Genomic DNA, 97,537 nt, shown 5'->3' on the forward strand with positions numbered 1-97,537 from the left:
CACCGACGCGTGACGCCGCCGTGGCCGGTCGCGCTCAGCCGCGCCGGCCGCCGCGATGGTGGAACCAGCCGGCGAGCGCCGTAAACAGCAGGCCGGCCGCGCACATGCCGGTCCAGCCGAACGCGCGCCATGCGGCGACGCCGGCCGACGAGCCGAGCGCGCCGCCGATGAAATAGCACACCATGTACACCGTGTTGACGCGGCTGCGCGCCTCGGGCTTCAGCGCATAGATGCGCGACTGGTTCGAGATCTGCGCGGCCTGTACGCCCACGTCCAGCACGATCACGCCGATCACGAGCCCGACGAGGCTCGATCCCGACAGCGCGAAGATCACGAACGACAGCGCGAGCAGCGCGATCGCGAGCGAGATGATCGCGCGCGGGCCGCGCTGGTCCGCGAAGCGGCCCGCATACGGCGCGGCGAGCGCGCCCGCGGCGCCGACGATCCCGAACAGGCCGGCCGCCTGCGGGCCAAGATGGAACGGCGCGCCGGCGAGCAGCAGCGTGAGCACCGGCCAGAACGCGCTGAACGCCGCGAACAGCGCGGCGCCCGTCAGCGACGCCTCGCGCAGCCCGCGCAGTTCGACGGCCAGATGCCACATCGAACCGAGCAGCTTGCCGTACGACAGCGTCGACGTCGGCGAGCTGCGCGGCAGCCTCAGCACGATCACGACGGCGAGCGCGACGAGCGCCGCGACCGACGCGGCGAACACCGCGCGCCAGCCGAAATACTCGGCGACGAAGCCGGCGGCGGTACGCGCGAGCAGGATGCCGAGCAGCAGGCCGCTCATCACGGTGCCGACCGCGTGGCCGCGTTCGGCCGGCGGCGCGATTTCGGCGGCGAACGGCACGGCCTGCTGCGCGATGGTCGCGAGGATGCCGATAGCGAGGCTGGCGACCGCGAGCACGGCCAGCGACGGCGCGGCGGCCGCCACGATCAGCGCGATCGAGAGCCCGGCGATCTGCAGCAGGATCAGCCCGCGGCGATCAAAACGGTCGCCGAGCGGCGCGAGCAGGAACATGCCGGCCGCGTAACCCAGCTGCGTCGCGGTCGGTACCGCGCCGATCCACGATGCGCCATCCGGAAAGGCCGAACGGAAGCTGTCGAGCAGCGGCTGGTTGTAGTAGATGTTCGCGACCGACACGCCCGCGATCGTCGCGAGCAGCAACAGCAGGCTGCGCGAGTAGTGGGGCGAGGCGGCGTCGGTCGGACGGTCGGTGGAGGAAGTGGACATGGCGGCAGGCACGGAGTTGGGCGGCCCGGCAGGCGGCGCACGCATCAGGTGCGCCGGCGAGCCGGGCGCCGGTCGAGGCTGCCGATCATACCGGAGCGACGTGAATCCTGCCGGCGGCAGCCGGCGCGACGGGCCGGCTACCGCCCGTCACGGCACGCGCCGCGCGTCCCGTGGTCAGTCGACCAGCTCGCCCGTCGGCTCGTAGAACGGATACGGCCCCGCGCCTTCGTCCACATAGACGTGATGCGACGTCATTCCCGTATCGGGTGCATGGTGGTGGACCGCGAACGCCGGCGGTTCGAGCCGGAACGCGGATGGCCCATCGGCCCGCAGGTCGAAGGCGACCTGGTGCGCGGGCGACGGCACCGCGGACGCGAGCGTGCCGCCGAAGCGCGTGAACATCGTGCGGTGCACGTGACCGCACAGTACGCGCTCGACGTTCGGATGACGGCGCAGCAGTGCGTCGAGTTTCGCGGCGGCGGCGGGCGCGAGACGCAGCTTGTCCATGTGGCCGATGCCCGACACGAACGGCGGGTGATGCAGCGCGACGATCACCGGCCGCTCGCGTGCGGCGTCGAGCTGTGCGGCGAGCCACGCGAGCCGTGCGTCGCACAGGTCGCCATGGCTCGCGCCCGGCACCTGCGAATCGAGCGCGAGCACGCGCACCGCGCCGACGTCGAGCGCGTATTGCACGAATTCGCCGTCCTGCAACTCGGCGCGATCGGCGAACGCGCGGCGCAATCCGGCGCGGTCGTCGTGATTGCCGATCATCAGGTAGTACGGGATCTCGAGCGCCGCGAGCAGCCCGCGCAGGTTGCCGTATTCGTCGTCATGGCCGAAGTCGGTCAGGTCGCCGGTGACGAGCACGGCGTCGGGCCGCGGCACGAGCGCATTCAGCTTCGCGATGCAGCGCGCGAGCGCGGCCGCCGTGTCGACGCGCCGGTACGCGAGCTGGCCCGGACGCTTGATGTGGAGATCGCTGATTTGAGCAAGCAGCATCGTCGTTCCTCGGAATCGTCTGGTTGTTGTCGCGGCGGTGTGCGCCGCCGTGGGGTGCTGCATGAATGATGCCCGATCGACGCCTTACGCGCCGAGCGCGATCAGACCTTCCGGCGCGATCGCGAGGCCGACCGCCGTGCCGCGTGCGAGCGCGATGCGGCCCGGCACGTCGATCACGAGCGCGTCGGGTGCCGCATGCTCGATCGTGAGGCGCGTGCGCTCGCCGAGGAACGCGCACGCGCCGACCGCGCCGCGCAGCGGCGCATGCGCGGGATCGGCGAGCTGCGCGTCCTCGGGGCGGAAGAACCATTCGTCGGCCGCATGCGGCGTGACGATCGCGCCGCCGGTCGTTTCGAGCGCGCCGTCGCGCCACTGGCCCGCCAGCCGGTTCAGCGTGCCGATGAACTGCGCGACCGTGCGGTTCGCGGGGTGGTAGTAGATCTCGCGCGGCGTGCCGATCTGCTCGATGCGGCCCGCGCCCATCACGACGATCCGGTCGCCGAGTTCCATCGCTTCGGCCTGGTCGTGCGTGACGTAGACGGTCGTCACGCCGAGCGTGCGCAGCAGCGTGTTCATGTCGCGGCGCAGCACGTCGCGCAGCTTCGCGTCGAGCGCGGTCAGCGGTTCGTCGAGCAGCAGCACGCGCGGCCGCACCGCGAGCGCGCGCGCCAGCGCGACGCGCTGACGCTGGCCGCCCGACAGTTGATCGACCGGTTTGTCCGCGTGCGCGTCGAGCCGCATCATCGAGAGCAGCTCGTCGACGCGTTCGCGCAACGCACGCGGCTCGGTCTTGCGGATCTTCAGCCCGTAGCCGACGTTGCCGCGCACCGTCAGGTTCGGAAACAGCGCGTAGTTCTGGAACACCATGCCGACCTGCCGGCGCTCGATCGGAAGCAGGGTGACGTCGTCGTCGCCGAACGCGATGGTGCCGCCGGCATCGGGTGTGTCGAGGCCCGCGATCAGGCGCAGCGTGGTCGTCTTGCCGCAGCCCGACGGCCCGAGCAGCACGAGCGTTTCGCCGGCGCCGATCGACAGGTCGAGCGGTTCGAGCACGCGTGTGCCGCGGAAGGTCTTCGCGCAGCCGGTGAGGGTGATGGGAGTGGAATCGAGTTTCATGTCTGCGAAAAAATCAGCGCGGGCGCTGCTTCGGCGCGCGCGTACCGGACGGATCGACGCCGAGCCACTGCATCGCGACGAGCAGCGGCAGCGTCATCAGCAGGAACAGGATCGTGTACGCGCTGCCGACTTCGAGCCGCAGCGACGCATACGTATCGGCGAGCCCGACCGGCAGCGTCTTGGTGTCGGGCGTGTGCAGCATCCACGTGAGGTTGAATTCGCCGATCGACAGCGTGAGCACCGCGAGCGCGCCCGCGACGATGCCGGGCCGCAGGTTCGGCAGCACGATCGTGACGAAGCGCGTGACGAACGACGCGCCGAGGCTCGCCGCGCCTTCCTCGAGCGTGCGCAGGTCGGCGCCGGCCGCGACGGCTGCGACCGCGCGCACCATGAACGGCAGCGTGAACACGACGTGGCCGACGACGATGAACCACAGGCTCATCCGGAACGCGGTGAAGCCGCCGTACACGACCAGCAGCGCGAGCGCCGAAGCCAGCCCCGGCAGCGCGACCGGCAGCACCAGCGCTTCCTCGATCGCACGCGCGATGCGGTGCTTGCTGCGCGCGAGCGCATAGCCGGCCGGCACGCCGACCGCGAGCACGATCGCGAGCGTCGCGAACGCGACGTAGAGCGACAGCGCGACCGAGCCGTGATACTGCTGCCACACCTGCTCGAGCCAGCGCAGCGTGAGGCCGCTCGACAGGCCGCGGAAATAGTTGACGGTCAGCCCCGCGAGCACCGACATCACGACGGGCACGATCAGGAACGCGCACAGCAGCAGCGTGACGCCCCATTGCAGCGCGGCGATCGCGCGTGCTCCCGCGACGCGCGGTGCGTGCCGGGCGGCAGGCTTCGCGGGCAAGGAAGCCGGAACAGGGGCCGGGGCGGGCGCGGACGAGCCGGAAAGCGATGGCATGCGGAAATCCTCAGGCCGCGGCGGCGGCGGTATGGCCGGTGAAGCGCCGCGCGAGCGCGAGCACGGCCCAGGTGACGATGCCGAGCACGATCGACAGCCCGGCCGCCGTCGCGATGTTCGCGTTCAGCGTGAATTCGGTATAGATCGTCATCGGCAACACGTTCAGGTCGGTGGCGAGCGTAAACGCCGTGCCGAACGCGCCCATCGCGGTCGCGAAGCAGATCGCGCCGGCCGCGATCAGGCCCGGCGCGAGCGCCGGCAGCACGATGTCGACGAAGATGCGCCACGGCGACGCGCCGAGCGAACGCGCGGCTTCCTCGAGCGACGCGTCGAGCTTCGACGCGGCCGCGATCACGGTGACGATCACGCGCGGGATCGAGAAGTACAGGTAGCCGATGAACAGGCCCGCCACCGAATACGCGAAGACCCACTTGTCGCCGGTGAGCTTCGCCGACAGCATGCCGATCAGCCCCTGGCGCCCGGCGAGCATGATCACCATGAAGCCGACGACGACACCCGGGAACGCGAGCGGAAACGTGAGCAGCGCGAGCAGCACGCGCTTGCCGGCGAATTCGCGGCGCGCGAGCAGCAGGCCCGAGATCGTCGACAGCGCGAGCGTCGCGAGCGTGACGCCCGCGGACAGCGCGACCGTCTCGCCGAGGCTCTTCATGTAGCGGGCATTGCCGAGCAGCGCCGCATAGTGCGAGAAGAACGCGCCGTCGGCGGACACTTGCACGAGCGACGCCATCGGCAACAGCCAGAACGCGACGAATACCGCCAGCGCCGGCGCGACGAGCGCGACGCGCCAGCGCAGCGGAAAAGTCAGGTCGAGCATGACGTGGGGCCGGCCGCTTACTGCATCACCTGCAGGTATTGCTGGCCGAACGCCTGCTGCCCGGCCGCCATCTTGCCGAAGTCGACCGACTTCGCCCGCGCGTATTCGCTCGCCGGCAGGAACTTCGCGGCGACGTCGGCGCCGAGCGTCTGTGCGCGCACCGGACGCAGGTACGCGTTGGCCCACAGCTTCTGGCCTTCGTCGGACAGCACGAAATCGAGCACCTTCTTGCCGTTCGCATCGTGCGGCGCACCCTTCACGAGGCTCATCACGTACGGCACCGCGATCGTGCCTTCCTTCGGAATCACGAACTCGACGTTCGCGTTGTCCTTGTATTTCGCGCGATACGCGTCGAAGTCGTAGTCGAGCAGGATCGGAATCTCGCCGGACAGCACGCGCGCATAGGCCGTCTGCTTCGGCACGATCGGCGCGTTCGCCTTCAGCTTGCGGAACCAGTCGAGCGCCGGCTTGAAGTTGTCGAGACTGCCGCCGAGCGCCTGGTTGACGGCGACCGCGCCCGCGTAGCCGACGAACGCGCTCGACGGATCGAGATAGCCGACCATGCCCTTGTATTCGGGCTTCAGCAGATCGGCCCACGAGCGCGGCACCGGCTTGCCGTCCAGTGCGTCCTTGTTCACGAAGAAGCCGAGCGTGCCCGAGTGGATCGCGAACCAGTAGCCTTGCGGGTCCTTCAGGTTCGCGGGAATGTCGTTCCAGTGCGCGGGCTTGTACGGCGCGATCACGCCCTTGTCCTTCGCCTGGAACGCCGACGACACGCCGAGGTAGACGACGTCGGCCACCGGGCTTTTCTGCTCGGCGATCAGCTGCGCGATCGACTGGCCGGAGTTCTTGTTGTCGAACGGCACGCGGATGCCGGTCTTCTGCTTGATCGCCGCGATCTGCGCGGCCCAGTCGGCCCATTCGGGCGGGCAGTTGTAGCAGATCGCCGTTTCGTCGGCGTGGGCCGCGGGGGCGCCGGCGACGAGCGCGGCAACGGCGAGCGGCGCGGCGAGCGCGCGCAGCAGCGAGGTCAGGCGAAAGGACACGGTGGGTCTCCGGACGAGTGGGGTAGCGCTGGGGTAGCGGGGTGATCGGCGGGCGTGACGCGTGCGTTCTGCGATCACGCCTTGCGCAGTTGCAGCTCGGTGGCCGGCGGTGCGATCGTCGCACCGTCGCGCACCGCGTGCGGCAGGATCATCGACGTGCGCTCGATCGCCGCGCCGCCGATGGATTCGACGAGACGCTGCCATGCGTGGCGGCCGATGTCGCGGTTCGGCGTCGCGACGCTCGCGAGCGGCGGCGCGAGCAACTCGCCGATCGCGATGCCGTCGAAGCCGAGCACCGACAGGTCGTCGGGGATCGAGAAGCCCGCGCGGCGCAGGCCGCGCATCACGACCATCGCGAGCAGGTCGTTGCTGCAGAACAGGGCGGTCGGCCGCGTGGCGTGCGCGGTGAGATGCGCGAGCACCGCATCGGGCAACTCGGGCGCGTTGAAGTCGACTTCGACGGGCGGCAGCGTGGCCACGCCGCTTTCCTCGAGTGCCTGCGCATAACCGAGATGGCGCTGGCGGGCGCGATCCGACGCGGCGAGCGAACCGGCCAGCATCAGCACGCGGCGATGGCCGCGCGCGGTCAGCAACTGCACGCCGTCGTACGCGGCGCGGCGGTTGTCGACCGACACCGACGGACGGCGCTGCGTGTCGTTGTGCATCAGCACGTAGTGCGAGCCGTCGCGGTCGAGCATGTCGAGCAGCGGGTGTGTGTCTGCATCGGCGACGGTGAGGATCAGCCCTTCGACGCGCTGCTCGCGCAGCGTCTCGATCGCATGACGCTCGCGCGCCGCGTCGTATTCGGTCGTCATCAGGATCAGCTTGAAACCGGCCGCGGTCGCGAGCGCGTCGATGCCTTGCAGGCAGTCGGCGAACACCGGGTTCGACAGCGTCGGCACGACGACGCCGACGAGCCGCGTGCGCTCGCCGCGCAGTTGCCGGCCGAGCGGGCTCGGGCGGAACTGCAGCGTATCGATCGCGGTGCGGATCGTCTGCAGCGTGGCGGGGCTGACGGTATGCGGCGCGTTGATCGCACGCGAGACGGTGGCGATCGAGAAGCCCGCGAGGGCAGCGACGTCCTTGATGGTCGAGGTCATGAAATAACGCGATGTAAACGTTTTCGGCCGGGGAATTATCGAAAACGTTTGTGACTTCGCGATGACGCATGCGACGCTTGTTTCGCGACAAGCACGACACAAACGTCAGACGGTTGGGGCCGTCGGACGACGCGCGGTCGATTGTATCGGGGGATGTTGCGGCGCGGGACGAAATCGTCGGCCGTGTCGTATCGGTGTCGAATGCGCGGGTAGGCGCAATGCGACGATGAGCGGTGTCGCGATGCGGCGCGGCGGAATGAGGGAACGCATGCGCAAGCAATGGTAGAATCGCGTCCGCCCTCTTGCCGGGGTGATGAAATTGGTAAACATAGCGGACTTAAACGATTGAGTGCCCGGTCGGAAACGGTCGGTGCAGAACCCTTCAAATTCGGCGAAACCCCTGATGTGCGCATCGAGGCAACGCCGAGCCAAGCCTCGCGGCATCCGCGAGGAAGGTGTAGAGACTAGACGGGGGGCGCCTAAGGCGCACGGGCAGCGGTCACGCCCGCGCGCGACGGTGAAGGCATAGTCCAGCGCACGAACGGTTCGCGCACGCGACGCCGGCTTTGAAAGAAGCAGTGTGACGAAAATCCGCCGCCTTAACTGGCTTGCCGGTTCGAGTCCGGTCCCCGGCACCATCGATTGCGTTGATGCGATTCGATTCGATGAAGGTGTGAAAAACCCGCGAGAAATACAGCGCTCGCGGGTTTTTTATTGGTCCGGCGTCGCCATCGACGCAGGGGTGCGCCGCTCGCCGGGACGTGCAGAATGTCGCCGCTTGTCGCGTGTCAGAAAATCCCCAGCCCGCCGTCCGCGCCCCAGACCTGCCCGTTCGCATAGCTCGTTTCCGACGCCGCGAGCGCGACATACAGCGGGGCGATTTCCGCCGGTTGCCCGGGCCTGCCGTACGGCGAGCCCGCCGCATAGTTGACGACCGTCTCCGGTGGCTGACCGCCGCTCGATTGCAGCGGCGTCCAGTAAGGGCCGGGCGCGACCGCATTGACGCGAATGCCGCGCGGCCCGAGCTGTTTCGCGAGCGATCGCGTGAACGCGATGATGCCGGCTTTCGTCGTCGCATAGTCGAGCAGGTTGGCGCTCGCCCTGACCGCCTGGACCGACGTGGTGTTGATGATCGACGCGCCGGGCGGAAGATGCGGGATCGCCGCCTTCGTGATCCAGAACATCCCGTAAAGATTGGTCTTGACCGTCGCATCGAAGTGCTCGGTCGTCATCTCGCCGATCGAATCGAGCGCCTGTTGTCGGGCGGCGTTGTTGACGAGAATGTCGAGGCCGCCGAGTGCTTCCGCCGCGCGTGCGACCAGTCGCTGGCAGAACGTTTCGTCGCGGATGTCGCCCGGCAGCGCGACGGCTTGGCGTCCCGCTGCCCGGATCAGCGCAACGACTTCCCGCGCGTCGGATTCCTCCACAGGCAGGTAGCCGATCGCGACATCCGCCCCTTCGCGTGCGAACGCGATGGCCGCTGCCCGGCCGATGCCGGAGTCGCCGCCGGTGACGAGCGCCTTGCGGCCGACGAGCCGGCCACGGCCGCGATAGCTTTGCTCGCCGTGGTCAGGGCGCGGCTGCATCCGGCTCGCGAGTCCCGGCGGCGCCTGGACCTGATGCGGGAACGGCGGCTTCGGGTACAGATCGACCGGATTCGTCAGGCCCTGCGCGGCGGGCGGCGCGTCGACGGCATGCGCGGTGGACGGGCCGAGTGCGGACATCGCGGCCAGTGCGCCAAGATTGCCGATGACATGTCGGCGCGACACGCGCATGCCTGCTTCGTTATCGTCGTCTTTCAACAGATGCTCCGTGAGCGAAATCGCGCGTCGCGTTCCGTGCCGTCCGCGCGAAAGTGGATGATCGCCGTACGGCCGGCGAAATCGTCGGCGCGCGACGACGGTGCCGTCACGCGCCGGTACATCGCGCTCATTCGACGCGCAGGATCAGCTTGCCGGTCGTCTGGCCGGTTTCGAGCGCGTGATGCGCGTCGGCAATCGCGTCGAATCCGTAGCTGCCGCCGATCAGCGGCTTCAGCTTGCCGGTCGCGAGCAGTCCGAACAGTTCGCCGAGTGTCCGGCGCACGACGTCGTCGTTGAGGAACGCGTGCAGCGCGAAGCCGGACACCGATCGGCAGCCGAAGATCAACGCATTCATCAGCGCGTCGTCGACCGTCAGGAGTTGACCGCTCGCGGCACCGTAGCTGACGAACCGGCCGTATATCGCAAGGCCCGATACCAATGTGCGCGCGACCGTCCCGCCGATCGAATCGAACACGACGTCCGGGCCCTCCCGGCCGGTGGCATCGCTCAATTGATCGGCCCAGTGCGCGTCGCGATAGCTGATGGCCCGATCGGCGCCCAGCGTTCGCACCGCATGCAGTTTGGCCGGCGCGCCGGCGAGGCCCGTGATCGAGCGTGCTCCGTCGAGTCTCGCCAGCTGGATCAGCATCGACCCGACACCGCCGGCCGCGGCGGTGATCGCGACCGTGCGTGCGGCCACCGGCGTCTCGCGCAGCAGCACGCGGGCCACCAGCCCCTGCAGCATCACGGCGACCGCATCGTCGTCGGAGACTTCGTCGGGAATCGCGGTAATCAGCGCGGCGCCGAGCGTCACGTATTCGGCGTAGCCGCCGGTCGCGCGCATCGCGCCGAACAGCGGCGCCGCGACGCGTGCGCCGATCCGGATGTCGCGGACGTTCGCGCCCACCGCGGCGACGGTGCCGACGACTTCCGAGCCGGGCACCGCGGGCAGCGTCAGCGCCGGGCCCGGATAGGTGCCGGCGCGTTGCAGCGTTTCCGCGAAATTCAGCCCGACGCGCGTGACGCGGACGAGGACCTCGTCCGCGGCAGGCGTCGGACGCTCGATCACGACGGGACGCAGGACGGAAGGATCGCCGACCCGCTCGATCTGGATGGCATGCATGCTGCTCATGGAAACATCTCGCTTGAAAAGGGGGCGTTCGCCCCGGGGGGATGAATGAAGCGCGGACGCGATGCGGCCGCGCAAGTGGGGGTGTTGCCGCAGACGTGACGGATCAGTCCGGTTGCGCGCGGTCGAGCGCGAGACGGCCGGCGCCATGCAGGAACAGCGCGAGCAGGCCGCCTGCCATCGACAGGTTCATCATGAAGAACGTCTGCTGCGTCTGGTCGCCGCCGCCGTGGAAGATCACCGCGGCGATGATCGAGAAGATCGCGAGCCCGAGCGCCGCGAGCCGCGTCATGAAACCGGTGATCAACGCCAGGCCGCCGGCGATCTCGACGACGATCACGAGCGGAAGCAGCGCGCCCGATACGCCCATGTGTTCCATGTACTGCTGGGTACCCGCATAGTTGAAGATCTTGCTGATCCCGGCGCCGAGATACACGCCGGCGATGAGGAGGCGCACGAGGACGGACAGCACGAGGTTGACGACGGGCGTCTGCACGGTCGTTTTGTAAAGTGCGCGGTTGATCGAATTGATCATTGGGAATCCATAATGAATGAGTGGGCGGGCGGTCGAGCCGGCCGGGTGACGGTCTGCTTACGCGTCGAGCGTCGGGTAGTCGGTGTAGCCGGCTTCACCGCCGCCGTAAGCGGTGGACATGTCCGCGTGCGCGAGCGGGCGATCGTGTCGAATGCGCGTGACGAAATCGGGGTTCGCGATGAACGGGTAGCCAAACGACACGAGGTCGGCATGGCCGTCGGCGAGTGCCTGTTGCGCGCGTGCTTTCGTGTAGCCGCCGTTCGCGATGTAGAACCCGCCGAAGGCACGGCGCAATGCGCGGTAGTCGAACGGCGGCGCCTGATCGGCCGCGACCTGCGGAATGCCTTCGACGACGTGAAGATAGGTGGCGAGCCCGGTCAGCCGGTCGGCGAACCGCTCGAACAGCGCCTGCGGCTGGCTGTCCGCGATGCCGCCGAAATGCGGCGTGACCGGCGAAATGCGGACGCCCACGCGCGCGGGACTCACGACGCGTCCGACCGCCCGCACGACGTCGAGCGGCAGCCGGATCCGGTTGTCGATCTCCCCGCCGTACGGGTCGGTGCGCCGGTTGGTACCGTCGCGCAGGAACTGATCGAGCAGATAGCCGTTCCCCGCGTGAATCTCGACACCGTCGAAACCGGCCTGCAACGCGGCCTGCGCCGCATGTGCGTATTGCTCGACGATGCCGGGGATTTCATCGGTGTCGAGTGCGCGCGGCACGGGGTGCGGCTTCGGCCCGTCCGGCGTGAATGCCTGCCCGTCAGGCTGAATGGCCGACGGCGCGACGGGCAGCGCGCCGTCAGGCTGCAGATCGGGATGGCCGATGCGGCCGACGTGCGCGAGTTGGACGAAAATCCGGCCGCCTGCGCGATGCACGGCATCGGTCACGCGTTTCCAGCCGTCGATTTGCGCATCGCTGTAGATCCCCGGCGTGAACGGATAGCCCTTGCCGAGCGGCGAGATCTGCGTGCCCTCCGTGACGATCAAGCCAGCCGACGCGCGTTGGGCGTAGTAGGCGGCGTTGATCGCGCCCGGTGCATCGCCGGCGCCGGCCCGGCTGCGCGTCATCGGCGCCATCACGATGCGGTTGCCGAGCGTGATCCCGCCGAATTCGAGCGGGTCGAACAACGTGGCGCGGGTCGATGCCGCCCGGTCGGGTGAAGCGTGGTCGATCGTCATGATTCCATTTTCCTGTCGTGTTCATGGGTCGTCGACGCGCGTGCCGGGATGCCCGGCGTGCACGCGTCGAACGCTGCTGAGCACGAATTTAGGAGAATGCCGTGATCGAAACAATCGTCTAAAATGGATCGTTAAAATCGATTTTCTTGATGGATCATGGAGCGAAGCCCCAATCTGGAGCAACTGCGCGCGTTCATCGCGGTGGTCGAATCCGGCAGCTTTTCCGGCGCGGCACGGCGGCTCGAGCGCGCGCAATCCGTCGTCAGCTACGCGATCGCCAATCTGGAGTCGTTGCTGGGCGTGCCGCTTTTCGAACGGGGCAAACGGCGGCCGACGCTGACGGCGGCCGGCGAAATCGTCCTGGCCGACGCACGGCGGCTCGACATGCTGACGGGCCAGTTGCTGGCGAAAACCGCCGGGCTGCGCGGCGGGGTGGAAGCCGAGCTGTCGCTGGCGGTGGACGTGATGTTTCCGCTGGCCAGACTCGTCGAGGGGCTGCGTGCGTTCGCCGACGAATTTCCCACGGTCGCGCTCAACCTGACCATCGAAGCGCTCGGCGGGGTGATGAAGCTGGTGGTCGACGGCGGCTGCGCGCTCGGTATCAGCGGGCCCGTGCAAAACTGGCCGGACGTGATCGATGCGACGTCCATGGGCGCGATCGAACTGGTCACCGTCGCCGCGCCCACGCATCCGCTCGCGCAGCGCCGCGGGCGTGTGCCGCTGTCCGACGCGCGCGAATATACGCAGCTCGTGCTGACCGACCGAAGCAAACTGACCGAAGGGCAGTCGTTCGGCGTGTATGCGACGCGCACATGGAGGACCGCGGACCTCGGCGCGAAGCATCGACTGTTGCTCGAAGGGCTCGGCTGGGGATCGATGCCGATGCATTTGATCGAGGACGATCTGCGGCAAGGCCGACTGGCCGTCGTGCGCTTGTCGGATCGCGATGTGTTTCGATACGGCATGTCGTTGATCCGGCGGGCCGATCGCGCGAGCGGGCCCGCGACGCAGTGGCTGATCGACCATCTGACGCGTCCGGGCGAACTGGAGGCCTGAAGCGCTGCACCGTCTCTGCGCTTCACTGCGCCGAAAACGGCGCCATGTGATACTGGCACGCACGTCGCAGCGGACACCTTCGTCGCCCCCGGCAAACGCGTGCTGCCGACCGCTTCCGTCATCGTTCGCCTCTCGCAAGACCATCCGTCATGACCGACTCGACCCACCACTATTACGAACCGTCGCAAGGCCACGGCCTGCCGCACGATCCGTTGAACGCGATCATCGGCCCGCGCCCGATCGGCTGGATTTCATCCCGCGGCAGCGACGGCACGCTGAACCTCGCGCCGTACAGCTTCTTCAACGCGTTCAACTATCGCCCGCCGATCATCGGCTTTTCGAGCACCGCCGCGAAGGACAGCCTGCGCAACGTGCAGGAAACCGGCGAGTTCGTGTGGAACCTCGCGACGCGCGATCTCGCCGAGCGGATGAACCAGACCTGCGCCGCCGTGCCGTACGACGTGAACGAATTCGAACTCGGCGGCCTGACCGCCGTGCCGTCGCGCCTCGTCGACGTGCCGCGCGTCGCGGAAAGCGGCGTGAACTTCGAATGCAAGGTGACCGACGTGATCCGGCTGCGCGATCATCGCGGCGTCGAGACGCCGGCCACGCTGGTGCTGGGCGAGGTCGTCGCGGTCCATATCCGCCATGACCTGCTGAAGGACGGCGTGTTCGACACGTTCGGCGCGGGCATCATTCTTCGTGCGGGTGGCCCGTCGGCCTATGCGCACGTGACGCCCGACAGCCGCTTCGACATCTTCCGGCCCGACGCATGATCGATCGCGCGCCGCAGTAAGCCGGCAATCGGCGCGGAAGCGCCCGAATCCGAAAAGACCCCGCGGAGATCGAGGATTTCGCGGGGTCTTTTGCTTCGTACCCTCAGAGGAAGCGGGCGCGCCGTTCGTCCGTCCCCCGATGCCCGATCGCCGCTGGCTCGGCGACCCCGCACCGCAGCAGACCTCTCCCGCGCCGCCACCGTGCGCCGCACTCACACGCCGCCTCCCTCCGCCATGGCAAATCTGCTCACCACGAACGAGCGGCTTGGGCATCGACGCCCGTCGCTGCCAGGCATAAATTTCCAAGGTTGACGTGCTTATCCGCGCGTCAGCTCGCGCGCAGGCCGGCAACCGGCCCGCGCGTTCCCAAACAGCGTGAGACACAATCGAGCGTGGAGACGACACGATGAGCCTGTCAGAGCCATTGCGTCTGCATGTGCCGGAGCCCACCGGGCGCCCGGGCTGCAAGACGGACTTTTCCTATCTGCATCTATCGCCGGCCGGCGCCGTTCGCCGCCCGCCGATCGACGTTGCCGCGGCGGACACCGCCGATCTCGCCCGCAGCCTCGTGCGCGTGCTCGACGACAACGGCAAGGCCGTTGGCCCGTGGGCGCCCGATCTCGACGATGCGCGACTCATCGCCGGGCTGCGCGCGATGCTCAAGACCCGCATTTTCGACGCGCGCATGATGATCGCGCAGCGCCAGAAGAAAATCTCCTTCTACATGTTGAGCCTCGGCGAAGAGGCGATCGGCACCGCGCACGCGATGGCGCTGCGCGACGGCGACATGTGCTTTCCGACCTACCGACAGCAGAGCATCCTGATCGCGCGCGACGTGCCGCTCGAGCGGATGATCTGCCAGCTGATGTCGAACGAAGGCGATCCGCTGAAGGGCCGCCAGCTCCCGGTGATGTACTCGGACCGCGAAGCCGGCTTCTTCTCGATTTCCGGCAACCTCGCGACGCAGTTCATCCAGGCGGTCGGCTGGGCGATGGCGTCGGCGATCAAGGGCGACACGAAGATCGCGTCCGCGTGGATCGGCGACGGCGCGACGGCCGAAGCCGATTTCCACACCGCGCTCACGTTCGCGCACGTGTACCGCGCGCCGGTCGTGCTGAACGTCGTCAACAACCAGTGGGCGATCTCGACGTTCCAGGCGATCGCGGGCGGCGAGGGCACGACCTTCGCCGGGCGCGGCGTCGGCTGCGGGATCGCATCGCTGCGCGTCGACGGCAACGACTTCCTCGCGATCTACGCGGCGTCGAGCTGGGCGGCCGAACGCGCACGCCGCAATCTCGGCCCGACGCTGATCGAGTGGGTGACCTACCGCGCGGGCGCGCATTCGACGTCGGACGATCCGACCAAGTACCGGCCGAGCGACGACTGGTCGCATTTCCCGCTCGGCGATCCGATCGAGCGCTTCAAGCGCCACCTGATCGTGAAGGGCATCTGGTCGGACAGCGCGCACGACGTGTTGACGGCCGAGCTCGAGGCCGAGGTGATCGCCGCGCAGAAGGAAGCGGAGAAGTATGGGACGCTCGCCGACGACCGGATTCCGTCGCCGGCCTCGATGTTCGACGACGTGTACAAGGAACTGCCCGCGCACCTGCGCCGTCAGCGCCAGGAACTGGGAGCGTGATCATGGCGCAACACGAGACAGGGACGGCGACGCAGCCGATGACGATGATCCAGGCGTTGCGCTCCGCGATGGACGTGATGCTCGGGCGCGACAGCGACGTGGTCGTGTTCGGGCAGGACGTCGGCTATTTCGGCGGCGTGTTCCGCTGTACCGAAGGACTGCAGAACAAGTACGGCAAGTCGCGCGTGTTCGATGCGCCGATCTCGGAAGGCGGGATCGTCGGCGCGGCGGTCGGGATGGGCGCGTACGGCTTGCGCCCCGTCTGCGAAATCCAGTTCGCCGACTATTTCTATCCGGCATCCGACCAGATCGTGTCGGAAGGCGCGCGGCTGCGCTACCGCTCGGCCGGCCAGTTCACCGCGCCGATGACGATCCGGATGCCGTGCGGCGGCGGGATCTACGGCGGGCAGACGCACAGCCAGAGCCCGGAGGCGATGTTCACGCAGGTGTGCGGGCTGCGCACCGTGATGCCGTCGAATCCGTACGACGCGAAAGGGCTGCTGATCGCGTCGATCGAGAACGACGATCCGGTGATCTTCCTCGAACCGAAACGGCTGTACAACGGCCCGTTCGACGGCCATCACGAACGGCCCGTCACGTCGTGGCTCAAGCATCCGGCGAGCGCGGTGCCCGAAGGCTACTACACGGTGCCGCTCGATACGGCCGCCGTCGTGCGGCCCGGCAACGACGTGACGGTGCTCACGTACGGCACGACGGTGCACGTATCGCTCGCCGCCGCCGAGGAGACCGGCATCGACGCGGAAGTGATCGACCTGCGCACGCTGTGGCCGCTCGACCTCGACACGATCGTCGCGTCGGTGCGCAAGACCGGGCGCTGCGTCGTGGTGCACGAGGCGACGCGCACCTGCGGCTATGGCGCGGAGCTCGTGTCGCTGGTCCAGGAACACTGCTTCTACCACCTCGAGGCGCCGGTCGAGCGCACGACGGGCTGGGACACGCCGTATCCGCATGCACAGGAATGGGCGTATTTTCCGGGGCCGACCCGGGTCGGTGAAGCGTTGCGACGCGTGATGGAGGCGTGAGATGGGGATTCATGTCATCAAGATGCCGGATATCGGCGAAGGGATCGCCGAGGTCGAGCTGGTGGCCTGGCATGTGGAAGTCGGGCAGACGATCAAGGAAGACCAGCCGCTCGCCGACGTGATGACCGACAAGGCGGCGGTCGAGATTCCGTCGCCGGTGACGGGCAAGGTGATCGAGCTGGGCGGCCGGATCGGCGAGATGATGGCGGTCGGCAGCGAGCTGATTCGGCTGGAAGTCGAAGGCGACGGCAACCTGAAGGCCGGGGCACCGGTGCGGGAAACAAAGGTAGAAACCGCACCGGTCGCGGTGGCGGCACCGTCGAAACCGGTAGCCGACGCATCGGCCGAGTCGTCTGCGCAGCCGGCGGCGCCTCGTGCACCGGCGAAACCGCGCCGCGAGGAACCGGTCGCGCAGCCGCGCGTGGCGCTGGCACCGGGCGAACGGCCGCTCGCGTCGCCGGCCGTGCGTCAGCGTGCGTGGGACATGGGTATCGAGCTGCGCTACGTGCGCGGCACCGGTGAAGCCGGGCGGATCCTGCATGCGGATCTCGATGCATATGCGCGCACCGGCGGCGGCTCGGCGCACGGGGCACAACCGCGCGGCTACGACGAACGCCACGACGAAACCGAAGTGCCGGTGATCGGCTTGCGGCGCGCGATCGCGCGCAAGATGCAGGAAGCGAAGCGCCGCATCCCGCACTTCAGCTACGTCGAGGAAATCGACGTCACCGAGCTCGAATCGTTGCGCACGGAGCTGAACCGCCGCCACGGCGACACGCGCGGCAAGCTCACGCCGCTGCCGCTGCTGATCCGCGCGATGGTGATCGCGCTGCGCGACTTCCCGCAGATCAACGCGCGGTTCGACGACGAAGCGGGCGTCGTCACGCGCTACGGCGCGGTGCACATGGGCGTCGCGACGCAGACGGACGGCGGCCTCACGGTGCCCGTGCTGCGTCATGCGGAAGCGCGTGACGTGTGGTCGATCTCGGCGGAAATCGCGCGGCTTGCCGACGCGGTGCGCGCGAACCGGGCGCAGCGCGACGAGCTGAGCGGGTCGACGATCACGATCTCGAGCCTCGGCGCGCTCGGCGGCATCGTGTCGACGCCGGTGATCAATCATCCGGAGGTGGGCATCGTCGGCGTCAACCGGATCGTCGAGCGGCCGATGATTCGCGACGGCGCGATCGTCGCGCGCAAGATGATGAACCTGTCGTCGTCGTTCGATCATCGCGTCGTCGACGGCGCGGATGCGGCCGAATTCATCCAGGCCGTGCGCGCGGTGCTCGAACGCCCGGCACTGCTGTTCGTGGAGTGAGCCGATGAAGAACGAACACACCACACTGCTCGTCATCGGCGGCGGCCCGGGCGGCTACGTCGCCGCGATCCGCGCCGGCCAGCTCGGCATTCCGACCGTGCTCGTCGAACGCGACCGGCTCGGCGGCACCTGCCTGAACATCGGCTGCATTCCTTCGAAGGCGTTGATCCATGTGGCCGACGCATTCGAACAGGCGTGCGGCCATGCCGGCGAAGGCGCGCTCGGGATCCGCGTGCGCGCGCCCGAGATCGACATCGCGAAAAGCGTCGCGTGGAAGGACGGCATCGTCGACCGGCTGACGCGCGGCGTCGGCGCACTGCTCAAGAAGAGCGGCGTGCGCGTGCTGCACGGCGAAGCGCGCGTGATCGACGGCAAGACCGTCGAAGTCGTCAGCGCCGGCCACGCGGTGCGGATCGGTTGCGAACACCTGTTGCTCGCGACCGGTTCCGAACCGGTCGAATTGCCGTCGATGCCGTTCGGCGGGCACGTCGTGTCGTCCACCGACGCGCTGTCGCCCGCGACGCTGCCGAAGCGGCTGGTCGTCGTCGGGGCCGGGTATATCGGGCTCGAACTCGGGATCGTCTATCGCAAGCTCGGCGTCGACGTCAGCGTCGTCGAAGCGGCCGAGCGCGTGTTGCCTGCGTACGATGCCGAACTCGTGCGGCCGGTTGCCGATTCGCTGGCGCGGCTCGGCGTGCGGCTGTGGCTCGGCCACAAAGTGCTCGGGCTCGACAAGCATGGCGCGGTGCGCGTGCAGGCGGCCGACGGCGCCGAGCAGACGCTGCCGGCCGATCGCGTGCTGGTTGCCGTCGGCCGCCGGCCGCGCGTCGACGGCTTCGGGCTCGAGACGCTGATGCTCGATCGCAACGGCCGCGCGCTGCGGATCGACGACACATGCCGGACCTCGATGCGCAACGTCTGGGCGATCGGCGACGTCGCGGGCGAGCCGATGCTCGCGCATCGCGCGATGGCGCAGGGCGAGATGGTGGCCGAGCTGATCGCCGGCCGGCGCCGCCAGTTCATGCCCGCGGCGATTCCGGCCGTGTGCTTCACCGATCCCGAGATCGTGACGGCCGGCTGGTCGCCGGACGATGCACATGCGGCCGGCGTCGATTGTCTGAGCGCATCGTTCCCGTTCGCGGCGAACGGTCGCGCGATGACGTTGCAGGCGACCGACGGATTCGTGCGCGTCGTCGCGCGGCGCGACAATCACCTGATCGTCGGCTGGCAGGCGGTCGGGCGCGGCGTGTCGGAGCTGGCCGCGGCGTTCTCGCAGTCGCTGGAGATGGGCGCGCGGCTGGAAGACATCGGCGGCACGATCCACGCGCATCCGACGCTCGGCGAAGCGCTTCAGGAAGCGGCGTTGCGCGCGCTCGGACACGCGCTGCATGTCTGACGTGCGAGCCCGACAGGGCGCCGCCGGTGCGGGATGCGCGCATCGGCGGCGCTTGCGGCGGCGGAGGTACGTCATGTCGTTTCATTCGATCCGGAATGATGCAATGCCGACGTTCCGCATGCTCGTGCGGAACGGGCGCGACGGCATGGCGCGGCCGGGCCGTGCATCGAATCGCCCGGAACCCACCTGACAAGGCCGTAATTTTTCGAGACGAGCGGAGGGTTGTCGGCGCCGCGTTGGCCGGCGATCATGTCGATAGCCGGAAACCGGGCCGCCTCGGGCCCGCCAACGCAGGCTCCATACGGAAGAACCGGACATGAAACTGCTGCTCGTCGGCGCGACCGGGCTCGTCGGGCGCCACGTCCTCGACGTCGCGCTGGCCGATGCGCGGGTCGATCAGGTGATCGTCCTCGCGCGCCGGCCGTTGTCGCCGCATCCGAAGATGCGTGCGCTGGAAGTCGATTTCGACCAGTTGCCCGATGCGGCCGACTGGTGGCGCGCGGACGCCGTGATCTGCACGCTCGGCACCACGATGCGGGCGGCCGGCTCGCGGGCGGCCTTTCGGCGCGTCGATCACGACTATCCGCTCGCGGTCGCGCGGCGCGCGCACCGGCACGGCACGCCGACCTACGTGCTGAATTCCGCCCTCGGCGCGGACGCTGCGTCGCGCATCTTCTACAACCGTGTGAAGGGCGAGGTCGAACAGGCGCTCGCCGGTGTCGGCTTCGATTCGCTCACGTACGTGCGACCGGGCCTGATCGGCGGCAGCCGCGACGAGTTCCGGTTCGGCGAGCGGCTGTTCGTGTTCGCGCTGAGCGCCGTCGGGCCGGTGCTGCCGGCGAAATGGCGCGTGAATCCCGCGTCGCGGATTGCGCGTGCGATGCTCGACGCGGCGATCGACGCACGGCCGGGTGTGCAGGTCGTCGCGTCCGACCAGCTCGTCTGACGCCGCGCGGGCGGCGCGCCCGCCAGGCTATTCGTCCGCGTTCGCGTCGAGCGCGCCGAACTGCTCGGCGAGCGCTGCCGTGAACGCCTCCAGCGCTTCGCTGCCGTCGGAATTCCGCGGCGTCGCGAGCTGGAACTCGACCGTGTGGCTCAGCTTGCTCGCCAGCAGCCGGCGCATCTTCCCGGCGGCGACCCACGGCGCCGCGACGTGGTCGGGCAGGAAGCCGACGTGCGCGCCCGACAGGATGAAGATCACGTCGGCATCGACGTTTTCCGAAAACGCGGTCGGCTGCGCATTGCGCAGCGCCGCCCCCGACGTATTCGTCTTGTAGAGCCGCGCGACGTTGCTCGCGCGTGCGATGTCGTTGACCGACACGGTTTTCTTCGCGAACAACGGATGGCGGGCGCCGCAATGCAGCGACTGGTGCTCGACGAACAGCGGCGCGTAGTGCAGGCCGGCCTGATGGCCGGAGAAATAGCCGATCGCGAGTTGCAGTTCGCCTTTCAGCAGCCGGCGCTCCAGCTCGTCGGGCGGCACCGCGATCATTTCGATCAGCACGTCCGGCGCGCGCTCGCGAAAGCGGCCGACGGCCGCCGCGATCGACTCGACGACGTCCGGCGAGAGCCGCTCGGACAGGCCGATGCGCAATTCGCCAAGCAACGTGCCCGATACGTGCTGCGTGTCGCGCGTGAACACGTCCATCGCGTGCAGGAGGCGGCGCGTCGACTGCAGCACGCGTTCCCCCTTCGGCGTCAACCGGAAGCCGCTTTTGCCGCGATCGCACAGCCGGAATCCGAGCCGCGTCTCAAGCTTGGCCATGTGCGTGCTGATCGTCGACGGCGCCATGCCGAGCGTGCCCTGCGCGGCGCTGAAGCCGCCGCTTTCGACGATCGTCAGAAAGAGCCGCAGCAACTGCACATCCATGTCTCTGAGTCGGGTCAGCATGGCGATATATCGCAGTTTGTGAAGTTGGCTTATGTTAGTTCATATTTTTCGTTGCGTGCGGCGACGGCAGAATCGGGCACGAGGTCGCCGGCCGTGCGACCGTGTCCCCTTCAGACAGGAATCCGACGATGAGCCAGAACGATTTCGCGTTCACGCGCGACAGCCTCTACGGCACCCAGGCCGAACCCAGTTTCGCGGGCGCGACGAGCTTCATGCGCCGGCGTTTCAGCCGTGATCTCGACGGCGTCGATCTCGCGATCACCGGCGTGCCGTTCGATTCCGCCGCCTCGCACCGGCCCGGCACGCGGTTCGGCCCGCGCGGGTTGCGGATCGCGTCGACGGGCATCGCGTGGGAGCGCCCGTGGCCGTGGTCGTTCGATCCGTTCGACGTGCTGGCCGCGGTCGACTACGGCGATTGCGCGTTCGATCTCGGGCAGCCCGAAGCGGTGCCGGGCGCGATCGAGCGGCATGCCGATGCGATCCTCGCGCGCGGCTGCGCGATGCTGACGCTCGGCGGCGATCACTTCATCACGTATCCGCTGCTCAAGGCGCATGCGAAGGTGCACGGGCCGCTGTCGCTCGTGCATTTCGACGCGCATACCGACACGTGGCCCGACCGCGACGTGAAGCGCATCGATCACGGGACGATGTTCTATCACGCGGCGCGGGAAGGGTGGGTCGTGCCCGAACGATCCGCCCAGATCGGCATTCGCACGACCAACGACGATCCGATGGGCTTCGACATCCAGAATGCGCGCCACGTGCATGGGTCGACGCCCGCCGCGGTCGCCGCGCGCATTCGCGAGCGCGTCGGCGATCACCCGGTGTACCTGACGTTCGATATCGACTGTCTCGATCCGGCGTTCGCGCCGGGCACCGGGACGCCGGTCTCGGGCGGCCTGTCGAGCCATCAGGCGTTCGAGATCCTGCGCCACCTCGACGGCATCAACCTGGTCGGCATGGACGTGGTCGAAGTGTCGCCGCCGTACGATCATGCGGAAATCACGTCGCTGGCCGGTGCGACGATCGCGCTGGAACTGATCTGCCTGTATGCGTCGCGCCGGCGGCAGAAAAAGGAAGCGTCGATCGATGGATGACCTCACCTGGCGCAAGGCCGTTCCCGGCGACGCGGCCGAATGCATCGCGCTGCGGGCGCGCACACGCGAGAACGCGTTCACCGAAGCGCAGTTGCGCGCGCTCGGCATCACCGTCGAAAGCTGGGACGACGGTATCCGCGACGGCCTGCTCTCGGGCCATGTCTGCTGCGTGCATGGACGCATGGTCGGCTACTGCTTCGGCGACACCGGTTCCGGCGAGATCGTCGTGCTCGCGATGCTGCCCGAGTATGAAGGAGCGGGGATCGGCAAGCGGCTGCTGCGGCGCGTGATCGACGATTTCGCGGCGAACGGCTTCACGTCGCTGTTTCTCGGCTGCTCGACCGATCCCGCATCGCGTTCGTACGGGTTTTATCGCCATCTCGGCTGGATACCGACCGGGGAACTGGACGACGCGGGGGACGAGATTCTCACGTTTCAGGTCGGGCAGCGCGGTTGATCGCATGTGTGGTTCGGATCTCGGCGTCTGCCCGGTCCGGACGACTGCCTGGCCAGACCAGGCACGCGGGCACTGCAGCATACGCGCCGACGACGCGACGACGCGACGTCGTGACGCTGCGTGTCGACATCGAGGCCGCGCATACCGGCCGGGCTCCCTCCGCCGACGCATGACGTCTACGCCCGATCGGCGACTTTCGCCGATCGGGCTTTCATTTTTCCGACATCCGTCTTGCGGCAATACTGCGCGGGTGTACCGCGATTGCTCGGACAATTTCGAAAGTCGATCGATACCGGGTAATCACCGATATCCCGCAAGTTGTATATACAAGATCATCCGCTGGCAATGTCGGCACGCGTCGTGCCGGTTGCGCGCCAGCGTGCAGACCGTGCGTGCGTGGCGCATGCCGGCGATCCACGGCGCCCCGCACCCGCAGAGCCGAAAGGGCGGCTCGCAGCTTCCTGTCCCGTTCAAACCATGTGTGGTCCTGAGTATTTTGGAGATTGACCCGTGTCAACGAATTCCAGTGGAAAAGCCGGCGGACTGATCGAGGTACGCTCGATCGACTTCATTCCCGACGCCGAGCGCCACGGCGGCCTGCTGAGCCAGTTCACGCTGTGGCTGTCGGCCAACATGCAGATCACCGCCATCGTCACGGGCGCGCTCGCGGTCGTGCTCGGCGGCGACGTGTTCTGGTCGCTGGTCGCGCTGCTGCTCGGCCAGTTCGTCGGCGGCGCGGTGATGGCGCTGCACGGCGCGCAGGGGCCGCAGCTCGGGTTGCCGCAGATGATCTCGAGCCGCGTGCAGTTCGGCGTGTACGGCGCGATGATCCCGATCGTGCTGGTGTGCCTGATGTACATCGGCTTTTCCGCCAGCGGCTCGGTGCTGGCCGGGCAGGCCGTCGCGCAACTGCTGCACGTCGACGACGCGGCCGGCATCCTGCTGTTCGCTGCCGTGATCGTCGTGCTGACCGTGTTCGGCTATCGCGCGATCCATTTCGTCGGCCGGATCGCGAGCGTGATCGGCATCGTCGCGTTCGTCTACATGTTCGCGCAGTTGTTCGCGAACCACGACATCGGCGCGCTGCTCGCGAACCGGCATTTCTCGCTGGCGAGCTTCCTGCTCGCGATGTCGCTGTCCGCGTCGTGGCAGATCGCGTTCGGCCCGTACGTGGCCGACTATTCGCGCTACCTGCCGCGCTCGACGTCGTCGGTCGCGACGTTTGTCGCGGTCGGCCTCGGCTCGGTGATCGGCGCACAGGCGGCGATGGTGTTCGGCGTGTTCGCGGCCGCGTTGGCCGGCAGCCAGTTCGCGCACCATGAGGTGTCGTACATCGTCGGCCTGGGTTCGACGGGCGCCGTGGCCGCGCTCCTGTATTTCAGCATCGCGTTCGGCAAGGTGACGGTGACGGCGCTCAACGCGTACGGCAGCTTCATGTCGATGGCGACGATCGTCAGCGGCTTTCGCGGCAAGGGCGCGGTATCGTCGAAGAGCCGCCTCGTGTACATCTTCGGGATGATCTGCGTGTCGACGCTGATCGCGCTCGCGGGCCGTCATTCGTTCCTGAAGGAATTCACCGCGTTCATCCTGTTCCTGCTCGCGTTCTTCACGCCGTGGAGCGCGATCAACCTGGTCGATTACTACTGCTTCACGCGTTCGCGCTACGACGTGCCGGCGCTGTCCGATCCGGACGGCCGCTATGGCCGCTGGAACGTGATGGCCATCACGATCTACGTGGTCGGCATCCTGGTGCAACTGCCGTTCATGTCGACGCACATCTACACCGGGCCGCTCGTCGATGCGCTCGGCGGCACCGACATCTCGTGGATTCTCGGCCTCGTCGTGCCGGCCGTGCTGTATTACGTCGGTGCCCGCGCGTCGCGACGCAGCATTCCGGAACGCCTGATCCTGCCGCTCGAACGCGGCGAAGTTCACCACTGACCACACGTCTCGCGCATCGGGCCGGCAAGCCGCCGGCCTGAGCGCCGAGCCGGGCGCGGCCTGCGCCGGCTCCGTCAACACGATTCCGTATCCCGCGATACCGGAGCGGCATCACGCCGCGTCCGGCATCGCTTCAATCTCGACCTATTGAATAGTATGACTAAGAAAAATGAAGCGCACGGCAGCGGTTGCCGTGCGCGGCCGGCGCACGCCGGTCTTCGTTTCACGGTGGCGGTCGCCTGCCTCGCGGCTTCGGGTGCTTCGCTCGCGCAGGATGGCGTCACGCTGTATGGCGTGATCGACGAGTTCGCGCAGGTCGTGAATACGGGCAACGGCTATACGGCGGCGATCGACTCGGGCGGGCAGTGGGGCAGCCGGTTCGGCTTGAAGGGCGGCGAGGATATCGGCGGCGGGCAGAAGATCGAGTTCGCGCTGGAAAACGGCTTCAACCCGAACGACGGCTCGCTCGCGAGTGCCGGCACGATGTTCAACCGGCAGGCGTGGGTCGGCATCGCGGGGCAGTGGGGCAAGGTGCGCGCGGGCCGGCAGAACTCGCCGCTGTTCAACGACCAGGGCGGGCAGGATGCGTTCGGCGGCGTCACGCAGGCGTCCGGCATGGACAACCTGACCGTGTTCGCCTTCCGCACGAGCAATACGCTGTCGTACCAGAGCCCGGAGATCGCCGGTTTCCAGGGCGGGCTGTACGTCGGGTTCGGCGAGGCGGGCGGCGTGCGCTCGGCCGGCTCCAGCCGGCAGTTCGACCTGACCTACGAACACGGCCCGTTCGGCGCATTCGTCGCGGGGCAGTGGTTGAAGAACGCCGCGGCCACCACGACCGATCGCACGATCATGGCCGGCGCGTCGTACGCGATCGGCAAGGCCACCGTGTATGGCGGTTTTTCCGCGGTGAAGTGGGCCGACCTCGGGATCGATTCGCGCGTATACGGAGTGTCGGTCAAGTATCAGTTCAATCCTGCCAACATCATCGCGCTCGGTTATGCGTACCTGCACGACCAGTCGTCGCAAGGCAATCATGCGGACCAGCTCGGGCTGATGTACGAATACGACCTGTCGAAGCGCACGAGCTTCTACGGCGCGCTGTCGTACCTGCGCAACCGCAACCAGGCCGGCTACACGCTCGCCGGTGCGGCGAACCCCGGCCTGCCGCTCGCGTACCCGGGCGCGAATGCGCGCGGCGTGCAACTCGGCATCGTGCATCGCTTCTGACGCACGCAACGCGCCGGGCCGCGTGTGCCCGGCGCGTGCACCGGGCGCACCCGCGCCGTCATTTGCCGAGCCGCTCCGCGAGCGAGTAGCGCTGCATGCAGCGCTCCATCGCGTCGAGAAACGCGTGCTCGGCCGCATTCATCTTGCGGTCGCGATGCCACAGCAGGAACACGTCGACGTCGACGAGCCCGTCGTCGGGCGGCAGCAGCCACAGCCGTTGCTGCGCGATGTCGTCGCGCACGATGTGCTCGGGCAGGCAGCCGATCCCGTAGCCCGCGAAGATCAGCCGCCGCACTTCCTCCAGGCTCGGCGACGACGCGACGATGCGCCCCGTGAAACCCTTCTGGTCGCGGAACACGGTGAGTGGCGACAGGCTGTCGCCGATCTGGTCGCTCGTGAACGACACGAAATTCTCCGCGAGCAGGTCGTCCATCCGTAACTGCGTCTGCCCGAACAACCGGTGATGGCGGCCGCAGTAGATCGCATAGCGCTGGCGCAGGAAGCAGCGCATTTCCAGCTTGTCGTGCGGCGTGCGGCACAGGCCGAGCCCGGCCGTGGCCGTCTTCTGCAGCAGCGACGACAGGATGTCCGACGAACGCATCACCTCGATCTGCAGGTCGATACGCGGATACGCGCGATGGAAATCCGCGAGGAACTCGTCGTAGACGGGCGATTCGATGCGGCTCACCGTCAGCAGCCGGATCGAACCGGTCAGATCGGCCGTGCTGTCGTCGATTTCGGTTTCGAGGCGCGAGATGCCGCCGTAGATGTCGCTCGCGATCCGGTACACGGCCTCGCCCGCCGGCGTCGGCGCGAAGTGCGCGCCGCGCCGCTCGATCAGCCGGCGCTCGAGCGTCTCCTCGAGCCGCCGCAACGCCTGGCTCACGGCCGGCTGCGTGACGTGCAGGCGGGCGGCCGCGCGGCTCACGCTGCGCTCCTGCATGATCACCAGGTAAGTGCGCAGCAGGTTCCAGTCGAGACGGTCGTTCAGGAACGGGGCGAGGTCGGGGCGCATCGGGTCTCCGGACGGGCGGCGGGTAAGGCATTAGTTGAATTTATACGGCGAATAATAACTTGAAATTTGACTAATGATTTGCGGTCACCGATAAAGGAGGGGCGCCGCAGCGTGCGGCGCGAGGCCGCGACAGACGGCCGTCATCACGATATTGCGCGCCGCCCCGCCGCGGCGCGCGTCAGGAGCCCGCATGACCCAGTCCCTTCCTTCCGCCCGCCAGCCGGGACGCGCCGCGACGGCCGCGTTCATCGGCACGATGATCGAGTGGTACGACTTCTACATCTACGCGACCGCCGCCGCGCTCGTGTTCGGCGAACTGTATTTCCCGTCGCATGACCGCTTCGTCAGCACGATGGCGTCGTTCGCGACGTTCGCGGTCGGTTTCTTCGCGCGTCCGCTCGGCGGCGTGATCTTCGGCCATCTCGGCGACCGCATCGGCCGCAAGAAGGCGCTGATGACGACGCTGATGATGATGGGCGTCGCGACCGTGTGCGTCGGGCTGCTGCCCGATTATTCGAAGGTCGGCATCCTCGCGCCGGTGTTGCTCGTCGCGCTGCGCGTCGTGCAGGGGATCGCGGTCGGCGGCGAATGGGGCGGCGCGGTGCTGATGGCGGGCGAGCATGCGCCTCAGGGGCGCCGCACGTTTTTCGCGTCGTTCGCGCAGCTCGGCAGCCCGGCCGGGTTGATCCTGTCGTTGATCGCGTTCCGCGCGGTCACGTCGATGGACAAGGCCGATTTCCTCGCATGGGGCTGGCGCCTGCCGTTTCTCGCGAGTTCGGTGCTGCTCGTGGTCGGCATCCTGATCCGGCTCGGCGTGAACGAGTCGCCGGAATTCGCGCGGGTGAAGGAAGCCAACCGCACGGTGAAGCTGCCGGTCGCGGAAGTGTTCCGTTCCGCGTCGGGGCTCGTGCTGCTCTGCATCGGCGCGAACACGATCGGCATCGCGGGCGTCTATTTCACGAACACGTTCATGATCGCGTACACGACGCAGTACGTCGGCGTCTCGCGTTCGCTGATCCTCGACAGCCTGTTCGCGGTCGCGATCATCCAGTTCTTCGCGCAGCCGCTCGCGGCCTGGATCGCCGAGCGTATCGGCGGCGCGCGCTTCCTCAAGCTCGCGGCGCTGCTCGCGATGCTGTCGCCGTATCCGATGTTCATGCTCGTGCAGGGCGGCACGTCCGCGTCGCTGATCGCCGGCATCGCGCTCGCCGTGGTGTGCATGGCGGGCTTCTATTCGGTGATCGCGGGCTTCGTCAGCGACGTGTTTCCCGCGCACGTGCGTTATTCGGCGATCTCGCTCGCCTATCAGATCTGCGGCGCGATCGCGGGTGGCCTGACGCCGCTCGTCGGCACGTGGCTCGCGCATCGCTTCGCGGGCCAGTGGTGGCCGCTCGCGGTGTTCTACACGTGTCTCGCCGGCATTTCGCTGCTCTGCATCGTCGCGCTCGATGCGCGCCGCGCCGCGCAGCCGGCTGCCGCCGAAGCGCTCGGCTCGCATTGACCCTCAACGAACGAATTGATCCGGAATGCATATGAACGATCTGCTGGAAATCGACGGCGCCCGCCTGTGGCAGAGCCTGGCCGACATGGCGCGCGTCGGCGCGACGCCGCGCGGCGGCGTGCGGCGTCTTGCCCTCACCGATGACGACCGGCGCGGGCGCGACCTGTTCGCGCAATGGTGCCGCGACGCGGGGATGACGGTGAGCGTCGACACGGTCGGCAACCTGTTCGCCCGGCGTGACGGCGCCGATGCGCACGCCGCGCCGGTGCTGATCGGCAGCCATCTCGACACGCAGCCCGAAGGCGGCCGCTTCGACGGCGTCTATGGCGTGCTCGCCGCGCTCGAACTCGTGCGCACGCTGAACGACGCCGGCATCGCGACCGACAAGCCGCTCGAGATCGTGTCGTGGACCAACGAGGAAGGCGCGCGCTTCGCGCCCGCGATGCTCGGCTCGGCGGTGTTCACGGGCGCGTTGCCGCTCGACGACGCGCTCGCGAAGCAGGACGCCGACGGCGTCACGCTCGGCGCGGCGCTCGACGCGTGCGGCTATCGCGGCACGCGTGCGACGGGCGGTGCGGTCGACGCGTATTTCGAGGCGCATATCGAACAGGGGCCCGTGCTCGAGGCGAACGGCACGACGATCGGCATCGTCACGGGCGGCCAGGCGATCCGCTGGCTCGACGTGACGGTGACGGGCGTGGCCGCGCACGCGGGCACGACGCCGATGCCGTATCGCAAGGACGCGTATTTCGCGAGCGCGCAGATCGCGCTCGAACTCGAACGGATCGTCGCCGCTTATGCGCCGCGCGGGCTCGCGACGATCGGGCAGGTCGGCATCCGCAACGCGTCGCGCAACACGATTGCCGGCGACCTGACGTTCACGGTCGACCTGCGTCATCACGACGATGCGGAAGTCGATGCGATGGAGCGCGACCTGCGCGACGCCTGCGCACGCGTCGCCGCCGCGCGCGGCGTGCAGGTGGCGGTCGAGACCTGCTGGCGCAGCCCGGCGACGCCGTTCGACCGCGCTTGCGTCGGGCTGGTCGCGCAGGCGGCGGCCGCATTCGGCTACACGCACGAACGGATCGTGAGCGGCGCCGGCCACGACGCGATCCTGCTCGCACGCCGCTTCCCGACCGCGATGGTGTTCATTCCGTGCGTCGACGGCCTGTCGCACAACGAAGCCGAGGATGCGTTGCCCGACGACGTGACGCGCGGCACGAACGTGCTGCTCCATGCGGTGCTGGCGCGGGCCGGCATCGCGGCGCGCGTCGACGCGGCGGCTGCCGCGCACGGCGCCTGATCCGGCGAATCGACGAGGACCCCATGAAAACCTATTTCCATCCCGAACAACTGCTGCACCATCCGCGCAGCTACCTGTCGCGCGGCCAGATGCGCGAACCGCAGGAAGTGCCCGAGCGCGCGGCGCGGCTCGTCGCGGCCGTCCGGTCGCTCGACTTCGACGTGCGCGAGCCGGCCGACCGCGGCACCGCGCCGATCGCGGCCGTGCACGACATGAACTACCTGCGCTTTCTCGAGGACGCGCACCGCGACTGGAAGCAGATGCCCGACGACTGGGGCGACGAAGTGATGTCGAACGTGTTCGTGCGCGATCCGAACCCGCTGCGCGGCGTGCTCGCGAAAGCCGCGCGTTATCTCGCCGACGGCAGTTGCCCGGTGGGCGCGAACACGTGGCGCGCGGCGTACTGGTCCGCGCAGGGCGCGCTGGCGGCCGCGGCCGACGTCAACGACGGCACCCGCGAAGCCTATGCGCTGTGCCGGCCGCCCGGCCATCATGCGCGCCGCGACGCGGCGGGCGGCTTCTGCTACCTGAACAACGCGGCGATTGCCGCGCAGGCGCTGCTCGGCCGCCATCGCCGCGTCGCGATCCTCGATACCGACATGCATCACGGGCAGGGCGTGCAGGAGATTTTCTACGGCCGCGACGATGTGCTGTACGTGTCGATCCACGGCGACCCGACCAACTTCTACCCGGTCGTCGCTGGTTACGAGGAAGAGACGGGGACGGGCGCCGGCGACGGCTTCAACCTCAACCTGCCGATGCCGCACGGCGCGCCCGAGTCGACGTTCTTCGAGCGGCTCGACGACGCGCTGCGCGCGCTCGACCGGTTCCAGCCCGATGCGCTCGTGCTCGCGCTCGGCTTCGACATCTACAAGGACGACCCGCAGTCGCAGGTGGCGGTCACGACCGACGGGTTCGGGCGGCTCGGCGGTGCGATCGGCGCGCTCGGGTTGCCGACGGTGATCGTGCAGGAGGGCGGTTATCACCTCGCGAGTCTCGACGCGAACGCGCGCGCGTTTTTCGGCGGGTTTGCCGCGGGGCGCTGACTGAACCGTCGGAACCGGATTGCACGCTGAAAATGACAACGGCCGCATTGCGCGGCCGTAAAAATGCATGCGGAACGAGCCCGGGCAGTCCGGGCGTTGCGTGCCCTTATGAATTCGCGGCGGCCGGCGAGCGGCGGCGCTGCGTGACCTGCAGCATCACGAGTGCGAGCCCGGCGGCGGCGATCAGCGCGCCGACGAGCGGCACCGCCGCGTAGCCGAACCCGGCCGAGATCGCCGCCCCGCCGGCGGCGGCGCCGACCGCGTTGCCGAGGTTGAACGCGCCGATGTTGACGGCCGACGCGAGGCCCGGCGCTTCGTGGGCCGCACGCATCACGCGCATCTGCAGCGGCGGCACGACCGCGAACGTCGCGATCCCCCAGACCAGCAGCGTGACGCCGGCGCCCGCATGGGTGGTGGCGAGCAGCGGGAACGCGGCCATCGTCGCGATCAGCAGCAACAGGAAGCCGATCAGCGTGCCGTCGAGCGAGCGGTCGGCCAGACGGCCGCCCGCGATGTTGCCGATCGAGAAGCCGACGCCGATCAGCACCAGCATCGCGGTCACGAAGCCGGGCGTCGCGCCCGTCAAGTGTTCGAGCGTCGGTGCGACGTACGTATAGAGCGTGAACATCGCGCCGGCGCCGAGCACCGTCGTCCCGAGCGCGCCGAGCACGACCGGGCGCGTCAGCACGGACAACTCGGCACGCAGGTCGGGCATCTTGCCGGCTTCACCCTTCGGCAGCGCGGCGAACAGGCCGGCGATCGCGATCAGGCCAAGGCCGGCAGTCGCCGCGAACGACATGCGCCAGCCGATGATCTGGCCGAGCCAGGTCGCGGCCGGCACGCCGCCGACGTTCGCGATCGTCAGGCCCATGAACATCGTTGCGACCGCGCTGGCCTGCTTTTCGCGCGGCACGAGGCTTGCCGCGACCACCGAGCCGAGCCCGAAGAACGCGCCGTGGTTGAGGCTCGTCACGAGGCGGGCGAGCAGCAGCGTCGTGTAGTCCGGTGCGACGGCCGACAGCAGGTTGCCGATCGTGAAGATCGACATCAGCGCGATCAGCGCGGAGCGGCGCGACCAGCGCGCGAGCAGCAGCGTCATCAGCGGCGCGCCGACCATCACGCCGATCGCATACGCGCTGATCAGCATGCCGGCTTGCGGAATCGATACGTGCACGCCGTCGGCGATCACGGGCAGCAGGCCCATCGGCGAGAACTCGGTCGTGCCGATGCCGAACGCGCCGGCGGCGAGCGCCAGCAGCGGCAGCGTGGCGCTGCCGCCGGGGCGGGACGGAGAGGAAGTCGTGGTGTTCACGCAGTGGGCTCCTTGTAAGCGGGGAACAACGGCACGAAGCCATTGAGGACAGCGCGAAGTGTGCCTGCATTACTTTTGCGGAAAAAGCCGCATCCGGACGAAATTATCTTGATTTCATGTCAACAATGCAGCGGCGGCGCGATGCGCGTGGCGTGACGCGTGAGCGGGGCTTCGGCGGGACAGGCGAACGGCGGGGATTTTTCGAAAGATCTTCGTTAAGCATGAGACCGCGATTTCCGGACAGGCAGCGGTGGCTCGGGCGCTTCGTCGTCGCCGGGCGAGTTGGCCTGCGCGACGCTCGGGAAGGCGTCCGGCGGCTGGGGCGGCGACATGCGGCTGCGTGGTCGGCACGCATGGCTTCGAGATAGAGGATGGCGTGCAGCCCGCGTCGCGAAATGGCCGGAAACGCTTCGCTACAACGCGCATCGACAAAAAAGCCCCGACCACAGGGGGACCATGGCCGGGGCGGAAACGCATCCTCTCTTTGGCACGAGGGTTGGATGCGCGCGCAGTATATTTCGGGCCATGACGATTCGAACCGGTGTTAAACGGCCGTTTTTGGTGTCAATTTGAAGATTGCGATGTCGTCGCGTCGGCTGTCGGTGTTCTGAAAGATTCTTCGATGACACGGCGGTGTCATTCCGTGTGCAAAAGCATCGAAACCGACGAGATCGCGGAGCGGATTTTCCGTACGTCGCGTTTGGCGGCGCCAGTCGCATCGACCGATTCTGCGCCGCTGCGTCCGGCCCGCGTTCAGCCCGGTTCGCCGGCCGCATCGCGGACCGCCGCGAGAAACCGCGCGACGACGGGCGACGGCGCCGCCGCCGCGCCGTCGAACACGAACTCGATGTCGAAGCGGCTCGCAAGCTCGTCGAGCGCGACGAGCCGGACCGTGCGCGGGCAGGTCGGCGACGCGCTTTCCGGCACGAACGCGCAGCCCATGCCGGCCGCGACGAGGCCGATCAGCGTCGGGATGTCGCTGCCGACCTGCGCGATGCGCGGCGTGAAACCGGCCTGCTGGCACTGCGTCATCAGGAACCGGTGGTGCGCGGCGGAGCGCTGCGCATCGAACCACACTAACGGGGCGTCGGCGACATCGGCCAGCGTGCGCGGCGCGACGAAGCGGCCGCCCGGCGGCGCGGGCATCGCGAGCACGAAGCGGTCGCTCAGCAGCCGCACACCCGTCAGGTGCGGCGCTTCCTCGCGACGCCACGCCATGATCCCGGCGTCGAGCTGACCGCGCATCAGCGCGCTCGCCTGTTCGGCCGACAGCATCGGCGCGATCGACAGTTTCACGTCCGGGCACGCATCGCGAAACGTCTTGAGGACGTTCGCGACGATCGGCAACGGCAGGCAGTTCGGCAGCGCGCCGAGCCGCAGTTCGCCGAGCTGGCCGGCCGCGCTGCGCAACGCGCGTTCGCGGCTGTCCTGCAGCATGGCGAGCAGGCCGGTCGCATCCTGCAGGAAGCTCGTGCCGGCCGCCGTGAGCGTGACGCCGGTCGCGCGACGGATCAGCAGCGGCGTGCCGATCGCATCCTCGAGCTCGCGGATCTGCCGCGACAGCGCGGGCTGCACGATGCCGGCCGCGCGGGCGCCGGCCATCACGCTGCCGGCCTGGGCGACGGCGACGAAGTAGCGCAGGTGACGCAGTTCGATCTGGCGCATGTGGTGTCGGTGCGGTCGGGTAGATATGCCTGTGAAGCATAGCAGACACCATTCGATGGTATTGGAAAGCATGACCGGCCTGCCGTACGATGACCTTCGTTGCTCCCGCGCTTCGTCGTGCGCCGCATGCGTTTCCTTCTTTCCCACTGCGTTCCGTCCCATGCCGCTTCATATCCCGACCCCCTATATCCGTTCGCACATCGCGTCCCGCCGGCTCGGCAAAACCATCCGGCTGAAGCTCGATGCGTTGCAGCCGTCGGGCTCGTTCAAGCTGCGCGGCATCGGCGCCGTCTGCGAGGCGCGTCATGCAGACGGCGCCCGGCGGTTCGTGTCGTCGTCGGGCGGGAACGCGGGCATCGCGGTCGCGTATTGCGGCCGCGAGCTCGGCGTGCCGGTGCGCGTCGTCGTACCGGAAAGCGCGTCGGCCCGGGCGCGCGAGCTGATCCGCGTCGAAGGCGCGGAACTCGTCGTGCACGGGGCAAGCTGGGCCGAGGCGAATGCGTTCGCGCAGTCGACGCTCGACGAGCACGACGCGTTCGTGCATCCGTTCGACGACCGCGTGCTGTGGCAGGGGCACGCGACGATGATCGACGAGATGGCGGCCGTCGGCCCGAAGCCCGACGCGATCGTGCTCGCGGTCGGCGGCGGCGGTCTGCTGTGCGGCGTGCTGGAAGGGCTGGCGCGCAACGGCTGGCACGACGTGCCCGTCGTTGCGGCTGAAACGGCAGGCGCCGACTGCTATGCGCGCTCGGTCGCGCAGGGGCGTCCAGTCGAATTGCCGGCCATCGCGAGCATCGCGACGTCGTTGGGCGCGAAGCGGCCGTGCGACGCGGCGGTCGAATGGGCGACGCGCCACGCGATCCATCCGGTCGTCGTGTCCGATGCCGACGCGGTGGCCGCGTCGCTGCGGTTTGTCGATGAACACCGGATCGTCGTCGAGCCCGCGTGCGGCGCGGCGTTGGCCGCGCTGGAGCGGCCGGTGCCGGTGCTTGCGTCGGCGTCCGACCTCGCCGTGATCGTCTGCGGCGGCGTGACCGCGACCGTCGAGCATCTGCAGACGCTGCGCGCGACGTTGCGGTAGGTGAGGGCGCCGGCAAGCAATGCAGTCGCGAGACGGCGGGTCGCCCGAGATTTCGCGTTTGGTGGCGGCGGGTTTGGGCGCTTGCGTGGTCAACCGCGACGCGTCGACGTTGCGTGCCCGCCGATCTCGCGCGGCCACGTGTCGGCCTGCGCACGGCTGGATAGGCGGGAACGACTCCCGGGAAGGATGCGGCGGGGGACGTACCGGCGCGCTCCGCCCGCCTATGGGCAGGCGCGACGGTTGGGGCGCGTAGTCAGTTCGCGGCGGGTGCGCTCGCGCCGGACGGTGTGGACGATGCGACCGGGTTGGCGGCAGCCGGCGCAGGCGATGCGCTCGATGGTGCCGGTGCCGGTGCGGACGCGGAGGCGGGTGCCGATGCCGCCGACGAAGGCGCGGACGCAGTGGATGACGGAGTGGCGGTGGCCGGCCGTGCGGCCGGACCCGCGGCAGACGCGGGCGCGGAAACCGGCGCGGCCGTCGAGCCGGAGGTCGACGAGGGTGCCGGCGCGGTTGCCGGACCCGAAGGCGGCACGGGCGCCGAAGCCGGTGCCGCAGCCGACGCGGGAGCCGGAGCCGGAGCCGATACAGGTGCCGAGCCCGTAGCCGAAGCCGGCGCAGGTGAGGAAGCCGCCGCAGGCGCCACACCCGAGGCCGGCACCGGCCCGGACGCCGCCGGCGCGGCAGCGCGCATCGCCGCCGGCACCGCGACGGCCGATGCCGCGGCCGGCACGGCATTCGCGCCCGACCCGGGCGTGACACCCGGCACCGAAAGCGGCACCGGCGCCGCGGGCGGCGTCGGCACGACCGGCGTCGTCATTTTCATCGGTTCGCCTTGCGGCGTCGGCGCGGGTTCGGGCAGCGGCGCGACGGGCTCCTTCTCGGCGGCCTTCACGGTCGCGCGGTCGCGCCGCGCCGGGTCGATCTTCAGGAAATGCTCGACGAGATTGAAGAACCGCTCGTAGAACACGCCGGCGGGAATCGTCTCGCTGGCGGTCTTGACGAGCGCATCGTCGCTCGAGCCGATCGGCAGCGACAGCGAGCCGAACACGCTGAGGCCGACGCTGGCCGACGTATTCGACTTCTTCAGCGTGTAGCGGTCCTGCACCGCGTTCACGTACGCGATGCTCGACGAGCCGTCCGCGTTCGCGTCCGCGCACACGACGTGAAACTCGATCACGACGTGCATGTCGTTGCTCGGCTGGAAATTCTTGCTGCCGTCGACCGCGTCGTTGCGCGACGACGACACCACGTAGCCCTGGCTCAGCAGCGCGCGCCGCGCGGCCTCGCAGGCCGCGTCGGATTTCGAGTGGAACGTATGCGCATACGGGCTGCTCGTCGCGTCGAACTGTTCCTGCTGGTAGATCGGCTTGGGCGGCGACGAGCATGCCGCCAGCACGGTCGCGGCCGCGAGCGCGCACGAAACGGAAAACAGGCGAAATCGGTTGTGCATGGCGTCTTTCAGAAGGCTCGGCGAGAGGCGGCGCAAGGGCGGTGCCTGGATGGCGCGCGCGTGCACATCTCGTATGGCCGGGGCGACATTATAGTTTCGTTTGATGTCGCGCTCGCTTCAGCCGGCCGGCGCGCCGCGCGCCGCGGCCAGCAATTGCGCCGTCAGCGGATGGTGTTCGCCGCGCCGGGAGCGGATCGCGTGGATCTCCTCGGTCACGTCGCCCGCGCGCCCGAGCCGCCTGAGCCCGCGCAGCAGCGACGCATCGTTCGCGCCGAGTTCGCTCAGCGCAAACACGCCGAGGCCGCGCGCCGCGAACACGGCCATCAGCGCGCTGTCCTCGAACTCGCCGGCCACGCGCGGCACGATCCGCTCGCTTTCCAGCCACCCGTCGAGGCGCGCGCGCAACGCGGAATGCGCGGTCGGCAGCAGCACGGGCAGCTCGGCCAGGCACTGCGGAAAGCGCTGCCGCGCGGCCGGCGTGACGAGTGCCGCGGGCCCGTACCAGTCGACTGGCGACGCCACGAGCCGCTCGCTCGTCACGCGCAGGTTCGACCCGGACGGCGCGCCCTGGCCGGCCAGCACGAGATCCAGATGATGCAGCGCGAGCTCCGCGAGCAGCGCGTCGTGCTCGCCCTCGTGGCACAGCAGCCGCAGCGTCGGCGTATCGAGCACCGGGGCCAGGAGCGCGTGCGCGGCGAGCTTGGAGATGCCGTCCGCGAGGCCGACCGCGAGCCGCACGGTCGGCTGGCTGGCCGCCGCGCGCACGTCGTCGGGAATCAGCCGGCCCATCTCGAAGATGACTTCCGCGCGCGCGAACGCGGCCTGCCCGGCGTCGGTCATCGCCACGCCGCGCCCGGCCGGGCGCAACAACTGGTGCCCGAGCGATTTCTCCAGCTCGCGCACCTGCGCGCTGATCGTCTGCACGGCCATGTCCAGCCGGGCGGCGGCGCGTGCGAAGCCGCCTTCCTTCACGACGACCCAGAAATAGTACAGATGTCGAAAATTCAGCATCGTAGCGGGGACATATCGAAAAAACCGAACCTGAAATCAGATTCTCTCTGATTTTTTCGAAGTGTGGGGCGGCATATCATCAGGCTTTCCACTTTCGTATCGGCCCTCCCATGGACTACCTGCTGACGCTTGCCACCGACCCCGCCGTCTGGGCCGCGCTCCTGACGCTCGTCGTGATGGAAGTCGTGCTCGGCATCGACAACCTGATCTTCATCTCGATCCTCAGCAACAAGCTGCCCGAAGCGCAGCGCGCACGCACGCAGCGCCTCGGCATCGGGCTCGCGCTGGTGATGCGCCTGGCGCTGCTGGGCAGCGTCGCGTGGATCGCGAGCCTGACCGAACCCGTGTTCACGCTGTTCGACCATGCGTTCTCGTGGCGCGACATGATCCTGCTGTCGGGCGGCCTGTTCCTCGTGTGGAAGGCGACCACCGAAATCCATCACCACGTGTCGCACGACGGCGACGCCGCGGGCGGGGCGGCCGGCGCGGCCGGCCTGACGGTATGGGCCGCGATCGGCCAGATCGTGATGCTCGACATCGTGTTCTCGATCGACAGCATCGTGACCGCGATCGGCATGACCGAGCACGTTCCGATCATGTTCGTCGCCGTGATCGTCGCCGTGACCGTGATGCTGTTCGCCGCGCAGCCGCTCGCGCGCTTCATCGACCGCAACCCGACGATCGTGATGCTCGCGCTGTCGTTCTTGGTCGTGATCGGCATGACGCTGATCGCCGAAGGGTTCGGGTCGCACGTGCCGAAGGGCTACATCTATGCGGCGATGGCGTTCTCGGCGTTCGTCGAGGGCATGAACATGCTGGCGCGGCGCGCGAAGGCGAAGCGGGCGGCGCACGCGGCACGCGACTGAGCCGGCGCGCGTGACGCCGGCCGCTGCGGCGGCCGGTTCGCGCGCCTCATACGGAATCCGGATGAAATTCGCACGGAAAGGAGAAGCGCGATGAAATGTCCTGTCTGCAAGACGCCCGACCTGCTGATGGCCGAGCGCCAGTCGATCGAGATCGACTACTGTCCGACCTGCCGCGGCGTGTGGCTCGATCGCGGCGAACTCGACAAGCTGATCGCCCGGGAAACCGGCGACGCGCCGGTACGTCGCGACGCCGCGCCCGCACAACACGATACGCATGCGCAGCGCGGCCGTGACGATGGCTGGGGGCGCGATGGTCGCTCGTACGACGAGCGTGACCGGCATGACGGCCGGCGTCGCAAGAAGTCGGTGTTCGACCTGTTCGATTTCGATTGAAGCGGGCGTCCGCGCGCGTGAACGCGCGCGGCCCGATGCAAGAAAGCCCCGCCGGCAGCGCGCCGGACGGGGCTTTTTCATGCGCGTCGCGTCAGGACACGCATCGGCACTTACGCGTTGCCGGCCGTCACGTCGATGCGGCGCGGACGCGTTTGCTCGCGGCGCGGGATCGTCAGCGTCAGCACGCCGTCGCGCAGGTTCGCGTCGATCCGCGACGTGTCGAGGTCGGCGCTCAGCACGAAGGATCGCGCATAGCGCGTCGCGCGCACTTCCGCATGTCGCACGCGCAGGTCGGCCGGTGTGTCGATGTGCGTCGTGGCTTCGATCGTCAGCGTCGTGTCGTGCACCTTCACGTCGAGATTCTCGCGCGGCACGCCCGGCAGGTCGGCGCGCAGCGTGACGCCGCGTTGATCCTCGACGATGTCGACGGACGGGATGATCGCGGGCCGGCGCGCGGCTTCGGCAGCCGCGGGGTGAACGGTGTCGGTTTGGCGTTCGGCCAGGGTCGGGTTCGTGTTCATGTCGATATCCTGAAGATTACTGAATGGTGATCGCGCGCGGCTTCGCCGCTTCGCGCCGGCCGACGCGAATCAGCAGGCAGCCGTTTTCATAGCGGGCGCTGACCTGGTCGGGGTCCGCGTCGCGCGGCAGTTCGACCACACGGCGGAACGCGCCGTGAAAGCGCTCCTGCGCATACGTGCGCACGTCGTCGCCTTCGCGCGGCGCCGGCTTGCGTTCGCCGCTGATCGTCAGCAGATCCTTGTCGATCGACACGTCGAAGTCGGCCGCGGCCATGCCGGGCGCGAACGCGACGATCTCGATCGCGTCGTCGGTGGCGCCGACGTTGAGCGCGGGAAACGCGCCGGGGCGCACCGCGCGGATGCCGGACGGGCGTTCGCCGAGCAGGCTCGCCATCTGCCGCTGCACGCGGGCGAATTCGTCGAACAGATCGTGGCCGAAATGGATACCGCTCATGTTGGTCCTCCTGAACAGGGAACGCGGGAGACGTGACGGCGCGACGCCTGCGGCGGGCGCGACGGGTGGCTCCACTGGGTCGATACGGGGGCGGTGCGTGGTAGTCGGCACTGCCCGACGACGCTTAATTAGTGGCCGCCGTCGCGCATTTCAAGAGGGCATCCGCAATCGGCGTCGACGCAAGTGAGCGGGATTCGATGCGACAATCGCTGCGGCATATCTGCAGACCAACGACACGGGACAACCATGGACATTCGACGTATCGCGATCGTCGGCGCCGGCGTGATCGGCGCGAGCTGGACCGCTTTCTACCTGACGCAGGGTTTCGACGTCGTCGTGACCGACCCGGCGCCGCAAGCCGACGCGCGGCTGCGCGACGCGCTGGCCGCGTTCCTCGGCGAGCGGGCCGCCGAACTTGCCGCGCGGCTGTCGTTCGACGCCGATCTCCTGCGGGCGCTCGACGGCGTCGACTTCGTGCAGGAGAACGGCCCCGAGCGACTCGACCTGAAGCGTGCGCTCTATCGCCAGATGGACGACGTGCTGCCCGCGCACGTGCCGATCGCGTCGAGCTCGTCGGGCCTGAAGATGTCCGACATCCAGACCGCGTGCGCGAAGCATCCGGAACGCTGCCTGATCGCACATCCGTTCAATCCGCCGCATCTGATCCCGCTCGTCGAGCTGGTCGGCGGCGATGCGACCGGCCAGGACGTGATCGCGCGCGTGAAGCAGTTCTACGATGCGCTCGGCAAGCAGACCATCGTCCTCAACAAGGAAATGACGGGCCACGTCGCGAACCGGCTCGCGGCCGCGCTGTTCCGCGAGGTGTATCACCTCGTCGGCGAAGGCGTCGTGAGCGTCGCCGATGCGGACAAGGCCGTCGCGTGGGGCCCCGGCCTGCGCTGGGGGCTGATGGGGCAGTGCCTGACCTATCACCTCGGCGGCGGCGCGGGCGGGATCGCGCACTTCCTCGAACACCTGTCGGGGCCGATCACGAGCTGGTGGGACGACCTCGGCGCGCCTTCGTTCGATCCGGAAGTCGATCGCAAGCTGAACGACGAGCTGCGCGCGATCCAGGGCGAGCGCTCGATGCAGGAACTGGCGGCGGAGCGCGACCGGTTGCTCGTCGAACTGATCGACGCGCGGCGCCGCAGCTTCCTGCCCTGATCCGGCGCGCCGGCTATTGCTGCGACGTCGATTGCGGAGCGGACGGCGTCTGCGCCAGCCAGCCGGGGTTCGTGGCCTGCACGAGTTCACGGTTGCGCGCGCGGGTCGCGGCGTTCGGCGGGTAGTTGCCGTCGTTCGTCGGCAGTTCGCCGTCGAGATAGGCCTGCTTGAGCTGGTCGATGACTTCCGCGCGCGTCAGGCCCGGTGCGGGGGCCGCCGCATCGGTCTGGGCAAAGGCGGGGGACAGCAGCGCGGCTGCAGCAGTCGCGACGGCGAATCGCAGGACGTTCTTCATGGCGGGCTCCGATCAAGGGGACGGGTACCGGTGGCGCGCGGCGCGATACCGTGCGTTCCGATGGGGCCCATTGTCGCGAGCGGGTGCTGCGCGGACGATGACGCGTTCCGGGCAAAGCTGTCAGGTGCGGCGGGCGCACCCGTGCGGTGCGCGCGGCGGCGCTACAACTCGGCCGCCGCGGTGATCAGCGTGGCTTCGAGCGCGAGCGTCGAACGCGACGCGGCCGCCGGGCGGTCGATCACGTATTCGAGTTCGCCGAGTTCCGGCAGCCCCGCCTCGAGCCGCGCGAGCCCGGCCGGGATCACGTAGCCGGCGAACGCGCTGACGCCGAGCCCCGCGCTCGCGGCCGCCCGCAATACCGCGATGCTGCTGCTCACGACGGCGATCCGGTACGGTCGCCCGACGGCCTCGAGCGATTCGAGCACGCGGCGGCGCGACACGCTCGGCTCCGGATGCATCGCGAGCGGCAGCACGGCCTCGTGGCCGGTGATCCGCGAATCGGGGCCGGTGCACCAGTACAGCGGTTCGCTGCGGATCACGCGGCCGCGCCGGCTGCCGGCGATGCGTTTCGCGAACACGAGATCGTGCCGGCCTTCGTCGAGCGCGTCGAACAGGTCGCCCGACAGCCCGGTCGAGATCGCGAGCTCGACGTCCGGGTTGCGCTGCACGAAGCTCGCGAGCGCGGCCGTCAGGTGCGCCGACGCGAAATCCTCCGACATCGCGAGCCGCACCTTGCCCGACAGCGGCGGCCCGCATACCGACGTGACGGCCTCGTCCATCAGTTCGAGGATGCGCACCGCGTAGCGGAACAGCGCGTCGCCGTGCTGCGACAGGTGCACGTTGCGCGTGTCGCGCTCGAACAGCGGCCGGTCGAGCAGCTCCTCGAGGCGGCGGATATGCTGGCTGACGGTCGATTGCGACAGGTTCACGCGCTCGGACGCGGCGGTGAAGCTGCCGGACTGGGCGACGGCGACGAAACTGCGCAGCAGCTCGGGCGGTAACGGACGCATTGCTAAATCCACTGAATCGGTTTCGACAACTTCATAAATGGCCGGATTTTGCGGCGCTAGTATCGGATCACGCGCCAGTGCGGCCTCCGCGAACGAGGGCGCCGGGCGCGTAGCCCGTGTCGCGCCGCCGGCTGCTTCGGTCAGTCTAAGCCATCCGGCGTCCGGCCCGAAACCGCATCATCCCATCGACCCCGAGAACGTGCTCGCACGACGAGCCGCCGGGCCGCGGCGCCCCGCCGCAGGAGACAGACAGTCCGCCCGGGATCGGCGTGCGGGCCTGACTCCCGCACGCGTCAGGCGCCCGTCACGAAGAGACTGGAGACGACTCATGATCATCTACGGAACCGCGCTGCTGGCGTTCTGCCACCTGGCCGGACTGTTCCTCGGCGACCTGCTCGGCAGCGCGATCGGCGTGAAGACCAACGTCGGCGGCGTCGGCATCGCGATGCTGCTGCTGATCTGCCTGCGCTTGTGGCTGCACCGGCGCGGCTGGCTGCCGAAGGAGACCGAGGCCGGCGTCGGTTTCTGGGGCGCGATGTACATCCCGGTCGTCGTCGCGATGGCCGCGAACCAGAACGTCGTCGCCGCGCTGAAGGGCGGCCCGGTCGCGCTGCTGGCCGCCGTCGGCGCGGTCGCGATCTGCGCCTGCTGCATCGCGGTACTCGCGCGCACGGGGCGCGACGACACGGCCTTCGCGGGCGTGCCGCAATTCGAAGAACAATAACGGAGGCCGCCATGCTGCAGATGCTCGAAAAAACCGTCGCCCACAACGGGCTCGTCGCGTCGTTCGCGCTGGTCGGCCTGATCATGTGGCTGTCGTCGATCGCGTCGCGCAAGCTCACGTTCGGCCGCGTGCACGGCTCGGCGATCGCGATCGTCATCGGTCTCGTGCTCGCCTACGTCGGCGGCGGATTCACCGGCGGCGAGAAGGGGCTGGCCGACGTCAAGCTGTTCGCCGGCATCGGCCTGATGGGCGGCGCGATGCTGCGCGATTTCGCGATCGTCGCGACCGCGTTCGAAGTGCAGCCGACCGAGGCGCGCAAGGCCGGGCTCGTCGGCGTCGTGTCGCTGCTGCTCGGCACCGTGCTGCCGTTCATCGTCGGCGCCTGCATCGCGCGCGCATTCGGCTACACCGACGCGGTCAGCATGACGACGATCGGCGCGGGCGCCGTCACCTACATCGTCGGGCCCGTCACCGGCGCGGCGATCGGCGCGAGTTCCGACGTGATCGCGCTCAGCATCGCGACCGGGCTCGTGAAGGCGATCATCGTGATGGTCGGCACGCCGGTCGCGGCCAACTTCATGGGCCTGAAGACGCCGCGCTCCGCGATGATCTTCGGCGGGCTGGCCGGCACCGTCAGCGGCGTGAGCGCGGGCCTTGCCGCGACGGATCGCCGGCTCGTCCCGTACGGCGCGCTGGTCGCCACGTTCCATACCGGCATCGGCTGCCTGCTCGGGCCGTCGCTGCTGTTCTTCACGACGCGCGCGCTGGTCGGCGGGTAGGGCGATGCGACGCGGTCCGCGTGCGGGCCGCCCATCCATCGCGGCGTCCTCTGAGTCGCATTCTGCAACTTCATCAATCGACAGCGGCGCCAGGCTTAGAATGCCGCTGAACCCTCGAAGCGGAGAACTGTTCATGACGGGATGGAATCACGCGCGGCAGGCGCGCGATGCACGCCTCGCGGCCGGCGCGGCTTACGCGCAAGGCAAGCGGGTCGATGCGCGCGACACCGTCGCGCTGCTCGAAGCGGTGCTGCGGCCCGGCGACCGCGTGTGCCTCGAAGGCGACAACCAGAAGCAGGCCGACCTGCTCGCGACGGCGCTCGCCGACGTCGACAGCGCGAAGATCCACGACCTGCACATGGTGCAGTCGGGCGTCGTGCTGCCCGAGCATCTCGACGTGTTCGAGCGCGGCATCGCGAAGCGGCTCGACTTCGCGTATTCGGGCCCGCAGTCGCAACGCATCGCGAAGCTGCTGTTCGGCGGCAAGATCGCGCTCGGCGCGGTGCATACCTATCTCGAACTGTTCGCCCGCTACTTCATCGACCTCACGCCGCAAGTCGCGCTGATCGCGGCCGTGAGCGCCGACGCCGACGGCAACCTGTACACGGGCCCGAACACCGAGGACACGCCGACCGTCGTCGAGGCCACCGCCTTCAAGGACGGCATCGTGATCGCGCAGGTCGACCGCATCGTCGACAAGGTGCCGCGCGTCGACATCCCGGGCGATCGCGTGCATTTCGTCGTCGAGGCCGGCCGGCCGTTCTACGTCGAGCCGCTGTTCACGCGCGATCCGGCCGCGATCACCGAAACGCAGATCCTCACCGCGATGCTCGCGATCAAGGGCATCTACGAGCCGTACGGGATCAGGCGCCTGAACCACGGGATCGGCTTCAACACGGCCGCGATCGAGCTGCTGCTGCCGACCTACGGCGAAAAGCTCGGGCTGAAGGGCAAGGTCTGCACGCACTGGGCGCTCAACCCGCATCCGACGCTGATTCCCGCGATCGAATCGGGCTGGGTCGAGCAGATCCACTGCTTCGGTTCCGAGGTCGGGATGGACGACTACATCCGCGCGCGCTCCGACGTGTGGTTCACGGGCCCCGACGGGTCGCTGCGCTCGAACCGCGCGTTCTGCCAGACGGCCGGCCTCTATGCGTGCGACATGTTCATCGGCTCGACGCTGCAGATCGACCTGTCCGGCCACTCGTCGACGGTCACGGCCGAGCGGATCGCCGGCTTCGGCGGCGCGCCGAACATGGGCAGCGACGCGCGCGGCCGGCGCCATCCGAGCGAGCCGTGGCTGAAGGCCGGCGCGGAAGCCGACCCCGACACGCCGGCGGCGCTGCGGCGCGGCCGCAAGCTGGTCGTGCAGATCGGCGAGACGTTCGGCGACAAGAACGTGCCGATGTTCGTCGAGAAGCTCGACGCGCTGAAGCTCGCGGACAAGCTGCAGCTCGACCTCGCGCCGATCATGGTCTATGGCGACGACGTCACGCACATCGTCACCGAGGAAGGGATCGCGAACCTGCTGATGTGCCGCGACAAGGACGAACGCGAGCACGCGATCCGCGGCGTCGCCGGCTATACCGACGTCGGCCGCGGCCGCGACCGGAAGATGGTCGAGCGGCTGCGCGAGCGCGGCGTGATCCGCCGCCCGGAGGATCTCGGCATCGATCCGCTCGACGCCGACCGCCGCTGGCTCGCCGCGCGGTCGATCAAGGATCTGGTGCACTGGTCGGGCGGGCTCTATGCGCCGCCGGCCCGGTTCCGCAACTGGTGAGGAAGAGGGCATGGAACAGTTGAACTATCGCTTCACCGCGCGCGAACGCGCGAAGGGCGAGCAGGCCGCGGCGCTCGTCGGCGTGGTCGCGTCCGGCAATCTCGAGGTGCTCGTCGAGCGCGTGCTGCCGGGCAACGAATGCGAGATCGACATCCGCACCGCGGCCGTCGGTTTCGGCGCGGTCTGGCAGGCGGTCGTATCGGATTTCGTCGAACGGCGTACGCCGGGCGGCCTGAAGCTGTCGATCAACGACGGCGGCGCGCGGCCCGACATGGTGTCGCTGCGGCTCGCGCAGGCCGTGCGCGCGATCGAGGGGGACGCACGATGAGCGACGTGATCCACGACGCACCGGCGTTCGTCGCGAACGCGGCGAGCTGGTACGAAGCGTCCGCGCGACAGCGCATCGACGGGCTGCTCGACGCAGGCAGTTTCACGGAATTCCTCGGGCCGGCCGAGCGCGTGACGAGCCCGCACCTGCCGCTGTTCGCGCTGCCGCAGCAGTTCGACGACGGGATGGTGGTCGGGCACGGCCGGCTCGACGGCCGGCCCGTGTTCGTCGCCGCGCAGGAGGGCCGTTTCATGGGCGGCGCGTTCGGCGAAGTGCACGGCGCGAAACTCACCGGGTTGCTGCGCGCCGCGCGCGAAGTCGGCAAGCCGGTGCTGATCCTGTTCGATACGGGCGGCGTGCGGCTGCAGGAAGCGAATGCGGGCGAGCTCGCGATCGCCGAGATCATGCGCGCGCTCGTCGACGCGCGGGCCGCCGGCGTGCCGGTGATCGGGCTGATCGGCGGGCGCGCGGGCTGCTACGGCGGCGGCGGATTGCTCGCCGCGTGCTGTTCGGCGCTCGCGGTGTCGGAGCAGGGGCGCATCAGCGTGTCGGGTCCCGAAGTGATCGAGACCAATCGCGGCGTCGAGGAATTCGACTCGAAGGATCGCGCGCTGATCTGGCGCACGATGGGTGGCAAGCATCGGCGCTTGATCGGCGGCGCCGATCGCTACGTGGCCGATACGCCGGACGCGTTTCGCGCGGCCGCGCTCGATCTGATCGGCCGCGCGCCGACGTTCGATGCGGCGATGCTGCGCGCGGAACAGGCGCGTCTCGAAGCGCGGGTCGAACGGTTCGGCGGCTGCAACGATGCGCTCGACGTGTGGCGTGCGCTCGGGGCCGGTCGGCCCGAAGCGATTCCCGGAATGTCCGACGATGAATTCGCGAAGCTGGCCGATCAACTGCAGGAGCCCCAGCATGACGCTCGATGAAGTACTGAACTCGCTGTTTCCCGCCGGCCATTCGATTGCGCGCAATGGCGGCTTGCTGACGGGCCACGCGGCATTGGCCGGCACGCGCGTCGACGTGATCGGCGTGGCCGACCGCCTGCCGTTCGGCATCGACGAGGCGCTGACGCTCGCGTCGTGCGTGCTCGACACGATCGCGCGTGGCGGCGACACGCCGATCCTCGTGCTGGTCGACAGCGACAGCCAGCGGATGAGCAAGCGTGACGAACTGCTCGGCCTGAACGAAGGGCTGTCGCATCTCGCGAAGTGCCTGATGCATGCGGATCTCGCCGGGCACCGGACGATCGGCGTGCTGTACGGCCACACGGCCGCCGGCGCGTTCATCGCGACCGCGCTCGCGACGCGCACGCTGCTCGCGGTGCCGGGCGCCGAGCCGGAGGTGATGGACCTGCCGTCGATGTCGCGCGTGACCAAGCTGCCGATCGACGTGCTGAAGGAGATGGCGCGTTCGACACCGGTATTCGCGCCGGGGCTCGACAACCTCGTGAAGATGGGCGCCGTCGACGCCGTGCTCGATCCGTCCCGCGCGCTCGACGCGCAGGTCGGCGAATGGCTCGGCAAGCCGGCCGAGCGCATCGACCGGCGCGCGGCGCGCGGCCGGCCGGTCGCGACCGACGTCGCCGCCCGCGTCGAGGCACTCGCGCGTGCCGCACGCTGAGCTGCCGCTGCGCCGCCACACGCTCGTCACGCTGACGGCGGCCGGGTGGGGCGCGGCATTCGCCCGCGACCCCGCGCTCGCGGGTGATCCGCTCGTGCGTGCATGGGCCGAACGCGGCTGGCCGCTGATCGTGCGTCGCGCGTCGCCGGATGAAGCCGATGCCGGCCGCGTGCCGCTCGGCCTGCCGTTGCCGCCGTCGGCGGGCAAGCGGCGCATCGTGCTGAACGCGGCCGCCGACGCGCTCGCGACGATCGGCCCGCTGCCGACCTTGACGGACGTACTCGCCGCCGCGCCCGCGGCATGGCATGCGCCGCTGCACGAGCTCGCGGCGCTCGGTGCACGCTGCGGCGTGCAGGGTCGCGTGTTCGGTAGCCTCGCCTGGCAGGCGCTGACGGGCGAGCCTTACCTCGGCGCCTCGTCCGATCTCGACATCGTGTTTCCGCTGCCGGATTCCGCATCGCTCGCCCCGTTGCTCGACGGCCTCGCGGCGATCGACGCGCGTGCACCGATGCGCATCGACGGCGAACTGCTGCGCGCCGACGGCGCGGGCGTCAACTGGCGCGAACTGCACGCGCGGTTGCCCGAAGTCGCGGTGAAGACCGCGATTGCGGTCGAATTGATGCGCGCCGACGCCTTCACCGGAGGCCCGCGATGACCGCACGGGCTGCCTGCCGCGTAGCGGCGCCGTCCGATGCCGAACGCATCGCGGCGCTGGCCGAGCGCAGCCTCGTGCTCGAGATCGACACCTATCCGAAGCCGGGCCTCGTCAGCCACGTCGACACCGGCAGTCACACGGACATGGATGCCGCGACGTTCGCGCGCAGCGCCGCCGTGCTGCAGCCGTACTTCGCGGAACTCGCCGACGCGGGCGCGCGCGACGCCGACATGGCCGTACTGCGCAAGATCGGCCTGCGCGCCGAGCACGCGATGCTCGCCGCGACCGGCGGCGTCAATACGCATCGCGGCGCGATCTTCGGGCTCGGGCTGCTGTGCGCGGCCGCCGGCCGGCGCGCGATGCCGGGCGCGGTGCCGGCCGGGACGACGCTTGGCGCGTTCGTGTCGCGCCGGTGGGGCGTCGAGATCCTCGGCGGCCCGCGTTTGCCGGACAGCCACGGCGAGCGCGCGAGCCGGCGCTACGGTGTCGGCGGTGCGCGTCGTGAGGCGGCCGACGGCTTTCCGACCGTGTACGCGGTCGGATTGCCGGCGCTGCGCCGCGCCCGGCGCGACCTGCCGGACGATCCGGAAGCCGCGCGGGTCGCTGCGTGTTTCGCGCTGATCGCCGCGCTCGACGACACGAATCTGCTGCACCGGGGCGGGCAGGACGGCCTCGATTTCGCCCGCGCGACTGCCCGTGCGTTCGTCGCGTGCGGCGGCGTGCGGGCGCGCAACTGGCGGCTGCGCGCGACGGCCGCGCATCGTGCGTTCGTGGCGCGCCGGCTGAGCCCGGGCGGGGCGGCCGACCTGCTCGCGATGAGCGTGTTCGTCGATGCGCTCGAAGCCGAACGGGACGCGCGATGACGCTGGCCATCCTGTGCTCGGGCCAAGGCGCGCAGCGCGCCGACATGTTCGACCTCACCGGGTCGGCGCCGCAGGCCGATGCACTGTTCGCGCATGCGGGCCGGCTGCTCGGCGACGATCCGCGCATGTGGGTCCGGCAGGCCGGGCCCGATGCGCTGCGGGACAACCGTGCCGCGCAGATCCTCTGCACGGTCCAGGCACTCGCGGCGGCCGCGCTGCTCGACGCGGTGTGGCCGCGCCGACGCTGTGTCGCCGGCTACAGCGTCGGCGAGGTCGGCTCGTGGAGCGTCGCGGGGATGATCGGGCCGCACGACGCGCTCGACCTGACCGATGCGCGGGCGCGCGCGATGGATGCCGCGAGCAGCGGCGACGAGCGGATGGTGTTCGTGCGCGGCCTGACGCGCGTGCAACTGGCGCAGTTGTGCGACGGTCGCGACGCGGCCATCGCGATCGCGAACCCCGGCGATGCGTTCGTGGTCGCCGGGCGGCATGCCGATGTCGATGCCGTGGCCGACGACGCGCAGCGCGCCGGCGCGCTGCGCGTCGCGCCCGTCTGCGTGCGGATCGCGTCGCACACGCGCCGGCTGGCCGCCGCCGTGCCGGCATTCCGCGCGACGCTGGCCGCGACGCGCGTGCGCCGGCCGCTGCCCGGCACGCGGCTGTTCTCGGGAATCGACGGCGCGTCGGTGCTTGATGTCGATACGGGCCTCGACAAGCTCGCGCGGCAGATCGCGGAGCCGGTCGAGTGGGCAGCCTGCCTCGCCGCGTGCGTGGAGGCCGGCGCCACCGCGTTTCTCGAACTCGGCCCGGGGCGCGCGCTGGCCGAGATGGCGGGCGGCGCGTATCCCGCGTTGCCAGCGCGCAGCCTCGCGGATTTCCGTTCGGTCGACGGCGTGACGAGTTGGCTCGCGCGCGTCGCAGCCGGCTGATCGACGGGGTGAAACCGGCGTGAAACCCGGTCGCCGCGCCCTTGTTTTGCCCGGTGTGTTGCGCCGGCGCAGCAGCGTCGCAGCCGCCCCTTGTCACGCGAATTGGCGCCGCTACAATGGCGCCCGCCATGAGACCAGCCGCCTTCTTTCTCGCCGCGCTTTGCTGCACGACGAGCGTCCACGCCAGCCAGATTCCGTCCGACGCTGCATCGGTCGGCACGTACTTTTCGTATGACAACGCGGCGGCCGACGCGACCGTCGATCTGATCGAACAGGCCCAGCGCCGCGTGCTGCTGGCCGGCTATGCGCAGGTGCCGCCGGCTGTCGCGAGCGCGCTGCGCGCGGCCCGCGCGCGGGGGATCGAGGTACGCGTCGTGCTGGTGCGCCCGCCGCGCGCGGGGAAGTACAGCGGCGCCGGTTATCTCAAATCCGCCGGTATCGACGTCGCGATCGATTCGCGGCATGGCGGCCCCGCGTCGCGCTTCTTGATCGTCGACGACAGCGTCGCGCTGACGACGCTGTCCGACGGCGCGGCCGCGCAGGCCGACACGGTGAACGTGTTCCGGCGCGCGCCCGAACTCGCGCAGTCCTACGCGCAGTCGTTCTGGCGGCTGTACCGGCAGGCCGGCGGCCTCTGACCCTTTCCTGCGGCGACCCGTGCGCCGGTATGACCCTGCTTGCATCGGCGCGACCGATGAACCATCCTCGTTGACAGGCGCCGACGCGGCTTTCGCTCGTCCGGTGCAACGGCAGGGAGCCGATCGTGACCGAAAGCAGTTTTGCCGATCGCGCCGATGCCGGCCGCCAACTGGCCGATGCGTTGCGCGAATACGCGGGGCGAAGCGATGTCGTCGTGCTCGCGTTGCCGCGCGGCGGCGTGCCCGTCGCGTATCCGGTCGCATGCGCGCTGCGCGCGCCGCTCGACGTGCTGGTCGTGCGCAAGCTCGGCGTGCCGTTCGATCCCGAGCTCGCGATGGGCGCGATCGCGACGGGCGGCGCGACGCATCTGCAACGGTCGGTGATCCGCGCGATGGACGTATCCGATGCGCAACTCGCCGACGTGATCGCGCGCGAGACGGCCGAACTGCAACGCCGCGAAGCGCTGTACCGCGGCGCGGTGCCGCCGCTGGCGGTGGACGGACGCATCGCGATCGTCGTCGACGACGGCGTCGCGACCGGCGCATCGATGCGCGTCGCGCTGCAGGCGCTGCGCGAGCGCCACCCGGCGCGCATCGTCGCGGCGGTGCCGGTCGCGCCGGCGGGCGCGGCGCATGCGTTCGACGGGCTGGCCGACGCGTTCGTCACGGTGTCGCAGCCGCTGCGGTTCTTCGGGATCAGCCAGTTCTACGCGCGCTTCGAGCAGACGAGCGACGACGAGGTGCGCGCGCTGCTCGACGCGGCCCGTCCCTGACGCGCCATCAGTTTCGCGTGGTCCGGCGCGGGCGCGGTCGGCCGGCTTCCGCCGCCGCGAACACGCGCTGCAGCGCCGGATGGACGTTGCCGTGCCAGCGCGGCCCCGTAAACAACCCGTAGTGATCGCAATCGTCGATGTCGACGCGATGGCGCTCGTCGGTCGACAGGCCGCTGCACAGCTCGAGCGCCGCATGCGTCTGGCCGGCGCCGGTAACCGCGTCGCGGGCGCCTTCGACGGTCAGCAGCGCGACGTCGCGCAGCGCCGCCGGGTCGACGCGCCGGCCGTGCACGCGCCACGCACCGGTCGCGAGCAACATGCGCTGGAACACGACGTCGACCGTGTCGAGAAAATAGTCGGCCGGCATGTCGAGCAGCGCCGTGTATTCGCGCAGCGCACGCCGCGCGTCGGCAAGCCCGGTCATGTCGAAGCGGGAAGCCGCCAGCGCGTAGGTCTCGATCAGCGTCAGGAAGCGTTGCGGATACAGGAGCGCGATCTCGCCCTGTTGCAGATAGGTCGGAAACACGTGGCGGCCGTGCCCCGCGAAGCCGGGCGGCACGATGTCGATCAGGTGGCGCCGGCACCAGTCGAGCGAATGGGCGGCGGCCGCGGCGCCGAGCGCGCTCGGGTTCAGGCGGGCATCGATCGGACCGCCGATCAGCGTGATACTCGCGGGCGGCGCAAGGCCGCGCGCGGCGCGCAGAGCGAGTGCGCCGAGTGCCGGTACGGTCGCCTGGCATACGGCGACGACGTGTAGCGGCCGATCGTCGTGCTGGAGGGTGCTGACGAAGCCGTCGAGCATCGCGACGTATTCGTCGAGCCCGAAACGGCCTGCCGCGAGCGGCACGTCGCGCGCATTGCGCCAGTCGGTCACGCAGACGTCGCCATCGGCGAGCAGCGTTTCGGCGGTTTCGCGCATCATCACGGCCGCGTGCCCGACGAGCGGCGCGCACAGCAGCACCGTGCGGTGCGCATCGGCGTGCGCGAAGCGCCGCAGGTCGCAAAACGGGGTGTGCGCGACGATCTGCTCGCTGACGGCAGGCCACGCGAGGTCGAAGCCCGGCGGCGCGGCCTGCGGCCCGAGCAGCGGTTCGAACAGGTCGTCGTAGCACGATGACGCGGCGTGCGGCAGCGACGCCGCGGGCCATGCGTCGAACGCGTAGCGCGTCGCCGCGCGCCATGCGCGCATCCATTCCCGCTGCTGCTCGACGACGGCATACCACATGGCGGACCCTGGGGCGGAAGAAGCGTGAATCTCCATTATGGTCACAGTGGCCGGGCAGCGGGAGCCCGGTGCGCGGCCGGCTGATGCACATCAAGCGCACGGGCACGCTAGGCATTGCCGCGCGCCGCTGCTACAGTCGTCAGTCCCATTCCCTCGAAGCGGAGCGTTCGCGATGAAGCTGATCGGCATGCTGGATTCCCCGTTCGTGCGCCGCGTCGCCATTTCGGCGAAGCTGCTCGACCTGCCGTTCGAACACGAGTCGATCTCGGTGTTCCGTCATCTCGAGCGGTTCAGGACGCTCAACCCGGCCGTCAAGGCGCCGACGCTCGTGACCGACGGCGGCGCGACGCTGCTCGATTCGTCGCTGATCGTCGACTATCTCGACCACCTGGCCGCGCCGGAGCGGCGCCTGCTGCCCGACGCCGTCGAGGCCCGGCTGCGCGCGCTGGTGCCGATCGGGTTCGCGCTGGCCGCGGCCGAGAAAACCGTGCAGGTCGTCTACGAGCAGGCGCTGCGCCCGTCGGACAAGCAGCACGAACCGTGGGTCGATCGCGTGCTGAGCCAGCTCGAAGGGGCATACGGCGCGCTGGAACCACTGGTCGCGGCCACCCGCGGCTGGTTCGGCGGTGCGCGATTGCTGCAGTCGGACGTGACCGTCGCGGTGGCGTGGCGCTTCACGCAGTTCATGGCGGCCGACTATCCGGTGCTCGCGCGGATCGATCCGGCCCGTTATCCGGCGCTCGCCGCGCATTCCGCGCGGGCGGAAGCGCTGCCGGCCTTCGTCGACACGCCGCTCGTCTAGGCTTCGAAGCGGGGCGCCGGGCTGTCGCACGCCGCTGTCGGCGGCCGCGCGGCCTTGTCCGGCAAGCCGCGGCCGATTGTTCTCAACGGCTGACAAGTGACTTCGCATTCGCGCTGTTTATCCGGACCCGACCGATCCCTAGAATCCACTCCATCAAATCACGCATTGCCAGATGGAGCCGATGATGAAAGCCCTGATCGAATCGAGCCTGTACCACCCGTCCGTCGTGTTGCCGCTTGCCGCGCTGACGCAACTGATGGTCGAGCGCGATTTCAATCTCGGCCAGGTCGGGTTGATCATGGCCACGCGCGGTGCCCAGGCGGCGGTGTCGCGCTCGCGTGCGCTGATCTTCTGCCGCCATTGCGAAGCGCGCGCGTGAAGGCATCCGCATCGGAAGGATGAAAAAAAGCCCGGCCGGCGCAAGCCGGTCGGGCGGATCGGTTTCGATCGAGCCCCGGCTTCGGCCGGGGCTTTTTCATGGGGTGACGCTCACGCGCGGGCGGGAGTCGCGACGCCGTAGATTTCCTGTTCGTCGTCCTCCTCGCGCAACTGGAGCGCGAGCTGGTGTGCTTCGCGGCGCGTCGCGACGGCGGGCGGCGAGCCCTTCAGCGGCTGGCGCGCGGTTTCGGCGAGTGCGACGACCGACACGATGCCGATCAACGCGGCACCCATCATGTAGTACGCGGGCATCATCAGGTTGTGCGTCACGTCGACGAGCCACGCGGTGACCAGCGGCGTCGTGCCGCCGAACAGCGACACCGACACGTTGAAGCCGATCGCGAGCGCGCCGTAGCGGATCTCGGTCGGGAACAGCGCGGGCAGCGCCGACGGCATCACGCCGGTGAAGCACGACAGCAGCACGCCGAGGATCAGCAGACCGCCGAACACCGACGCGGTGGTGCCCGCATGGATCAGCATCAGCGACGGGATCGACAGCGCCAGCAGGCCCACGCAGCCGGCGAGCATCACCGGCTTGCGGCCGACCTTGTCCGACAGGCGGCCGGCGTACAGCGTCATCGGCATCATCAGCACCATCACGATCAGCACCAGCACGAGGCTGTGCGATTCGTCGAAGTGCAGCGTCGACGACATGAAGCTCGGCAGGTACGACAGCACCATGTAGTCGGTCACGTTGAAGATCAGCACGAGGCCCACGCACAGCAGCAGTGCACGCCAGTTGCGCAGCAGCGTTTCGCGGAAGCGCGCCTTCGGCACGGCCTTGTCCTGCGCTTCGCGCTCTTCGGCCTGGCGCTTGAACGCCGGCGTTTCCTCGAGCTTCATCCGGATGTAGAGACCGATCAGGCCGAGCGGGCCGGCGATCAGGAACGGCACGCGCCAGCCCCACGACAGCAGCGCTTCCAGCGACAGCGACGCGGTGAGCAGCGCGACGACGCCCGCGCCCAGCACATAGCCGATCAGCGTGCCGAACTCCAGGAAGCTGCCCATGAAGCCACGGCGCTTGTCGGTCGAGAACTCGGCGATGAAGGTCGCCGCGCCGCCGTATTCGCCGCCGGTCGAGAAGCCCTGCACGAGGCGGGCGACGAGCAACAGGACCGGGGCCATGATGCCGATCGACGCATAGCTCGGAATCAGGCCGATCGCGAAGGTGCCGACGGCCATCATGATCATCGTCGCGGCGAGCACGCGCTGGCGGCCGATGCGGTCGCCGAGCGGGCCGAACACCATGCCGCCGAGCGGGCGCACGAGGAACGCGGCCGCGAACGTGCCGAAGGTCGCGAGCAGCTGCGCGGACGGGCTGCTGGACGGGAAGAACACCTTGCCGAGCGTGACGGCGATATAGCTGTAGACGCCGAAGTCGAACCATTCCATCGCGTTACCGATGGCCATCGCGCTGACGGCGCGCTTGAGCAGGCTCTGGTCGACGACGGTGATGTCGTCCGCGGCGAGCGGGGCCTCGCCGGACGACGAAGCGGGGGAAGAGACAGCGGTCGGGCTGACGTGTGTTGCGGTCAAGGTCATGCACTCCTTTGACAGCGCCGGAACGGGCGGGCCGTCCGACACGGTTTGCCGGCGAGCGCGGCGTCGTGTGCTGCGCGTCGGGGCAGACCATTAAGCACTTACTGCACAGGGGGCAGTAACGGGCTGCAAGGGGCTGCTTCGACGCGGGCCCGGTGGGCCGTCGCGACAGTGCGCTCATGAAGAATGGGCCGCGTGATGCAGGCGGCGGATGCCGGTGCGGACGAGGTGTCCGGCGTGCCGGCAACGCCCCGGAGGGGCAGCGAAACGAGAAAAGCGGGCCTGTCGGGCGGGCTTTCCTGTGGATGCAATTTCGATCGAGGCACCGGCCCGCAGCGTGCGGACGGACTTCTCTCAAAATCGAAAAGACAGAGATTGAATGTTGAAACAGGCGACATGATAGCACGATGACGGATGATCGTGCAAATTGCCGGGAGTCGCCCGTCTGGCGGGGCCTCCGGCGCGCTCCGCTCGGGTATGATCGGCGGCGCGCGGCGCGGCCGTGCCGCCCGTCGCGACGGGGCTGAATTCGCGAGGAACCGGATGACCGAACTGATCAGGATCGCGGCGCTGTTCGCCGCTACCGCGCTGGCCGAAATCGTCGGCTGTTATCTGCCGTGGCTCGTGCTGAAGGCCGGGCGTCCGGCCTGGCTGCTGGTGCCGGCCGCGCTGTCGCTCGCGCTGTTCGCGTGGCTGCTGACGCTGCACCCCAGTGCGGCGGGGCGCACGTATGCCGCGTACGGCGGCGTGTACATCGCGGTGGCGCTGGTCTGGCTGCGGGTGGTCGACGGCGTCGCGCTGACCCGCTGGGACGTGGCCGGCGCGGTGCTCGCGCTCGGCGGGATGGCCGTCATCGCGCTGCAGCCGCGCGCGTAAGCGCGGCCGCGGCGCGGGCCGCGTGCGTCAGGCCGCTTCGGCGGTATCCGTGTCGGCGGGCTGGCGCCACACGCAGGTGCCCTTGACCGACTTGTCGAGCTCGTCGAGCTGAGCCTGGTGCGCGGCCAACTCGTCGTCGCTTGCGACCACTACAGGCAGGTCGAGCGCGGCGAGCGACACGCGCTTGCCGTTCGCGGCGCCGCCGTCGGCGCTCGCGTCGTCGAGCATGTCGATCACGAGGCTGTCCTGGCCGCGCGTCATCGCGAGATACACCTCGGCGAGCAGCTCCGAGTCGAGCAGCGCGCCGTGCAGCGTGCGGTGCGCGTTGCTGATGCCGAAGCGGTCGCACAGCGCGTCGAGCGAGTTGCGCTTGCCGGGGAACATCTGCTTGGCCTGCACCAGCGTGTCGATCACGCCGCCGCAATGCTCGGTGAACGGCGGCAGGCCGAGCCGCGCGAATTCGGCGTCGAGGAAGCCCAGGTCGAACGGCGCGTTGTGGATGATCAGCTCGGCGTCCTTCACGAAGTCGAGGATCTGGTGGGCGACTTCCGCGAATTTCGGCTTGTCGCTCAAGAATTCGGTCGTGAGGCCGTGCACCGCCAGTGCGCCCGGATCGCTGTCGCGCTCGGGGTTCACGTAGAAGTGCAGGTTGTTGCCGGTGAGCCGCCGGTTCAGCAGCTCGACGCAGCCGATTTCGATGAGGCGGTCGCCCGTGCGGGCGTTCAGGCCGGTGGTTTCGGTATCGAGAATGATCTGGCGCATATCGGGAAAAGCAACAAAAACAGGAGAGGGCGGCCGCGGTTCAGGCGACCAGCGATTCGACGCCGCGATTCGCGAGCGCGTCCGCGCGCTCGTTTTCGGGATGGCCCGCGTGACCCCTGACCCAGCGCCACTCGATCTCGTGCTGCGCGACGAGCGCGTCGAGCCGCTTCCACAGGTCGGCATTCTTCACGGGCGTCTTCGCCGCGGTGACCCAGCCTTTCTTCTTCCACCCGTGGATCCACTCGCTGATGCCCTTCTGCACGTATTGCGAGTCGGTATGCACGATCACCCGGCACGGCCGCTTCAGCGCTTCGAGCGCGGCGATCACGCCCATCAGCTCCATGCGGTTGTTGGTCGTGTTCGGCTCGCCGCCGAACAGTTCCTTTTCCTGACTGCCGTAGCGCAGCAGGGCGCCCCAGCCGCCGGGGCCGGGGTTGCCCTTGCAGGCGCCGTCGGTATAGATGTCGATGGTGTCGGTTGTCATGAACGTTCTTGGTGGGTGGTCGGGGAGGCCGCCGGCGTCAGGCCCGGTGCGAGCACGGGCTTCTTCATCTTGATCGGGCCGACGAGGCGCATGCCGCGCACGCGCTTGACGGCCGTCACCATGTAGACGGCGCCGAAGATCGGCCACCAGCGGTCGCCGGCGGCCTCCATGAAGCCGTAGCGGGCCAGCCACTTGTCGGTGGCGAGCGGCGGCCGGTAGCAGCCGAAGCGGCCGCGTTCGAGGTCGAAGCCGAGCAGCTTGATCCAGTCCTTGAGCCGGATGAACGCGATCTGGTCGCGCGTGGCCGGCACGAACGGGCGGTTCGCCATGCGCCCGAACGACTGCCGCATGCCCCACAGGCTCAGCGAATTGAAGCCGGTAATCACGAGCTGGCCTTCCGGCATCAGCACGCGCTCGGCCTCGCGCAGCAGACGGTGCGGGTCGGACGTGAATTCGAGCGTGTGCGGCATCACGATCAGGTCGACGCTCTGCGACTCGAACGGCAGGTCGAGCAGGTCGCACCAGGTCGTGCTGCGATCGGCGGGCGCGTGGACCGCCGTGTGTGCTTCGCGCGCCCACGGATACTGGTACGGCGCGCTCGCGCCGCTCGCCGGGTCGAGCACGAGGCCGCGATACGGCATGCGGTTCTCGCGCAGCGCGTCGAGCTGCGGCAGGCCGAGCTGCAGCGCGTGGAAGCCGAAGACGTCGGATACGATCCGGTCGAGCTGCGCCTGCTCCCAGCCCAGCACGTAGCGGCCGGGCGGCGAGTCGGTCCAGGCGGGCCAGTCTATAATTTGACGGTCAGACATAACGATGATTGCGCGCCTATGAACGAGCTGGAATACGTGCCGGTTCCGGCATTCGAAGACAACTATATCTGGCTCGTCTCGGACGGCCGCGATGCGATCGCCGTCGACCCGGGTGAAGCCGCGCCCGTACGCCGGGTTCTTGCCGAACGAGGCTGGCGGTTGACCGCTATTTTACTCACGCACCACCACGCCGACCACGTCGGCGGTGTCGATGCGCTGCTGCATAGCCAACCGGCCGATGCGCCGCTCACCGTTTACGGCCCCGCCGCCGAAGCGATCGACGTGGTCACGCGGCCGCTGTCGGGCGGCGATCGCGTGACGCTCGACGCGCCGGCCGTCGCATTCGACGTGCTCGACGTGCCGGGCCATACGCGCGGCCACATTGCGTATTTTCAGGCGGCCGGCCAAGGCGCGGGCGGGCGGGGCAACGCCGTGCCGCACGTGTTCTGCGGCGACACGCTGTTCTCGTGTGGCTGCGGCCGCCTGTTCGAAGGCACGCCCGCGCAGATGCTCGCGTCGCTCGACGCGCTCGCGGCGCTGCCGGATGATACCCGCGTGCATTGCGCACACGAATACACGCTGTCGAACATCCGCTTCGCACTCGCGTGCGAGCCGGGCAATGCGGCGCTCGCCGCGTGGCGCGACGACGCGCAGGCGCTGCGTGCGCGTGGCGTGCCGACGCTGCCCACTACGATCGCCCACGAACGTGCCGTTAACCCGTTCATGCGGGCCGACAGCGCGGCGATCCACGCGACGCTCGAGGCCGAGCTGCACGAAACGGTGACGGATCGTCTGACGGCATTCACGCTGATGCGCGAATGGAAAAACCGGTTCCGATGACGTTTTCCGGAGGACTCCAAAGCTCAAGCGGTGTCTGTAAAAATTGCTCCAAATGTAGGATTTCGCTGAGTTTTCGGTGTTTTTATTGACGTGAAGCACGCACTTCCGTAGTATCGCCTGCAATTTCCAGCCGTCGGAAGCCGAGATTTTCATGCGACTTATATTGAGTGCGATGGTGGTGCTGCTACTCGCCGCTTGTGCGAGCCAGCCTCCTGTCGACAACAACGCCGCCGATTCGCAGGCGACGTCCAACTACCTCCGTAAATCAGCCACCGCCAAAGAAACTGTCGACGTCGACAAGCAATCCGTCGGCGACCTGACCAGTGCAGACTCCGATCTCTGGGCGCGCATCCGCCGCGGCTTCCAGATGCCCGATCTGCAGAGCGATCTCGTCGACATGCAGACGACCTGGTATACGCAGCGTCCCGATTACGTGCAGCGCATGACCGAGCGCTCGCAGAAGTACCTGTATCACATCGTCGAGGAACTCGAGGCGCGTCACATGCCGACCGAGCTCGCGCTGCTGCCGTTCATCGAGTCCGCATACAACCCGCAGGCGCTGTCGGTCGCGAAGGCGGCCGGCATGTGGCAGTTCATGCCCGGCACCGGCCGCACGTACAACCTGAAGCGCAACATGTGGCAGGACGAGCGCCGCGACGTGCTCGCGTCGACGAGCGCCGCGCTCGACTACCTGTCCCGTCTGCACGACATGTTCGGCGACTGGTATCTGGCGCTGGCCGCGTACAACTGGGGCGAGGGCAACGTGCAGCGTGCGATCGCGCGCAACCAGGCGGCCGGCCTGCCGACCGACTACCAGAGCCTGCGGATGCCGAACGAGACGCGCAACTACGTGCCGAAGCTGCAGGCGGTGAAGAACATCATCGCGAGCCCGCAGCAGTACGGCCTGACGCTGCCGGATATCCCGAACCACCCGTATTTCGTGACGGTCACGACGTCGCGCGACATCGACGTGGCGGTGGCCGCGAAGCTCGCGAACCTGCCGCTCGACGAGTTCCGCTCGCTGAACCCGTCGTTCTCGAAGCCCGTGATCCTCGGCGCGACCGAGCCGCAGATCCTGCTGCCGTTCGACAACGCGTCCGCGTTCGAGAAGAACCTGAAAGCCTATAGCGGCCAGTTGTCGTCGTGGACCACCTATACGGTCAGCGAGCGTGCGCGTCCGGCTGCGATCGCCGAGAAGATCGGCGTCGACGCCGATACGCTGATGTCGGTCAACAAGATTCCGGCCGGCATGCGCCTGAAGCCGGGCTCGACGATCGTCGTGCCGCGCGGCGATGACGACGACGAGGACATCAGCGCCGACGTCGCCGAAAACGGCGCACTCGCGATGGAGCCCGACGTCCCCGATACGCGCAAGATGCTGATCCGCGTGCGTCGCAAGCAGTCGATGGCTGCGCTCGCCGGCCGCTACGGCGTGTCGGTCGGCCAGTTGAAGGCGTGGAACCGGACGCACCGCGATGTCGTGATGCCGGGGCAGGCGCTCGTGCTGCACGTGCCGGTCGGCCGTTCGGTGCCGGCGGAACCCGGTCCGGAGCGGATCGCGACGTCGACGGGCGGTGCGCACATCGAGCGCGCGAGCCTGGCGGTCGGCGGCAAGTCGCACGGCGGCAAGCGCGGCGCCGCCAAGTCGTCGGCCCGGCCGGCGGCGAAGTCGGCGAAGGCCGCTCCCGCGAAAGCCGCGCCGGCCAAGACCGCCGCGCACAAGGGCAAGAAGAAGTAAGCGCGGCTAGCGTGGCGGCCGGTCAGGCCGGCACGATTGCGCTATCATCCGACGAATTCGACGAAACGCCGTCACCGAGGTGACGGCGTTTTCGTTTGTGCGCGGCGGGCGGCGCTACGTCGCGCGTCTTCATCTTCATGGGGCAAGGGGGAGCGATGTCGTCGGTGCAGGTGAGGGTGCTCGCGCTGTTTTCGGTCGGGTATTTCGTATCGTATGTGTTCCGCGGCGTCAATCTGGGCTTCGCGCCGTTCGTCACGCACGAGCTCGGCCTGTCGGCCGCCGATCTCGGTCTCCTCACCAGCCTCTATTTCCTCGGTTTCGCGGGGGCGCAGATTCCGGCCGGCGTGATGCTCGACCACTTCGGCCCGCGCCGCGTGACGGCCGGCATGCTGCTGTTTGCGGCGGCCGGCGCGGCCGTGTTCGGCGCGGCCGTGTTCGGCGCGGCGCACGGCATCGGCACGATGATGGTCGGCCGGCTGCTGATCGGCGTTGGCGTATCGGTGTGTCTCGGCGCGGCGTTCAAGGCGCTCGCGCAACATTTCCCCGTCGGCCGGCTGCCGCTCGTCAACGGCCTCGTGATGGCTGTGGGCGGCCTCGGCGGCGTGATGGTCGGTTCGCCGCTGACCTGGCTGCTCGGCTGGGCGAGCTGGCGCGCGATCTGTTTCGGCCTCGCGGTGCTGACGGTGGTCGTCGCGGCATCGATCGGCTTCGGCGCGCCCGACGCGCAGCAGGCACGCCATCAGGGCGGGCTCGTCAGCCAGTTCAAGGGCACGTGGCACATCCTGGGCAGCCGCGCGTTCTGGAAGATCGCGTCGTTCTCCGTCGTCACGCAAGGCGTGTTCTATGCGATGCAGTCGCTATGGGTCGGTCCGTATCTTCGCGATGTCGGCGGGTTCGATGCGCAGCATGCCGCGCGTCTCGTGTCGGTGCTCGGCTTCGCGATGATGGCCGGCTGCGTCGGCTTCGGCGCGGCGGCGCGCGTGCTCGAGCGGCGCGGCGTGTCGGTCTACGCGACTTGCGGCATCGGCATGGCGCTGTTCGTCGCGACGCAATTCGCGATCGTCGCGCGCGTGCCGTTGCCGCCCGCCATGCTGTGGGCCGCCTACGGAGTGTTCGGCGGCGTGGGTATCCTGACCTACGCGGTGATGGCCGGCCACTTTCCCGCTCATCTGATCGGCCGCGCGAACACGACGCTCACGCTCGTGATCTTCCTGCTGATCTTCGCGTTCCAGATCGGCGTCGGCGCCGTGCTGTCGCACTGGCCGGCGGTCGACGGCCGTTATCCGGCCGCCGCGCACTTCACCGCCTGGGGCGTGCTGCTCGCGCTGCAGCTCGCGAGCGCGGTCTGGTATGTGTGGCCCGCGCGCGGCGCTGGCCAAGCGCACTGATCCGGCGGTACGCTGACGGGCAGGGCGGCCGCGAAAACAGGGCCGCAGCACGTCGCGCCGGGCGGCAGGGCGCGGCGCGCGCACGATCGGACGGCCATATCGATTGAAGATAGGCCCATTTTCAGGCTATAATTTGAAAGTTTGTGCTGATCAACCTCGCACCCTAGCGCCTACCTCATTCATCCCGTTCATCCGCCGCACGCCGCCTGCCGGGCGATGCCGCGAAGCCTCGTGCGCCACGCGCCGGGTTCGCGTCTCGACAACGCAGGCCGCGTCCAGCTAGCGACCACGCGCGCCCACGCAGCGCGGCGCTCGCGCGGCAGGGTAAACAGGTCGGCAGCAGGGTGTTCCCCAAGGAGCCTCCCGTGTTGCCGTCTTTTTCTCCCGCCTTGCTTGCACTCGCCGACGGCACGGTCTTTCGTGGTTATTCGATCGGGGCCGAAGGCCATACGATCGGCGAAGTCGTGTTCAATACCGCGATCACCGGCTATCAGGAAATCCTGACTGATCCGAGCTACTCGCGCCAGATCGTCACGCTCACCTATCCGCATATCGGCAACGTCGGCGTCAACGCCGAGGACGTCGAAGCCACGAAAGTCCATGCCGCCGGCCTGATCATCCGCGATCTGCCGACGCTCGCATCGAACTTCCGCATGGACCGCACGCTCGGCGACTACCTGCGCGACGAAGGCGTCGTCGCGATCGCCGGCATCGATACCCGCAAGCTGACCCGCATCCTGCGCGACAAGGGCGCGCAGAACGGCTGCATCCTGACGGGCTCCGACGACGAAGCGAAGGCGATCGAGCTGGCGCGCTCGTTCCCGGGCCTCGCCGGCATGGATCTCGCGAAGGTCGTGTCGACTACCAAGCCGTTCGAGTGGAAGCAGACGGAATGGCGTCTCGAAGGCGGCTACGGCATGCAGGAAGCGCCGAAGTACCGCGTCGTCGCGTACGACTTCGGCGTCAAGTACAACATCCTGCGCATGCTGGCCGAGCGCGGCTGCCATGTGACGGTGCTGCCGGCGCAGGCGAGCGCGGAAGATGCGCTCGCGCTGAATCCGGACGGCGTGTTCCTGTCGAACGGCCCCGGCGATCCGGAGCCGTGCGATTACGCGATCGCGGCCACGAAGGCATTCATCGAGCGCGGCGTGCCGACCTTCGGCATCTGCCTCGGCCACCAGATCATGGGCCTCGCGGTCGGCGCGAAGACGCTCAAGATGAAGACGGGCCACCACGGCGCGAACCATCCGGTGAAGGACCTCGGCGACGGCCGGGTCGTGATCACGTCGCAGAACCACGGCTTCGCGGTGGACGCCGATTCGCTGCCGGCCAATGCGCGCGTGACCCACGTGTCGCTGTTCGACGGCACGCTGCAGGGTTTCGAGCTGACCGACAAGCCGGCGTTCTGCTTCCAGGGCCACCCGGAAGCGTCGCCCGGCCCGCACGACATCGGCTACCTGTTCGACCGTTTCACCGCGCTGATGGATGCGGCGAAGCAGCGCAACGCCTAAGTCACTGACGCAACCGAAGGACGGGAGATTCACATCATGTTCGGCCACGCACTCGGCATCACGGATATCTGGACCTACGTGTTCGGCGTGATCTTCATCATCCTGCTGCCGGGGCCGAACTCGATGTACGTGCTGTCGCTCGCCGCGCAGCGCGGCGTGAAGGCCGGCTACCGCGCGGCCTGCGGCGTGTTCGTCGGCGATACGGTGCTGATGGTGCTGTCCGCCGCGGGCGTCGCGTCGCTGCTGAAGGCGAACCCGCTGCTGTTCTCCGTCGTCAAGTACGGCGGCGCCGCGTACCTGCTGTACATCGGCACCGGGATGCTGCGCAGCGCGTGGAGCAAGCTGCGCGCGCGCGGCGATGCACCGGTCGATGCGCCGCAGGCGGTGGACGGCGAACGTCCGTTCCGCAAGGCGCTGATCGTGAGCCTGCTGAATCCGAAGGCGATCCTGTTCTTCATCTCGTTCTTCATCCAGTTCGTCGACCCGGCATTTCCGCATCCCGCGCTGTCGTTCGTCGTGCTCGGGGCGATCGCGCAATGCGCGAGCTTCCTGTACCTGAGCACGCTGATCTTCGCGGGCGCGCGGCTCGCCGAGCATTTCCGCCGCCGCCGCAAGCTCGCGGCAGGCGCGGCGAGCAGCGTGGGCGGCCTGTTCATCGGTTTCTCGGTGAAGCTGGCGCTCGCGACCATGAGCTGAGCGCCGCCGGCCGACCCACGACAACGATTACTTATTGAATTCACAAGCCATGCCAAAACGCACAGACATCAAGAGCATCCTCATCATCGGCGCCGGCCCGATCATCATCGGCCAGGCGTGCGAGTTCGACTATTCGGGCGCGCAGGCTTGCAAGGCGTTGCGTGAGGAGGGCTACAAGGTCGTTCTCGTCAACAGCAACCCGGCGACGATCATGACCGACCCGAACACGGCCGACGTGACCTACATCGAGCCGATCACGTGGGAAGTCGTCGCACGCATCATCGAGAAGGAGCGCCCGGACGCGATCCTGCCGACGATGGGCGGCCAGACCGCGCTGAACTGCGCGCTCGACCTGCACCACCACGGCGTGCTCGAGAAGTTCGGCGTCGAACTGATCGGCGCGTCTCCGGAAGCGATCGACAAGGCTGAAGACCGCCAGAAGTTCAAGGACGCGATGACCAAGATCGGTCTCGGCTCCGCGAAGTCGGGCATCGCGCACTCGATGGAAGAAGCGACCAAGGTGCACGCCGAGATCATGGCGGCCACCGGCGGCAGCGGCTACCCGGTCGTGATCCGTCCGTCGTTCACGCTCGGCGGCTCGGGCGGCGGCATCGCGTACAACCGCGAAGAGTTCGAGGAGATCTGCAAGCGCGGTCTCGACCTGTCGCCCACGCGCGAGCTGCTGATCGAAGAGTCGCTGCTCGGCTGGAAGGAATACGAGATGGAAGTCGTGCGCGACCGCGCCGACAACTGCATCATCGTCTGCTCGATCGAAAACCTCGACCCGATGGGCGTGCACACCGGCGACTCGATCACGGTCGCGCCGGCGCAGACGCTCACCGACAAGGAATACCAGATCCTGCGTAACGCATCGCTCGCGGTGCTGCGCGAGATCGGCGTCGACACGGGCGGCTCGAACGTGCAGTTCTCGATCAACCCGAAGGACGGCCGCATGGTCGTCATCGAGATGAACCCGCGCGTGTCGCGTTCGTCGGCGCTCGCGTCGAAGGCCACCGGCTTCCCGATCGCGAAGGTCGCCGCGAAGCTGGCGGTCGGCTACACGCTCGACGAGCTGAAGAACGAAATCACCGGCGGCCAGACGCCGGCGTCGTTCGAACCGACGATCGACTACGTCGTCACGAAGATCCCGCGTTTCGCGTTCGAGAAGTTCCGCGAAGCCGATTCGCGCCTGACCACGCAGATGAAGTCGGTCGGCGAAGTGATGGCGATCGGCCGCACGTTCCAGGAATCGTTCCAGAAGGCGCTGCGCGGCCTCGAGGTCGGGGTCGACGGCCTCGACGAGAAGTCGACCAACCGCGACGAGATCGCGATCGAGATCCACGAGCCGGGCCCGGACCGCATCTGGTACGTCGGCGATGCGTTCCGCATCGGCATGACGGCCGAGGAAATCTTCGCGGAAACCGCGATCGACCCGTGGTTCCTCGAGCAGATCGAGCAGATCATCCTGAAGGAAAAGGCGCTGTCGGGCCGCACGCTCGCGTCGCTGACGTTCGACGAGCTGCGCTACCTGAAGCAGAGCGGCTTCTCCGACCGCCGCCTCGCGAAGCTGCTCGGCGCGACGCCGGAAGACGTCCGCCGCCGTCGCGTCGAACTGAACGTGCGCCCGGTCTACAAGCGTGTCGACACGTGCGCGGCCGAGTTCGCGACGAAAACCGCCTACATGTACTCGACCTACGAGGAAGAGTGCGAGGCGCAGCCGACCACGAACAAGAAGATCATGGTGCTGGGCGGCGGCCCGAACCGGATCGGCCAGGGCATCGAGTTCGACTACTGCTGCGTGCACGCGGCGCTCGCGATGCGCGAGGACGGCTACGAAACGATCATGGTCAACTGCAACCCGGAAACGGTGTCGACCGACTACGACACGTCCGACCGCCTGTACTTCGAGCCGCTGACGCTCGAGGACGTGCTCGAGATCGTCGACAAGGAAAAGCCGGTCGGCGTGATCGTCCAGTACGGCGGCCAGACGCCGCTGAAGCTCGCGCTCGACCTCGAGGCGCACGGCGTGCCGATCGTCGGCACGTCGCCGGACATGATCGACGCGGCCGAAGACCGCGAACGCTTCCAGAAGCTGCTGCAGGACCTCGGCCTGCGCCAGCCGCCGAACCGTACCGCCCGCGCCGAAGACGAAGCGCTCGCGCTGGCCGACGAAATCGGCTATCCGCTGGTCGTGCGCCCGTCGTACGTGCTCGGCGGCCGCGCGATGGAAATCGTCCACGAGCCGCGCGACCTCGAGCGCTACATGCGCGAGGCCGTGAAGGTGTCGAACGATTCGCCGGTGCTGCTCGACCGCTTCCTGAACGATGCGATCGAGTGCGACGTCGACTGCATCTGCGACGGCGAAGCGGTGTTCATCGGCGGCGTGATGGAGCACATCGAGCAGGCGGGCGTTCACTCGGGCGACTCGGCATGCTCGCTGCCGCCGTACTCGCTGTCGAAGGAAACCGTGGCCGAGCTGAAGCGCCAGACGGGCGCGATGGCGAAGGCGCTGAACGTGGTCGGCCTGATGAACGTGCAGTTCGCGATCCAGCAGGTGCCGCAGGCGGACGGCTCGAAGCAGGACATCATCTACGTGCTGGAAGTGAACCCGCGCGCGTCGCGCACGGTGCCGTACGTGTCGAAGGCGACCAGCCTGCCGCTCGCGAAGATCGCGGCGCGCGCGATGGTCGGCCAGAAGCTCGCGCAGCAGGGCGTGACGAAGGAAGTCGAGCCGCCGTACTTCAGCGTGAAGGAAGCTGTGTTCCCGTTCGTCAAGTTCCCGACCGTCGATCCGGTCCTCGGGCCCGAAATGCGCTCGACCGGCGAGGTGATGGGCGTCGGCCAGACGTTCGGCGAAGCGCTGTTCAAGTCGCAGCTCGCGGCCGGTTCGCGCCTGCCGGAGTCGGGCACGGTGCTGCTGACCGTGATGGACGCGGACAAGCCGAAGGCCGTCGAAGTCGCGCGCATGCTGCACGACCTCGGCTACCCGATCGTCGCGACCAAGGGGACGGCAGCCGCGATCGAAGCGGCCGGCGTGCCGGTGAAGGTCGTGAACAAGGTGAAGGACGGCCGTCCGCACATCGTCGACATGATCAAGAACGGCGAGATCGCACTCGTGTTCACGACGGTCGACGAGACGCGCCAGGCGATCGCCGATTCGCGCTCGATCCGCATGAGCGCGCAGGCGCACAAGGTCACGTACTACACGACGATGTCGGGCGCGCGCGCGGCGGTCGAAGGCCTGCGCTACCTGAAGGATCTGGAAGTCTATGATTTACAAGGTCTTCACGCTCGCCTAAACTAAGCGGTCAGTTACCTGTCGAAGCAACACGTGCCGCGATTAGGCGGTGTTTCCAGTGCATCGGAAGCGCGCTTAATCGCGGTGATTTTTTTTATAGCCGTTTTTAGCGATTGAGCCGTTTATGAGCACCATTCCGTTGACAAAGCGTGGCGCAGAGCAACTGCGCGATGAATTGCAGCGCCTCAAGTCCGTCGAGCGGCCGGCCGTGATCAACGCGATCGCGGAGGCCCGCGCACAGGGCGATCTGTCCGAAAACGCCGAATACGACGCAGCGAAGGAAAAGCAGGGCTTTATCGAGGGCCGCATCGCGGAACTCGAATCCAAGCTGTCCGCCGCGCAAATCATCGATCCCACGGTGCTCGACGCCGATGGCCGCGTGGTGTTCGCCGCGACGGTCGAACTCGAGGATCTCGAGTCGGGCGACACCGTCAAGTACCAGATCGTCGGCGACGACGAAGCCGATATCGATCACGGCCTGATCTCGGTCAGCTCGCCGATCGCGCGTGCGCTGATCGGCAAGTCCGAAGGCGACGTCGCGGCCGTGCAGGCGCCGAGCGGCGTGCGCGAGTACGAAATCATCTCGGTCAGCTACATCTGAAGCGGGGCGACGTGATGCCGCATCGCGTGTTCCGTCTGCTGTCGGCCGTGTGGGTCGGCAGCCTGCTGACGATCGGGTATGCGGTCGCGCCCGTATTGTTCAAGACGCTGGAGCGGATGACGGCCGGTTCGGTCGCCGCCCAGCTGTTCCGTATCGAGGCGATCCTCGGCGTCGTGTGCGGCGTACTGCTGCTCGCGCTGTCGAATCAGCAGGTGCGGCGCGGCAGCAGCGAGTATCGCCGCGTGCGCTGGATCGTCGCCGCGATGGTCGTATGCGTGCTGGTCGGGTATTTTGCGCTGCAGCCGTTCATGAACGCGCTGCGCGTGGCCGCGATGGATGCGGGCACCGATATCGCGAATTCGCCGTATGCGAGCCGCTTCGGGATGCTGCACGGCGTCTCGAGCGTGTTCTATCTCGTCGAAAGCGTGCTGGGGCTGATGCTGATCTGGCGTCTGCCGGCGCGCGACGCCTGAACGCCCGTCGCTGCGCGTTGCGCAACGACGGGGCAGGGCGGCACGGCAATCCGTGCCGCACCGGCGCGTTACTTGTCCTGGAACGGCCGCTTGGTGCTGGCCTGGCGCTTTTTCGCGCGCTTCACGGTACCGCCTGCCGTCACGCGTTCGTTGCCGCGCACCGTGACCTTGACCGGCCGCGGACGGCGCACGGGGCTCGCGTTCGGCGACACCTTGACGACCTTGACGGTGCGCGGTGCACGGCCTTTCTTGTCGTCCGCGGCTTCTGCCGCGCTCGGCAGCGCACCGGCACGACGGCCGCGGGCCGGCGCCGCAACCACGGCCTCGGGCTTCCAGATCACCAGCAGCTTGCCGATGTGTTGAATCGGCGCCGCGTTCAGGCGGTCGCAGATCTCGTCGTAGATTGCGATGCGCGTGTCGCGCTCGTCGCCGAACACGCGGATCTTGATCAGCTGGTGCGCATCGAGGTGCACCTTGATTTCCTTCAGCACGGCGTCGGTCAGCCCTTCGGCGCCGATCAGCACGACGGGCTTGAGCGCATGGGCCTGGGAGCGCAGCGCGGAGCGCTCGGCGGGAGAAAGCGAAAGGGCGGGCATGGAAATGTCGAAATCTAAATAAGGGCGCGCTGGCTGAAAAGCGATCGCGGGACGTTACCGCGTCAGCCGTGCGCCGAAACCACGTAAAATCGCGGCTTGGGCCTGAAAAGGGGCCGCAGCCGCGCGAAGAAGACGCGTATTATCCGCTAAAAGCGCGGCTTCACGAAGCAATTGGCAGCAATCTCTCTCTCGAATGGCAAAAAACCGCTTCAACCAGCACTGGCTGCACGACCACATCAACGACCCGTACGTCAAAATGGCGCAGCGGGAGGGCTATCGCGCGCGCGCCGCGTACAAGCTGAAGGAAATCGACGAGCAGGACAAGCTGATCCGTCCGGGCCAGGTGATCGTCGATCTCGGCGCCACGCCGGGCAGCTGGAGCCAGTATGCCCGCAACAAGCTCGCGCAGGGCAAGAAGCGCGACGCGGAGCGCGAAGGCGGCATCGACGGCACGATCGTTGCGCTCGACATCCTGCCGATGGAGCCGATCGCCGACGTCCACTTCCTGCAGGGCGATTTCCGCGAGGACGAGGTCCTTCACCAGCTCGAAGAAGTGCTCGAAGGCCGCGCGGTGGACCTTGTTATTTCCGACATGGCCCCCAACCTCTCTGGCGTGGCCTCGGCGGACGCGGCGCGCATCGAGCATCTCTGCGATCTGGCGCTCGAATTCGCGCAGAACCATCTGAAGCCGGACGGTGCGCTGCTCGTGAAGTGCTTTCACGGCAGCGGCTACAGCCAGATCGTCGAGAAATTCAAACAGCAGTTTAAGGTTGTCGCGCCGCGCAAGCCCAAGGCATCCCGCGACAAATCGTCCGAAACGTTCATTTTGGGTCGGCAGCTGAAGCATCCGCGCTGATGCGGAGTGCGGTGCCGCAAACGGGCTCCGGCCCTTGCCAGACAAGCGAAGCGCTATCGCCCCGGTTGTCAATGCTTATGGCGGGGGTGGTCGGACTGGATTAGAATGACCGAGGGGCGCCGCAAGGAAAATGTAGGCGCTCGTCTACGAGTGAAGGAGTGGTGCTTTGAACAACAATATGTTTTCGAAGGCAGCGGTGTGGCTGGTGATCGCACTGGTGCTGTTTACGGTGTTCAAGCAGTTCGACAAGCCCCGCGTCCAGGAAGGCGTGTCCTATTCGCAGTTCATGGACGACGCCAAGAACGGCAAGGTCAAGAACGTCATCGTTCAGGGGCGCAACCTCACCGTCACTCCGGCTGATGGCCAGAAATACCAGATCGTGTCGCCCGGCGACATCTGGATGGTCGGCGATCTGATGAAGTACGGCGTGCAGGTCAGCGGCAAGGCTGACGACGAGCCGAACGCGCTGATGTCCGCGCTGTACTACCTCGGGCCGACGATCCTGATCATCGTGTTCTGGTTCTACATGATGAGGCAGATGCAGGGGGGCGGCAAAGGCGGCGCATTCTCGTTCGGGAAATCGCGTGCGCGGCTGATCGACGAAAACAACAACGCGGTGAACTTCTCCGACGTCGCGGGCTGCGACGAAGCGAAGGAAGAAGTGTCCGAGCTCGTCGACTTCCTGCGCGATCCGCAGAAATTCCAGAAACTGGGCGGTCGCATTCCGCGCGGCGTGCTGCTGGTCGGCCCTCCGGGTACCGGCAAGACGCTGCTTGCCCGCGCGATCGCGGGTGAAGCGAAGGTGCCGTTCTTCAGCATCTCGGGTTCGGACTTCGTCGAAATGTTCGTCGGTGTCGGCGCGGCCCGTGTGCGCGACATGTTCGAGCAGGCGAAGAAGCATGCGCCGTGCATCGTGTTCATCGACGAAATCGACGCGGTCGGCCGTCATCGCGGCGCCGGCATGGGCGGCGGCAACGACGAGCGCGAGCAGACGCTGAACCAGATGCTCGTCGAGATGGACGGCTTCGAGGCGAATTCCGGCGTGATCGTGATCGCCGCCACCAACCGTTCCGACGTGCTCGACAAGGCGCTGCTGCGTCCGGGCCGTTTCGACCGCCAGGTCTATGTCGGCCTGCCGGATATCCGCGGCCGCGAGCAAATCATGCGCGTGCACCTGCGCAAGGTGCCGATCGCGAACGACGTCGACGCGGCAGTCATCGCACGCGGCACGCCGGGCTTCTCGGGCGCCGATCTCGCGAACCTCGTGAACGAGGCCGCGCTGTTCGCCGCACGTCGTGGCAAGCGCATCGTCGAGATGCAGGACTTCGAGGACGCGAAGGACAAGATCTTCATGGGTCCGGAGCGCAAGTCGGCCGTGATCCGCGAGGAAGCGAAGCGCGCAACCGCCTATCACGAGTCGGGCCACGCGGTGATCGCGAAGCTGCTGCCGAAGGCCGACCCGGTGCACAAGGTCACGATCATCCCGCGCGGTCGCGCGCTGGGCGTCACGTGGCAGTTGCCGGAGCATGACAACGAGACGTATTCGAAGGATTACCTGCTGGACCGCCTCGCGATCCTGTTCGGTGGCCGGGTGGCCGAAGAGCTGTTCATGAACCTGGTCAGCACCGGCGCATCGGACGACTTCAACAAGGCCACGCAGACGGCGCGTGCAATGGTCGCCCGGTTCGGCATGACCGACGCGCTCGGGCCGATGGTCTATGTCGACGACGAGAACGATGCGTCGCCGTTTGGCCGGGGCTTCACGCGCACGATCTCGGAAGCGACGCAGCAGAAGGTCGACTCGGAAATCCGCCGCGTGCTCGACGAACAGTACGGCCTCGCGCGCCGCCTGCTCGAAGAGAACCGCGACAAGGTCGAAGCGATGACGGCCGCACTGATGGAGTGGGAGACGATCGACGCCGATCAGATCAACGACATCATGGAAGGCCGTCCGCCGCGCTCGCCGAAGAGTTCGCCGGCTGTCGGCGGCGATTCGTCGGGCGGCGGCAGCAGCGCCGAGGTGAAACCCGGCAACGCGCCGGCGCCGGCCACGCCGGCGGCATAATCTCCGCTTTAACGCCGTTCACGGGCTGGTGTGGCTTCACACCGGCCCGTTTTGCATTCATCCACATCCGTTGCTCGTGTCCGACTCCGCAGTGTCCCCGTTCCTTCCCGCGCCGCTCCAGTGCGGCCGCTTCGAACTGACGTTCGAACGCCCGCTCGTGATGGGCATCCTCAACGCCACGCCCGATTCGTTCTCCGACGGCGGCCGCTTCCTCGCGCGCGACGATGCGCTGCGCCGGGCCGAGCGGATGATTGCCGAAGGCGCCGACCTGCTCGATATCGGCGGCGAATCGACGCGCCCCGGTGCGCCGCCCGTGCCGCTCGACGAAGAGCTCGCGCGCGTGATCCCGCTCGTGGAGGCGCTGCGGCCGCTGAACGTGCCGCTGTCGATCGATACCTACAAGCCGGCCGTGATGCGCGCGGCGCTGGCCGCCGGCGCGGACCTGATCAACGACATCTGGGGGTTCCGCCAACCGGGCGCGATCGACGCGGTGCGCGACGGCAACAGCGGCCTGTGCGCGATGCACATGCTCGGCGAGCCGCAGACGATGCAGGTCGGCGAGCCCGACTACGGCGACGTCGTGACCGACGTGCGCGATTTTCTCGCCGCGCGCGCGCAGGCGTTGCGCGACGCCGGCGTGGCGGCGGAGCGCATCTGCGTCGATCCCGGCTTCGGGTTCGGCAAGGCGGTCGTCGACGACAACTATGCGCTGCTGGCCGCGTTGCCGGACACGGCGCCCGCGCGGCCCGACGGGCGCGCCTACCCGATTCTCGCGGGCATGTCGCGCAAGTCGATGCTCGGCGCGGTGATCGACGGCAAGCCGCCGCTCGAGCGCGTCGCGGCGAGCGTGGCGGCCGCGTTGTGCGCTGTCGAGCGTGGCGCCGCGATCGTGCGCGTGCACGATGTCGCGGCGACGGTCGATGCACTCAGAGTCTGGAACGCCGTGCGCGCAGCCGCGCGGCAACGATAAGTCAGAAAACGAAGGAGGAAGGACCCCATGGGACGTCGATATTTCGGCACGGACGGTATTCGCGGCACGGTGGGCGACGCGCCCATCACGCCGGATTTCGTATTGCGTCTCGGTTATGCGGCCGGCAAGGTACTGGCCGGCTCGGCCGACGTCGCGGCAGGCTCGCGTCCGACCGTGCTGATCGGCAAGGACACGCGCGTGTCGGGCTACATGCTCGAAGCCGCGCTCGAGGCCGGCTTCTCGGCAGCCGGCGTCGACGTGATGCTGGCCGGCCCGATGCCGACCCCCGGCGTCGCGTACCTGACGCGTGCGCTGCGCCTGTCGGCCGGTGTCGTGATCAGCGCGTCGCACAACCCGTATCACGACAACGGGATTAAGTTTTTCTCGGCTGACGGCAACAAGCTGCCGGACGACACCGAAGCCGCGATCGAAGCGTGGCTCGACAAGCCGCTCGAATGCGCGGCGTCCGACGGGCTCGGCAAGGCGCGCCGCCTCGACGACGCAGCCGGCCGCTACATCGAATTCTGCAAGAGCACGTTCCCGGCCGCGTTCAACCTGCGCGGACTGAAGCTCGTGATCGATTGCGCACACGGCGCCGCGTACCAGATCGCGCCGCACGTGTTCCACGAACTCGGCGCGGACGTCATTCCGATCGGCGTCGCGCCGAACGGCTTCAACATCAACGACGGCGTCGGCGCGACCGCGCCGGACGCGCTGGTGCGCGCGGTGCGGGCGAACCACGCCGATCTCGGCATCGCGCTCGACGGCGACGCCGATCGCCTGCAGGTCGTCGACGCGGCCGGCCGCCTGTACAACGGCGACGAGCTGCTCTACGTGCTGGTGAAGGACCGCATCGTCACCGACGGCAAGGTCGAAGGCGCGGTCGGCACGCTGATGACCAACCTCGCCGTCGAAGTCGCGCTGCAGCGCGAGGGCGTGAAGTTCGTCCGTGCGGCGGTTGGCGACCGCTACGTGCTCGAGCAGTTGCGCGAGCATGGCTGGCAGCTCGGCGCGGAAGGGTCGGGCCACATCCTGTCGCTCGACCGGCATTCGACCGGCGACGGCATCGTGTCGGCGCTGCTGGTGCTGGCCGCGCTGAAGCGCAGGGGCCGTACGCTCGCGCAGATGCTCGACGGCGTCACGCTGTTCCCGCAGAAGCTGATCAACGTGCGGATGAAGCCGGGCGCCGACTGGAAGGGCAGCGCGTCGATTCGCGCGGCGATCGACGCAGCCGAAGCCGCGCTTGCCGGCAGCGGCCGCGTGCTGATCCGCGCATCGGGCACGGAGCCCGTGCTGCGCGTGATGGTCGAGGCGCAGCAGGCGGCCGACGCGGTGCGCCATGCGGAGACGATCGCCGACGCGGTGCGGGCGGCGACGACCTGACCGGGACAGGGCGCGCGGCGGCCCGGCCGCTTGCGCGCCCGTTTTCGGTGAATGTGCATGCGGCGCCCTCGGGCGCCGCGGTTTTGTCGGACGCAAAGGTTTGCGACACCTAATAGAAGGGTCCTTCGCCAAACGCATTCTTCCGATCAATTCAGGCATCCGACCCCGGAATCACGCCTGCCGCCGGACCGGGCTCCCCCTCCGGCCGACCCTGCGCTACGATGCGCGCGCACGCCCTTGAAAACGGGCGTTCACCCCGCCCCTCCGAGGCAGGCAATTCTTGCCGCCAGCGCCGCTGCGGCGCCCCGACGCGCCACCCGATACTCCCTTTCAACCAGTCATGTTACTGTCACGCCAGTTTCATCGATTGTCACATTACCGTCATGAGCAGCCCCTAACCTTCGCGGTGCCGTAGTCATCCGCTCACACACTGGAGGTCTCATGAAATTGATGCAAACCGCGATTGCCGGCCTGGCTGGCGCGCTTTTCGCCGTCGCCGCCCACGCTGCCGACATCACGGGCGCAGGCAGCACGTTCGCGATGCCGATCTATACGAAATGGGCCGCGGACTACCAGCAGTCCGGCGGTTCGAAGGTCAACTACCAGGGCATCGGCTCGTCGGGCGGCCTGAAGCAGATCGTCGCGAAGACGGTCGATTTTGCCGGTTCGGACGCACCGCTGAAGGATGAAGAGCTCGCGAAGGAAGGCCTGTTCCAGTTCCCGACGGTGGTCGGCGGCGTGGTGCCGGTCGTCAACGTGCCGGGCGTGAAGGCCGGCGAACTGACGCTGTCGGGCCCGGTGCTCGGCGACATCTACCTCGGCAAGATCAAGAAGTGGAACGACCCGGCGATCGCCGCGCTGAACCCGAAGGTCAAGCTGCCGGATACGGACATCGCCGTGGTCCGCCGCGCTGACGGTTCGGGCACGAGCTTCATCTGGACGAACTACCTGTCGAAGGTCAACGACGAGTGGAAGTCGAAGATCGGCGAAGGCACGACGGTCAACTGGCCGACGGGCACGGGCGGCAAGGGCAACGACGGCGTCGCGGCCTTCGTGCAGCGCCTGCCGGGTGCGATCGGCTACGTCGAGTGGGCGTACGCGAAGAAGAACAACATGACCTACACGGCCCTGAAGAATTCGACGGGCACGGTGGTCGAGCCGAAGACGGAAACGTTCAAGGCCGCGGCAGCCGGCGCGAACTGGTCGAAGTCGTTCTACCAGATCCTGACGAACCAGCCGGGCAAGGAAGCATGGCCGGTCGTCGGTGCGACGTTCGTGCTGCTGCACGCGAAGCAGGACAAGCCGGAGCAGGGCGCGGAAACGCTGAAGTTCTTCAGCTGGGCGTTCAAGAACGGCGAGAAGGCTGCCGACAGCCTCGACTACATCTCGCTGCCGGCGACGGTCGAGACGGAAATCCGCAAGCAGTGGAAGACGAAGGTGACGGACGCTTCGGGCAAGCCGGTCGCCGCCGAGTAAGCCATCCAGCGGTTCGCTGCCCGGCCGTGCCGGTCGGGCAGTGTGTGCGGTAAAGCCGGGCGTCACGGCGCCCGGCGATCAAAAGCAGGCACCCATGTCTGATATTTCATACACGTCCTCCCGATCGCCCGACAGTGCGCAGCAGCGCGCGCCGAGCCGTCTCGGGGATGTCCTGTTCGGCGGCCTCGCACGGCTCGCCGCGATCGTGACCCTGCTGCTGCTGGGCGGGATCATCGTTTCCCTGATCATTGCGTCGATGCCGACCATCCAGAAGTTCGGCATCGGCTTCCTGTGGCAATCCGAGTGGGATCCGAACTCGGATGTGTACGGCGCACTCGTGCCGATCTACGGCACCATCGTGACGTCGATCATTGCACTCGTCATCGCGGTGCCGGTCAGTTTCGGCATCGCACTGTTCCTCACCGAGCTGGCGCCCGTGTGGCTGCGCCGTCCGCTCGGCATCGCGATCGAGCTGCTCGCCGCGATCCCGTCGATCGTGTATGGCATGTGGGGCCTGCTCGTGTTCGCGCCGATCTTCGCCGAATACTTCCAGAAGCCGCTCGGCCGCCTGTTCAAGGACGTGTGGGTGCTCGGCCCGCTGACGTCCGGCCCGCCGATCGGCATCGGCATCCTCGCGGCCGGCGTGATCCTCGCGATCATGATCATCCCGTACATCGCATCGGTGATGCGCGACGTGTTCGAAGTCACGCCGGTGCTGCTGAAGGAATCGGCATACGGGATCGGCTGCACGACCTGGGAAGTGATGTGGAAGGTCGTGCTGCCCTACACGAAGACCGGCGTGATCGGCGGCGTGATGCTCGGCCTCGGCCGCGCGCTCGGCGAAACGATGGCCGTGACGTTCGTGATCGGCAACACGAACCTGCTCGACAGCGTGTCGCTGTTCGCGCCGGGCAACAGCATCACGTCGGCGCTCGCGAACGAATTCGCGGAAGCGCAGCCGGGCCTGCATACGTCGGCGCTGATGGAGCTTGGCCTGATCCTGTTCGTGATCACGTTCATCGTGCTGTCCATCTCCAAACTGCTGCTGCTTCGTCTCGAGAAGGGAGAGGGCAAGAAATGAGCGAGCCCATCATGAATTTCCCGGGGCCGGACGGCGCCGTGCTCGACGCGATGCGCAATCGTCTGCAGCGCCAGCGCAAGGTCGTCAACGCGATCGCGCTCACCGCGTCGCTCGGCGCGATGGCTTTCGGCCTGCTGTGGCTCGTGTGGATTCTCTACACGACCGTGCACCTCGGCGTCGGCGGCCTGTCGCTGCAACTGTTCACCGAGTCGACGCCGGCCCCGAACACGGAAGGCGGCGGTCTCGCGAACGCGATCGTCGGCAGCCTGCTGCTGTGCGGCTTCGGCACGCTGGTCGGCACGCCGATCGGCATCCTCGCGGGCGTCTATCTCGCCGAATACGGCCAGAAGAACCTGCTCGCCAGCACGATCCGCTTCATCAACGACATCCTGCTGTCGGCGCCGTCGATCGTCATCGGCCTGTTCGTGTACGCGATCGTCGTCGCGAAGTCGGGGCGTTTCTCGGGCTGGGCCGGCGTGATCGCGCTCGCGCTGCTGCAGATTCCGATCGTGATCCGCACGACCGAGAACATGCTCAAGCTCGTGCCGAACGCGCTGCGCGAAGCGGCCGTCGCGCTCGGCACGCCGAAGTGGCGCATGGTGCTGAAGATCACGCTGCGCGCGTCGGTCGGCGGGATCGTGACGGGCGTGCTGCTCGCGGTCGCGCGGATCGCCGGCGAAACGGCGCCGCTGCTGTTCACCGCGCTGTCGAACCAGTTCTTCTCGGTCGACATGAGTCAGCCGATGGCGAACCTGCCGGTCACGATCTACAAGTTCGCGATGAGCCCGTTCGCGGAATGGCAGTCGCTCGCATGGGCGGGCGTGTTCCTGATTACGCTCGGGGTGCTCGGACTGAACGTCCTGGCGCGCTCGATCTTCTCGAAAAAGTAACGGCGGAGCAATCCGATGAATATGGCAGAAAGCCACCTGAATCCCGTCGAGCGCACCGCTGCGCCCGCCGGCACGCAAGACGCGGCGCACGGCCGTCCGCTCGCGCCGCTGAACGCGAAGATCGAGGTCAACAACCTCAACTTCTTCTACAACAAGTTCCACGCGCTGAAGAACATCAACCTGCGCATTCCCGAAGGGAAGGTGACGGCGTTCATCGGCCCGTCGGGCTGCGGCAAGTCGACGCTGCTGCGCACGTTCAACAAGATGTTCGCGCTCTATCCGGAGCAGCGCGCCGAAGGCGAAATCCTGATGGACGGCGAGAACCTGCTGACGACGAAGCGCGACATCTCGCTGCTGCGCGCACGGATCGGCATGGTGTTCCAGAAGCCGACCCCGTTCCCGATGTCGATCTACGACAACATCGCGTTCGGCGTGAAGATGTTCGAAAAGCTCACGCGCTCGGAAATGGACGACCGCGTCGAGTGGGCGCTCACGAAGGCCGCGCTGTGGAACGAAGTGAAGGACAAGCTGGGCCAGAGCGGCTACGGGCTGTCGGGCGGCCAGCAGCAGCGTCTGTGCATCGCGCGCGGCATCGCGATCCGTCCGGAAGTGCTGCTGCTCGACGAGCCGTGCTCGGCGCTCGACCCGATCTCGACCGGCCGCATCGAGGAGCTGATCGCGGAGCTGAAGAGCGACTACACGGTCGTGATCGTCACGCACAACATGCAGCAGGCCGCACGCTGCTCGGATTACACGGCCTACATGTACCTGGGCGAGCTGATCGAGTTCGGCGAAACCGAAAAGATCTTCATCAAGCCGGTGCGCAAGGAAACGGAAGACTACATCACCGGCCGCTTCGGCTGATGACGGAGAACAACAGTCATGTCGGATAAACATCTGTCGAGCCAGTTCGACGCGGACCTGAATGCCGTGTCGTCGAAAGTACTGGAAATGGGCGGACTCGTGGAGTCGCAGATCGTCGGCGCGATGCACGCGCTGAACGAATTCGATCGCGAGCGCGCCGAGAAGGTGATCGCGGCCGAGGAAACGCTGAACGCGATGGAAGTGGACATCGACCAGGAATGCGGCAACATCATCGCGCGGAGACAGCCTGCCGCGCGTGACCTGCGTCTTTTGATGTCGATCTCGAAAACGATTACGAACCTCGAGCGTGCCGGCGACGAAGCGGAGAAGATCGCGAAGCGCGTGCGCCGCCTGATCGACGAGCCGGCCGCGCGCGCGGTCAACATCGCCGAGATCAAGGTGTCGGGCGAGATGGCCGTGACGATCCTGCGCCGCGCGCTCGATGCGTTCGCGCGCCTCGATACGGTGGCCGCCGCGCAGATCGTCAAGGACGACAAGGAAATCGACCAGGAATTCCGCGCGTTCGTGCGCAAGCTCGTGTCGTACATGCAGGAAGACCCGCGCACGATCTCGGTCGGCCTCGAATACCTGTTCATCGCGAAGGCGATCGAACGGATCGGCGACCACGCGAAGAACATCGCCGAATTCATCATCTACATCGTGAAGGGCACCGACGTGCGGCACCAGCCGCGCGACACGCTCGATCGCGAAGCCAACAGTTAATCGACTCCGTACAGGAAGAACAGAGGTGCCGATGCCCAGCAACATTCTCGTCGTTGAAGATGAGCCCGCGATTTCCGAACTGATCTCGGTGAATCTCCAGCACGCCGGTCACTGCCCGATCCGTGCGTACAACGCCGAACAGGCGCAGAACCTGATCAGCGACGTGCTGCCCGATCTCGTGCTGCTCGACTGGATGCTGCCGGGCAAGTCCGGCATCGCGTTCGCGCGCGACCTGCGCAACAACGAACGGACCAAACACATCCCGATCATCATGCTCACCGCCCGCGGCGACGAGCAGGACAAGGTGCTCGGCCTCGAAATCGGTGCGGACGACTACGTGACGAAGCCGTTCTCGCCGAAGGAACTGATGGCGCGGATCAAGGCCGTGCTGCGCCGCCGCGCGCCGCAGCTGACCGAGGACGTCGTGTCGATCAACGGGCTGCGCCTCGACCCGGCCACGCATCGCGTCGCCGCGCACGGCGACGGCAGCGAGATCAAGCTCGATCTCGGCCCGACCGAGTTCCGCCTGCTGCATTTCTTCATGACGCATCCGGAGCGCGTGCACAGCCGCACGCAACTGCTCGACCAGGTGTGGGGCGACCACGTGTTCGTCGAGGAGCGTACCGTCGACGTGCACATCAAACGATTGCGCGCGGCCTTGAAACCGGCCGGCTGCGATGCGATGATCGAAACCGTGCGCGGCAGCGGCTACCGCCTCGCCAAGCACGCGTAACGTATCCGGGCATGCCGTGTGCCGCGGCATGCCGTTCCTTCTTTCGGACGCTGAATCATGAACATCATCTGGGCGCGCTTCCTGGTGTCGCTCGTGCTGCTCGTGCTGATCGGCGTATTGGTCGGCGTCTTCGCCGGCCCGACCGCGGGCCTCGTGTTCGTGGTCGTGATGCTGGTCGCGCAGGGCTTTTTCAGCACCTTCCATACGCAGCGTCTGTGGCGCCTGCTCGATGCGCCGGTCTACGGCGAAGTGCCGAGCGCGCCGGGCATCTGGGGCGAGATCTACTACCGGCTGCACAAGCTCGCGAAACAGTGGCATGCGCAGGTGCGGCAGGTCGAACAGCAGCATTCGCGCTTCATCCAGGCGATCCAGGCGTCGCCGAACGGCGTCGCGATGCTCGACGACCACGACCAGATCGAGTGGTGCAACGCGATCGCCGAAGTCCATTTCGGCCTCGATGCGAAGCGCGACCTGCGCCAGCACATCACGAACCTGGTGCGCCATCCCGATTTCGTCCGCTACCTGAACGCGCAGCATTACGACGAGACGCTGTTGATGCGCGGCATGGGCGACTCGCGGCAGAACGTGCTGGCCGTGCAGGTGTTTCCGTACGGCGAGAACCGCAAGCTGCTGCTCACGCAGGACATCACCGAGCTCGAGCGTACCGACGCGATGCGGCGTGACTTCGTCGCGAATGTGTCGCACGAGCTGAAGACGCCGCTCACCGTGCTGTCGGGCTTCCTGGAGACGATGCGCGAGCTGCCGCTGAACGAGGAGGACCGCGCGCGCTATCTCGACATGATGGAGCAGCAGGCGTCGCGGATGCGGCACATCGTGACCGACCTGCTGGTGCTCGCGAAGCTGGAAGGCGAGAGCAAGCCGCCGGTCGATCACGCGATCGACATGCGTGCGGTGTTCGACCATCTGAAGGAGGATGCGCAGACGCTGTCGAGCGGGCATCACGACATCGCGTTCTCGATCGACGAGACGCTCGGTGTCACCGGTGCGCAGACGGAATTGTTCAGCGCGTTCGCGAATCTCGTCACGAACGCGATCCGCTATACGCCGGACGGCGGCAAGATCGTCGTGTCGTGGCGGCGCGAGGGCGCGCAGGGCGTGTTTTCCGTCACGGACAGCGGCTTCGGGATTCCGGCCGCCGACCTGCCGCGGCTCACCGAACGCTTCTACCGCGTCGATCGCAGCCGTTCGCGCGACACGGGCGGCACGGGCCTCGGCCTCGCGATCGTCAAGCACGTGCTGCAGCGGCACGATGCGCATCTGTACGTGCAGAGCGAGGAAGGGCGCGGCAGTACGTTCACCGCGCGGTTCCCGGGCTCGCGCATCATCGCGATCCGGCCGGCCGCCTACGAAGCATGATCGCGTCGCGTTCCGGCGTTAAAAAAGCAGCCCGCGGGCTGCTTTTTTCATGGCGATGCGGTACGTCGCCCGCATCGCACCGACGGCTCACGAACAGAACTTCGCGAGCAGCCCGAGTTGCGCGTTGCGAATCGTCTTGCCCGCGCGGCGCCGGCGATAGTGGCCGTCGCTGTGCATCTGCCATGCCGACTGGTTGTCGCCGAGGCACACCGACAGCCCCTCGGCGATCACGCGCCGCTTGAGCTTGCGATCGCGGATCGGGAACGCGACTTCGACGCGGCGGAACAGGTTGCGGTCCATCCAGTCGGCACTCGACAGGTAGACGTCCTCGGCGCCGCCTGCGTGGAAATAGTAGATCCGGTGGTGTTCGAGGAAGCGGCCGACGATCGAGCGCACCGTGATGTTTTCCGACAGCCCCGGCACGCCGGGCTTCAGCGCGCAGACGCCGCGCACGATCAGGTCGACCTTGACGCCGGCCTGCGACGCTTCGTACAACGCAGCGATCACCGATGGCTCGAGCAGCGCGTTCATTTTCGCGACGATGCGCGCGCGCTTGCCGGCCTGCGCGTTGTCGATCTCCGCGCGAATCGAATCGATGATGCGCGGATGCAGCGTGAACGGCGACTGCCACAGCTCGTGCAGCGTCAGTTCGCCGCCGATGCCGGTCAGTTGCTGGAACACGTGATGAACGTCCTCGCAGATCTTCTGGTCAGCCGTCATCAGCCCGAAGTCGGTGTAGAGGCGCGCGGTGCGCGGATGGTAGTTGCCGGTGCCGAGGTGCACGTAGCGGCGCAGCGATGCCTTGCCGGCCTGCACGACGCGCCGCACGATCAGCATCATCTTCGCGTGGCACTTGTGGCCGACCACGCCGTACACGACATGCGCGCCGACGGCTTCGAGCTGCGACGCCCAGTTGATGTTGGTTTCCTCGTCGAAGCGCGCGAGCAGCTCGACGACGACGGTCACTTCCTTGCCGTTGCGCGCGGCTTCCATCAGCGCGTCCATCAGCGGCGAGTCGGTGCCGGTGCGGTAGATCGTCTGCTTGATCGCGACGACGCTCGGATCCTTCGCGGCCTGCTGCAGCAGCTCGAGCACCGGCTGGAAGCTCTCGTACGGGTGGTGCAGCAGGAGGTCGCCGGCGTCGATCGCATCGAACATCGTCGGCGCGTTGGCGATTGCCGCGGGAGTCGACGCGGTGAACGGCGTGAACTTCAGGTCGGGTCGATCGACGAGATCGGGAATCTGCATCAGGCGCACGAGGTTCACGGACCCGGCCACGCGATAGCAGTCCTTGTCGCCGAGTTCGCTTTCCTCGAGCAGGCGTCGCACGATGTGCAGCGGCGTGTCCGCCGATACTTCGAGGCGTACCGCGTTGCCGAGGTGGCGCGCGGGCAGCTCGCCCTGCAGCGCGACACGCAGGTTGGTGATTTCGTCTTCGTCGACGAACAGCTCGCTGTTGCGCGTGATGCGGAACTGGTTGCAGCTCTTCACGACGAGTTGCGGGAACAGTTCGCCGACGAAGCGCTGCATGAACGAGCTCAGCAGCACGAAGCCGTGCTCGAAACCCGACAGCGCGTGCGGCATGCGCACCACGCGCGGCAGCGCGCGCGGCGCCTGCACGATGCCCATCACGGCCTGGCGGCCGAACGCGTCGCGGCCTTCGAGCTCGACGACGAAGTTCAGGCTCTTGTTCAGCACGCGCGGGAACGGGTGCGCCGGATCGAGGCCGATCGGCGTCAGCACGGGCAGCAGCTCGTCGAGGAAGTAGTGTCGCGCCCATTCGAGCTGCTCGTCGTTCCACGTGTCGCTCGCGTGGAAGTAGATGCCTTCCTGTTCGAGCGCGGGCAGCACGGTTTCGTGCAGCATCGTGTACTGTCGATGGACGAGCCGCTGCGCGCGTTCGACGACGAGATCGTAAGCGTGCTGTAACGACATGCCGTCGGGCGTCAGCGCGCCGGGGTTGTCGCGGATCTGCTCCTGCAGGCCGGCCATCCGGACTTCGAAGAATTCGTCGAGGTTGCTGCTGGTGATGCAGATGAAGCGCAGGCGCTCGAGCAACGGGACTTGCGGATCGGCCGCCTGGGCCAGCACGCGCTCGTTGAAACCGAGGATGCCGAGTTCACGATTGAGAAGCGGGTAACGGACGGACATCGGCAGAGTAGGGGGTAATTCAGGCGATGATTCGAAAGGACGCTCGGAAACTCTCACGGTACGATGACGTGCTGATGACAATAATGGTTTTATATCGGGAAATTCTACGCCGTAACCCTTTCGTCGCATAAATGTTTCGGCTATATGGAATCGAGCAGTGTGCATGCCCGTGAAGCGTGGCAACGGCAAGCGTTCCACGCTTAAAATGTCGCCTTTGATTGATCGCCCTCGGTTGCCGGAACGGCTGCCGCGGAAGAACGCGCACGGAGCCCCCTTCTGATGGTTACAACTCCCCACTTGCTGGCTGCCGTGGATCTCGGCTCGAACAGCTTCCGGCTGATCGTCGGGCGCGTCGAGGAAACGCCGGCAGGCAGCCAGATCTATCCGGTCGACGCGCTGCGCGAGCCGGTCCGGCTGGCCGCGGGCCTGTCGAGCGACAAGATGCTCGACCGCGCGTCGCAGGAGCGTGGCTGGGAGGCGCTCAAGCGGTTCGGCGAGCGCCTGCGCGATTTTCATCCCGATCATGTGCGCGCGGTGGCGACCAACACGCTGCGTGTCGCGAAGAACGCCGCGGAATTTCTCGGCGAGGCCGAGGCGGCGCTCGGGTTCCCGATCGAAGTGATCGCGGGCCGCGAAGAGGCGCGCCTCATCTATGCGGGCGCCGCGCACTCGGTGCCGGCGAGCGCCGGCAAGCGGCTCGTCGTCGACATCGGCGGCGGCTCGACCGAATTCATCATCGGCTCGCACTACACGCCGATCGTGATGGAGAGCCTCTATATCGGCTGCGTGAGCCATAGCCGCACGTTCTTCCCGGCCGGCAACGTCGACGAGTACACGATGCGGCAGGCCGAACTCGCGGCCAAGCGCGAGATCCAGATTATTTCGAGCGAGTACAAGAAGGCCGGCTGGGACCAGGCGATCGGCTCGTCCGGCACCGCGCGCGCGCTCGCGGAACTCGTCGAGGCGAACGGCTTCAACGATCCGGGCATCACGCACGGCATTTCGCGCGGCGGGCTCGAGCGGCTGAAGCGCGCGCTGATCAAGTCGGAGAACGTCAACCGGCTGAAGCTGATCGCGCTGAAGCCCGACCGCGTGCCGGTGCTCGCGGGTGGCCTAGCGATCATGCTGGCGGTGTTCGAGGAACTCGGCGTCGACTACGTCGACACGACCGACGGCGCGCTGCGCCTCGGCGTGCTGTACGACCTGCTCGGCCGGACGCAGCACGAGGACATGCGTGCGGTGACCGTCGAGGGTTTCACGCGCCGCTACGGCGTCGATCGCGCGCAGGCCGAGCGGATCGGGGCGCTCGCGGCGCGTTTCTACGACGAGCTCGAGGAAGACGACGAGGAAGCGCGCGAGGAAGGGCGGATGTTCCTCGGCTGGGCGGCTGCGTTGCACGAGATCGGCCTGTCGATCTCGCACAGCGCGTATCACAAGCATTCGGCCTATATCGCGAGCAATGCGGACATGCCGGGTTTTTCGCGCACCGACCAGGCCCGGCTCGCCGCGCTCGTGCTCGGCCATGCGGGCAAGCTCGGCAAGCTGTCGCAGTCGCGTGAGGTCGAGTGGCCGCTGCTGTTCTGCCTGCGGCTCGCGGCGCTGCTGTGCCGGCGCCGGACCGATGCGGGGCTCCCCGATATTTCCGTCTCGCAGATGAAGAAGGGCGGTTATGAGGTGCGCCTGCCGAACGCGTGGGTCGAGCAGAACCCGTTGACCGACTACAGCCTCAGCCAGGAGGCGGCGGAGTGGGAGAAGGTCGGTATCCCGTATCGCGTGGTGTATACCGGCGCGTGACGGGGCGATAGCGGGCCCGGAAGGTGTTTCGGGATGCCACGAGCCGGGTGGGCGGTATGCTGCGCCATCCGTTCGGCGCGGCCGCACGCTCGTGCTGGCGGCCCGCTCAGTCCGACGAGCAGACGATCGCGGTCAGGAACGGGAATGCCTGCTTGACGGTGGCGTCGCTGCCGGCCTTGCGCACGGCTTCCTCGACCGAGCCCTTCGTGCCGCGTACGACGACGCCGTAGGCCCAGTCGCCGATCGGCGTGCCGTCGCCCGGACGGAAGATCGGGTCGTTCGCCTGGTAGCCGAGCACGACATAGACGCCGAAGCCGTAGGCCGTCAGCGGGTGGTTCGTGCGGAACGCATTGACCGAGTTCGATTCGACGTGCATCGGCTCCGACTGGATGTCGCCGGCGGCGAGCAACGGTGCGACGAACTTGTGGCCGGTCGAATGGCAGTCGAGCGCGTCGTCGAGCGCTTTCGCCGACGCGGTGCCGGCGGCGGTGGTCGCGAGCATGAGCAGCGACGCGCAGAGGGCTGGCTTGAGAACGTTGTTTTTCATGCGCGGTTGCCGGGTTGTTTCACACGTATTATCGCGTGTTCCAGCAAGTTTCGTGCGCGGGCTTGACGGCGGATGCGCGGGCGCATCGACGTGGTGGCGGGCCCGTACCCGGGCCGCCGCGCGCTGCGGGAAATGGGTAGGCGATTCCAGGGCCGGTAAAAAGCGCCCGTAAACGGAAAAGGGGCTACGGTGTTCAACCGTAACCCCTTGATTCCTGTGGTCGGAGCGAAAGGATTCGAACCTTCGACCCTCTGATCCCAAATCAGATGCGCTACCAGGCTGCGCTACGCTCCGACGAGCCAAAGATAATAACGTCGAATGGCCGATTCGGTCAATCACGATATGCGGGTAAATGCCGCGGCGGCGAGCGGTCCGCGATTTGCGACAATTCACGGGACGATCGGCCGGCCCGTACGCATGCGCGCGCGGGCGCTCGCCGAAGCAAGGAGAACATCATGATGAACCTGATCCTGTGGCGTCACGCCGAAGCCGAAGATTACGCAACGAGCGATCTCGCGCGCCAGTTGACCGTGCGCGGCCGCAAGGACGCGCAGGCGATGGCCAAATGGCTGCGCGGGCGGCTCGAGACGAATACCGTGATTCTCGCGAGCCCGGCGGCGCGCACCGTGCAGACCGTGGAGGCGCTGACCGACCAGTACCGGACCGTCGACGCGCTCGCGCCGGGCGGCGGCGTCGACGACGTGCTGACGGCGGCCGGCTGGCCGGAAGGCATCGCGCCGACGGTCGTGATCGTCGGCCACCAGCCGACGCTCGGCAGCGTCGCCGCGCAGCTGGTCGCCGGCAGCGACGACAGCTGGAGCGTCAAGAAGGGCGGAATCGTGTGGCTGGCGAGCCGCACGCGCGACGGCAACCGGCAGGCCGTGCTGCGGGCGGTACTGACGCCCGAACTGGTGTAAAGCCCCGTCTGAATAGGTTTGAAGGGATTGATCATACGGTTTCGCAAGCTTTCTGCTAAAGTCAATTCGGCGACACGTCATTGAAAGGACACGGTCGTGCCACATAACGGTCACGGCCGATTACTACATTGGCGGGCATGTCGTCCTATTCCTTACGATCAGGAAAGCCTAATGCGAGAACTGCCGACGCCTACGCTCCCCTTTGCCTCGCTGCCCCTCGACACGTCGCGGCGCCACCTGCCGCGCGCCAGTGAAACCGTCACATCCGAGTATCGCCTGCGCGCCGCATGGGCGCGCACGGAAGACGAATTGCGCGAAGCCCAGCGCCTGCGCTTCAGCGTGTTCGCCGAAGAGATGGGCGCGCAGGTCAGCGGCCCGTCCGGTCTCGACGTCGATCCGTTCGACGCGTATTGCGACCACCTGCTGGTCCGCGATCTCGACACGCTGAAAGTCGTCGGCACGTACCGCGTGCTGCCGCCGCACCAGGCGGCGCGGGTCGGCCGCCTGTACGCCGAAGGCGAATTCGACCTGTCGCGCCTCACGCACCTGCGCGGCAAGATGGTCGAGGTCGGCCGCTCGTGCGTGCACAGCGACTATCGCAGCGGCGCCGTCATCATGGCGCTGTGGGGCGGGCTGGGCGCGTACATGATGCAGAACGGCTACGAGACGATGCTCGGCTGCGCGAGCGTGTCGATGGCCGACGGCGGCCACTACGCGGCGAACCTGTACCAGTCGCTGTCGGCCGGCTCACTGACTGCGCCCGAGTATCGCGCGTTCCCGCACACGGCCCTGCCGGTCGACGAACTGCAGACGGGCACCGTCGTTGCGCCGCCGCCGCTGATCAAGGGTTATCTGCGTCTTGGCGCGAAGATTTGCGGCGCACCGGCCTGGGATCCCGACTTCAACTGCGCGGATTTCCTGACGCTGTTCCGCCTGTCGGACATCAACGCGCGCTACGCCCGCCACTTCCTGGGCTGAGCGGTCCGAATCGCATCGCGCCCTCTGAGGGCGCGCTGCGCGCAAGCGAACGCCGTCGCGTGGCAGACGTCACGCGACGGCGTTCGTGTATCCGGTCGATGTGTGTGTATCGGGCCCCGATAATTTCGGCGACATGCGGCGATCACCGTGCCGCCGAGCGGCACGTTCGCGCCGGCCCCGGGGACGGGCCGGACGGCAGCGACGCGCTCAGTGCTTGCGCCGCCAGTCGAGCAGGTGGTGTTCCGCCATCCAGTGGTGGATCATCCCTTCGCCTTCATGGCTGCGCTTGTATTCGCGCGACTCGAAGTACGACAGCGCGACGAGCACCATCAGACCGATGAACAGGCCGATCAGGCCCGCAATTTCTTCAGACGACATGGCAGCCTCCTTTCAACGGCACAGCGCCATGCGTACATAGTAGGACATGCGCGGCGCAACCCCGAAACCCGATTTCCGCTAGACTCGGCGCGGTCTCGGCGTGCGTTCGGCGCGCCGTTTTCCGGAGCCCTACCTGATGACTCGTTTCGTGCTGGCCGTGCTGGCCGCATCCCTCCTTGCCGCTTGCAGCAGCGATCCCCGTCAAGCGCGCCGCGGCCACCCGCCGGAAGATCCGGCCGACTATCACGGCGTGCCGACCGACATGACGCCGCCGTCGATGCTCGACGCGCCGTCGCCGAAACCCGTGCAGTCGCAGTAACGGTCGGCCGGGGCCGCTGTCACGCGCGGGCTGCCGATGTGGCCTGCGGGTCGGCGCCGACTCGCCGCAACAGCGCCGGCAGATAGCGCGCGAGCGTCGCGCCGCGCGCCGCCATGAACAGCAGCAGCGCGAACCACAGGCCGTGATTGCCGAACGTGCCGACGGCGGCGAGCGTGGCCGCGACGAAGATCGACAACGACGCGACCATCGCGCGCATCAGCGATTGCGTCTGCGTGGCGCCGATGAACACGCCGTCGAGCAGGAAACCCCAGACCGACACGATCGGCGAGATCGCGGCCCACGGCAGGTAGCGCAGTGCGACGGCGCGGATCTCGGCCTGATCGGTCAGGCGCGCGACGATCCAGCCGCCTGCGGCCCAATAAACGAGCGCGAACAGCAGCGCGCCGAGTGCCGACCAGAACAGCGTGACGCGCACGGCTTGCCGGAATGCGCGGCGATCGCGCGCGCCGGCCGCCGCGCCGACGAGCGCCTCGGCCGCATGCGCGAAGCCGTCGAGGCCGTACGCCATGAAGGTCTGGAAATTCAGCAAGAGCGCATTCGCGGCGAGCGTCGCGTCGCCTTGTTGTGCGCCGAGATGCGCGAACCATCCGAAGGCGCCGAGCAGGCACAGCGTGCGCAGGAAGATGTCGCGATTGAGCGCGATCAGCCGCTTGAGCGCCGCACGGTCGGCAAGCGCGCGTACCGCGAGCGGTGCGAGGCCGCGCGGCCGCAGCCGCCACAGCATCCATGCACCGAGCGCGAAGCCGCACGCGTCCGCGGTGGCGGTCGCGGCGCCGATGCCGGCGATCCCCCAGCCGAAACCATACACATAGAGCAGCACGGCACCGATGTTCACCGCATTGATGAACACCTGCGCGACGAGCGCGAGTCGGACGCGCTGCATGCCGAGCAGGTAGCCGAGCACCACGTAGTTCGCGAGCGCGAACGGGGCGCTCCAGATCCGTGCGTGGCTGTACCCGAGCGCCGTCGCGCGGACGGCCTCGCTGCCGCCGAGCGCGGACAGCGCGAACGACAGCAGCGGCACCTGCAGCGCAAGCACCGCGGCGCCGAGCGCGAATGCGACGATCAGCGCGCGCAGCAGGTTCAGGCGGATCCCGGCGGCGTCGCCGGCGCCATGCGCCTGCGCGACGAGGCCGGTCGTCCCCATCCGCAGGAAGCCGAAGCCCCAGAACACGAAATTGAAGAACAGCCCGCCGAGCGCGACGCCGCCGAGATATTGCGCGCCGTCGAGGTGGCCGGCGACGGCCGTGTCGACGGCGCCGAGGATCGGTTGCGTCAGGTTCGCGAGGACGATCGGGAACGCGAGCGCGAGGACGCGCCGATGCGTGACGGCGGCCGACGCGCTACCGGCCCCGTGCGGTAAGGCGGATTCGGACATGGTGGACGCGTCAGGCGCGTTCCTGCACGCAGACCCACGGCGAGACGACGACCGCCCACAGCTCCGGATTGCGCGCCGCGTAGTCGGCGGCGGTCTCGGCCGGCATGGGCGCGACGAGGCCGGACGACAGCCAGCGCGTGACCTGTTCGGTGTCGTCGCTGGCGACCGCTTCCGCGACGCTGACGAGATCGAGGTCGCGCGCAACGGACAGCAGCTTGCCCTGCGCGAAGAAGCGCTCGAGATCGCACCAGTCGATCTTGGCGGTTTCGCCGAGGAGTTTGGCGTAGAGCGGGCTGTGCGACGCGCCCGCGGCGGCGTGTTGATCAGAGGACATCGGTTTCTTGGAAAGACTGCGTGGCGCCACTATAAACCATCCGGCCGGGCGGGCCGAGCGGGGACAGTGCGCTCACGCGTCGCGCAGCGCGCGCCGCACGATCTTGCCGGTCGCGGTCATCGGCAGGCTGTCGACGAACGCGATCGCGCGCGGATACTCGTGCGCGGCGAGCCGCGTGCGCACGTGGGCCTGCAGTGTGCTGACGAGCGCTGCGTCGCCGACGTGGCCGGGGTTCAGCACGACGAATGCCTTGACGATCTCGGTACGCGTCGCGTCGGGCACGCCGACGACGGCCGCCATCCGCACCGCCGGATGCGTGAGCAGGCAGTCCTCGATCGGGCCGGGGCCGATCCGGTAACCGGCGCTTGTGATCACGTCGTCGTCGCGGCCGACGAAGCGCACGAAGCCGTCGGCGTCGATCGTGCCCGTATCGCCGGTGAGCAGGTAGTCGCCCGCGAACTTGTCGCGCGTCGCGTCGGGGTTGCGCCAGTATTCGAGAAACATCACCGGGTCGGGGCGGCGCACCGCGATGCGGCCTTCGACGCCGGGCGGCAGCGGCGTGCCGTCCGCATCGACGATCGCGACCGCATGACCGGGCACCGCCTTGCCGATCGCGCCGGGCTGCGCATCGAACAGCGCCGCGCATGACGACAGCACCATGTTGCACTCGGTTTGCCCGTAGAACTCGTTGATCGTCACGCCGAGCGCGTCGCGGCCCCACGCCGTCAGTTCGGTGCCCAGCGATTCGCCGCCGCTCGCGACCGATTTCAGCGACAGCGCGTAACGTTCGCGTGGCGCCGTGACCGCGCGCATCAGCTTCAGCGCGGTGGGCGGCAGGAACGCGTGAGTGACGCCGTGCCGCGCCATCAGCGCGAATGCCGCGTCGCCGTCGAATTTCTCGAAGCGGTGCGCGAGCACCGGCACGCCGTGATGCCATGACGGCAGCAGCACGTCGAGCAGCCCGCCGATCCATGCCCAGTCGGCGGGCGTCCAGAACAGGCGCGCGTCGCGCGGGAAGCACTGCTGCGACATCTCGACGCCGGGCAGGTGGCCGAGCAGCACGCGATGCGCATGCAGCGCGCCCTTCGGCTTGCCGGTCGTGCCGGACGTGTAGATGATCACGGCCGGATCGTCGGCGGCCGTATCCACCGGCACGAAATCCGGCGCTTCGGCGGCGAGCGCCGCGTCGTAGCGCCACACGCCCGGCACGTCGGGCGCATCGTCGCCGATGCAGTAGACGGTATGCAGCGCCGGCAGTTGCGCGCGCAGCGGCGCGATCTTCGCGTAGCCGGCCGCGTCGGTGACGAGCGCGGCTGCCTCGCTGTTCGCGAGCCGGTACTCGAGCGCGTCGACGCCGAACAGCGTGAAGAGCGGTACCGCGATCGCGCCGAATTTGTACGCGGCGAGGTGCGCGATGGCCGTTTCGGGCCCTTGCGCGAGAAAGATGCCGATCCGGTCGCCGCGCCGCAGGCCGGCACGCGCGAAGCTGTTCGCGAGCCGGTTAGAAGCATTCCTCAGGTCGTCGAACGTGAGGCGCGAAACGTCGCCTTGCGCCGTTTCGTGGATCAGCGCGAGGCGTCCGCTGCCGTCGGCCCATTTGTCGCACACGTCCACGCCGATGTTGTAGCGCGCCGGAAGGTCCCACCGGAAGCGGGCGAGGAGGTGATCGTAGCGGTCGGCGGCGGGCAGCATCGCGTGGTCTCCTGATGTCGAGCGGGGCGTCCGGTGAGCGGCTTACATCAGGATTTCACGCAGACGAATCCACAATGGTGTTTGCTGATAGGGAATGTTCGGACTCGTCCAGTAGGCGAGCCTCAGTGCACGATTTCACAATGACGCATAAGATCAAGACAAAACAGTGGTGTGACCATGGATTTGCTTCTGATAGCTGCGGGGTTCAGCCTGATCGGAATCGGTGTGCTGGTGGCGTTTGCTCGTCATGTCGATCCGTTGTCCGGCCGTGTCACCGGACGTCTGCGCAAGCGCTGACGCGACTTTTTTCCGTTTTCGCCGCGACGGCACGCGATGCGTGCCGGCATCGCGCGCCGTCTGTCGTGCGCTCAACGCGCCGGCAGGTAGCGTGACGGATCGATCGAGCGGCCGCCATAGCGCAGCTCGAAATGCAGCGCGACACGATCGCTGTCGCTGTTGCCCATCTCGGCGATCGATTGCCCTTGCGTGACCGATTGGCCTTCCTTCACCAGCAGCGCGCGGTTGTGCGCGTAGGCCGTCAGGTAATCGGCGTTGTGCTTCAGGATGATCAGATTGCCGTAGCCGCGCAGCCCGTTACCGGCATAGACGACGACACCCGGCGCGGCCGCGACGACCGGCGTGCCCGGCGAATTCGCGATGTCGATGCCCTTCGATTTCGAGCCGTCGAACGTGCGTACCACGTTGCCGGCCGCCGGCCAGATCAGCGCAATGCTCGTGGCCGGCTTCACGGCCGATTCGACCGGCGCGGAAGGGGCCGGGCGTGCGCGGCCCGCGCTGCCGGTGCCGGTGGTCGATGCGGTGGTCGTGCCGGGCGGCGGCGCGACGCGCAGCACCTGGCCGACTTCGATCGCATCGGGGTTCGTCATCTGGTTCCAGCGCACGATGCTCTGTACCGACGTGCGGTTGTCGCGCGCGATCTTGTAGAGCGTGTCGCCACGCTCGACGCGATAGAACCCGGGGCCGACGGGCGCGGAGCCGCACGCGACGAGCAGGGCGGCGCAGGCGGCTGCGAAGAGTCGCTTCGTTGTTGTTCCGAACATTGAACCTCGCAAAACCCTGCCGCGCGTGACGCGGCAGGCAACACAAAACGTCCGATTTTAACGGGTTCGACCCGCGCACCGCAGTTTCGGTCGCTACCGGGGCCGCCGTGCCCCGGTTCGGTGCGTGTCGAATCAGCCGGCGAGCGGGGCGACACGGATCCGCAGCGTGGCCGTTTCAGTCGCGCCCGGCGCGAGCATGCGCAGGCCGCGGCCGTTGTGGATCGCATCGGGCAGGCCGAGCCACGGCTCGACGCAATAGAAGTCCGAATCCGGCTTTTCGGTCCACGTCGTGACCGCGTACCACGGGATCGAGCCCGGCACGTCGAGTGCGATCTCGATCGTGCGGCGGCGGCCCGGCATCACGATGCGCACCGGTGCGGACGGCTCGCCGTCGAGGCAGTGGAAGCGGTCGAGGATCTCCGGATCGTCGAGGCGGTAACGGACCTCGCCCGGTTCGAGCGGGCTGATCGAGCCGTCCGCGCGCTGGTGGCAACGGCGGGTCGGTGGCAACTCGAGGCGGGTGTCGGCCCGCTCGCCGTGCGGCAGCGCGAAATAGAAATGGTGGCCGGCGTAGTAGGGCAGCGGCGTGTCGCCGCGATTGGTCGTCGTCAGCGCGACTTCCAGCGTATGGGCGTCCGCCAGGCGGTAGGTCGTTTCGAACCGGAAATCGAACGGATAGCTCGCGCGCAGCGTGTCGTTCGCGTCGAGCGTCATCGACAACGCGGCGCCGTCGGCCGACGGCTGCGCGTCGAACGGCAGATCGCGCGCGAAACCGTGCATCGGCAGGTCGCGAACCACGCCGGCGGCGTCGCGCCAGCGGCCGAGTTCGCCGTCGACGCGGTGGCGGCCGAGGAACGGGAACAGCAGCGGATTGCCGCCGCGCACGCGGGCGAGGTTGCTCCAGTCGGCGGTTTCCGGCCAGAAGATCACCGGTTCGCCATCGACGTGCCAGGACAGCAGGCGGCCACCGAATTGCGGGGCGACCCGGACGAGCGACGGGCCGGCGTGAAGTTCGTGAATGTCGTGTTGCTGGAAGATCGGCATGGCGAATCGGGTTGGGCGGGTGAGGGGAGCAACGTGCGTTCCATTATCGGGCCGCGACCGCTCGGGGAAAACCCTTCTCGGGAAATTGCGAGTTTTTAACACTGTCGACGGTCTGGATAATGCCTCTAAACCGGTGATGTTGCCGGGTCATGACACTTCGTGGAGGGGGCCATGGATCTGGCAATGGCAATGGGTATCGCACTGTTCGGCATGTTTACCGGCAGCACGGTATTATTTTTCTATCAGCTCGGCCGCTGACGGCAATTCCTGCCGAAGTGGACAAGCCCGCCATGCAAATGGCGGGCTTTTTGCTTTCTGCGCGCTTACAAATTGCAAGTGTTTGTGTGCATTGCCGCAATATCCTGCCAAATGCCTTGGCGCAGTAATCCTGGCTCGGCATAATCGGGGCGCGTTTTTCAGGACGCGCATCGCGTCGTCCGCCTTCCTTCCCGCTTAATCTTTACTAAAAGGACCGACGCGTGAGCCTCTGGTTTCTGGTATTCCTGAGCGTCCTGCAGGGCGTCACCGAACTCTTCCCCGTCAGCAGCCTCGGCCATACGCTGCTCGTGCCGGCGCTGTTCGGCATGCACATCGACAAGCATGCGCCGCAACTGCTGCCCTTCCTCGTCGCGCTCCACCTCGGCACCGCGCTGGCGCTGCTGTGGTACTTCCGCGCGCGCTGGATCGCACTGATCGGCGGTTTCTTCGCGCAGCTCGGCGGCCGCAAGAACGACGACGGGCACCTGATGTGGGCGCTGATCATCGGTACGATCCCGACCGGCATCGTCGGCCTGCTGCTGGAAAAGCGCATCGAGCGCGTGTTTCATGATCTGCGGATCGTCGCGATTGCGTTGATCGTCAACGGCGTGTTGCTGTGGCTCGGCGATCGCATCCAGCGCAGCCGCGCCCATCAACCGCCCGAGAAGATGACGTTCAAGCAGGCGTTCTTCGTGGGCCTCGCGCAGATCGGCGCGCTGATTCCGGGCTTCTCGCGCAGCGGGCTGACGATGATCGCCGGCAACGCGGCCGGGCTGACGGCGGAGAAGGCGGCGGAATTCTCGTTCCTGCTCGGCACGCCGATCATCTTTGCCGCGGGCGTGCTCGAATTGCCGAAGCTGTTCCATGCGCGCGACCAGCTCGCCGATGCGCTGCTCGGCGGCGTGCTGACGGCGATCGCCGCGTACCTGAGCGTGCGATTCCTGATGCGCTATTTCGAGGGGCGCGGCCGGCTCGCGTCGTTCGGCGTGTATTGCGTGATCGCCGGCGTGTTCTGCCTCGGCTGGTTCATGCTGCATCCGCAGCCGGTTTGATGCTGCGAGCGCCGGTCTCCGTGATCTGGCGCGATGATCGGGTATAATTTCGGGCTCGGCTTCGTGCCGGGCCCGTTTTGTTTCGGGGTTTCGAGTTGTTTGGGGCGGCGTCGCTGCTGCTTCGTGACTCAAACCCGATGCCGAATGCGGCCCGTGTCAGACCGTGTCTTTTCTCTTTAACCGCCCTTAGCTCAGTTGGATAGAGCAACGGCCTTCTAAGCCGTAGGTCACACGTTCGAATCGTGTAGGGCGGGCCAGGATTCTTCGCTTATTCAGTCACTTAGTCACGCGAGCGACTGCTGTCAAGTTGGCTCCCTTCGCCGTTCGGTGTGAATGGAGTGTGAATGAATTCCACCCGATGACCGCCCGATACTTTGCCGGAGGCCGCGTCATCATCTGTTGAGCGCTTGGGTTAGCAGTGTTCCTCCAACGCCCTGTACTGCGCCCATGACGGCCGCTATCAATTTAGCGAGGATGTCATTGCGCTTTCGCTGCCAGAACGATTTCCGGGCGTCACGTCGGATGCCATAAAACACAGTGTCCCGTCTTGGGTCTGGCCTAAATACGGCTATGCACATCGCAAGGCCGATACCGGTTAGGCAGGCGAAGGGCACCACTTGCCACGATTTGTAGTGGAGCGCTGCTTGCCCAATTCCAAACCAACTTACGGCTCCCGAAATGAACACAACCCATCCTCGATCTCGGAGACCATTCGCAAGCGCGCCACTTGCCGAAGGCCTGATAGCGCACCAGCCGGACAGTCTGGCGTCCAGGTGAGGATGTTTTAGAATTTGGCAGGCTGATACGATCAGCATGGAGCACCCGAATAATTGTAGGGAATGTAAACGAGGGCGTCATGTTTAAGGGCATCAGTGCCATTGTGATTGGGGTGGGCCTTCTTGTCGCTGCTGCAATCAGCGCACAGTCGACTAGAGAATTTCTTCGAACATCGATTGTGGTACCGGGCCTCGTCGTTAAGCTCAATGCTGGCGGATACCATCCCGAGATTCAATTCACCACCAAGACAGGACAGCAGATTTCGTATCCGCAAGGCGGGATTGTCACGAAAGTGGAGCTCGGTCAGCGAGTCGAGGTGCGGTACCAGGCCGACGATCCTGATGGCAGCGCAACGATGAATGTCTTCGCCGCGATCTGGGATTCGACGATTGTTTTTGCCTTCATGGGTGCGGTTGCAATCGTGTGCGGGATTATGAATCTGCCGTCACGAACATAACGAGAAGCAGAAGAGAGAGGGCGTATGTCGTATCTTCGAAAGAGCAAGTGGAAATATGACACTGGCGCGGGCGGTGGGGTGAGCGTTGACATCGTAGTTGCGACGGGGGGGAATATCATTCTCACTGATCCACAGAAACATTCGCAAAGCTTCTACTACGGTGGTGTGGGTATTGGTTACGGCTGGGGCGCCAGGATTCCGAAAATCAAATTGCCGAGGTTCACAATCCCAGAATTGAAATTGCCGAACTTCGGTAGCCATGATGCAAGTGCTGCTGGCTCGACGTATGATTTCCCGAGTCATGGGACCGTTTACATGACCAGTGCATTCAAGGGCAGTGAACTTACGCGGTCGGATTTGCAAGGCGGAACCGTTTATCTCGACGGTTACGGTGGGGTGGTTGTCGCACAGGGAGCGACTGTGATGCTGTTGGGCATCAATCCGGCAATGCTTGCGTTGGGCTTGACAAGCCCGGCCATGTCGATGATTTTGGCGGACGCCGTTGCGAATGCTCCGGCGCTGCTATATATGCACGGTCGAACGGCTGGCTTTCAAGCTGGTGTGGGTGGGGGGATTCTGGCTGGCTATCTCCACTGACCTATACCAGCGGTTGTGTCCCAGGGCGTGGCGCGCATCGCAACAGCTCCTTGCCGCTCTCGGCCGACAACACGACGAGTTGAACGTAGCTGTTTGACTGAGTAACCGTCTTCCGAGTCAAGCCCGATGAAGTGAATCGTCCCAAGGCGTGTTGGTTTTGACCATGGCATTGAGCATGGTTAGGAGCTTGCGCATGCAGGCAACCAGCGCGACCTTGGACAGTTTGCCGGCGGCCTTCAGGCGTTGATAGAAAGCTCTGATGGCGGGGTTGTAGCGTGTGGCAGTCAATGTAGCCATGTACAGCACGCGACGGATCGCGAAGCGGCCACCTTGAACCCGTCGTCGCCCATTACGTAAGCCGGAATCGCAAGCAATGGGAG

The 97,537-nt window shown here is 67.7% G+C and carries 95 protein-coding genes and 2 tRNA genes (1 of these 97 cut by a window edge); 60 read left to right on the plus strand and 37 right to left on the minus strand.

The window, feature by feature from the left end:
* Nucleotides 1-13, plus strand: the final stretch of a protein-coding gene (locus MMB92_RS10800; protein ID WP_012492452.1) for an EamA family transporter. The gene continues 1,163 nt to the left of window position 1, outside the view; only the last 13 of its 1,176 coding nucleotides appear in the window; the start codon falls outside the window, past its left edge; its stop codon occupies nt 11-13.
* Between the two features lie 21 nt (nt 14-34).
* On the opposite strand, the gene MMB92_RS10805 is transcribed toward MMB92_RS10800, so the two are convergent.
* The 11 genes from MMB92_RS10805 to MMB92_RS10855 all read right to left on the minus strand — a co-directional run bounded on the left by MMB92_RS10805 (nt 35) and on the right by MMB92_RS10855 (nt 11,891).
* Nucleotides 35-1,234 carry an MFS transporter gene (locus tag MMB92_RS10805; RefSeq protein WP_034201846.1) on the minus strand — a complete coding sequence of 400 codons (1,200 nt, stop codon included), beginning with the start codon at nt 1,232-1,234 and terminating at the stop codon, nt 35-37.
* 174 nt (nt 1,235-1,408) lie between these two features.
* Nucleotides 1,409-2,233 carry a phosphodiesterase gene (locus MMB92_RS10810; RefSeq protein WP_125333245.1) on the minus strand — a complete coding sequence of 275 codons (825 nt, stop codon included), beginning with the start codon at nt 2,231-2,233 and terminating at the stop codon, nt 1,409-1,411.
* An 84-nt stretch (nt 2,234-2,317) separates the two neighbouring features.
* Entirely contained in the window at nt 2,318-3,349 is a 1,032-nt protein-coding gene (locus tag MMB92_RS10815) for an ABC transporter ATP-binding protein (RefSeq protein ID WP_069352677.1), read from the minus strand.
* Nucleotides 3,350-3,362: 13 nt separating this feature from the next.
* Nucleotides 3,363-4,265, minus strand: a complete 903-nt coding sequence (locus MMB92_RS10820) for an ABC transporter permease subunit (protein ID WP_006481771.1) — start codon at nt 4,263-4,265, stop codon at nt 3,363-3,365.
* Nucleotides 4,266-4,275: 10 nt separating this feature from the next.
* A complete protein-coding gene (locus MMB92_RS10825) occupies nt 4,276-5,100 on the minus strand; it encodes an ABC transporter permease (RefSeq protein WP_006481841.1) in 825 nt (274 codons plus the stop codon).
* A 17-nt stretch (nt 5,101-5,117) separates the two neighbouring features.
* Nucleotides 5,118-6,146, minus strand: coding sequence for an ABC transporter substrate-binding protein (locus MMB92_RS10830; RefSeq protein ID WP_006481822.1), 1,029 nt, complete (start codon nt 6,144-6,146; stop codon nt 5,118-5,120).
* 74 nt (nt 6,147-6,220) lie between these two features.
* On the minus strand, nt 6,221-7,246 hold the full coding sequence (locus MMB92_RS10835; RefSeq protein ID WP_006497652.1) for a substrate-binding domain-containing protein: 1,026 nt from the start codon (nt 7,244-7,246) through the stop codon (nt 6,221-6,223).
* Between the two features lie 788 nt (nt 7,247-8,034).
* Nucleotides 8,035-9,021 carry an SDR family oxidoreductase gene (locus MMB92_RS10840; protein ID WP_059721331.1) on the minus strand — a complete coding sequence of 329 codons (987 nt, stop codon included), beginning with the start codon at nt 9,019-9,021 and terminating at the stop codon, nt 8,035-8,037.
* Nucleotides 9,022-9,175: 154 nt separating this feature from the next.
* Nucleotides 9,176-10,180, minus strand: coding sequence for a zinc-binding dehydrogenase (locus tag MMB92_RS10845; protein WP_006497650.1), 1,005 nt, complete (start codon nt 10,178-10,180; stop codon nt 9,176-9,178).
* 103 nt (nt 10,181-10,283) lie between these two features.
* The gene (locus MMB92_RS10850; protein ID WP_006497649.1) at nt 10,284-10,712 is read right to left on the minus strand and encodes a DoxX family protein; all 429 of its coding nucleotides are present in this window, start codon (nt 10,710-10,712) and stop codon (nt 10,284-10,286) included.
* Between the two features lie 57 nt (nt 10,713-10,769).
* Nucleotides 10,770-11,891, minus strand: a complete 1,122-nt coding sequence (locus MMB92_RS10855) for an alkene reductase (protein ID WP_062910858.1) — start codon at nt 11,889-11,891, stop codon at nt 10,770-10,772.
* 156 nt (nt 11,892-12,047) lie between these two features.
* On the opposite strand from MMB92_RS10855, the gene MMB92_RS10860 reads away from it, so the two are divergent.
* The 7 genes from MMB92_RS10860 to MMB92_RS10890 all read left to right on the plus strand — a co-directional run bounded on the left by MMB92_RS10860 (nt 12,048) and on the right by MMB92_RS10890 (nt 20,062).
* On the plus strand, nt 12,048-12,947 hold the full coding sequence (locus tag MMB92_RS10860) for a LysR family transcriptional regulator (RefSeq protein ID WP_264835443.1): 900 nt from the start codon (nt 12,048-12,050) through the stop codon (nt 12,945-12,947).
* 149 nt (nt 12,948-13,096) lie between these two features.
* The gene (locus tag MMB92_RS10865; RefSeq protein ID WP_006497648.1) at nt 13,097-13,723 is read left to right on the plus strand and encodes a flavin reductase family protein; all 627 of its coding nucleotides are present in this window, start codon (nt 13,097-13,099) and stop codon (nt 13,721-13,723) included.
* A 406-nt stretch (nt 13,724-14,129) separates the two neighbouring features.
* A complete protein-coding gene (locus MMB92_RS10870) occupies nt 14,130-15,362 on the plus strand; it encodes a 3-methyl-2-oxobutanoate dehydrogenase (2-methylpropanoyl-transferring) subunit alpha (RefSeq protein WP_277562692.1) in 1,233 nt (410 codons plus the stop codon).
* 2 nt (nt 15,363-15,364) lie between these two features.
* Nucleotides 15,365-16,405, plus strand: a complete 1,041-nt coding sequence (locus MMB92_RS10875; protein WP_011545040.1) for an alpha-ketoacid dehydrogenase subunit beta — start codon at nt 15,365-15,367, stop codon at nt 16,403-16,405.
* A gap of 1 nt (nt 16,406) precedes the next feature.
* Complete coding sequence (locus MMB92_RS10880) at nt 16,407-17,720, plus strand: dihydrolipoamide acetyltransferase family protein (RefSeq protein WP_006497646.1); 1,314 nt, start codon at nt 16,407-16,409, stop codon at nt 17,718-17,720.
* A 4-nt stretch (nt 17,721-17,724) separates the two neighbouring features.
* A complete protein-coding gene (gene lpdA, locus MMB92_RS10885) occupies nt 17,725-19,116 on the plus strand; it encodes a dihydrolipoyl dehydrogenase (RefSeq protein ID WP_006481751.1) in 1,392 nt (463 codons plus the stop codon).
* Nucleotides 19,117-19,432: 316 nt separating this feature from the next.
* Complete coding sequence (locus MMB92_RS10890) at nt 19,433-20,062, plus strand: NAD(P)H-binding protein (protein WP_006481785.1); 630 nt, start codon at nt 19,433-19,435, stop codon at nt 20,060-20,062.
* A 27-nt stretch (nt 20,063-20,089) separates the two neighbouring features.
* Here the strand turns inward: MMB92_RS10890 and MMB92_RS10895 are convergent, their stop codons facing one another.
* On the minus strand, nt 20,090-21,007 hold the full coding sequence (locus MMB92_RS10895) for a LysR family transcriptional regulator (RefSeq protein ID WP_034200780.1): 918 nt from the start codon (nt 21,005-21,007) through the stop codon (nt 20,090-20,092).
* 128 nt (nt 21,008-21,135) lie between these two features.
* Here MMB92_RS10895 and speB point away from each other — a divergent pair, with 128 nt between their 5' ends.
* The 4 genes from speB (at nt 21,136) to MMB92_RS10915 (ending at nt 25,729) form a co-directional block, all read left to right on the plus strand.
* Nucleotides 21,136-22,104, plus strand: coding sequence for an agmatinase (gene speB, locus MMB92_RS10900; RefSeq protein WP_277562693.1), 969 nt, complete (start codon nt 21,136-21,138; stop codon nt 22,102-22,104).
* A complete protein-coding gene (locus MMB92_RS10905; RefSeq protein WP_264835442.1) occupies nt 22,097-22,561 on the plus strand; it encodes a GNAT family N-acetyltransferase in 465 nt (154 codons plus the stop codon). The genes speB and MMB92_RS10905 overlap by 8 nt, the downstream gene beginning before the upstream one ends.
* Nucleotides 22,562-23,071: 510 nt before the next feature.
* Nucleotides 23,072-24,502 carry a cytosine permease gene (locus MMB92_RS10910; protein ID WP_006497643.1) on the plus strand — a complete coding sequence of 477 codons (1,431 nt, stop codon included), beginning with the start codon at nt 23,072-23,074 and terminating at the stop codon, nt 24,500-24,502.
* 156 nt (nt 24,503-24,658) lie between these two features.
* Complete coding sequence (locus tag MMB92_RS10915; protein ID WP_264835441.1) at nt 24,659-25,729, plus strand: porin; 1,071 nt, start codon at nt 24,659-24,661, stop codon at nt 25,727-25,729.
* A 58-nt stretch (nt 25,730-25,787) separates the two neighbouring features.
* Here the strand turns inward: MMB92_RS10915 and MMB92_RS10920 are convergent, their stop codons facing one another.
* Complete coding sequence (locus MMB92_RS10920) at nt 25,788-26,744, minus strand: LysR family transcriptional regulator (protein ID WP_077056219.1); 957 nt, start codon at nt 26,742-26,744, stop codon at nt 25,788-25,790.
* A 190-nt stretch (nt 26,745-26,934) separates the two neighbouring features.
* Between MMB92_RS10920 and MMB92_RS10925 the strand changes: the two genes are divergently transcribed.
* The 3 genes from MMB92_RS10925 to MMB92_RS10935 are packed head-to-tail and all read left to right on the plus strand — an operon-like array spanning nt 26,935 to nt 30,594.
* Nucleotides 26,935-28,245: an MFS transporter gene (locus tag MMB92_RS10925; protein WP_062884637.1), complete on the plus strand. Its 1,311-nt coding sequence runs from the start codon at nt 26,935-26,937 to the stop codon at nt 28,243-28,245.
* A gap of 31 nt (nt 28,246-28,276) precedes the next feature.
* Complete coding sequence (locus MMB92_RS10930; protein ID WP_043205807.1) at nt 28,277-29,548, plus strand: Zn-dependent hydrolase; 1,272 nt, start codon at nt 28,277-28,279, stop codon at nt 29,546-29,548.
* Between the two features lie 23 nt (nt 29,549-29,571).
* Nucleotides 29,572-30,594: a histone deacetylase family protein gene (locus MMB92_RS10935; RefSeq protein WP_264835440.1), complete on the plus strand. Its 1,023-nt coding sequence runs from the start codon at nt 29,572-29,574 to the stop codon at nt 30,592-30,594.
* A gap of 106 nt (nt 30,595-30,700) precedes the next feature.
* On the opposite strand, the gene MMB92_RS10940 is transcribed toward MMB92_RS10935, so the two are convergent.
* Both MMB92_RS10940 and MMB92_RS10945 read right to left on the minus strand, forming a co-directional pair.
* Nucleotides 30,701-31,906 carry an MFS transporter gene (locus MMB92_RS10940; protein WP_006497639.1) on the minus strand — a complete coding sequence of 402 codons (1,206 nt, stop codon included), beginning with the start codon at nt 31,904-31,906 and terminating at the stop codon, nt 30,701-30,703.
* Between the two features lie 753 nt (nt 31,907-32,659).
* Nucleotides 32,660-33,571: a LysR family transcriptional regulator gene (locus MMB92_RS10945; protein ID WP_277562694.1), complete on the minus strand. Its 912-nt coding sequence runs from the start codon at nt 33,569-33,571 to the stop codon at nt 32,660-32,662.
* Nucleotides 33,572-33,731: 160 nt separating this feature from the next.
* Here MMB92_RS10945 and MMB92_RS10950 point away from each other — a divergent pair, with 160 nt between their 5' ends.
* Nucleotides 33,732-34,652 (plus strand): pyridoxal-phosphate dependent enzyme, encoded by a 921-nt coding sequence (locus MMB92_RS10950; protein ID WP_264835439.1) that lies wholly within the window; start codon nt 33,732-33,734, stop codon nt 34,650-34,652.
* 253 nt (nt 34,653-34,905) lie between these two features.
* On the opposite strand, the gene MMB92_RS10955 is transcribed toward MMB92_RS10950, so the two are convergent.
* A complete protein-coding gene (locus MMB92_RS10955) occupies nt 34,906-36,102 on the minus strand; it encodes a DUF2242 domain-containing protein (protein ID WP_077056221.1) in 1,197 nt (398 codons plus the stop codon).
* Between the two features lie 117 nt (nt 36,103-36,219).
* Entirely contained in the window at nt 36,220-37,113 is an 894-nt protein-coding gene (locus MMB92_RS10960; protein WP_006497636.1) for a LysR family transcriptional regulator, read from the minus strand.
* Between the two features lie 110 nt (nt 37,114-37,223).
* Here MMB92_RS10960 and MMB92_RS10965 point away from each other — a divergent pair, with 110 nt between their 5' ends.
* Together MMB92_RS10965 and MMB92_RS10970 are read left to right on the plus strand one after the other, a co-directional pair.
* On the plus strand, nt 37,224-37,979 hold the full coding sequence (locus tag MMB92_RS10965; protein WP_006485308.1) for a TerC family protein: 756 nt from the start codon (nt 37,224-37,226) through the stop codon (nt 37,977-37,979).
* 90 nt (nt 37,980-38,069) lie between these two features.
* Nucleotides 38,070-38,372, plus strand: a complete 303-nt coding sequence (locus tag MMB92_RS10970; protein WP_006485320.1) for a zf-TFIIB domain-containing protein — start codon at nt 38,070-38,072, stop codon at nt 38,370-38,372.
* 110 nt (nt 38,373-38,482) lie between these two features.
* Here MMB92_RS10970 and MMB92_RS10975 read toward each other — a convergent pair whose 3' ends face one another.
* Both MMB92_RS10975 and MMB92_RS10980 read right to left on the minus strand, forming a co-directional pair.
* On the minus strand, nt 38,483-38,893 hold the full coding sequence (locus tag MMB92_RS10975; RefSeq protein ID WP_006485316.1) for an Hsp20/alpha crystallin family protein: 411 nt from the start codon (nt 38,891-38,893) through the stop codon (nt 38,483-38,485).
* A gap of 16 nt (nt 38,894-38,909) precedes the next feature.
* Nucleotides 38,910-39,347 carry an Hsp20/alpha crystallin family protein gene (locus tag MMB92_RS10980; protein WP_006485305.1) on the minus strand — a complete coding sequence of 146 codons (438 nt, stop codon included), beginning with the start codon at nt 39,345-39,347 and terminating at the stop codon, nt 38,910-38,912.
* Nucleotides 39,348-39,593: 246 nt separating this feature from the next.
* Here MMB92_RS10980 and MMB92_RS10985 point away from each other — a divergent pair, with 246 nt between their 5' ends.
* Nucleotides 39,594-40,511, plus strand: coding sequence for a 3-hydroxyacyl-CoA dehydrogenase NAD-binding domain-containing protein (locus tag MMB92_RS10985; RefSeq protein WP_062910852.1), 918 nt, complete (start codon nt 39,594-39,596; stop codon nt 40,509-40,511).
* 13 nt (nt 40,512-40,524) lie between these two features.
* On the opposite strand, the gene MMB92_RS10990 is transcribed toward MMB92_RS10985, so the two are convergent.
* Both MMB92_RS10990 and MMB92_RS10995 read right to left on the minus strand, forming a co-directional pair.
* The gene (locus MMB92_RS10990; protein WP_062910851.1) at nt 40,525-40,806 is read right to left on the minus strand and encodes a DUF4148 domain-containing protein; all 282 of its coding nucleotides are present in this window, start codon (nt 40,804-40,806) and stop codon (nt 40,525-40,527) included.
* 161 nt (nt 40,807-40,967) lie between these two features.
* Nucleotides 40,968-41,816, minus strand: coding sequence for a LysR substrate-binding domain-containing protein (locus MMB92_RS10995; protein ID WP_006497633.1), 849 nt, complete (start codon nt 41,814-41,816; stop codon nt 40,968-40,970).
* A 328-nt stretch (nt 41,817-42,144) separates the two neighbouring features.
* Between MMB92_RS10995 and madL the strand changes: the two genes are divergently transcribed.
* From madL to MMB92_RS11050, 11 genes are all read left to right on the plus strand, one after another.
* Complete coding sequence (madL, locus tag MMB92_RS11000; RefSeq protein WP_006485307.1) at nt 42,145-42,540, plus strand: malonate transporter subunit MadL; 396 nt, start codon at nt 42,145-42,147, stop codon at nt 42,538-42,540.
* 11 nt (nt 42,541-42,551) lie between these two features.
* Nucleotides 42,552-43,319 carry a malonate transporter subunit MadM gene (gene madM / locus MMB92_RS11005; protein ID WP_059721247.1) on the plus strand — a complete coding sequence of 256 codons (768 nt, stop codon included), beginning with the start codon at nt 42,552-42,554 and terminating at the stop codon, nt 43,317-43,319.
* A 133-nt stretch (nt 43,320-43,452) separates the two neighbouring features.
* Nucleotides 43,453-45,099, plus strand: coding sequence for a malonate decarboxylase subunit alpha (gene mdcA / locus MMB92_RS11010; protein WP_062911442.1), 1,647 nt, complete (start codon nt 43,453-43,455; stop codon nt 45,097-45,099).
* Nucleotides 45,100-45,109: 10 nt separating this feature from the next.
* A complete protein-coding gene (gene mdcC, locus MMB92_RS11015; protein ID WP_034200771.1) occupies nt 45,110-45,427 on the plus strand; it encodes a malonate decarboxylase acyl carrier protein in 318 nt (105 codons plus the stop codon).
* Nucleotides 45,424-46,356, plus strand: coding sequence for a biotin-independent malonate decarboxylase subunit beta (locus tag MMB92_RS11020; RefSeq protein ID WP_062910850.1), 933 nt, complete (start codon nt 45,424-45,426; stop codon nt 46,354-46,356). Before mdcC ends, MMB92_RS11020 begins: the two co-directional genes overlap by 4 nt.
* Nucleotides 46,343-47,050: a biotin-independent malonate decarboxylase subunit gamma gene (gene mdcE / locus MMB92_RS11025; RefSeq protein ID WP_006485321.1), complete on the plus strand. Its 708-nt coding sequence runs from the start codon at nt 46,343-46,345 to the stop codon at nt 47,048-47,050. Before MMB92_RS11020 ends, mdcE begins: the two co-directional genes overlap by 14 nt.
* A complete protein-coding gene (gene mdcG / locus MMB92_RS11030) occupies nt 47,037-47,705 on the plus strand; it encodes a malonate decarboxylase holo-[acyl-carrier-protein] synthase (protein ID WP_062910849.1) in 669 nt (222 codons plus the stop codon). Before mdcE ends, mdcG begins: the two co-directional genes overlap by 14 nt.
* Nucleotides 47,702-48,568: a triphosphoribosyl-dephospho-CoA synthase MdcB gene (mdcB, locus tag MMB92_RS11035; protein ID WP_069352685.1), complete on the plus strand. Its 867-nt coding sequence runs from the start codon at nt 47,702-47,704 to the stop codon at nt 48,566-48,568. The genes mdcG and mdcB overlap by 4 nt, the downstream gene beginning before the upstream one ends.
* Entirely contained in the window at nt 48,565-49,497 is a 933-nt protein-coding gene (locus MMB92_RS11040) for an acyltransferase domain-containing protein (RefSeq protein ID WP_062910848.1), read from the plus strand. The genes mdcB and MMB92_RS11040 overlap by 4 nt, the downstream gene beginning before the upstream one ends.
* A 116-nt stretch (nt 49,498-49,613) precedes the next feature.
* The gene (locus MMB92_RS11045) at nt 49,614-50,135 is read left to right on the plus strand and encodes a phospholipase D-like domain-containing protein (protein ID WP_034200766.1); all 522 of its coding nucleotides are present in this window, start codon (nt 49,614-49,616) and stop codon (nt 50,133-50,135) included.
* A gap of 125 nt (nt 50,136-50,260) precedes the next feature.
* Nucleotides 50,261-50,908, plus strand: a complete 648-nt coding sequence (locus MMB92_RS11050; RefSeq protein WP_264835436.1) for a phosphoribosyltransferase family protein — start codon at nt 50,261-50,263, stop codon at nt 50,906-50,908.
* 7 nt (nt 50,909-50,915) lie between these two features.
* Here the strand turns inward: MMB92_RS11050 and MMB92_RS11055 are convergent, their stop codons facing one another.
* The gene (locus tag MMB92_RS11055; protein WP_048989191.1) at nt 50,916-52,133 is read right to left on the minus strand and encodes an esterase; all 1,218 of its coding nucleotides are present in this window, start codon (nt 52,131-52,133) and stop codon (nt 50,916-50,918) included.
* 172 nt (nt 52,134-52,305) lie between these two features.
* Between MMB92_RS11055 and MMB92_RS11060 the strand changes: the two genes are divergently transcribed.
* Nucleotides 52,306-52,935, plus strand: a complete 630-nt coding sequence (locus MMB92_RS11060) for a glutathione S-transferase (RefSeq protein WP_006491322.1) — start codon at nt 52,306-52,308, stop codon at nt 52,933-52,935.
* Between the two features lie 172 nt (nt 52,936-53,107).
* The gene (locus MMB92_RS11065) at nt 53,108-53,314 is read left to right on the plus strand and encodes a hypothetical protein (RefSeq protein ID WP_006491323.1); all 207 of its coding nucleotides are present in this window, start codon (nt 53,108-53,110) and stop codon (nt 53,312-53,314) included.
* 110 nt (nt 53,315-53,424) lie between these two features.
* Here the strand turns inward: MMB92_RS11065 and proP are convergent, their stop codons facing one another.
* Nucleotides 53,425-54,915 carry a glycine betaine/L-proline transporter ProP gene (gene proP / locus MMB92_RS11070; RefSeq protein WP_264835435.1) on the minus strand — a complete coding sequence of 497 codons (1,491 nt, stop codon included), beginning with the start codon at nt 54,913-54,915 and terminating at the stop codon, nt 53,425-53,427.
* A gap of 540 nt (nt 54,916-55,455) precedes the next feature.
* Here proP and MMB92_RS11075 point away from each other — a divergent pair.
* Nucleotides 55,456-55,788: a YnfA family protein gene (locus MMB92_RS11075; RefSeq protein WP_034200763.1), complete on the plus strand. Its 333-nt coding sequence runs from the start codon at nt 55,456-55,458 to the stop codon at nt 55,786-55,788.
* A gap of 27 nt (nt 55,789-55,815) precedes the next feature.
* On the opposite strand, the gene dnaQ is transcribed toward MMB92_RS11075, so the two are convergent.
* The 3 genes from dnaQ to MMB92_RS11090 are packed head-to-tail and all read right to left on the minus strand — an operon-like array spanning nt 55,816 to nt 57,843.
* Nucleotides 55,816-56,550: a DNA polymerase III subunit epsilon gene (dnaQ, locus tag MMB92_RS11080; RefSeq protein ID WP_006490614.1), complete on the minus strand. Its 735-nt coding sequence runs from the start codon at nt 56,548-56,550 to the stop codon at nt 55,816-55,818.
* Nucleotides 56,551-56,590: 40 nt separating this feature from the next.
* The gene (gene rnhA, locus MMB92_RS11085) at nt 56,591-57,034 is read right to left on the minus strand and encodes a ribonuclease HI (RefSeq protein ID WP_058901315.1); all 444 of its coding nucleotides are present in this window, start codon (nt 57,032-57,034) and stop codon (nt 56,591-56,593) included.
* Nucleotides 57,031-57,843, minus strand: coding sequence for a class I SAM-dependent methyltransferase (locus MMB92_RS11090; protein WP_006490597.1), 813 nt, complete (start codon nt 57,841-57,843; stop codon nt 57,031-57,033). Before MMB92_RS11090 ends, rnhA begins: the two co-directional genes overlap by 4 nt.
* 18 nt (nt 57,844-57,861) lie before the next feature.
* Here MMB92_RS11090 and gloB point away from each other — a divergent pair, with 18 nt between their 5' ends.
* The 8 genes from gloB (at nt 57,862) to MMB92_RS11130 (ending at nt 68,388) form a co-directional block, all read left to right on the plus strand.
* Complete coding sequence (gene gloB / locus MMB92_RS11095; protein WP_264835433.1) at nt 57,862-58,683, plus strand: hydroxyacylglutathione hydrolase; 822 nt, start codon at nt 57,862-57,864, stop codon at nt 58,681-58,683.
* Between the two features lie 151 nt (nt 58,684-58,834).
* Complete coding sequence (locus tag MMB92_RS11100; protein ID WP_277562695.1) at nt 58,835-60,421, plus strand: transglycosylase SLT domain-containing protein; 1,587 nt, start codon at nt 58,835-58,837, stop codon at nt 60,419-60,421.
* A gap of 155 nt (nt 60,422-60,576) precedes the next feature.
* Nucleotides 60,577-61,809 carry an MFS transporter gene (locus MMB92_RS11105; RefSeq protein WP_277562696.1) on the plus strand — a complete coding sequence of 411 codons (1,233 nt, stop codon included), beginning with the start codon at nt 60,577-60,579 and terminating at the stop codon, nt 61,807-61,809.
* 365 nt (nt 61,810-62,174) lie between these two features.
* On the plus strand, nt 62,175-63,320 hold the full coding sequence (gene carA, locus MMB92_RS11110; protein WP_006490550.1) for a glutamine-hydrolyzing carbamoyl-phosphate synthase small subunit: 1,146 nt from the start codon (nt 62,175-62,177) through the stop codon (nt 63,318-63,320).
* A gap of 36 nt (nt 63,321-63,356) precedes the next feature.
* Nucleotides 63,357-64,016 (plus strand): leucine efflux protein LeuE, encoded by a 660-nt coding sequence (leuE, locus tag MMB92_RS11115; RefSeq protein ID WP_006490589.1) that lies wholly within the window; start codon nt 63,357-63,359, stop codon nt 64,014-64,016.
* A 49-nt stretch (nt 64,017-64,065) separates the two neighbouring features.
* A complete protein-coding gene (gene carB, locus MMB92_RS11120) occupies nt 64,066-67,320 on the plus strand; it encodes a carbamoyl-phosphate synthase large subunit (protein WP_048989187.1) in 3,255 nt (1,084 codons plus the stop codon).
* 118 nt (nt 67,321-67,438) lie between these two features.
* Entirely contained in the window at nt 67,439-67,915 is a 477-nt protein-coding gene (gene greA / locus MMB92_RS11125) for a transcription elongation factor GreA (RefSeq protein ID WP_006476345.1), read from the plus strand.
* 14 nt (nt 67,916-67,929) lie between these two features.
* Nucleotides 67,930-68,388: a DUF4149 domain-containing protein gene (locus tag MMB92_RS11130; RefSeq protein WP_006497614.1), complete on the plus strand. Its 459-nt coding sequence runs from the start codon at nt 67,930-67,932 to the stop codon at nt 68,386-68,388.
* 68 nt (nt 68,389-68,456) lie between these two features.
* Here the strand turns inward: MMB92_RS11130 and MMB92_RS11135 are convergent, their stop codons facing one another.
* Nucleotides 68,457-68,984, minus strand: coding sequence for a YhbY family RNA-binding protein (locus MMB92_RS11135; protein ID WP_058901318.1), 528 nt, complete (start codon nt 68,982-68,984; stop codon nt 68,457-68,459).
* 193 nt (nt 68,985-69,177) lie between these two features.
* On the opposite strand from MMB92_RS11135, the gene MMB92_RS11140 reads away from it, so the two are divergent.
* The 11 genes from MMB92_RS11140 (at nt 69,178) to phoR (ending at nt 81,402) form a co-directional block, all read left to right on the plus strand.
* A complete protein-coding gene (locus MMB92_RS11140; protein ID WP_006497613.1) occupies nt 69,178-69,840 on the plus strand; it encodes an RlmE family RNA methyltransferase in 663 nt (220 codons plus the stop codon).
* Between the two features lie 166 nt (nt 69,841-70,006).
* The gene (gene ftsH / locus MMB92_RS11145) at nt 70,007-71,905 is read left to right on the plus strand and encodes an ATP-dependent zinc metalloprotease FtsH (RefSeq protein WP_006490511.1); all 1,899 of its coding nucleotides are present in this window, start codon (nt 70,007-70,009) and stop codon (nt 71,903-71,905) included.
* Nucleotides 71,906-71,933: 28 nt separating this feature from the next.
* Nucleotides 71,934-72,875 carry a dihydropteroate synthase gene (gene folP, locus MMB92_RS11150; RefSeq protein ID WP_048989186.1) on the plus strand — a complete coding sequence of 314 codons (942 nt, stop codon included), beginning with the start codon at nt 71,934-71,936 and terminating at the stop codon, nt 72,873-72,875.
* Nucleotides 72,876-72,902: 27 nt separating this feature from the next.
* Nucleotides 72,903-74,258 carry a phosphoglucosamine mutase gene (gene glmM, locus MMB92_RS11155; RefSeq protein ID WP_277562697.1) on the plus strand — a complete coding sequence of 452 codons (1,356 nt, stop codon included), beginning with the start codon at nt 72,903-72,905 and terminating at the stop codon, nt 74,256-74,258.
* A 441-nt stretch (nt 74,259-74,699) separates the two neighbouring features.
* The gene (gene pstS / locus MMB92_RS11160) at nt 74,700-75,734 is read left to right on the plus strand and encodes a phosphate ABC transporter substrate-binding protein PstS (protein ID WP_006490565.1); all 1,035 of its coding nucleotides are present in this window, start codon (nt 74,700-74,702) and stop codon (nt 75,732-75,734) included.
* Between the two features lie 94 nt (nt 75,735-75,828).
* Nucleotides 75,829-76,815, plus strand: a complete 987-nt coding sequence (gene pstC, locus MMB92_RS11165; protein WP_006490596.1) for a phosphate ABC transporter permease PstC — start codon at nt 75,829-75,831, stop codon at nt 76,813-76,815.
* A complete protein-coding gene (pstA, locus tag MMB92_RS11170) occupies nt 76,812-77,705 on the plus strand; it encodes a phosphate ABC transporter permease PstA (protein ID WP_034178403.1) in 894 nt (297 codons plus the stop codon). Before pstC ends, pstA begins: the two co-directional genes overlap by 4 nt.
* A gap of 15 nt (nt 77,706-77,720) precedes the next feature.
* Nucleotides 77,721-78,569 (plus strand): phosphate ABC transporter ATP-binding protein PstB, encoded by an 849-nt coding sequence (gene pstB, locus MMB92_RS11175; protein ID WP_006490515.1) that lies wholly within the window; start codon nt 77,721-77,723, stop codon nt 78,567-78,569.
* An 18-nt stretch (nt 78,570-78,587) separates the two neighbouring features.
* On the plus strand, nt 78,588-79,292 hold the full coding sequence (phoU, locus tag MMB92_RS11180; protein WP_006490618.1) for a phosphate signaling complex protein PhoU: 705 nt from the start codon (nt 78,588-78,590) through the stop codon (nt 79,290-79,292).
* Nucleotides 79,293-79,323: 31 nt separating this feature from the next.
* Nucleotides 79,324-80,025 (plus strand): phosphate regulon transcriptional regulator PhoB, encoded by a 702-nt coding sequence (phoB, locus tag MMB92_RS11185; RefSeq protein ID WP_006750313.1) that lies wholly within the window; start codon nt 79,324-79,326, stop codon nt 80,023-80,025.
* A 57-nt stretch (nt 80,026-80,082) separates the two neighbouring features.
* Nucleotides 80,083-81,402 carry a phosphate regulon sensor histidine kinase PhoR gene (gene phoR / locus MMB92_RS11190; RefSeq protein WP_006490622.1) on the plus strand — a complete coding sequence of 440 codons (1,320 nt, stop codon included), beginning with the start codon at nt 80,083-80,085 and terminating at the stop codon, nt 81,400-81,402.
* Nucleotides 81,403-81,489: 87 nt separating this feature from the next.
* Here the strand turns inward: phoR and ppk1 are convergent, their stop codons facing one another.
* Complete coding sequence (gene ppk1 / locus MMB92_RS11195) at nt 81,490-83,553, minus strand: polyphosphate kinase 1 (RefSeq protein WP_006490552.1); 2,064 nt, start codon at nt 83,551-83,553, stop codon at nt 81,490-81,492.
* 279 nt (nt 83,554-83,832) lie between these two features.
* Between ppk1 and ppx the strand changes: the two genes are divergently transcribed.
* Complete coding sequence (gene ppx / locus MMB92_RS11200; protein WP_006490522.1) at nt 83,833-85,347, plus strand: exopolyphosphatase; 1,515 nt, start codon at nt 83,833-83,835, stop codon at nt 85,345-85,347.
* 106 nt (nt 85,348-85,453) lie between these two features.
* Here ppx and MMB92_RS11205 read toward each other — a convergent pair whose 3' ends face one another.
* Together MMB92_RS11205 and MMB92_RS11210 are read right to left on the minus strand one after the other, a co-directional pair.
* Nucleotides 85,454-85,894, minus strand: a complete 441-nt coding sequence (locus MMB92_RS11205) for a hypothetical protein (protein ID WP_034200760.1) — start codon at nt 85,892-85,894, stop codon at nt 85,454-85,456.
* Between the two features lie 217 nt (nt 85,895-86,111).
* A tRNA-Pro gene (locus tag MMB92_RS11210) sits at nt 86,112-86,188 on the minus strand.
* 161 nt (nt 86,189-86,349) lie between these two features.
* Between MMB92_RS11210 and sixA the strand changes: the two genes are divergently transcribed.
* Nucleotides 86,350-86,811 carry a phosphohistidine phosphatase SixA gene (gene sixA, locus MMB92_RS11215; protein ID WP_062910843.1) on the plus strand — a complete coding sequence of 154 codons (462 nt, stop codon included), beginning with the start codon at nt 86,350-86,352 and terminating at the stop codon, nt 86,809-86,811.
* A gap of 171 nt (nt 86,812-86,982) precedes the next feature.
* Nucleotides 86,983-87,789, plus strand: coding sequence for a GNAT family N-acyltransferase (locus MMB92_RS11220; protein ID WP_006490555.1), 807 nt, complete (start codon nt 86,983-86,985; stop codon nt 87,787-87,789).
* Between the two features lie 207 nt (nt 87,790-87,996).
* On the opposite strand, the gene MMB92_RS11225 is transcribed toward MMB92_RS11220, so the two are convergent.
* Nucleotides 87,997-88,167, minus strand: coding sequence for a hypothetical protein (locus tag MMB92_RS11225; RefSeq protein ID WP_006476323.1), 171 nt, complete (start codon nt 88,165-88,167; stop codon nt 87,997-87,999).
* Nucleotides 88,168-88,303: 136 nt separating this feature from the next.
* Here MMB92_RS11225 and MMB92_RS11230 point away from each other — a divergent pair, with 136 nt between their 5' ends.
* Nucleotides 88,304-88,486 (plus strand): hypothetical protein, encoded by a 183-nt coding sequence (locus tag MMB92_RS11230; protein ID WP_006490588.1) that lies wholly within the window; start codon nt 88,304-88,306, stop codon nt 88,484-88,486.
* A 19-nt stretch (nt 88,487-88,505) separates the two neighbouring features.
* Here MMB92_RS11230 and MMB92_RS11235 read toward each other — a convergent pair whose 3' ends face one another.
* The 5 genes from MMB92_RS11235 to MMB92_RS11255 all read right to left on the minus strand — a co-directional run bounded on the left by MMB92_RS11235 (nt 88,506) and on the right by MMB92_RS11255 (nt 94,016).
* The gene (locus MMB92_RS11235; protein WP_080331317.1) at nt 88,506-89,885 is read right to left on the minus strand and encodes an MATE family efflux transporter; all 1,380 of its coding nucleotides are present in this window, start codon (nt 89,883-89,885) and stop codon (nt 88,506-88,508) included.
* Between the two features lie 10 nt (nt 89,886-89,895).
* Nucleotides 89,896-90,219, minus strand: a complete 324-nt coding sequence (locus MMB92_RS11240) for a DUF2288 domain-containing protein (RefSeq protein WP_084750117.1) — start codon at nt 90,217-90,219, stop codon at nt 89,896-89,898.
* Between the two features lie 72 nt (nt 90,220-90,291).
* Complete coding sequence (locus MMB92_RS11245; RefSeq protein ID WP_196445960.1) at nt 90,292-91,911, minus strand: acyl-CoA synthetase; 1,620 nt, start codon at nt 91,909-91,911, stop codon at nt 90,292-90,294.
* A 368-nt stretch (nt 91,912-92,279) separates the two neighbouring features.
* A complete protein-coding gene (locus tag MMB92_RS11250) occupies nt 92,280-92,972 on the minus strand; it encodes a peptidoglycan DD-metalloendopeptidase family protein (protein WP_006490610.1) in 693 nt (230 codons plus the stop codon).
* A gap of 132 nt (nt 92,973-93,104) precedes the next feature.
* Complete coding sequence (locus MMB92_RS11255; protein ID WP_062884628.1) at nt 93,105-94,016, minus strand: aldose epimerase; 912 nt, start codon at nt 94,014-94,016, stop codon at nt 93,105-93,107.
* A 479-nt stretch (nt 94,017-94,495) separates the two neighbouring features.
* On the opposite strand from MMB92_RS11255, the gene MMB92_RS11260 reads away from it, so the two are divergent.
* From MMB92_RS11260 to MMB92_RS11275, 4 genes are all read left to right on the plus strand, one after another.
* A complete protein-coding gene (locus tag MMB92_RS11260) occupies nt 94,496-95,326 on the plus strand; it encodes an undecaprenyl-diphosphate phosphatase (protein WP_006490581.1) in 831 nt (276 codons plus the stop codon).
* A 180-nt stretch (nt 95,327-95,506) separates the two neighbouring features.
* A tRNA-Arg gene (locus MMB92_RS11265) sits at nt 95,507-95,583 on the plus strand.
* Between the two features lie 599 nt (nt 95,584-96,182).
* Entirely contained in the window at nt 96,183-96,560 is a 378-nt protein-coding gene (locus MMB92_RS11270) for a DUF3592 domain-containing protein (protein ID WP_012492498.1), read from the plus strand.
* Between the two features lie 24 nt (nt 96,561-96,584).
* Complete coding sequence (locus MMB92_RS11275) at nt 96,585-97,157, plus strand: hypothetical protein (RefSeq protein ID WP_043205777.1); 573 nt, start codon at nt 96,585-96,587, stop codon at nt 97,155-97,157.
* 117 nt (nt 97,158-97,274) lie between these two features.
* Here the strand turns inward: MMB92_RS11275 and MMB92_RS11280 are convergent.
* On the minus strand, nt 97,275-97,537 hold a 263-nt coding region (locus MMB92_RS11280), incomplete at its 5' end, for a transposase (RefSeq protein ID WP_143282561.1).

The organism is Burkholderia sp. IO2 (assembly GCF_029522185.1).
In the GTDB taxonomy this organism is placed as follows: Bacteria; Pseudomonadota; Gammaproteobacteria; order Burkholderiales; family Burkholderiaceae; genus Burkholderia; species Burkholderia cenocepacia.

What these genes read in the sequence shown, in the direction of transcription:
- MMB92_RS10905 (WP_264835442.1), top strand. Translation starts at nt 22,097, where the DNA reads ATGGATGACCTCACCTGGCGCAAGGCCGTTCCCGGCGACGCGGCCGAA.
- MMB92_RS11100 (WP_277562695.1), top strand. Translation starts at nt 58,835, where the DNA reads ATGCGACTTATATTGAGTGCGATGGTGGTGCTGCTACTCGCCGCTTGT.
- MMB92_RS11105 (WP_277562696.1), top strand. Translation starts at nt 60,577, where the DNA reads ATGTCGTCGGTGCAGGTGAGGGTGCTCGCGCTGTTTTCGGTCGGGTAT.
- MMB92_RS10985 (WP_062910852.1), top strand. Translation starts at nt 39,594, where the DNA reads ATGGACATTCGACGTATCGCGATCGTCGGCGCCGGCGTGATCGGCGCG.
- MMB92_RS11020 (WP_062910850.1), top strand. Translation starts at nt 45,424, where the DNA reads ATGAGCGACGTGATCCACGACGCACCGGCGTTCGTCGCGAACGCGGCG.
- MMB92_RS10925 (WP_062884637.1), top strand. Translation starts at nt 26,935, where the DNA reads ATGACCCAGTCCCTTCCTTCCGCCCGCCAGCCGGGACGCGCCGCGACG.
- MMB92_RS10850 (WP_006497649.1), bottom strand. Translation starts at nt 10,712, where the DNA reads ATGATCAATTCGATCAACCGCGCACTTTACAAAACGACCGTGCAGACG.
- MMB92_RS11225 (WP_006476323.1), bottom strand. Translation starts at nt 88,167, where the DNA reads ATGTCGTCTGAAGAAATTGCGGGCCTGATCGGCCTGTTCATCGGTCTG.
- MMB92_RS10945 (WP_277562694.1), bottom strand. Translation starts at nt 33,571, where the DNA reads ATGCGCCAGATCGAACTGCGTCACCTGCGCTACTTCGTCGCCGTCGCC.
- MMB92_RS11250 (WP_006490610.1), bottom strand. Translation starts at nt 92,972, where the DNA reads ATGTTCGGAACAACAACGAAGCGACTCTTCGCAGCCGCCTGCGCCGCC.
- MMB92_RS11240 (WP_084750117.1), bottom strand. Translation starts at nt 90,219, where the DNA reads ATGTCCTCTGATCAACACGCCGCCGCGGGCGCGTCGCACAGCCCGCTC.
- MMB92_RS11255 (WP_062884628.1), bottom strand. Translation starts at nt 94,016, where the DNA reads ATGCCGATCTTCCAGCAACACGACATTCACGAACTTCACGCCGGCCCG.
- speB (WP_277562693.1), top strand. Translation starts at nt 21,136, where the DNA reads ATGAGCCAGAACGATTTCGCGTTCACGCGCGACAGCCTCTACGGCACC.
- MMB92_RS10870 (WP_277562692.1), top strand. Translation starts at nt 14,130, where the DNA reads ATGAGCCTGTCAGAGCCATTGCGTCTGCATGTGCCGGAGCCCACCGGG.
- MMB92_RS11130 (WP_006497614.1), top strand. Translation starts at nt 67,930, where the DNA reads ATGCCGCATCGCGTGTTCCGTCTGCTGTCGGCCGTGTGGGTCGGCAGC.
- ppk1 (WP_006490552.1), bottom strand. Translation starts at nt 83,553, where the DNA reads ATGTCCGTCCGTTACCCGCTTCTCAATCGTGAACTCGGCATCCTCGGT.
- mdcA (WP_062911442.1), top strand. Translation starts at nt 43,453, where the DNA reads ATGACGGGATGGAATCACGCGCGGCAGGCGCGCGATGCACGCCTCGCG.
- pstS (WP_006490565.1), top strand. Translation starts at nt 74,700, where the DNA reads ATGAAATTGATGCAAACCGCGATTGCCGGCCTGGCTGGCGCGCTTTTC.
- MMB92_RS10815 (WP_069352677.1), bottom strand. Translation starts at nt 3,349, where the DNA reads ATGAAACTCGATTCCACTCCCATCACCCTCACCGGCTGCGCGAAGACC.
- lpdA (WP_006481751.1), top strand. Translation starts at nt 17,725, where the DNA reads ATGAAGAACGAACACACCACACTGCTCGTCATCGGCGGCGGCCCGGGC.
- MMB92_RS11075 (WP_034200763.1), top strand. Translation starts at nt 55,456, where the DNA reads ATGACCGAACTGATCAGGATCGCGGCGCTGTTCGCCGCTACCGCGCTG.
- MMB92_RS10970 (WP_006485320.1), top strand. Translation starts at nt 38,070, where the DNA reads ATGAAATGTCCTGTCTGCAAGACGCCCGACCTGCTGATGGCCGAGCGC.
- carB (WP_048989187.1), top strand. Translation starts at nt 64,066, where the DNA reads ATGCCAAAACGCACAGACATCAAGAGCATCCTCATCATCGGCGCCGGC.
- mdcB (WP_069352685.1), top strand. Translation starts at nt 47,702, where the DNA reads ATGACCGCACGGGCTGCCTGCCGCGTAGCGGCGCCGTCCGATGCCGAA.
- MMB92_RS10835 (WP_006497652.1), bottom strand. Translation starts at nt 7,246, where the DNA reads ATGACCTCGACCATCAAGGACGTCGCTGCCCTCGCGGGCTTCTCGATC.
- madM (WP_059721247.1), top strand. Translation starts at nt 42,552, where the DNA reads ATGCTGCAGATGCTCGAAAAAACCGTCGCCCACAACGGGCTCGTCGCG.
- phoR (WP_006490622.1), top strand. Translation starts at nt 80,083, where the DNA reads ATGAACATCATCTGGGCGCGCTTCCTGGTGTCGCTCGTGCTGCTCGTG.
- MMB92_RS10825 (WP_006481841.1), bottom strand. Translation starts at nt 5,100, where the DNA reads ATGCTCGACCTGACTTTTCCGCTGCGCTGGCGCGTCGCGCTCGTCGCG.
- MMB92_RS11055 (WP_048989191.1), bottom strand. Translation starts at nt 52,133, where the DNA reads ATGTGGTATGCCGTCGTCGAGCAGCAGCGGGAATGGATGCGCGCATGG.
- MMB92_RS11065 (WP_006491323.1), top strand. Translation starts at nt 53,108, where the DNA reads ATGGAGCCGATGATGAAAGCCCTGATCGAATCGAGCCTGTACCACCCG.
- pstB (WP_006490515.1), top strand. Translation starts at nt 77,721, where the DNA reads ATGAATATGGCAGAAAGCCACCTGAATCCCGTCGAGCGCACCGCTGCG.
- MMB92_RS10890 (WP_006481785.1), top strand. Translation starts at nt 19,433, where the DNA reads ATGAAACTGCTGCTCGTCGGCGCGACCGGGCTCGTCGGGCGCCACGTC.
- MMB92_RS11235 (WP_080331317.1), bottom strand. Translation starts at nt 89,885, where the DNA reads ATGTCCGAATCCGCCTTACCGCACGGGGCCGGTAGCGCGTCGGCCGCC.
- MMB92_RS10975 (WP_006485316.1), bottom strand. Translation starts at nt 38,893, where the DNA reads ATGAACACGAACCCGACCCTGGCCGAACGCCAAACCGACACCGTTCAC.
- MMB92_RS10865 (WP_006497648.1), top strand. Translation starts at nt 13,097, where the DNA reads ATGACCGACTCGACCCACCACTATTACGAACCGTCGCAAGGCCACGGC.
- MMB92_RS10955 (WP_077056221.1), bottom strand. Translation starts at nt 36,102, where the DNA reads ATGCACAACCGATTTCGCCTGTTTTCCGTTTCGTGCGCGCTCGCGGCC.
- MMB92_RS10820 (WP_006481771.1), bottom strand. Translation starts at nt 4,265, where the DNA reads ATGCCATCGCTTTCCGGCTCGTCCGCGCCCGCCCCGGCCCCTGTTCCG.
- MMB92_RS11140 (WP_006497613.1), top strand. Translation starts at nt 69,178, where the DNA reads ATGGCAAAAAACCGCTTCAACCAGCACTGGCTGCACGACCACATCAAC.
- gloB (WP_264835433.1), top strand. Translation starts at nt 57,862, where the DNA reads ATGAACGAGCTGGAATACGTGCCGGTTCCGGCATTCGAAGACAACTAT.
- MMB92_RS10915 (WP_264835441.1), top strand. Translation starts at nt 24,659, where the DNA reads ATGACTAAGAAAAATGAAGCGCACGGCAGCGGTTGCCGTGCGCGGCCG.
- MMB92_RS10855 (WP_062910858.1), bottom strand. Translation starts at nt 11,891, where the DNA reads ATGACGATCGACCACGCTTCACCCGACCGGGCGGCATCGACCCGCGCC.
- MMB92_RS10805 (WP_034201846.1), bottom strand. Translation starts at nt 1,234, where the DNA reads ATGTCCACTTCCTCCACCGACCGTCCGACCGACGCCGCCTCGCCCCAC.
- MMB92_RS11045 (WP_034200766.1), top strand. Translation starts at nt 49,614, where the DNA reads ATGGCGCCCGCCATGAGACCAGCCGCCTTCTTTCTCGCCGCGCTTTGC.
- MMB92_RS11090 (WP_006490597.1), bottom strand. Translation starts at nt 57,843, where the DNA reads ATGTCTGACCGTCAAATTATAGACTGGCCCGCCTGGACCGACTCGCCG.
- MMB92_RS10920 (WP_077056219.1), bottom strand. Translation starts at nt 26,744, where the DNA reads ATGCGCCCCGACCTCGCCCCGTTCCTGAACGACCGTCTCGACTGGAAC.
- leuE (WP_006490589.1), top strand. Translation starts at nt 63,357, where the DNA reads ATGTTCGGCCACGCACTCGGCATCACGGATATCTGGACCTACGTGTTC.
- MMB92_RS10840 (WP_059721331.1), bottom strand. Translation starts at nt 9,021, where the DNA reads ATGCGCGTGTCGCGCCGACATGTCATCGGCAATCTTGGCGCACTGGCC.
- MMB92_RS11205 (WP_034200760.1), bottom strand. Translation starts at nt 85,894, where the DNA reads ATGAAAAACAACGTTCTCAAGCCAGCCCTCTGCGCGTCGCTGCTCATG.
- MMB92_RS11135 (WP_058901318.1), bottom strand. Translation starts at nt 68,984, where the DNA reads ATGCCCGCCCTTTCGCTTTCTCCCGCCGAGCGCTCCGCGCTGCGCTCC.
- MMB92_RS10875 (WP_011545040.1), top strand. Translation starts at nt 15,365, where the DNA reads ATGGCGCAACACGAGACAGGGACGGCGACGCAGCCGATGACGATGATC.
- dnaQ (WP_006490614.1), bottom strand. Translation starts at nt 56,550, where the DNA reads ATGCGCCAGATCATTCTCGATACCGAAACCACCGGCCTGAACGCCCGC.
- MMB92_RS10960 (WP_006497636.1), bottom strand. Translation starts at nt 37,113, where the DNA reads ATGCTGAATTTTCGACATCTGTACTATTTCTGGGTCGTCGTGAAGGAA.
- pstC (WP_006490596.1), top strand. Translation starts at nt 75,829, where the DNA reads ATGTCTGATATTTCATACACGTCCTCCCGATCGCCCGACAGTGCGCAG.
- MMB92_RS10980 (WP_006485305.1), bottom strand. Translation starts at nt 39,347, where the DNA reads ATGAGCGGTATCCATTTCGGCCACGATCTGTTCGACGAATTCGCCCGC.
- MMB92_RS10950 (WP_264835439.1), top strand. Translation starts at nt 33,732, where the DNA reads ATGCCGCTTCATATCCCGACCCCCTATATCCGTTCGCACATCGCGTCC.
- MMB92_RS10965 (WP_006485308.1), top strand. Translation starts at nt 37,224, where the DNA reads ATGGACTACCTGCTGACGCTTGCCACCGACCCCGCCGTCTGGGCCGCG.
- glmM (WP_277562697.1), top strand. Translation starts at nt 72,903, where the DNA reads ATGGGACGTCGATATTTCGGCACGGACGGTATTCGCGGCACGGTGGGC.
- phoU (WP_006490618.1), top strand. Translation starts at nt 78,588, where the DNA reads ATGTCGGATAAACATCTGTCGAGCCAGTTCGACGCGGACCTGAATGCC.
- ppx (WP_006490522.1), top strand. Translation starts at nt 83,833, where the DNA reads ATGGTTACAACTCCCCACTTGCTGGCTGCCGTGGATCTCGGCTCGAAC.
- MMB92_RS10860 (WP_264835443.1), top strand. Translation starts at nt 12,048, where the DNA reads ATGGAGCGAAGCCCCAATCTGGAGCAACTGCGCGCGTTCATCGCGGTG.
- MMB92_RS11220 (WP_006490555.1), top strand. Translation starts at nt 86,983, where the DNA reads ATGCGAGAACTGCCGACGCCTACGCTCCCCTTTGCCTCGCTGCCCCTC.
- proP (WP_264835435.1), bottom strand. Translation starts at nt 54,915, where the DNA reads ATGACCTTGACCGCAACACACGTCAGCCCGACCGCTGTCTCTTCCCCC.
- MMB92_RS11230 (WP_006490588.1), top strand. Translation starts at nt 88,304, where the DNA reads ATGACTCGTTTCGTGCTGGCCGTGCTGGCCGCATCCCTCCTTGCCGCT.
- MMB92_RS11270 (WP_012492498.1), top strand. Translation starts at nt 96,183, where the DNA reads ATGTTTAAGGGCATCAGTGCCATTGTGATTGGGGTGGGCCTTCTTGTC.
- MMB92_RS10880 (WP_006497646.1), top strand. Translation starts at nt 16,407, where the DNA reads ATGGGGATTCATGTCATCAAGATGCCGGATATCGGCGAAGGGATCGCC.
- MMB92_RS10995 (WP_006497633.1), bottom strand. Translation starts at nt 41,816, where the DNA reads ATGCGTCCGTTACCGCCCGAGCTGCTGCGCAGTTTCGTCGCCGTCGCC.
- sixA (WP_062910843.1), top strand. Translation starts at nt 86,350, where the DNA reads ATGATGAACCTGATCCTGTGGCGTCACGCCGAAGCCGAAGATTACGCA.
- mdcC (WP_034200771.1), top strand. Translation starts at nt 45,110, where the DNA reads ATGGAACAGTTGAACTATCGCTTCACCGCGCGCGAACGCGCGAAGGGC.
- MMB92_RS11040 (WP_062910848.1), top strand. Translation starts at nt 48,565, where the DNA reads ATGACGCTGGCCATCCTGTGCTCGGGCCAAGGCGCGCAGCGCGCCGAC.
- MMB92_RS10810 (WP_125333245.1), bottom strand. Translation starts at nt 2,233, where the DNA reads ATGCTGCTTGCTCAAATCAGCGATCTCCACATCAAGCGTCCGGGCCAG.
- MMB92_RS10935 (WP_264835440.1), top strand. Translation starts at nt 29,572, where the DNA reads ATGAAAACCTATTTCCATCCCGAACAACTGCTGCACCATCCGCGCAGC.
- MMB92_RS10990 (WP_062910851.1), bottom strand. Translation starts at nt 40,806, where the DNA reads ATGAAGAACGTCCTGCGATTCGCCGTCGCGACTGCTGCAGCCGCGCTG.
- rnhA (WP_058901315.1), bottom strand. Translation starts at nt 57,034, where the DNA reads ATGACAACCGACACCATCGACATCTATACCGACGGCGCCTGCAAGGGC.
- greA (WP_006476345.1), top strand. Translation starts at nt 67,439, where the DNA reads ATGAGCACCATTCCGTTGACAAAGCGTGGCGCAGAGCAACTGCGCGAT.
- MMB92_RS11060 (WP_006491322.1), top strand. Translation starts at nt 52,306, where the DNA reads ATGAAGCTGATCGGCATGCTGGATTCCCCGTTCGTGCGCCGCGTCGCC.
- phoB (WP_006750313.1), top strand. Translation starts at nt 79,324, where the DNA reads ATGCCCAGCAACATTCTCGTCGTTGAAGATGAGCCCGCGATTTCCGAA.
- MMB92_RS10845 (WP_006497650.1), bottom strand. Translation starts at nt 10,180, where the DNA reads ATGAGCAGCATGCATGCCATCCAGATCGAGCGGGTCGGCGATCCTTCC.
- MMB92_RS11245 (WP_196445960.1), bottom strand. Translation starts at nt 91,911, where the DNA reads ATGCTGCCCGCCGCCGACCGCTACGATCACCTCCTCGCCCGCTTCCGG.
- MMB92_RS10930 (WP_043205807.1), top strand. Translation starts at nt 28,277, where the DNA reads ATGAACGATCTGCTGGAAATCGACGGCGCCCGCCTGTGGCAGAGCCTG.
- MMB92_RS11275 (WP_043205777.1), top strand. Translation starts at nt 96,585, where the DNA reads ATGTCGTATCTTCGAAAGAGCAAGTGGAAATATGACACTGGCGCGGGC.
- pstA (WP_034178403.1), top strand. Translation starts at nt 76,812, where the DNA reads ATGAGCGAGCCCATCATGAATTTCCCGGGGCCGGACGGCGCCGTGCTC.
- mdcE (WP_006485321.1), top strand. Translation starts at nt 46,343, where the DNA reads ATGACGCTCGATGAAGTACTGAACTCGCTGTTTCCCGCCGGCCATTCG.
- madL (WP_006485307.1), top strand. Translation starts at nt 42,145, where the DNA reads ATGATCATCTACGGAACCGCGCTGCTGGCGTTCTGCCACCTGGCCGGA.
- MMB92_RS10895 (WP_034200780.1), bottom strand. Translation starts at nt 21,007, where the DNA reads ATGCTGACCCGACTCAGAGACATGGATGTGCAGTTGCTGCGGCTCTTT.